We start from the raw sequence: 115,343 nt of genomic DNA, 5'->3' as shown, positions 1-115,343 counted from the left end.
GAGTTGGGGCAACGGTAGTTGCCATCGTTGGTGTTGAAGATGCTTTCATGGGCGGTGCGGCCCCAAACGTCGTAGTGGTCGCGGCCTTCGCCATAGTAGACGGCAAAGTCGGCGGTGGTTTTCGCGTGTTGCACCAGCCGCTCCAGCAGGCTGGTCTGCTGGTCGTTTTCGCCCATGATGGAATGGCCGAGCTGATGGCCGATGGCCAGGGCACGCAACGAGCGGATGGTGTCGGCAAAGAGCGAGTGCGGACCGTTGAACGAATAGATATATCCACCGGAGGGCAGGGCCGTCCAGCGCTTGGCCTGAACGGCGCTCGAGGCCTGCAGCGCCATCACATAGAAGTTGCGTTCCCATTCGTTTTCGGGGATACGTCCTTCGTTCATCAGGCGCAGCAGGTTGCCGTAGGTGGAGACGTTGTTGAAGCCGTGGTCGTGCACGCCGAAGTGCGTAACGTGCGGCGCCATTTTTTCAAGCGTGTTTTTCTTTCCGATGTCCAGGAAGGAGGAGTCGCCGGTGGCGTCGAATTGCAGGATTTCGGAGCCATACTGGAAACCCTGCGTCCATTCCGTCCAGCCGCGTGTGGTGTATTTCCCCTCAATGGTGAAGACCGGCGATCCCTGCGCGGGATCATAGTTTTGGTTCAGATCCTTTACCTTTTGGCCCGAAACCGCCCAGAAACGTTCCAGCTCGGGAATCAAGTCCTGCGGGGTGAGGTGATGGTTGATATGCATTAAAGTTCTCCATTTATATATTGCGGGTAAAAATATATTGCATAGGAAAATAGTCAAGGACTATATTCCGCTTCGTTCAATGGAGAGAAAAATGGCGGAAAAGAGCGACAACAGTATGGACATGTATAACTTCTCGGTCTTGCGCGACCTGCGCAAGCGGGACGGCATGACGATTGCGGATCTTTCGGAGCGCACCGGGATTTCCCCCGCAGTGATTTCCAAGCTGGAGCGCAACCAGACCGTGGCCGAGCTGAAGACCTTGTTCCGTTTGGCGCGTGCTTTCGGCCTGACGGCTTCGGAGATGCTGGGGCTGGTGGAATCGCGCACGGCGCAGTGCAAGCAGGAGACCGATCGCCGGGTGGGGGATTTCCATTTCCGCCAGATTGAGTTTGCCAATTGCCGGTGCTTCTATGCGGATGCGCCGAAGGGGGCGCAGCGTTCCAATCCGGATGCGCACCGCGATGATTTCGAAGTATGCTGGGTGCTGGAGGGAACGTTGCGTCTCGACCTTCCCTACGAAAGCCATGTGCTCTCCGCCGGTGACTGCCTCCAGTTCGATGCGGTCTTCGAGCATACCTACGAGGTACTCGAGGATTGCCGCATCATTATCCAGCACATCCGGAAACCCAAGCGGTTTTAATGCGGCCGAGGTGTGTTGCGGCAGGATTTGAACGATTGTTTTATATAGAAGGTCGCAAAGGATCCGAACTTTGCTTCCTGAGCGAAGCGGTTGCAGAAATTTAACGAAGAATAGGAGAGTGGAAATGAAAAAAGTAGCGTTGGTGACCGGCGGTGGCCGGGGGATTGGTTTGGGTATTTGTGAAAAGCTGGCGGCCGATGGCTTCAACCTCGTGCTGAGCGGGCGCAGCGATGCTTCGAAAGTGGCCGACTCCGTCGCGAAACTGGAAGCCATGGGCGCGGAGGTGCTCTATTGCTCCGGCGATGTTGCCTCCGCCGAAGACCGCGCGGCGATGCTGGCGGAAATCAAGGCCCGCTTTGGGCGTCTCGATGTGCTGGTCAACAATGCCGGCGTGGCGCCGAAGGTGCGCGCCGACATCCTCGAGGCCGACGAGGAGAGCTTCGAGTGGATCATGAAGATCAACTTGCAGGGGCCCTATTTCCTCACCCAGGCCTGCGCCAACTGGATGGTGGAGCAGAAGAAAGCCGACGACTCGTTCGGCGGCTGCATCATCAACGTCGGTTCGATTTCCGCAACGGTCGTTTCGCCGAACCGCGGCGACTACTGCATCTCCAAGGCCGGCCTCGGCATGATGAGCTCGCTCTTCGCCGCCCGCCTGGGCGAGTTCGCGATTCCCGTCTATGAAATCCGTCCGGGCATCATCAAGACCGACATGACTGCCGGCGTCACCGAGAAATACGACAACCTGATCAACAACACCGAGCTGCTCGTCGAAAAGCGCTGGGGCGTGCCGGAGGATATCGGCAAGCTCGCCGCCGCCATGGCGCGCGGCGACATGCCCTATGCCAGCGGGCAGGCGATCTATGTGGACGGCGGCTTAACTCTACCGAGATTATAAGCAAAATAATTTGATGCAAAATGCTGAACTTGCATGACGCATTGCTGATGCCGACATTTTGCCAACATGTTTTCAGGAGAATGAGCAATTGAAGCAAAGAACGTTGAAAATTAAGGATACTGTCGTTTCCGTCACGCAGGTGCATACGCTGGTGATTGGATCGGGTGCGGCGGGGCTGAACGCCGCCGTGCAGCTGCGCAACCAGGGCATCGAGGATGTGCTGATTGTGACCGAAGGCCTGAAGATGGGCACCTCCATCAATACGGGTTCCGATAAGCAGACCTATTATAAAAGCGCGATGTGCGGCAACGATCTCGACGCCCCGCTGGCAATGGCGAAAAACTTTTTTTCGCCCGGCAGCATGCACGGCGACCTGGCGCTGGTGGAGGCCGCCGCTTCCGCGCGGGGCTTCCTGAACCTCGTCAACCTCGGCGTCAAGTTTCCGCAGGATGCGTTCGGGCAGTTCATTGGCTACAAGACCGACCACGATCCCGCGCAGCGTGGAACGTCGGTTGGCCCCTACACCTCGCGCGACATGTGCCGCGCGCTCATTGCCGAGGTGGAGCGGCGGGGTATCCCGGTGGAGGAAAAGATCAACGTGGTCAGCTTGCTCACGGCGGGAAATCGCGCCTGCGGGGCATTGGCGCTGAATGGCGAAGGCGAGCTGGTGGCCTATGCCGCCGAAAACGTGGTCTTTGCCGTCGGCGGCCCCGGCGGGCTCTACAAAACCAGTGTCTATCCGGCCGTGCACACCGGCGCGATCGGCATTGCGCTCAAGGCCGGTGCCATGGCGCAGGGATTGCCGGAGGCGCAGTATGGACTGGCCTCCACCAAGTTCCGTTGGAACGTGTCGGGCACCTACATGCAGGTGATCCCCCGGTTTGTCTCCACCGATGCCGATGGCAAAAGCAACCCGCGCGAATTTCTGCGCGACTATTTTCCCAATCCCGGAAAAATGAATTCCAAGGTGTTCCTGAAGGGCTACCAATGGCCGTTCGATTCCAAGAAGATTGTTGGCGGATCGTCGATCGTCGATATCCTCGTCTACATCGAAACGGTTGAGAAGGGGCGGCGCGTGTTCCTCGACTATCGAGAAAACCCGGCGGACTTTGATTTCAACGCCTTGGAAAAAGAGGCGTTCGAGTATCTTGAAAATTCGGGTGCGTTCCAGAAGACGCCGATTGCGCGTCTCAAACATATGAATCCCGGCGCGATCGATCTCTATAAGGATCACAACATCGACATCACCAAGGAGCCGCTCGAAGTGGCCGTGTGCGCCCAGCACAACAACGGCGGGCTGGCCGGAAACCATTGGTGGGAGTCGGTCAACATCAAGCACCTCTTCCCGGTGGGTGAGGTGAATGGTTCGCACGGCGTTGCCCGTCCCGGTGGATCGGCGCTCAACTCGGGACAGGTCGGTTCGTTCCGCGCGGCGGAATTCATTGCCAACGCCTATGCCGGAACGGATTTGAAAATGGCCGACTTCAACAAGGCGGCCAAAGCGGAGATCAAGGATGTGCTCGGTTTCCTGGATCGCTGCGGAACATCGGAATCCGGATGGCGCGCGGTTCGCGCCGAGCTGCAGGAGCGCATGAGCAAGGCCGGTGCCCATATCCGGTCGATGGATGGGTTGAGGAACGCCGCCAAGGAGGCGAAGGCGCAGGTTGCCTTGCTGGAAGAGCAGGGGTGCAAGGTGGAAAACGCCACGCAAGCCGTGCAGGCGCTGCGCAACCGCCAGCTTTGCTTTGCCCATTGGATGTATCTGGAGGCAACCCTTTACGCGGTTAAAAGCGGCGTTGGATCGCGCGGTTCCGCCATGGTGCGGCAGGCCGGCGGCAAGCGCGCCCACCAGCAGCTCGACAAGGCGCAGTGGAGCTTTGCCGAAGAGGATGCCTCCTTTAAGGGCAAGGTGCAGGAAACCGTCTTTAAGGAAGGCAAAGCAAAGAGCCGCTGGGTCAAGGTGCGCCCGATCCCGGACAGCAACCTGTGGTTTGAAACCGCCTGGGCGGATTTCCGTGCAGGAACAATATACAAGTAATGCGTAACGAGTAATTCGTAATGCGTAATTGACTCGTTCGTTGGATTGGATACCGCTTTTTACGCATTACGCATTACGCATTACGCATTACGCATTACGCATTACGCATTACGCATTACGCAATAAGGAGCGAAAGCGACCATGTTGAAGAAGCTGAGTCCGGAAGAAGAGTTGGAGTTCCTTAAGGAGATCCACGGTGAGGGATATGCGAACTTGTTCGGGGTGCTCAAGGAATCGTTTGCCCTGCTTCAGGCGCGTGCGCAAATGTTGCTCGGATTGGCCACGATCTGTTTGACGATCACCGGCTTCTCGGGGCCGCGCATGGCCGCTTCGAATGGCTGGAGCCGTTTCTTCATCGGCTTTGGCCTGACCTTTGTGCTCTTTTCCGTGATGGCGCTGGTGGCGGGGCCGCTGCGCCTGCGCTGGATGACCGCCTGGAAGGCGGAAGACATCCAGGGCACGCTGCTGCTGCATCTTCGTCAACGCAACCACCGAACCACCTACTACCGCGTCGCCATGGTTCTGCTGCTGGTCGGCCTGACCGGCTATCTCCTCAGCCTGATCTTCTATCTCTCCATTGTTGAATAGGTGCTTATGCCTTGTTTCCGTTTCCGTGGGGTATGTTAAGAATGTGTTTAAATAATGTTCTGAAGTGCTTCTTATGGTCTGGATAAAATAATTAGAGCGGGGTTGAAATCACGATTAATGATCCATAAACTATAGGCGTTTTATAAGTGGGGTTTTTGATCATGTAGCCCTACTCATAAAGCGCTCTGGAATGACAGGGGTTGTTCCAGATTGGATTATAACCAACCAGGAGAGATTAAATGGGAAAGAAAGCATATTGTATATTGTTTGCGGCACTTCTAGTTTCTGCTTTTGTGGGCACCTCGGCAAATGCCCAGATGCAGAAGGGCAGTGAGGCCAGGTTTGCCATTGGTGCAACGTTTGCCAGCGGCATGCTGGATGTTAATGATTATATTACCGATATGTACGAAGCCAATGGATATGAGATTGATAGCTTTGTGCTTCCGGTGGGCTTGACCTTTGTCGGTGGATATCGGTTTGGTTTCGGAATGGAGATTCTTGGAGACTTTGGCCCCGTATCACTGATTATGGTCGATGATGGTTCGGATGATGTCTATTTGAATGTCGATGTGCCCGTGGGTTTGACGGTCGGATATGCCTTCTTTACCGCTAAGCCGGTTTCCCCATATGTGCGCGGCGGTTTCCGTTATCATTTCACTGGCGGCGATTTTACCGAGGATTCCGAGCCGGGGATCTATCTTGCCGGTGGTGTGAACTTTTTCTCCAACAAGGGTGTTCAGCTTCAGTTGGAAGTTGCCTATGACGGTTCAACCGTGACCTATCGTCCCCCAGAAGATTCTGGTATTTATTATCCTTGGGAGGAAATCGAGCCAGGCGGCCTGTTGGTATCGATTCGCGCTGCATTCTAACGTGCTGAACGCATGATTCGATGAAGGGACTCGTGATTCGAGTCCCTTTTCTGTTTTCGGGTGGGGGGAGTGATGATATTTTCCCATAATCTTTAGGAACACGGAAATTCAGGGAGCAGGTTATATATGGGAACGGCATTGGTTATTGGCGGCAGCCGGGGAATCGGGCGCGGGATTGCACTGAAACTGGCGAATTCGGGATTTGATATTTGGCTGACCTACCACAGCAATTCAGCGGCGGCGGAAGAGGTGCAGAAGGAAATCGAAGCGCAGGGCCGCACCTGCGAGATCATGGGTTTCGATGTTTCCGACTTCGAGGCCACCAAGGCCGCCTTGGCCGACAAGTGCGACCAGGATCCGCCAGAGGTCATGGTGTTTAATTCCGGCATCATCCGCGACAACCTGATGGTCTGGATGACCAAGGACGAATGGGATGCCGTGATCGATACCAATCTCAGCGGTTTCTACAACGTGACCAAGGCCGTGCTCTTTCCAATGCTGCGCGAAAAGCGCGGTCGCATCGTGGTCATTTCCTCCACCGCCGGGCAGATTGGCCAGGCCGGGCAGGTCAACTATTCCGCCTCCAAGGCCGGCCTCATCGGCGCGGTGAAGGCGCTTGCCCGCGAAGTGGGTAAAAAGAATGTGTTTGTCAATGTGGTGGCGCCGGGCGTCATCGAAACCGATATGACGGCCGATTTGCCGGAAAAACAGATTAAGCCGCTGATTCCGTTGAACAAGTTCGGGGTGGTGGAGGATGTTGCGGCGACGGTCGATTTCCTGTGCAGCGATGCCCAATCCTATATCCATGGCCAGGTCATTGGCGTGAACGGCGGTTTGGCGATCTAGCAATGTTTTTACCACGGAGGCACTGAGACAGAGAGGGGAAGATCCTTGGGAGCTCTGTACCTCCGTGGTTAAAAAAGTCAGGGGAATGAGCGGTGGAATTAAAATATGATCATGTGGTGGTGGGTTCCGGAATCAGCGGACTCACCGCAGCCCTGTTGTTGGCCCGGTGCGGCAAGCGGGTACTCATCATCGAAAAGGCACCGGCCATCGGCGGTTCGATGGTGCGTTTCACGCTGAGGGGGATCCCATTCGATACCGGCTTCCACTTTACCGGCGGCCTCGCTCCGGATGGATTGGTTTTCGATATGTTAAAGGTGCTGGGGGTCGAGGATCGGATCCAGCCGGTTCCGTTTGCCGCCACCGATGGCACCCGCTTTGTTTTCGAGGCATCGGGCAATACCTATGAATTCCCGTGCGACCGCAATGGCTCAATCGGTTTCTTGCGGGAACGGTTTCCGGACGAAGCGGACGGCATCAAATCCTATTTTGAAAAGCTCGATGCGGTGTGCGCCAAAACCACCAGCATGAATCTGCGAAGCATCGGCGATTCAATGCATATGCTGGACGAGGATTATCTCAGCCTCACCTCCGTGCTTGATGAACTGTTCGTTAACCAAGAGCTGAAAGCGATACTGGCCGGCTATTGCCTTTGCTACGGCGCTTCCCCGACGGAAATCTCGTTCGCCAACCATGCACGGATGGTTCAGGGCATGCACGATGGTATTGTGCGGGTGGAAAACGGCGGCGATGCCTTTGTTTCCGCCCTGAAGGATAAGCTGGAAGAGGCCGGGGTTGATGTCCGTTGCAAAAGCCACATTGTCTCCTGCGAGGAAATCGAAGGGGCGAACGTTGGCGCCTTCCGGCTTAACAATGGCGATCTCGTTCGTTTTGAATCGGCCATTCTGACGATCCATCCCAAGGCCATCCTCGATCTGCTTCCGGAAGAAAAGCTACGCAAGGCCTTTGTTAACCGGGTGGAAGGGTTCAAGCCTTCCTTCGGCTTCTTTGCGGTGTTCGGCGTTTGCGATGAACCGGATTTGCTCGACGATTTCATCTTGCTAGGCCTGCCGGGTGCCGACCTCAACTCGATGTTTGAATCGGGCAATCGCAATGCCGATTCGATGACCTTCTGTATTTCCGGCGAGGAACAGGGGGGGCGAACGTTGACCATCCTCGAGGCCGCCTGTCCGGAGGATATGGCCGAATGGGAGGAGAGTTCCTTGATGAGGCGCCCGCAATCCTATGCCGATTTCAAGGCCCGCAAGACGGCGCGAATCATGGAGCGTGTCTATGCGCAACTCCCCGAGCTCAAGGGCCGTTTCAAGGTGCTGGGCAGTTCAACGCCGCTGACCTTCCGCGACTATCTCCATTCGCCGGACGGCTCGGCCTATGGCGTTAAGCAGCTCGTTGCGCAGTTTAATCTGCTCGGCAAACTCCCGATGAAAAACCTGTTTGCTGCGGGGCAAAGCTCCGTGCTACCAGGGGTGATGGGGGCCATGGTTTCGGCATTCATTGTGTGCCGGATGATGCAGGACGCGGAAGCGTTCGATTCCTATATTGAAGAAAGGCTGGATGCATGAAGCGTGTCGTGATTACAGGAGTTGGGGTGGTTTCCCCGTTGGGCAACGATGTGGACACCATGATGGACGGGCTTGCCGCCGGGAAGTCGGCGGTCAGGCGCATGGACGAATGGTCGATGTACCAAGGGCTGCATTCGCTCGTTGGAGCACCCGCGGTGCTGGAAAACGAAAAACAGATTCCGCGCCAGAATCGCCGTTCCATGGGGCGCCTCTCGTTGTTTGCGGCGCAGGCTGCAAAGCGGGCCATCGACGATGCCGGGCTGCCGGAAGAGCTGGTGGCATCCGATCGAACCGGTTGCGCGGTGGGTTCCACCATGGGCAGTGCGGCCAGTATTACCGAAACCTTCGAGCTGGTGTTGCCGGAACGCGATATTTCGCAGTTGCCCTCCACCAAGTTCTTCCAATGCGTTTCCCACACGGCGGCCATGAACATTTCGCAATATCTCGGCATCAGCGGAACCGTGTTTGCTCCATCGGCCGCCTGCGCTTCCGGTCTCCAGGCGCTGGGCGCGGGCTACGACCTGATCCGTTGCGGTCGGCAGGATCGCGTGCTGTGCGGCGGGGCGGAGGAACTGCATCCCACCGTCACCGGTTCGTTCGATGTCCTCTTTGCCACCTCCTCGCACCACAACGACTCGCCCGAAACCACGCCGCGCCCGTTCGACAAGGATCGCGATGGCCTCGTCTGCGGCGAAGGCGCCGGCATCCTGGTGCTGGAGGATAGGGAGCTGGCCCTCGCCCGTGGCGCGAAAATCTATGCCGAGGTGCTCGGCTTCAGCACCTGCGGCAGCGGTGCGCACATCAGCCAGTCGAATGCCGATGCCATGGTGCGCTGCCTGAAGCAGGCGTTGCGCGAAAGCCAGGTTCAACCCTCGGAAATCGACTACATCAGCGCCCATGCCACCGCCACGGTGCACGGCGACGTCGAGGAGGCCAAGGCGCTGCAGGAAATCTTCGGCGACGCCGTTCCGGTCAGTAGTTTAAAAGGCCACATGGGGCACACGCTCGGAGCCTCCGGCGCCATCGAGCTGATTGCATCGCTCGCCATGATGGAGCGCAACACCATTGCGCCGACACTTAACCTCGAAAACGTCGATCCCGGTTGCGAAGGCATCCAGCATGTTTTCAAGCCGCTGGAAAAACAGGTCAACACCATCATCAAGAACAGCTTCGCCTTCGGCGGCATCAACGCCGCCCTGGTTTGCCGGAAGATCTAACCCCAATGAAAAGGAGCATGGAGATGACAAGACGAGAATTCAGGAATGTTCTGCTGGGAACCGCGGGATTGGCGGTTCTGTCCGGATGCAAGTCGCGGATTGCGGCGAGTGCATCGGACGCTGCGATGGGCGATCCCTACCAGTGCGGGAAGTGCGGGCATCTTATCCGTTCGACGGAAGATATGACCGAAAAACGATGTCCGCGCTGCTATGCCAAGGCGATGAAACGAATTTCCGAAGAGGAAATGGCCACCGCCCTTCATGCGGATTAAGAGGCTTTCGACTGTTATGGATGCAGGAGCTTTGACGGGGATGGTGTAGGACGCGGCTCTTTGCGTAGCGAAGGCCGTGTTTCGCTACGGAGCAACACAGCCTTCGTTCCGCGGGCGCGTCCTACACCCTGTGAAAGGAGCGTTGTCCGCGTTGCTATTCCAAGAAGTTCAAAAAGATATCAGAAGAGGAAATGGCGAAGCAAATCGACCCGTGAACTATGATCCCTCAGCGGATGGCTGGAACTGCCTACCCTGCCATCACAATGGCGTGCCAGAGTGGAATTTCATCATGGAGTTTTCCTGGGCAACCTGTCCGGTGCCAGCTATCGGAAATAAAAAGCCACCTCATACGGAAAGGTGGCTTTCGTATTTCGGTGCGTTGTCTCGCGTTTGCTACTTGCGCAGATAGGCTTGGATCTTTGGATTGTTGAGGATATCAACCACAGCGGTGGCAACTGCACCATTGTAAGCTCGAGGAACCGTGGTGGGGGTAGAGTTTTGTATTTCAAACTTATAGGCAATTCTGTCCCCCGTCGTGACAATCACTTCCATGTCGGCGCGGACCTGCCAAACCCCCTGCACAAGGTTGGCGTGTTCAACCTTGATGTAGAGTTTCTTGGAGGAACCATCGTCCACTTGAATGCTGTTCTTTGCGAGTTCTTTCTTGAGGTGATCTACAATCGCCTGCGATAGCTGTTGTTCCGAACCCTGGTACTTGTGGGCCCCAATGCGACCGATTTCCTTAACCTTGTTGTCGGTTTGTCCATTGATTACCGCAACCGGGGTTCTTACTTGAAGTACGGAGTTGTTGGGAATCCGGTCGCTGATTGGGTATTCCTTCCATTTATACTGATGGGTGCAACCCGATAGAAATGAGGATGCCAAGGCTAGGGCGATGATTATTGATTTTTGCTTAGTCATATTTTCTCCTTTGACCTTTATGCTGGAGTGTCGCTCCAGATATTCTTTCATTCGAATTCCCCCATGGAATAGCGAAAGTATGGTGCTACATAGATTGTATTGATTAGACATAGCAATGCATACAGAACAAATAAATAAATTACAATAATTCATGCAATTATATTAGGGCATTCTATAAGCTCTGCCCCGTTCTAAGAAGCGGCTGGCAGTCTGTTGGACTTAGGGCCGTGACTGAAGAAAGTGCCCCAAAACAGTAAAACAACTGGGGGTACCAAAGAAAAACCGTTGATCCGTTCATGAGCCAATTATGATTTTCATATTCTGAGCGAGTTGTTTTTCTAAGTCCGACACACTGCTAGTCTTTTGAATGAATGGTTTCGATTAAGCTCTGGGCACTGTTCCAGGGCTTTTTTCATTGCTGAATTCAGATCCTAAAAATCTTTCCACGCGTTCTTGAGGGCGTTGGAATAGCCGGAGACGGCGCGGATGATGCGGAAAATGTCGGGCGGCAGCATGCGGGTCTGCGGATTGCGCAGGGGGTTGCGCTTGCCGCCGATCTCCGCGACGCGCGAAAAATTCCGGTAGAATTTGCGCAGGGGAATTGTCGTCTTGGTCAGCGGGTGCATGCAGTCGTGCAGGTCGTAGGGGTGGCAGACATAGTTGTCTTTTTCCTCGTGCCACGCGGTGCTGCCCGGCGACGGGGTGAAAACGGTGCTGGTCACCTGTGCGGGCGGGATTTTTTCGATGTAGCTGCACAGCGTATCAAAATCCTGCTCGGTATAGTTTGCGTTGACCATGAAGGCGGCCTGCACCGCAATTTCCATATCGATCAGCGCCTGGTGGGCTTTTTGGTTTTCCTCGATGGTCGAGTGCTTGTCCATACGGTCGAGCTGTTCGTTGGTTGCGGCCTCCATGCCCAGGAACACGCAGTCGAGCCCAATCTCCCGCCAAAGCTTGAAGAGTTCGGGGTGGCGGTTGACGGTGGTGGAGCGCGCCCAGGCAAAATAGCGTTTCTGGATGCCGCGCCGCTGGATGGTTTCCGCAATGGCTTTTACATGTACGGGGTCGATAAATGTTTCATCGTCGCAGAAATACACGTGATCCTGGGGAATCTTCTCCAGCTCATCGACCACTTTTTCTGGATCGCGCGGCATATGGGTGCGGCGGCTCAGCAGGGGAATGACGCAAAAGTTGCAGTTCATGAAACAGCCGAACGAAGTACGCAGCAGGGCGGTTTGCGGGAAGATGGTCTGCCATTGCGGATGTTTCATGGTTGGCCAGAAGCAACGGTAGGCTTCCGGCTTCCATAGGTCGCGCCGGGGTTCGGGCAACGTGTCGGGGGCAGGGTAGAGCGGGAGATCCTCTGCGGTTTCGGTGCTCCAGTCTTCGCCCGGCACCATCACGTTTTCGATTCCGTCCAGGTTTTCGCCCTTTTCCAGGTTTTGCACGATTCTACGGAAGGGAGCGCAACCTTCACCGCGCACGATGGCATCGATTGCCGGTAGGTTGAAATCGCCGGGCAATACCGTGGCATGGTGGCCGCCAACCACAATCTTACTGGCCGGGTTGCATTTCCGGATAAGCCCGGCGAGCTCGATCACCTTGGTCACTTCGTGGGTGTAGCCACTGATGCCGATGATATCCGGTTGAGTTTCCTTGAGCTTGGCCCGTAAAACCCGCTCGGGGTTGCGTGCCAGACGCAGGTCGAGGATTTCAACGGAGTGGCCCTCCGGTACGGCGGCGGCAACATAGCCCAGTTCAAGCGGTTCCAGGAATATGAGGTTTCCCAGTTTTCGAATGGTCTGCAAGCGGGCCTTGGGTTTAACAAGCAGGATTTTCATGGGCCATATCCCTTTCTTGAGCAACATTGCAACAAAAGATAGTTCCAAGGATGCTCGCACGCGAAACGATGAAAAGTCAACGTACGCAAAAACCAAATTCCCTATTCGGCAGCTCTGGTTCGGTCGGCATGGCTATTCAACCCTGGCGACGGCTCCCGAATTGACACGCAACCCTGGGTCGGTCCCCTGTCCAAAAGAATCCCATCCTCCCGCCTTTTAACCTGCTGCGGCAGTTCGGGTGGCCGCGGTTCCGCAACCACAAGGGTGACATCCAAATTGACGATCGTGCAAATGGATGTCACCCATGTTGCACCAAGATGGCATGTTCGGCCCCGGGGGTGGGGGAGGTGCTTGGTCTATCCTGGGGTGGGAAGGGGCGGTTTATCCAAGACCCAGCAACCGGATTCTGGAAATGATCGGCCGATCCCGGGCGGGGATGCGGTAAATAAGGATTGAATTAGGCTGGTTTACGGGTAGATTCCCCTCCCTTTGGATGAAACAAGGATTTTCAAGATGAGCAATGTGAGAAGCTATGCGCCGATTGTAAAGTGGGGGACTGACAAGAAATACAAGAAGGTCGATGATTTCCTTCTGCGTCCGTCCGTCGAGGAAAAGGCGATGGAGGCCGCCGCGCGCATCCTGGCGCTGGTGAAGGAGAGCGGCGATAAGGCGGTGATCGATTGCGCCCGCCTGTACGATGGTTCCAACATGTCGACCCGTCGCATCCGGGTGAAGCCGGAGGAGATCGCGGCCGCCAAAAAGGCCGTGGATGCCGATTTCAAGAAGGCGGCGGCGGAGGCCCATGGTCGGATCGTGGCATTTTCCAAGAATGGCCTGCGGGACGATTGGAAGATGAAAACCCCCAAGGGCGGCATGCTGGGCGAAAAATTCGTGGCCTACGACCGGGTCGGCGCCTACATCCCCGGAGGCGCGGCGCCACTGGCCTCGACCGCGCTCATGACGCTCACGCTCGCCAAGGTGGCCGGCGTGAAGGAGCTGGTGGCGTGTTCGCCGGCGAATGCCGACGGCAAGCTCAACCCCTACATCATCTATGCGCTGGATCTGGCCGGCGCCACCGAAATCTACAAGATCGGCGGCGTGCACGCGATCGGCGCCATGGCCTATGGCACCAAGTCGATCAAGAAAGTGCGCAAGATTGTCGGCCCCGGCGGCCCCTACGTCACCGCCGCCAAGCGCCAGGTGTATGGCGATGTTGCGCTCGACATGGTGGCCGGCCCCAGCGAGATTGCGGTGCTGTGCGATGCCTCGGCCAATCCGGCGTACGTTGCGGCCGACCTGCTTTCCCAGGCCGAGCATGGAACCGGTTCCGAAAAGGCCATGCTGATCACCACCACCCAGAAACAGGCCGAAGCGGTTCGCGCCGAAGTATTCAAGCAGGCCGAGCTGCTGTCGCGCTCCGAGCCGATCAACGAGGTGCTGAAAAAAGGGATGTTGCTGGTGGTCGTGAAAGACATGGCCGATGGCATGAAGCTGGCCAACCTGTTCGCCCCCGAGCACATGGAGCTGATTGTCAAGAATCCCGACAACTGGGTCGACAAGGTGGAGAATGCCGGTGCGCTGTTCATTGGCGAGTGGACGCCCGAGGCGGTGGGCGATTTTGCCGCCGGCCCCAGCCATGTTTTGCCGACGGGCGGGACGGCGGCCTATTTTTCCGGCCTGACGGTCGAGGATTTTCGCCGCCGCGTCAGCCTGATCCATTTCACGAAGGAAGACCTCGAAGACACCCTGCCGGTGGTGGAGGCCTTCGGGCGCATCGAAACCCTCGATGGCCACGCCCGCTCCGCCTCCATTCGGTTTGAGTAACGAGAACAAGTGTTGCTAATTGATCATCAGGAAATTAATTGATCGCATGGGTTAAGTGTGTAACTTTCGTGCGGTGTAATCAAAGTTTGCGCTGAATTGGGGAGTGGGCATTGAGATCATGACGTTGACGCCACAACAAGAACAAGCGATTTCAAAGCTAAGCGAATTCTTTAAGAGTAGTGAACGGTGCTTTATTCTCAAAGGATATGCCGGAACAGGAAAGACCTTCCTGCTTGGTCATCTTGCGGAATCTCTGGCAAGCAGGAGCAAGGAGGTCTGGCTACTGGCACCCACTGGCAGGGCGGCTCGTGTGTTGTCTAGAAAAACGGGATACTCAGCCTCCACCATTCATCGAGCAACCTATGACCTAAAAGAGTTAGTTGAGCATGATGATGAGACTGCTTCCTTTAAATTCTATTTCCGAACCAAGGATGTGACGACTGATAACCTTGACGTGGTCGTGTTCGTTGATGAAGCATCAATGGTTTCGGATAAGCATTCTGAGGGAGAGTTTATTCGCTTTGGCAGTGGTCGCCTACTTTCTGATTTGATCCACATCCTAAGGCTGAAAGAGCCGACGCAGAAAACCAAGTTGGTTTTGGTAGGCGATCCGGCGCAACTTCCGCCGGTAAATTCGGCAACATCTCCGGCGTTGGATGCTAACTATTTGTTTCGTGAGCATGGTATTTCTGCCAGGGAGTATGAATTAAAAGAAGTTGTTCGGCAAAAATCCGAAAGCCCAATCCTTCGAGAGGCTACGGCGATCAGAAATACCTTGGCTTCAGAGTTTCACAACTGCTTATGCATTAAGCCGGCTCCTCCTTGTATTGAATCAATCCAGCAGCCTGATCTGCCAAGCCGGTACATCGAGGCGAACTCTGGGGCTCGTTTACCACGAGCGATATGCATTGCATATACAAATGCGACATGCCTGAATCTTAACGTTGCAGTTCGGTCAAACCTGTTTGGGGGCGATGGAATGCAAGCGGCCGCCTCATCTGATGTTTTGATGGTGATTCGTAATAGCCCTTCCACGGGACTCCTCAATGGGGATCTTGTGAGCGTTCTTTGGGCTGACGAAGAACCAGAAGAGGTTCCGGTTCGAGTTGGCACCGAATTGGTGAGTATTCGGTTTCGGAATATTCGTATTCTTGCTGAATCTGAGGATGGTAGCGATATTCAAATCGGGACGAAAATCGTGGAAAATCTTCTATTCAGTGAAAAAAGGGATCTGTCGCCGGTCGAGCAAAAGGCACTCTACGTGCATTTCAAAATGAGGTATCCGAAGCTTCGCTCCAATACCAAGGAGTTCGCCCAAGCGCTTCAAGCCGATCCATACTTTAACGCCCTCCAAGTGAAGTTTGGTTATGCGGTCACATGTCATAAGGCCCAGGGAGGCGAGTGGGACGACGTGTTTGTTTACTTTGAACATGCTCGCACTGACGCATTAAGCTTGCGTTGGGCATATACGGCGCTGACTCGTGCCAAGAGTCGGTTGTTCGGAGTCAACCTGCCGGATCGCCAGCCATGGGCGAACGCAGTGGTCAATGATGGCAATGTGTCCTGCGACGTAACACCTGTTGCGGAAGATATTGCGGCGACAAAGTGGGATGGGCTGTTTCCAGAGGAACCCCCTTTCTTACTTGCACAGCACCGTCGCATGGTGGCCGCGCTTGACGGCGCGGGGATTACTATCGAAAGTGTGGAGGTTCGCGCCAACAACTACTACTGGCGATATGTTGCCTGTCGCGATTCTGCAAGATCAACTCTCAATGTCTGGTTTAAAAATAATGGAGAACTAAAGCCTGCAATACTCCCACGAGCAGGTATGGATGAGGTTCTTGGAAAGGAAGCTCTCCTTTGTCTTCAACTCCACCATTTGCCGGTTATGCCGCATGAAGAAGCTATTGAGTTCCCTAGCGGAAAGCCATTTCTTAGAGCCTTCTATGATGAATGCATGATGCCACGCGCTCAGGCAATTGGCGCAAAAATCCTGCGGGTAGATCACAACGACTACCAGGAAAAGTACCATGTATCCAAAGGTGCTTGTGTCGCGACTATCGTTGTGTACTACGATAAGGATGGAAAGATCGGAAACTGCCGGCTCGAAAGTGGAGGCCAGAGGTTGTTTGACGAAATGATGCGGGATACCTGAATGGGTTAAGAGTAGTGGGGGAACGGCAGCATGCTGACAGCTAAAGACGTATTCAATATGCTCAAGAACGGGCAGGTCGATGAGGCTCTCGCTCTGGCGCGCACGCTATACGCCGAAGAACAAGATAACGCATGGAATCTGCGTGCTTTATTAGGAGCGCTTTCCGCACATGCTAAACGCGGCTATCGTGATGATGTTTTGGAAGAATTTAGAGTGCTTCAGCATCAGCATCCTCAAGACACAGATGTGGATAAAGCCATTGCTTGGGAGATCTGGTATTTGATTGTTGCCTCTCTGAGGCAAGACGACCCGGATCGCCAGCTCATAAGGAATTTGTTGAGGGAATACGGTAGATTAAACGTTGATAAGCCGTCTGATATTCATTCTCGCATCTTGGAAGTCACCGCACGTGCTGCGCATGACGATTCGTTCCCTTCCTTCTGTGGCTTCTTGCATTGGTGGGATGTATCGAATCTGAGAGATGATGATTTTAATCCAAATACCAGTAACGATGGCGGTACGTATCCAAGTGTTGTCGAGCGCGTAATCCAAGGTTTGGGGAAGGTTCTTAAAGGCGAAGCTAATTTGGAACGAGTGCGCTTTTCTGCAGAATTCATACGGAAGCATTATGAGAAGTATCCAGAACAGAATTGGTTTCCATACTATTTGGCGATCGCGCTAATTCGATCAGGGAAACCTGATGAAGCAAGAGTTCTCCTGATTCAAATCGTTCGTAAAAAACAAACAGAATCGTGGGCTTGGCACCATCTTTCTGAATGCTATTCGGCAGGTGACCCCATAAAACTCGCTTGTTTATGTAAGGCAGTGTTGTGCCGAGCTCCCCAGCCACAGTTTCTCTTGTCTGTACGAATGGATTTGGCCAAGGAGTTGCATGTTGCCGGCTATAACGAAGTGGCTAAGCATGAAATTGAGACGGTGGTGCAGGTGCGGAATTCCAACAATTGGCCAATTAGAGGTGAGCTGTTAGATATAACGCGTTCTGCATGGTTTTTAGGTGCCGTCGCAAAAGATGGGGGCGTTCTTTTTAAAAAGTTGGCCTTAAATGCGACAGAGGTGTTGACGGATGGTCTGCCGTGGCACCCAGCCAATCTCGGCGTGAAGAATGTTCCCGTTGGAAAACGGAAGGATATGTTTGCAATTCTCGATGTTCGGCAGGAGCCGGATGTGGTTACGAGCATTTTCGTTAAAATGAAGTCATTTTCTGACCTTCTGAATAGCGAAACCGGGACTGCGCTCGAAGTTCAGTTTGATGATTCATCCAGCAAGCCGGTGGTAGTGGGTTTGCGACTGAGAAGTGGTGAAACTTGGGATATTATTCCCAAAACGATTGCTCTTATTGTGCGTGTCAATAATGACAAAGGGGTAACAACGCTCCTGACCGAAACTGGTGTCGAGTGTTTTTGTTTCTATAACGATCTGCCACCAGCCCATTCGTTGTTGCCAGGGACTGTTGTGCATTGTGGTATTGTTCCAGACCAAAAACGTACAAAAGTACGGTTCATTGAACCATATAATGGGATCATCAGCAGCTCGCAGTGGAAAGACTATTGCGGAGTCTTTCGTCCGCGTGAAAAAGGAGGAGGGCATGTTGATTGCATTTTTGTACATGCTAACCTCTCTGCGGGTTTTAATAAAGGGTCGAAGGTTCGAGGTGTCGCTATCAAGAAATTGGATACTCGCAACACCAGACCCTGGTGGGATGCTGTTACTGCTTTGTTGTCAGAACAAGATTAAAACTGTTGGACTTCACCAGATTGATACTTCCAGCTAATTTGGAGCGTTGCAACAACCAGAAACGCCCTTGCATCTGCACGCAAAGTGTGCAATACAGAATGCGTGCAAGGAGGTTGGTATGACCAAAAACATTACATTGCGGATGGATGAGCAATTGCTTAAAGACGTAAAGCACATTGCCGTTGAGCATGATATGTCGGTTTCGGCGTGGATTACGCAGGTGGTTGAAAAGGCGACTAAACGGGATTTTCGATACGAGGAGGCCAAAGCTTTTGTCATGAAGGCTATGGAAGAGGCTCCGGCCTACGGTGGTAAAATGCCGACTCGGGATGAAATGCATGAGCGTTGAGGTGTTCGTTGATACCAATGTGCTGGTCTATTCCTTTGACAGTACTGATCCGGTAAAGCATGCCATTGCTCAACGGCGTCTGGACGAGCTTTGGGTGCAAAACGTTGCTGTGGCGTTGAGCATTCAGGTTTTGCAGGAATTTTATGTTACGATGCTTCGCAAAGGCGGGGAACGCGCCTTTTTTCGTGAGGTGGTTGAGCATTATATGTGTCGGGAAATTGTAGAGAATTCCAAGGGGCTTTTGCGTAGGGCGTTGGATATTCATCAGGAATTCGGAACATCGTTCTACGATGCGAACATCATTGCCGCTGCGCAGGTAGTAGGGGCGAAGGAATTGTGGTCTGAGGATTTTAATACGGGACAGGATTATGGCGGTGTGGTTGCCGTTAATCCATTTGAGGGAAAATGAAAAATTTAATTAGAAAATCGGTGCGGGCGATGTCGGGATATGTTCCGGGCGAACAGCCTAAGATTGCCGGTATCGTTAAGCTGAATACCAATGAGAACCCGTATCTGCCTTCGCCGGATGTGCAGGATATTTTGTCGATGGTCGATGTTGCGGTGTTGTCGCGCTATCCCGATCCGGTCTGCATCGAGCTGCGCAAGGCGATTGCCGAGCTGCACGGTTGCGAAATCGAAAACGTGTTTGTGGGCAATGGGTCGGACGAGGTTCTGGCGTTGTGCATCCGCGCGTTCGTGGAGCGCGATGGTTCGGTGGGGTATTTCGATCCGTCGTATTCGCTCTATCCCGTGCTGGCCGACATCGAGGATGTGGAAAAGAAGCCGGTTCCGCTCGATGCCCGGTTCGGATGGCAGATGCCGGACGACTATTCGGCCGCACTCTTTTTCCTGACCAACCCAAACGCGCCGACCAGCTTCGGGTTTGGCCGGGCCCATGTGGAGTCCTTCGTGAAGTCGTTCGGCGGGGTGGTGCTGATCGACGAAGCCTATGCGGACTTTGCCGATGAAAACTGCATGGATCTGGCGCTCGAAAACGAAAATGTGCTGGTTGCCCGCACGTTGTCGAAAGCCTATTCGCTGGCCGGCATCCGCTTGGGATACTGCGTCGGCAACGCCGAATTGATCGGGGCGATGCATAAGATCAAGGATTCCTACAACGTCAACTATCTCACGCAGGAGATTGCCCGCGTGGCCATCCTCGACCAGGATACGATGAAGGCCAATGTTTCGGCGATCGTTGCAACCCGCAAGATGGTTGCCGAAAAGCTGGCCGAACTCGGGTTCCAGGTCGGGAATTCGCAGACGAACTTCCTGTGGGTCAAACCATTGGGCATTGGGGCGAAGTCCCTGTTCGAGGCGTTGCGCAAGAAAAACATCATTGTCCGCTATTTCGGCAACGACGAGCGCACGAAGGATTACCTCCGCATCACGGTTGGAACCGCCCCCGAAATGCTCAAGTTCCTCGATGCAACCGAAGCAATCCTCAACGGAGTTGACTGATGGCCGGGTCTTGCCCCAACAAAGAAGAGAATCTCAAGCACTGCACCTGTTCCTACAACTGCGACAAGCGCGGCCTGTGCTGCGAGTGCGTCGCCTACCACCGCGCCAAGGGCGCCATCCCCGGCTGTTTCTTCACGACGGCGGGCGAAGCCACCTGGGATCGCTCCGCCGCGAACTTTTGCCGGGATTGCGGCACCCGCTGACTTCCTACCGGGTTGCTTGACTCGTTTGGGGGTTCAGGCATAATGCCGCGCTCTAAACAAGACGGACTGTATTTATGATCAAGGTTTCTGGGGTAACGAAAAAATATCCGGCGCGTCTGGCGGTGGACGATATTTCGTTCGAGGTCAATCGAGGTGAAATCGTCGGGTTTCTTGGCCCTAACGGGGCGGGGAAGACCACCACGATGCGCATGCTGACCGGCTACCTGCCGATGAATTCGGGGTCGATCGAGGTGGCCGGGTTCGATGTGGCCCGGCAACCGCAGGAGGTACGCCACCGGATTGGCTACCTGCCGGAGAGCTGCCCGCTCTATCCCGAGATGCGCGTGGATGAATATTTGCGCTTCCGCGCCGAACTCAAGGGCGTGAAGGCCTCCGCGCGCAAGGCCAAGATCAACGAGGTCAAGGAGCAGTGCGGACTGACCGAGGTCGGCAAGCGCATCATCGGCCAGCTTTCGAAGGGCTACCGACAGCGGGTCGGCCTGGCCGACAGCCTGGTGCACGATCCCGACCTGCTGGTGCTCGACGAGCCGACCGTGGGGCTGGACCCCTTCCAGATCCGCCAGGTGCGCGAATTGATTACGCAGCTGGCCGAACGCCACACCATCCTGCTCTCCACCCATATCCTCCAGGAGGTGGAGGCCATCTGCGAGCGCATCCTGATCATCAACGAGGGGAAGATCGTTGCCTCGGACACCGAGGAAAACCTCCACCGCAAGCTGCACGCCTGCTCGATCATCGAAATGGAAATCCTGGCCGAAAAGGCGGCCGCCGTGGAACAGGTTGGAAGGCTTGGCGGGATGGATGTGCGCAATGCCTCCGAGCTGGCCGATGGCTGGCTGTGGCTGGAAATCGAGGCCGATTCGGCCTCGATGCGGGTGGAGCTGTTCAACCTGGCGGTGGCCGAGGGGTGGGCGCTGCGCGAGCTCAGCGAGCAGCAGCATTCGCTCGAGGAGACGTTTGTGCAGATCACCCGCAACAAGGGAGGTGACTCGTGAGCGTGTTCTTTAGCTTGTTGAAGAAGGAGCTTCGCACCTGTTTCTATTCGCCGATCGCCTATGTGGTGATGTTCTTTTTCTGGGTGCTGACGGGCGGCAACTTCATCTGGTTGCTCGGGCAGCTGGCCTCCGGCGAGTCGCTGACGGTGGCGACGCAGCTGATGTTCAGCGGGCCTTTCCTTTCGATTTCGCTGCCCTTCGTCATTCCCCTGATCACGATGCGGCTGTTCGCCGAGGAAAAGAAGCTGGGCACCCTGGAGGCCTTGCTGACGACTTCGGTCCGGGTGCCGGAGCTGGTGCTGGCCAAGTTTTTCGGTGCGCTGGTTTTCTATGTGGTGCTGTGGCTGCCGGTGTTCGCCTATGCCTTCATCCAGAGCCACCTGTGCTCGGTCGATGTGGTCGGGTTCCCCGATGCCGGCGCCCTGCGTGCCGGGGCGGTGGGGGTGCTGCTGGTGGGTTCGCTCTACATTGCCGTCGGCCTGTTCATGTCGAGCCTGACCTCGAACCAGATCGTGGCGGCGATCGGGGGGATCGCCATCCTGTTCGGCTCTTCGTTCAGCCTGGCGATCCTGGCCTATTCCGCCCAGAATCCCGCGTTGCGGATCATTGGCCAGTATTTTTCCTCGTATGTGCACATGATGGACTTCGCCCGCGGCATCGTGGACAGCCGGATCGTCATCATGTATTTGAGCTACGCGGTCTGGTTCCTGTTCGCCGCAACCAAGGTGGTCGAAAGCCGCCGCGCCTGATAATCCGGATGTTTTGAATGAAACGACTCCTAACCAGCCTAAACTCGATTGTTGCCGTCCTGCTCGCCTTGGTGGTGGTGCAGATGGTCAGCTTCATCGCCTTGCGGAATCCGGTTCGCGCGAACTGGAGCGGGCGCACCTACTACGACCTTTCGGAAAAAACCCTCAACCTGCTCGATGAACTGGAGCAGCAGATCACCGTTACGGTGTTCTTCCAGGAGGAGCACAAGCTTTTCTACGATATTGAAAACCTGCTCGAGGAATACCAATACCATTCCCGCAACATCAAGGTGGAGTGGGTCGATCCGCTGCGCGACATGGCCCGGACGGAACAACTGGCGGGAAAGTATGGGCTGACCGAGGCCCAGGTGGTCGTCTTCGACATCGGCGACAACCGCAAGGTGGTCAAGCAGTCCGATCTTGCCGATAGTGCCGTCCTGGCCGGGCAGAAGGACGCAACCTATACGACCTTCAAGGGCGAGCAGGCGTTCTCCAGCGCGATCTACGGCTTGATGCAGGGCGAAAAACCCAAGGTCTATTTTCTCGTGGGGCACGGTGAACACCGGGTGAGCGATTTCGACCAGATTTCCGGCTATTCGAAGATCGGCACCGTGGTGCTGGGCGACAACCTGGAAATCGACGAACTGATGCTCAGTGGTGAGAAGCAGGTGCCGGAGGATACCGGGGCGCTGATCATTTCCGGGCCCACGAAAACCATGAGCACGGTGGAAGTGGAAATGATCGAGAACTATCTCACCCGCGGTGGCCGTATGCTGGTCATGCTCGATGCCCTCAACGAAACCGGCCTCGAACCCATGCTGCGGCGCTGGGGGGTCGGCCTGCGCCAGGATATCGTGGTGGATCCCGAAAACACGCTGCGGGGCAACGACGTCCACATCCGGCGGTTCAACGCCCATCCGATCAGCATGAAGATGGATTCGATTGTCCAGTTCTTCCTGCCTCGCTCGATCATGCCGCTGCTGGAGGAGGAAGACACCTCCGCCGAAGACCGCCCCGCGGTGGTGCCGCTCTTCTATACCTCCGATAAAAGCTGGTCGGAGACCCAGGTGGAGGATTCAAGCGCCAAGTTCGACGAGGGCACGGGCGATCTGCGCGGGAACGATCCGCGCCGGCCGATATCGCTCGGCGTGGCGGTGGAGCGCGGCGCCACCCAGAAGATGCTGGATGTGCAAATCAAGCCGTCGCGCATGGTCGTCTTCGGCGATTCGGATTTTGTGTCGAACGGGAGCATGGTCGGCGGCAATGTCGACCTTTTCATGAGCGCCCTGAACTGGCTGCTGGATCGCGAGGAGTTGATGGCCATTGCTCCCAAACCGATTGAAGAGGTGAAGTTGAGCCTTTCGAAAAAACAACTCCGCAGCATGTTCTGGCTCAATGTCACCGGGATTCCGGCGATTGCCGTTGTTCTGGGCCTGCTGGTTTGGATGCGGAGAAGGAAATAGGGTTTGAGATGAAGGGACGTTCCACATTGGTTCTGCTCGCCAGCATTGTTGTGCTGGGGGCTTTTATATGGATACAAGAATCCTGGCGTGCCCGGAATCCCTCCAAGGAGAGCCGCAGCGTCCGCTTGTTTAATTTGGATGCCTCTTCGCTGGAATCCGTCGAGTTCAAGCTCACCAACAGTGTGGTCCGCTTTGCCAAGGAAAACGGCGTCTGGATGGCGGGGGCGCCGGAAACCGGAATGGGACGCGCCGATGTCGCCTTGATCCAGCGCATGGTGTCGGGCCTCAATTCCATGGGCAAGGGGACAACGATTACCCAGAAACATCTCGAAATACGCGGACTCGATTCGGCCGAATATGGATTCGACAAACCGACGGTCGTCATCACTGCGAGCGACAACTCGGGGACGCATCGATGGTTGGTGGGGCGCCGTACCCCGCTGGGCGACATGGTCTATGCCAAGCTGGACGGCGAGGACGACATCTTCACCGTATCCGGCAAGCTGCTCGCGATGGTCCCGACTTCTCCCGATGCGCTGCGCGACCGCCTGCTCTTTCCCAGCGAGGCCGCCAGTGTCCGCCGCATCGAGATCCGGGGGTCGGCCGGTTTTGTGCAGTTGGTGAAGGATCCGCAGACCGGTTGGCATTTGCAGCAGCCCGTGGCGGCCGCGGCCGACCCGAAAGAGGTGCAAGGATTCATTGAAAAACTCTACCGGCTGCGCATCGAGGATTTTGTGGCCGACAATGTTTCCGACTTTTCCGTCTATGGCTTGCAGGGCGAAACCCGCCAGATTTCCCTGGGGGGCGGCGACGGAACATCGCGTATGCTGGTGGTGGGCGACGATGTGCCCGGACGCCCCGGCTTTGTCTATGTTCGCCGGGCGGACGATACCTCCGTGTTCTCGCTCAGCGCCGATGTCCTGCAACTGCTCAACACGCCGGCCCAGCGCATCCGCGATGCCCGGGTGCTCGAACTCAAGCTCGGCGACATTACCTCCTTTTCCATCCGTCATGGGTCGGACCGGCTCGCCCTTGGGCTAGACCCCGCCGCCGGCTGGCAGGTGGTCTCGCCCGCATGGAACGCCAATCCCGTTGCCGTGAATTTCCTGGGGCGGCTGTGGGCCGATGCCGTTGTGACCGAGTTCGATGTTGCAACGAATGCCGTCGATCCAGACTGGGAGTTTGAATTCGGCTCGACGGTGCTCGGAACAACCAACCTCATAAAGGTTTTCCCCTCCCAGGGCAAAAAGGACGGCTTGCTGGTCCAAAAGGACGACGACCCCGCCATCTACCAGATCAACCTCCCGGAAATCCCGCGGCAGTTCATCGATCCGCTCACCTACAAGGACAGCAAGGTTTGGCAACTGGAAAAAGACGGCATCAACAAGGTTTCGGTGCTCAAGGCCAATCTCCCGCCCCAGGTGGTGGAGCGTCAGGAGGATCGTTCCTTCGCGTTGGTCGAAACAAACAGCAATCTCAAGGTGAATGCTTCGGCTTTAAGTAAATTGCTGGGGCAGCTGGCCGAGGTCAAGGCCTCGGGCTACATTGCCTACAATCCCCGCGACCTCGCGGTCTACGGTCTAGCGGAACCCGCGCTTGAACTCCATGTGGGGCTGTCCGTCTCCAACGAACTTGGACGCGTCTTGCTGGTGGGGCGCGAAACCGCCGCAGGGTTCTACTCGATGGTGAAGGGGCGCGATGTGGTCTTCTACCTTGATAAGCCGGTTGTAGACATTCTTTCGGCCAACCTTGTGGTTGAGCCGCAATTGCCAACCCCCGTCGCCGGTGAATAGATGCCGGGGCCGCGCCAGTGTTTTTCCCTGCGGGCCTTCAAGGTTTGCCGGTGTTTTGTGCGCTTCGTTGCCGGCTTCGTTATCCTGCTGGTCTTCGCCTTCGTGTTCCTGCGCATCCACGGGGTGCCCGGGCCGTTGCTGCGCGAGGCCGTGCGGCGGGTGAATGCCGCCGGCATCCCGGTCGATGTCGACCGCATCCGGCTCACCTTGCGCGGTTGGCGAGCGGAGAACGTCCGCTACTACAGCACGCATCCCGACGACCTGGAGCCGATGTTCCATGCGGAGCAGGTGCTGCTGGCCCACATGTCCGGATCCGGCGAGGAGGTTTCCGATGCATGGCATGTCGACGTGGCATCCAAGGGGATCGCCATAGCCCCTTCCGTGGAATGGGGGATTGGTCTTCCGGGCGGGAGCCGGTACCGGGAGGTGGAGGACCTTCATCTTTCATTGGGGTTTTTCCCCGACCACATCGAGCTTTCGGAGGGGAGCATGCGGTGGGTCGATGCGGTGTTCGCGGTGAATGGAACCATCCTGAAAAAACCGGCGTCCACGGGCGGCCCCAAATCCGCCAAGCCCCGCAAGGAGTCCGGGAAGGCCCCCGAGTTGTTCAATGCAGCGCAATTCCAGGCTTTCGAAGAGCGAATGAAGGTCATCCAGGTGCTTGGCGGAACCGAGGTTGAGGTGGATTTCCTGGTGGATGCGGGAAACTATGCCGCCAGCCAGGTTTCGTTCGGGGTGAAGGCCACCGACATCGTTGCCCGCAAGGTCGGGTTTTCCGGTGCCGAACTCAACGGGCAATACCGCTACCCCACGGTCGAGATTGAACGGTTGGCCCTGGCCAAGGACAACCTCGCCTTCGAAGTGAACGGGAAGTACGACCTCGCGTCCGGCATGGTGGAGGGAGCGGCGAACAACACGATTGAATCGAAGGAATTGCTGTTGCTCCTGCCTCAACCGGTTCTGGATCTGCTGGACGTGGCCCAGGTGCATTTCGAATATCTCCCCCAGTTCTCGATCCATTTCGGCGCTGCAAAACCGAAGGAGCTGCTGAATGCGGTTTCCGGTTCTTTTTCAATCGATTCCGTGACCTACCGCGACCTCGAGATCGATCACCTCGAAGGCAAGGTGGACCGGAGGAACGACCGTTTGGATCTGGGCGGTTTGTCCGGCACCGTGCTGGGGCAGGAGGATAATGCGCAGCAGTATGGCAGTTGCATGGTCGGCGGTTCGGCAACGGGCGCGGTCTTCTGGGATTCCGCCGCACAGGAGTTCGGCGTGAGTGCATCGGGTTCCTTCGATCCCAACCTGGTGATCCGGCCGCTGGAAATGGTCAAGATTGCGACCAACGTGCTGGACCGGTTCAAGTTCAAGGATCGTCCCCCGCAAATCTCGCTGGAGCTGGGTTCCAGCCTGGTCGATTGGTCGACCTTCTACATCAACGTCCAGGGCATGGCCAACAACATGCTCATCCATGGCGTGGAGCTTTCATCGGTGAACACCTCGGCCCGTTACAAGCATGGGATCCTCCGGCTCGATCCCCTGGCCGCGATGCAGGGGGTGGATTTCATCAAGGGATCGACCTCGATCGACTTCAAGCGGAAACTCGCCGAGTTCGATGCCTTCGGCAGTCTGCAGCCTGCGGTGCTCGAAGATGTCGTCTATGCCGGTTTCAACCTGTTCGGGAACAAGATCCTGACCGAAGGCGATACGCAGATCCGGGCGCGGGGGCAGCTCGACTGGGCAACCATGCGCGAAACCGAATTCAGCGCGGAGGTCGAAGCCGATAGCCTGCAAATCCCGGTTGCGCGGCTGGATGGCTTTGCGGCCACGGTGAAAGGGGAGGGCAAGCGCATCTCGGTTGCAGATGCGGATTTCGGCCTCTACGGCGGCAAGGGCGAGGGGTGGTTTTCCATCCAGTTGGACCCGGAAACCAATGCCATGCCCTACGGGATGATGGTTGACGTGGAAGACGTGGACTTCCGGCAGTTCCTCTCCTTCCTCCGCCCCGGAACCGAATACAAGGTGACCGGAAAGATGAAGGGCCGTGCCGACTTCGAAGCCGACATGGCGCTCGACTTCTTCGAATCGGCGAACGGCACCGGTTCGGTGGACGTCAAGGACGGGCAGCTGGCCGACCTTCCGTTCTTCAGCGGTTTTTCCAAGGCGATGCGTATGCTGATTCCTTCCTTCAGCGTTTTTTCCATCACCAGCCTTTCCGGCACGTTTGCCCTGGTGGATGGAGCCATCTTTTCGGATGATGCCTATTTCAAGGGCGATCTCGTGAACGCGAGCATGAAGGGCAACTACACGAAACAGCAAGGGTTCGATGCGCTCATCCAAACGCAGGTGTTCAGCGACAAGGGGCTGGCAAAGCTGGCGCGGGTCATCACCAATCCGATCTTCAAGTTTTTCGAGCTCAAGCTCGAGGGCACCCTCGCGGAACCGGCGTGGCGGTTGAACAACCTGAGCACCGCCAAAAAGGATTCCGGACAGACCGAGGAAAACACCGAAACGAATTGAATCACACCCGGGCGGAATCTATACATCATAGGCAAACCGAAAGATATTTTTCATGGAAACACTGCATCCAAGTTTCTGGGCCGCGCTTTTTGGTTGGACGATTGCCCAGTTGGCCAAGATGGTCAACTGCTTCATCGAATCCCGCCGCCTCGATTTCAGCTACATGGTCAGCACCGGCGGCATGCCGAGCGCCCATTCGGCCATGGCGGCAGCGCTGGCGACATCGCTCGGGCTGTGCGAAGGATTCGATTCGCCCATCTTTGCCTTGGGGGCCGCCTTTGCCGTGGTGGTCATGTTCGATGCGCAGAGCGTCCGCAAGGCCGCCGGCGAGCAAGCCAAGCTCTTGAACTCCATCGTCGACGAACTGCTGCACGAACACCATCTGTCGGAAACCAAGCTTAAGGAACTCCTGGGCCACACGCGTCTGGAGGTTTTCATGGGGTGCCTCACGGGCATTGCAACCGCCGCCGCTTCCTTCCGCTTCATCCATCCCTAGATCCCCTTCCGTCATCGTTCCTCCCGCTCCCGCAGAATTCGGATCTTGTCTAAAGATTTGGTTTGCACCGGGCTACGCGATTGATTTCTTGCCATCCCGGGAATGAATCGATATTTTTGCATCGGTTTCGAAGCCGGGCCATGTGCCCATAGGAGGAGTCCATGAGTGGTGAACAGGCACTGTTGATCAGGGAAATCTGCGGGAAATACGGCAACAACCGCGCACGGTTGATGGATATTGTGCAGGAGGTGCAGGAGCGCATCGGCCATGTTCCGCGCGAAGCCTTCGGCCTTATCGCCGACGAGGCGAACACCCATCGGGTCGAGGTGGAAAGCGTGGTCTCGTTCTACGCCTTCCTCTCCGATAACAAGAAGGGCGATGTCGTGATCCGTCTCTGCGACGACATCATCGACCGCTTCAAGGGCGGCGAGGCCGTGGGCGAGGCCCTCTGCAAAGCGCTGGGCATCGGCTTTGGCGAAACAACCGGCGATGGCTCCATTACCCTGGAAAAGACCCCCTGCATCGGCATGAGCGACCAAGCCCCGGCGATGATGGTGAACGATACGGTCGTAACCAACCTGACGCCGGAAAGCATTCCGGGCATCATTAGGCAGTTGCAGGAAAACCCGGATCCGCAGGCATTGGTCCATGAAACAGGCGACGGCATCAACGCCGATCCGCTGGTGCACGCCATGGTGAACAACCACATCCGGGAGGCCGGCCCGGTGATTCTCGCCAACTACCGCCGGGACGCCGGCCTGCGCAAGGCGCTGACCCAGGCGCCGGAAGAGGTGATCGAGGATGTCAAGAACTCCGGCCTGCGGGGTCGCGGCGGCGCGGGATTCCTGACCGGCCTGAAGTGGGAATTGACCCGGCAGTCGCCAGGAACCGATAAGTTCGTGCTGTGCAACGCCGACGAAGGCGAGCCGGGCACGTTCAAGGACCGCGTGCTGCTCACCGAGCGCGCCGACCTGGTGCTCGAGGGCATGACGGTGGCGGCCTATGCCATCGGCGCGGAAACCGGCATTATCTACCTGCGCGGTGAATATGCCTATCTGCGCGCATACCTGGAGGACACGATGAACCAGCGCCGGGCGGCCAACCTGCTGGGCATCAATATTCTGGGCAAGGAAGGGTTTAATTTCGACGTCCGGATTCAGATGGGCGCCGGAGCCTATGTGTGTGGCGAGGAGACGTCCTTGATCAGCTCGTGCGAAGGCACTCGCGGCGATCCAACCGACCGGACGCCCTTCCCTGTGGTGAAAGGCTACATGGTTTCGCCCACCGCCGTGAACAATGTGGAAAGCTATTGTTGCGCCGCGCGCATCATGGACATGGGGCCGGGCTGGTTTTCCGGCATCGGCACCGACCGCAGCGCCGGCACCAAGCTGCTCAGTGTCTGCGGCGACTGCGAGCGCCCGGGCATCTACGAGGTGCCGTTCGGCACCCGGCTCGGCGATATTCTCGAACGCGCCGGTGCCGACGACGTGGCCTGCGTTTGCGTGGGCGGCCCGTCCGGGCAGATGGTCGGCCCGGCGCAGTTCGGCCTCGGCATCAGCTATGAGGAACTCTCGACCGGCGGCTCGATGATGGTCTTCAGCAACCAGCGCGACATTCTCGAAGTGGCCGATGCGTTCATGGAATTCTTCGTGGATGAAAGCTGTGGCTATTGCGTTCCGTGCCGCGTGGGCAACGTATTGCTCAAAAAACGGCTCGAACGCGTCCGTAAGGGGGAGGGGGCCCAAAGCGACCTCGACTATCTCCAGCGCTTGGGCGAAAGCGTCAAGTTCACCAGCCGTTGCGGGCTGGGGCAAACCTCGCCCAACCCGGTGCTCTCCACGCTGAAAAACTTCCGGCCGGTCTACAATGCGCTGGTGAAGGACAACGGCGACGGGTTGCAGAAATCGTTCAACATCATGAAAGCGGTCGAGGCGGCCAGTGCCATCGCCGGCCGACGTTCCGAAATTTTCCACGCCTAGGAGGGAGCCATGAGCGATACGGTAAAAATCACGATTGATGGAAAAGAAATCGAAGCCCGATTGGGGCAGACGATTCTCGAGGCGGCCGACGACGCGGGCATCTACATCCCGCGCCTCTGCTCGCACCCGGACCTGAAGCCGATCGGTAGCTGCCGCGTTTGCACGGTCATGTGCGATGGCCGCCCGCAGGCCGCCTGCGTGAAGCCGGTGATGGAGGGCATGGTGATCGAAAACGAAACCCCGCAGCTGCTGCAGCATCGGCGCAACATTATCGACATGATGTTTGTGGAAGGAAACCACTTCTGCATGTTCTGCGAAAAGAGCGGCAACTGCGAACTGCAGGCGCTGGCCTACCGCTTCGGCATCTCCGCACCGCAGTATCCCTTCCAGTTCCCGGAAAAGGAGGTCGATGCCTCGCATCCCGACGTGATGCTCGACCACAACCGCTGCGTCATGTGCGCGCGCTGCGTGCGCGCCTCGCAGGAGCTCGACGGCAAGAACGTGTTCCAGTCGATCGGACGGGGCTTCGAACGGAAGATTGGCGTCAATGGCGAGAAGGCGCTGGGCGATACCGACATGGCGGTTTCCGACCGCGCGGCGGACATTTGCCCGGTCGGGTGCATCATTAAGAAGCGCGTCGGTTTCAAGGTTCCGGTTGGGGAGCGCCTGTACGACAAAAAGCCGATTGGTTCGGATATCGAGGGGGTGCGGTCATGAGTAAGCCAAGGGTTGCAACCACATCGTTGGCCGGATGCTTCGGCTGCCATATGTCCTTGCTCGACATCGACGAACGGATTCTCCAGCTGATCGAGCTGGTGGACTTCGACCGTTCGCCGATCGACGACATCAAGCATATCTCGCAACGCTGTGCCGTCGGCTTGGTCGAGGGCGGTTGCTGCAACGAGGAAAACGTGCATGTGCTGCACGAATTCCGCGAAAACTGCGATGTGCTGATCTCGTTCGGCGACTGCGCCACCATGGGCGGCATTCCCGCCATGCGGAACAATATTCCATTGGAGGAGTGCATTAACGAGGCCTACCGCGACGGCCCGACGGTCTACAATCCGGAGGGCATTGTGCCGCAGGATCCGGAGATCCCGTTGCTGCTCAACAAGGTTTATCCGTGCCACGAAGTCGTGAAGATCGACTATTTCCTGCCGGGCTGCCCGCCCTCGGCTGACACGCTCTGGGCCGCACTCACTGCGTTGCTGACCGATAAGCCGGTCGAGCTTCCGTACGAACTGTTGAAATACGACTGATTTTAACCGCGAAAGAACGCAAGGAACGCAAAGTCAACCTGACGAAATTTAGATACACAGTACGCAATATGTAGTACGCAAGGAGGTTTCCATGAGCACAAAAAAAATAACCATAGAACCTGTGACAAGAGTCGAGGGCCACGGCAAGGTGACCATCCTGCTGGACGAAAAAGGTGATGTTAGCCAGGCGCGGCTGCACATTGTCGAGTTTCGCGGTTTCGAGCGTTTTATCCAGGGGCGGCCCTATTGGGAAGTGCCGGTGCTGGTGCAGCGGCTTTGCGGCATCTGTCCGGTCAGCCACCACCTCGCCGCCGCCAAAGCCATGGACGGTATCGTGGGAGTGGATACCTTGACGCCGACGGCGGAAAAGATGCGGCGGCTGATGCACTATGGCCAAATGTTCCAAAGCCATGCGCTGCATTTCTTCCACCTCGTTTCGCCCGACCTGCTGTTTGGGTTCGATGCCGATCCGCTCGAGCGCAATGTGATCGGCGTGGCGCAAAAGTTCCCGGATCTTGCGGTGCAGGGTGTCATGATGCGCAAGTATGGCCAGGAAATCATCAAGGCCACCGCCGGTAAAAAAATCCACGGAACCGGTGCGGTGCCCGGCGGCATCAACAAAAATCTCTCGATCGAGGAGCGCGATGGATTCCTGAAGGAGATCGACCAGATGCTCGAATGGTGCCGCGCGTCGCTGAAGATTGCCAAGGACTACACCCTGGAGCATATCGGCGAGCTGGCCGATTTTGGTTCGTTCGATTCCAACCACGTCAGCCTCATCCGCGAGGACGGCGCGATGGATCTCTACCACGGTAACCTGCGCGCCATCACCAAGGATGGCGACACGATTTTCGACCAGGTCGATTACCAGGGCTACTTCAAGTATATTGCCGAGGAAGTGAAGCCGTGGTCCTACATGAAATTCCCGTTCATCTCCGAGCTGGGGCCGGAAAAGGGATGGTACCGCGTCGGGCCGCTGGCACGCGTGAATGCCTGCGATTTCATCGACACCCCCGAGGCCGAGGACGCCCGCAAGGATTTTCTCTCGGTCACCGACGGAAAGCCGAACAACATTACGATGGCCTACCACTGGGCGCGCATGATCGAACTGCTTCATTCCGGCGAAAAAATCCGCGACCTGCTCAACGATCCCGACCTGCAGGGAACCGACCTCATGGCAACCGGCGAAAGGCGAGGGGAGTCGGTTGGGTTGATCGAGGCACCACGCGGTACGCTGTTCCATCACTACAAGGTTGATGAAAACGACCAGGTGACGATGGCCAACCTGATTGTCTCCACCACCAACAACAACACGCCGATGAACCTGGCGGTGGAAGGGGTGGCGAAGAAATACCTCTCCGGCACGGAAATCACCGAAGGCTTATTGAACCGCGTCGAAGTCGCCATCCGCGCCTACGACCCCTGCCTCTCCTGCGCCACCCACGCCATGGGGCAGATGCCGCTGATCGTCGAACTCGAAGACGCCGCAGGCAACACCCTCGACCGCCGGGTGCGCGACTAATTCGAAAAAGGAAGGGGCTGTTGGCGGAAAAGCGCGAAGAGCTAAGACGGATTACTATATTACGGGACTGATAATCATAAAGAGGTTCTTTGAAATAAGCCTTGGTCGAGCGCAAACTATCCTTGGGTTAAACCACTAACTAAAGGAGCAGTTATGCAAACGACCAAAGCAAATGCACTATACGCAGGTGCCGACCTGCATGGAAACAATGTTTTCCTCTCCCTTTGTGATCAGGAGGGGAACACGGTGTTCCGCAAACGCGTGAAAGCGAACCTTGCGGCCGTCAATGCTGCGCTCGACCCGTTCTGGGATCGGATCGTGGCGCTGGGCGTGGAATCGACCTTTAACTGGTACTGGTTCGTCGATGGACTTCGCGAGAAAGACCGTAATGTAAAGCTGGGCAACCCGGCGAAGATGGAGCAGTACAAGGGGATCAAGATCACTAACGATCTGACGGATGCGGACTGGCTGGCCGAGCAGCTCCGGCTGGGTATCTTTCCGGAAAGCTACATCTATCCGAAGGAAACACGCCCCGTACGCGATGCATTGCGCAGAAGACAGCTGTTCGTGCGCCGTCGGACACAGGTGCTGCTGAGCTTCGGCGGCCTGCTCGAACGCTATGGCCTGGATGCTCCGGGTGCGCGCAAGTTGGAACAGTGGACATTAAAAGATATTCAGGCCACCGGACTCGACGAATTCGTTCAGCTTCAGCTCGAAACCCTGCTTGAAGCCATCCGTGAGTCGGATCGCCTGGCGAAAAAGGTCGAGCAGCAGGTGCTGGCAGTCGCAAAACCGACAAAGCCATACCGACGGCCGCGGGGGGTTACGGGAATCGGGGATGCGCTGGGAATGCTTGTCGCCCTTGAGAGCGGGGATTTCAGCCGCTTCAAAAGCGCGGGCGACTACGCCCCCTACTGCCGGGCGGAAAAAAGTGAATACAGTGCGAACTGAAAAAAGAAGGGTAAAAACAACGCGAAGAACGGCAACCGGTAGCGCGCATGGGCATTCGGTGAGGCCGCAACCTATGCCGCGCGCTTCAACCCGCGCATCCACGCCTGGTACGAACGTAAAAAAAGAACGAGCGGCGTGCCTAAGGCGAAAAAAGCGCTGGCCTGCAAGTTGGCCAAGGCGATGTGGCATGTAATGAACGGAAAGGATTTTGATGAAAAGCTGATGTTTGGATAAACGGGATGCCGCCGGGAACCGGAAAAGGGTCTGGTAAAACCAACGGACTGATTGGAATCCGGCGGCGTCCCAACTCTATCGTTTGAAACGCGGTTGCCCCGTTGCCAGCCCCCAAGGGTCTGGAAACCCGGAGGACCCGCAGATGCGGGACCGAAGGCAAACCACTTTGACTGAATGGGCGGTGGACGGGTACAGAAGGTTTTCTGGTTCCGCAATAGCGGAATGGGGATGCGGCACAAAGCGCAGGTGGTTGCCTTCGCCGCCGGCATCCGAGATCCAGATGGGTGACTGAACAACCACGTGATGAATCACGCGGCAAACCACGCGACGAAGACCCTGATGGCAGCAAACGTTCAGCGATGGGGATTAACGCAGAACCGATCAACGAAAAGGGAAATAAGCAGGTCGTTGAGAAACGACCATGGAAGGGTATTTTGTGTTTGACCGGAACCTCTAATGGGTGACCCTTTTTACTTTCGCAACACTTAAATCCGAGGACCGACCCTTTCGACAGAAACAGGATTCTGAGTGCGTAAATGACTTGGCGCAACTGCCAGACCTTAAAACCGGGCGTTCTGCCTAACACATCGAGATAGGAATCGAGATAGACAGAAGTCACAGCGTTCAGTTTAAGCCCCTCCAGCCCATAAACGAACTCCTGCGCACGCCGCACATGCCACTCAGCATTTCGGCCGGAGACCCCGTATTTGGCGAGCTTCTCGGCATACTTGCCCCAGAACACCTGCTCTTTGCCCGACATTTTTCTTTTCACATGCTCTTTAGCCATGCATTCTACCTATCACATAAAAAAAGGCCTGTTAAGGAAATAGATAGGCAGATGCCGTTTCTGCCTAATCAACTGTTAGATATGAAAAAAACATTAATCATCATCCTAGCATTAGCAGCCTTCATCATTGGCCGATATACTGCCTCTCCTAATGTTGCAAAGGATTCAGATGGTGAGCAGTCAATCCTTGAGATTGTTTCTGAAGACATTGGTGTTACCGTCGATATGGTTCGTGATGGTGGCCTTCAAGTTAATCACAATAAGCCATATTGGATTTACTCTTACTCCTACGATCTAAGTCATTATGATGGCACGAGGAATCGAATAGTCGTCATTGCAAAAAATGATGAAATTATTGCTAAATTGATTTTCCCTAGAGCAGATACAGAGGTGAAAAATTTCGGGGTAGATTCTATATCGTCTTTCTCTGATAGGTTGTTCATTACCACAGAATGGGGTGGAGGAAATAATTACTATGATGTTAATTTTAGCTTAACACTCAAGGATGACAAAGTTTTGCTTGAAACAGTTCATACCCAATACCACAACCTGCTCATGGACTCTTATGAGGACACGGAAATTGCCCCAATGATATTTGTCAGTCCTGACGGTTTATATATGAAGAAATATTATTAATATCTAACCAGATCCTAGACCCTACTTGGACAACGCCCGTTTTTGAAGGCGACGTCTGATTCCCAAGCGGGTCAGGATTAACGTTAGATAAAAATATGAATAACCTAGCTGAACATCAAAAAATTGTACCGAAAGCGATTTTCGACGACCCCATAGATCGTGCCAAACAATTTGATACCCTTTTCGCTACTCAGGATTCCAAGTTCATCGAAGCTATGGTCATATCTCGATCTAAGCTATGTGACTTCAGAAGCCAAATAAAAGATGATCAGCAAAAAATAGCCGCAGCACTTCTTTTACTTAAAGCCCAGAATGATATATTAGCTGGATTTCATCTATTACGATCTGGATATAACACTCGAGTAATATATTTCTTTCGCCTTACCTGTGAATCTATCTGCCAATCTATATTAATATTTAGTGGTGTAGATTATTATGAAAATTTCAAAGAGGATAAGACAAAAGCTCATAGGTCGATTGACAGTATTAAACAAAAACTACCTCTCGTCGGCCTGCCAGAGAGTTGTAATGATTATTTGAAATGGTTGTGTGAAAATAAATCAAAAATGAATCTACACTCTCACTCAACAGTGGATGCATCCATTGGCGATTTGGTGAAGCTAGAACCTACATTTGGGCCAAGTTTTGATTCAGGTAAGATCGATGATTACAAAGCGTATGAAGTTGAATTATCGGAACTTTCAACGCTAGTTGGAGAACTAGCCAACTGGATGAAAAATACAAATATCTAACCAGCACATGGACTTTACGGTGAAAACGCCTGTTTGATCCGGTCAGAGGTTTATGCGCACCGAAAGTCACGTGTAACGTTGGAGTAGGAAAATTAAATGCAACCATATCCGACCGTATATCCAAGCATGACCATTTGGGGGATCATTCAATATGCAGGCTGGTCTGGCATCATCGCCATGGGAATCATGTTATTCTATTCAATCCCAATGGGCATAATGGGAAGAAAGAATTTAGAAAAAAGGTCATCTTTCATTTTGCGGACTGATGACATCTGCAAACTGTTGGTTGCAATATTTTTTATGTTCACAGCAGTTGGGTTTGTTGAACAGTTTTACCCTATTGGCGGAATGGATGATCGTTCACTTCGTTATGCTCAATTCATCACCTCAATTGCTTCATCTGCATTTTGTGTTTTCTTTGCAATCACCATTACCAGATTGATCAAAATTCTACTGATGAAGAATAAAAAGGACTCCAACAATAAAGGGATAGTCGAGTAGGAGGAAAAAGGGTCAGGCCGCCTATTTCGTCATTTTTAATTTTGGGGGCGGCGGGGTCAGCCCGCACATTGCGTCATTTTAGTTGACGCATACGACGCCCGCAACCGCCTCGACCTCGTCACCCATCCCGGCAGCCGCACCCGCGACTACGGCTACGACGATGCCGGCAACCTGCTGTCCGTCGATGAATCCGGCGGCGACAAGGCCGATGTGGGTTACACCTAGGATGCGCTCATAGAATGAATTGTTTTGCGTTCCTTGCGTTCATATGCGGTTAATACACTCATGAGCACTTTGGTCATAGGCTATGGGAATCCGGGGCGGTTGGACGACGGACTGGGGCCGGCGTTTGCCGAAAGGATCCAGGGCCTGGGGCTTTCGGGCGTTACGGTGGAGTCGAACTACCAACTCAATATCGAGGATGCCGAATTGGTGTCGCGATACGACACGGTGGTCTTTGCCGACGCCTCGGTGGATGCGGCGGGGTCAGCCCGCACATTGCGTCATTTTAGTTGACGCATACGACGCCCGCAACCGCCTCGGCCTCGTCACCTATCCCGGCAGCCGCACCCGCGACTACGGCTACGACGATGCCGGCAACCTGCTGTCCGTCGATGAATCCGGCGGCGACAAGGCCGATGTGGGTTACACCTACGATGCGCTCATAGAATGAATTGTTTTGCGTTCCTTGCATTCTTATGCGGTTAATACACTCATGAGCACTTTGGTCATAGGCTATGGGAATCCGGGGCGGTTGGACGACGGGCTGGGGCCGGCTTTTGCGGAAAGGATCCAGGGCCTGGATCTTCCGGGCGTTACGGTGGAGTCGAACTACCAGCTGAATATCGAGGATGCCGAATTGGTGTCGCGGTACGACACCGTGGTCTTTGCCGACGCCTCGGTGGATGCCGCCGAGCCGTTCGATTTCCTGCCGCTGGAAAAGAAGGCTCCCATGGTTGGGTTCTCCAGCCATAGCATTACGGCCGAATCGCTGCTCGGCTTGGCCGAGGAATTGTTCGGGGGAACCCCCAAGGCCTTTGCGATGGCCATTCGCGGGTACGATTTCGACGAATTCGGTGAATATCTTTCTCCCTCGGCGGCGGCCAATCTGGAGCGGTCGGTGGAATGTTTTGGCCACTGGGTCGAATCCGTGCGCTAGGTGGACGGTCGGGCAGGGAGCCGGTCTGAGCTGAAAGGTTTGCAAAGGAAAAATTACCGACGGTTTTGTGCAAGATTCCGCAGGACACGGGGCTGTGCTTGGTTCCTGTGTAAGTGTCGGGGTGCCGGTTGCTTATGCAGGGTTTTCCATTTCGGTTCTGACGTTTCCAGGTGGGGGCCGAACCCTATAGAACGAACGCCAAACGGGATTTTGTTATTCTATTTGCTTAAATTGATGCTTCCCTTCGAGGGGCAATAAGCCTATATCTGACATTTCTATTTATAAATCTAGGTCATGAATCAATACAGAGGGGTATCGTTTCAATATGGTTGGGTTTCCGGAGGGTCTCGGTGGTACCGGGAGATTGCCCGTCGGGTATGATACGTGTTGTTGAACTGGTGTTGTCGGGATTCTTTTAATGCTTTTTGTGAATAAGAATAAAATTTGGTCTAATCTTCGTTTCCTTTTGGTTGTTGTTTTGCTCGGTGTTGCGGCGGGGTCGCGTGCCGAGGATGAGGCAACGCCTGCCGAAGTCCTTAAAGAAGCCATGAAGGCGATGGAGGCGGGCAAGTTCGATGACGCCGCCGCCTCGATGTACATGTATCTCGGCATGGTGGAGGAGTCCAAGGCCCCCCGCGTGATTGCCATTGCGCAGGATATCCGCTTCAAGCTCGGCACGATGCTCATCAAGGCCGAGCGTCTGGAAGAAGCCGCCGCCGTTTTGCAGGAATATATCGACCGCCCGCTGGCCGAGCATCCGCGCCAGGCCATGAAGATGCTGGCCACCTGCTATTTCGAAATCGAAGCCTACGAGGAATGCGTAACGGCCTGCACCAATGCCCTCTATTACAACGAAAACCCGGTGATTGAGGCCCGCAAGGTGGTGAAGGGCGACGATGATGAAGAGAAATTCCAAGCCCTCGACGACAAGGAGCCGGAGCCGGACTATACGCAGGAAGAGCTGACGATGCTCAACATGACGCTGGCGGAGTCCTACTACCACCTTGAAAAGTGGGAGGAGTGCATCGATCCCTACTCCTATGTGATCCAGCACACGCCAAGCGACCAGCGCAAGGGCTATGCCATTATGCAGGTGATCAATGCGCTGATCGAGATCCCGGCGTTCGATCGCATCCTGGAATGGGTTCCGCAGCTCTACCGCACCGATGCCCGTTTCGACATCCGCGTAAACCTCGCGCTCATGCATGCCGCCGCCGCCCTCTATGAAGCCGGCGAATACGATAGCGCGCTGCCCCTTTACCGCATGATCCTCCCGCGCGACGAACTCGTGACCTACCAGGAGGGCAAGGTGCGTGAAATGCGCGTCGCGTTCGGCCTGCCGCCCGAAGAGGGCGCCGAGCTGACGGCGGACGATATCCTGCTGTTCGGCGCCGATGAGGAGAAGGAGGCGACCACCGAGGAAAAGAATGCCGAAACCGGCCTGCTGGACACGAAACCGAAGGAGCTGGTCGAACTCGAAAACCTCATCATCGCGCTGAAGGACCTCCCGCCCTACGAACTCGACATCCAGTACCGCATGGCCGACCTCTACAAGACGGTCGAGCGCCATTGGGAAGGCCTTAGGTTCTTCGACATCGTCTTTTCCGCCGACCCGGAAAGCGAGGTGGGCGAACGTTCCATCTATGAGATCATCGATACGTTGATCGAACCCTTGGACGAGATCAAGGAGGCCGAAGAACGCGGTTTCGACTACATGGGCAAGTATCCGAAAGGCATGACGCCGCGCCAGATCGCCTACATGATCACCGGCTACCACCAGAAGCATGAGGACTGGCCGGCCCTCAAGCCCCTCAAACCCTATCTGGACGGGTTCACCCGCACCAACGATGAAACCATCGTCAAGTACGATGTCGAACTCTACTTCATGCAGGCCGTGGCCGACCTTGTGCTGCAGAAATACGAGGATTCCGAGAAAAGCTTCAAGTTCATCCTCGACGAATTCCCGGGTTCCCACCAGGAGGCCAACTGCATCTATTGGTATGGCATGTCGCAGATGTTCCTCCAGAAATATGTCGATGCGCAGCCCAACTTCGAGCGCTACATCAAACAGTTCCCGACCGAGCAGTTTGTCGACGAGTGCAACTTCCAGGTCGGCATCTGTCTCTTCGGCCAGGAAAAATACAAGGAGGCCCACGACCGGTTCTCCTATGTGATCGACACCTATCCCGATTCCTCCATCTATCCCGAAGCCTGCAGCATGCGCGGCGACATCTACGGGGCCGGCGAGGTCTATGCGGAAAACGACTACCTCGATCGGGCGCTGGCCGACTACGACCGCGCATACGTGGCTTCGAAAAAAGTCAACCAGGCCACCTATGCCACCTTCCAGGCGGCGGATGTCTACGAGGCGGAAGATAAATACGACGAAATCCTGCGTGTGGTTGAGCGTTATGAAACCGACTGGGGCGGAAACGGGGCCGATGTGGCCAAGGCGCTGTTCTGGATCGGAAAAACGAAAATCCAGCAACGGGAATACGAAGCGGCCGTCCACACCTATGTCGGAGCCATTGCCAAATACGGCGGCGACCTCCGCCAGGACGGGGTGGACGACATGATTGCCGAGCTGGTCAAGATTTCCTCCATCTATCTCGATACCGAGTTGCAGGCCAAGCTCAAGGACGATCTGAACACCGCGCTCGAGGAAACCGACAACGAAACGCTGAAGCTGCGCCTCCGGGTCACGCTGGCCAAACTCGACAAGACCGAGATTGAACTCGGCCAGCAACTGCTCAAGGAACTTGAGAATCTGGACAACGCTTCCCCGCCCGTATTGGCCTGCATCTGCGATGCTTCGTTCGCCAAGAAGGACTATTCCCGGGCCGAGGAGCTGCTCCGCATTTTCATCAACAAGTTCGAGGATTCCGACTATATGCGTGCGGCCTACAAGTTGCGCGGCTATGGCCAGTATGCCGAAAAGGATTTCGAAGGCGCGTTGCAGACCATCAACGATGCGCAGGCGCTCTACGGAACCGAATACGACGTGGCCTGGGCGCAGCTCATGAAGGCGCAGATCCGGCTCGACCAGGGCCAGATCGATGGCGAAGAGGGGGCCCGTGCGGCCAACATGAACCTGCTCAACGTTCCCTCGTGGCGCGGTGCTCCGGTGGCGCAGGCCACCTTCCAGCTGGGGCAGGTCGAGGAGGCGGCCGGCAACCTCAAGAAGGCGTTCGGCTTCTACCAGCGCGCCTACTTCCAATACAAAGGCCATTCAGGCGGCTATTGGGCCGCCGAGGGCTATCTCGCCAGTGCCCGGATTCTCGAGAAACTCGGCGCCGGCTACGAGAATGATCGCCGCAACACCTACCGTGCCATGTTGTTCGACCGCTATGTGAACGAACTGCCCCAGGCCGAGGAGGCCCGCGAAGTGCTCGGCGCCACCGAAGTGGCCGAGATTGCCGCCTATGTCGAAACCGGCGGCGTGACCAATATTGCCATCTCGGTCGAGTCCGAGCCCGAACCGGAAACCACCACCGATGCACCTGCCGCTACCGAGGGGGGGGAATAATGAACGTTGCACTCCCAACTTCGAACAAGGAACTCCGAATGATCAATCCTGTCCGTAATTCGAAATTCCATGCCCTATGCTCCGCGATGCTCCTGTGTTGCGCCGCGTCGACCGTGTCGGCGCAGCAAGCGACGGAGGAGGCCGCCCCCGCGCCGGGTACGCCGACAACGCTCACGACCTCCAACGGCAAGACGGCGCGCGTGAATCTTCTGCGGTTGAAGGATGGCAACCTTACCTTCGCGGCTGGATCGAACGAAATGACCGTGCCTGCCGACAAGATCAAGAGCCTCGCGTTTTCCATGAACAAGGAGGAGTTCGACTTCTACCGCGAACAGCAAACCATCTCCGACGAGGAGATTACCGAGCTCTTCAGTACGCCCAACCTCGGCAAAGCGGAAAAACTCGAACTGATTTTCAAGGCGATTCTCGTAAACATTGCCAAGGCCAACAACGAAGGCGACTATGCCGCCGTGGTTGCCGCCCTCGAACCGCTTCTGCGGGAGCGCGGGGAATATATGTCGATCGAGAACAACCTGCAGGATGTCGCCGTCATGCTGATGGAGAGCTACCGCAAACTGGGTGACCTTGCCAAGGTGCGGGAAGCCGCAACTATCCTCCAAGCCAGCACCGATTCCGATATCGCGGCGAAGGGCAAGGCCAACCTGGCGCTCATCGCCGTTGCCGACAAGGATTTCGAAACCGCCGAAACCTTGCGTGGCGAGCTCGGCTCCGAAGCGGCGAAGCTCTATCTGCAAGCCTGCATCATGCAGGCGCAGGGTCAGCCCAAGCAGGCGATCCAGACCGTTACCGAAATCATCGCGGCACACGGCAACGACCTTGAATGGATGCCGGAATCCGAGCTGCTCAGCGCCTATCTTTACTTGGACATGGCCATGACGAACTCCGCGGTGAACACGGCCCGCCAGGTTAAGAATATCTACGCAGGCAGCAGCTCGGCGGGCGATGCCGCCAAGCTCTTCGCCCAACTCGGTGGAGTGGAAGAGACTGCGGAGAAAGCCGAATAATCTAAACCAGAAACCAAACACTTGAAACTGACCCAACCGGAGGAAACAAACATGAAAAAAACAATCTTAACCGCAGTTGTGCTTTTGGCGGCCGGAGCTGCTTTTGCCCAAGGTGATGCCGAAGCTGCCGCCGCGGCCTCGATGGCGGATAAAACCGATCTGTGGAGCCTGTTGAAGCAGGGGGGCTGGGCCATGTTCCCGCTCGGCGCATTCTCGTTCTTCATGGTCGCGCTCATCATCCAGAACTTTATTTCGCTTCGTCCCAAGACGCTGCTGCACAGCGAGCAAATGCCCGGCTTGCTGAAAATGATGCTCGATAAGGAATGCCTCAAGGCCCTCATCTACTGCCGCGAGCATCCGTCCATGTTTGCCAACACCTTTGGCGCCGGCCTCGAGCGTTGCCTCGATGGTGAAGCGGAAATCGATTTCCAGAAAGTGAAGGAGTCGGTGGAGGAAGCCTCGGTCGAGCAGATGTCCAAGCTCATGAAGCCGATCGACTATCTTTCGATCATCGGCGCCAGCTCCCCGATGTTGGGTCTGCTCGGTACGGTATCCGGCATGATCAAGGCCTTCCACACCATGGGTGCGCAGGGCATGGGTAAGCCGGAACTGCTCGCCGCCAACATTGGTGAGGCCTTGATTACAACGGCGACCGGCCTGGTGATCGCCATTCCGGCCATGTTCTTCTTCTTCTTCTTCAAGAAGGGCTTCCAGAAAACCCTCGCCACCCTCGGCCGTAACATTGGCTTCCTTTTCGATGCCCTGCAGTCCGGCAAGGAGCCGGTCAGCTTCATGGATCTCGAGACGCTGAAGAAAATGGAATCCAAATAGTTTTCCAAAACCGGAATTTAGGCAAAAGCTATGAAACTCGAACAGAAAGACATTGGCGACGATCTAGAGCTGGATATGTCGCCCATGATCGACATGGTCTTCCTGCTGCTGATTTTCTTTATCGTGGCATCTCAGATCGTGGACGAGAAACCCAAGGTGGAGATTCCGGCCGCGGCCTATGCCAAGGTTCCGGAAGATACCACCGGGCGCTTGATGATCACCGTCAAGAAGGACGACACATTCTATCTCGCCTCCGACCGCGAACCCAAGACCATCGAGCAGGTCAAGGAGCGCATTGAGCAGGAAATCAACGCCAACCCCGAGTTGCGCGTATTGATCCGTGCCGATGGTGAAGTGAAATACAAGACGAACGAGAAGGTCACGATTGCCTGCGCCGAAGTCGGTGCGCAGGACTTGATCTATTCCGTGTTCGAAGAGTAGGGGAACCATGAATTTAAACCAACATTACGAAGACGCTAAACTTGAGCTTCAAGTCGCGCCGTTGATCGACGTCGTCTTCCTGCTGCTCATCTACTTCATGGTCACGGCGTCCTTGATCAAGAAGGAGGCCGATATCGGCTTCATGTTGCCGGCCAACATTGCGGTTGAAGATATGCAGGAGATTCCGGTGGAGGTGCTCATCGAGATCACCGCCGACGGTTCCGTGCAGGTCGAAGGCATGCGCTTCTCATACGACGACCGCACGCTCGACGACTTGGTTATGCAGGTCGCGGGTCTTAAGCAAATCGCCCTTGCGCAAAGCTCGCCGTTCTTCGTCAACGTGTTGCCGCACCAGGATGCATTGCACCGCCGGATCATCGATGTGATGGACGCCTGCGCCGCCGCCGGTGTGAACAGCCTAACGTTCAGCAAGTCGATGTAGCAATTCTCCGGGGAATCAGTTTCGGAAGGCCGCGCCACGTTGCGCGGCCTTTTTTGTTTTTGGCCCCGGGCCCATTTGTGGCAAGCTCTACCCTTCTTTAGGAGGAAATCATGGTCGGAATCATCGCAATTGCCGCATTGGCGGTTTCTTCGCAGGTCACGGATGTGACCGTCTACAACGATCGGGCGCAAGTAACGCGCACGGCGCAGGTGCCACTGGAGGCGGGAATCAACAAACTCGTGTTCGGGGATTTGCCCGATGCGGTCGATTCGCGCGGTATCCAGGTCGAAGGTTCCGGTGCGGCCACCGTTCTCGACGTCCGCTTCAAGACCGAAAACTTCAAGGAGATTCCCCAGGAGGCCTGGAAGGAACTCTACGAAAAACAAACCGCTTTGCTGGATGAGGAAAAGGCTCTACTGCAAAGGATTGCTCGCATCGGTGATTCCAAGGGACTGCTGAAAGCGATCGGCGCCAAGGTCACGAACACGCCGGAAAAGGAAGCCGGGGACGCGCAGCTCGATCCCGAAAGCTGGAGCCAGATGCTGGCGCTCTACGCGGACAAGGGCAAGGAATACGACGACGGTTTGCGCAAAACGGAACGTGAACTCAAGCAAGTCCGCGAGGTCCTGGGGAAAGTGCAGGCCGATATCCACGACGCCGGTGCCGATACGCGCAAGCAGCGCCGGGTGGTCGAGGTCGATCTGGAGGCGGCGACGGCTGGCAAGGCCGAGCTTAAGCTCTCCTACATCGTCCGTGGTCCCAAATGGGTGCCGACCTACGACATTCGCGTCGATACGAAGACGCGCGATGTGGAGGTGAAATATTTTGCCCTCGTTCGCCAAAACACCGGCGAGGATTGGGCGAATGTTGCCCTCAAGCTCTCGACGGCGAATCCCGGTCTCGGCGGGCGCCATCCCGAGTTGCAACCCTGGCGCATCCGAATGGTGCAGCCGGCGGCCGAGTCGGGCGCCTTTCTTAAGGGCAGTTTTTCTGTTGGGTTCAATGCCTATGAGTCGGCGAATCTATATGGGGATGCGTTGGTGTCGGACGTGGATTTTGAGTTGGAGGAACCAGCCCCCGCCTCCATCCAGTCCCGCCAGACTGAGGTTGTTCGCCAAGGGGCTTCGGTTGTGTTCGCAGTGAAGGGCGAAAGCGAGGTGGTTTCCGATAACGTGGAACACCGGGTTTCCGTGTCGAGCGTGACGCTCCCATCCACCTTCCGCTACTCCACGATTCCGAAAGTCGATCCGCATGCCTATCTCAAGGCCAAGGCGGTCAACAAGGGAGTCCATCCATTCCTTGAAGGGAAGGCCAATGTGTTTCTCGATGGCAGCTTCGTGACCACCTCGACCATGGAGCTGGTTGCTCCGGAGGAGGAGTTCTGGATCTTCCTCGGTGCGGACGAAAGCATTAAGGTGGAGCATCGGCTCATCAAAAGATACCAGAGCCGCGAAGGTCTCACCGGACGGGACGTTCGGCATACCTACGAATACCTGATGACCGTAAAGAATACCCATTCGGTTGCCGAGGAGGTCATCGTGTGGGATCAGCTTCCCATTTCCGGGAGCGAGGGGCTGAAGGTTAAATTGCTCGAACCCAAATATTCGAAGGACACCGATTCGCTCAAGCTCGACGACGAGCAGCGGATCAGCTGGTTCCGGACGCTGGAGCCCGGAACGGAATGGGAAATCCCGTTCTCCTTCCACGTGGAAGCACCGAAGGACATGAAGATCGATGGACTCGAATGAAGATTCCCTTCACCAAGATGCACGGCGCGGGTAACGACTTCATCATGGTCGACGACCGTTCGCTGTCGTTTCCGTTGCACGACACGGGGTTTGTCCGGCGGATCGCTTCCCGGCGCATTGGAATTGGATGCGATGGCTTGCTCTTGATCCAGCCCTCGGATGTGGCCGACTTCCGCATGCGTTTCATCAATCCCGACGGAGGGGAGCAGGATATGTGCGGCAACGGGGCGCGCTGCATCGCCCGTCTGGCTTTCGACCAAGGCATCGCGCCGGCCTCCATGAACATCGAGACCGGGGCGGGGCTTGTGAAAGCGACCGTTCGTGAAAACCAGATCCGTCTGGAGCTGACCGAACCGACGGAGCTGGAACTGGATCTCGAAACCGGGTTCGATTGGCCGGTCGATTTCGTGAACACCGGCGTTCCGCATGCCGTGGCCTGGGTGGTGGACCTTGCATCGCTGGAGCTGGGTTCGGTCGGCAGTGCCTTGCGCCACCATGCCCTGTTCAGACCGAATGGGGCGAACGCCAACTTTGCGAAGGTTGAGGCGGATGGAACACTGAGTGTGCGCACCTACGAGCGCGGTGTGGAGGCCGAAACCTTGGCCTGTGGCACCGGGGCAACGGCCGTGGCGGTGCTTGCATCCGAAAGAGGGTGGGCCAAGTTGCCCGTTACCGTGCATTGCGCCGGGGGCTTTGATTTGGTAATTGATTCAGTTCAGGGAATCACCACGCTCACGGGTGGTGCCGAATACGTTTTTGATGGGGAGGTCGAATATGGAGATCGGGTTTAGCCTAGGTTCCAATCTTTACAATCGCAAACGGCTGCTGATGCAGGCGAAGAATCTGCTGTTGTCCGCGCCGCGTACCAAGTTTGTCGACCAGTCGCCAATCTATGAAACCACGCCGGTGGATGTGAAACCGGAATACCAGGAAATGGCCTACCTCAACTCGGTCGTGATTGTCGAAAGCGAGTTGCCGCTCGATAGCTGGCTCTCCTATATCGGCAAGATCGAGGTGAGCCTGGGGCGCGAGCGCGACCAGGAGGACCGCAACGCGCCGCGCCCGATCGATGTGGACATCATCTATGCCGGCGGGCAGATCATCGATAGCGGTGGGCTGGAGGTGCCGCACCCGCGCTGGGCGGAACGTCGCTTCGTGGTGCAACCGCTCAATGATGTGCGGCCCGATTTGATCCTGCCGGAGGCCAGCAAATCCGTCGCGCAAATCCTGGGCTCCCTCCCGCCCGATGAAGGCCTCAGCGTTTTCGACGAGCGTTGGTAGGAATAACCCGTAATGCGTAACCCGTAATTGCATTGGCTCCGATGGGATGGTTACGAGTTGAGCATTACTCATTACGGTACAAGTTATGAAATGGACAGCCGCAAAGATTAAGGCCCTGAAGGGCGAACAAAGGATTGCCATGCTAACGGCGTATGATGCGCTCACGGCATCGCTGGTGGAGGATGCCGGCATCCCTGCCATTCTGGTGGGCGACTCGCTGGGCATGACCGTGCTCGGCTATGAAACAACCCTGCCCGTCGGCATGGACGAAATGCTGCACCACACGGCGGCGGTTTCGCGCGGGGTGAAGAATGCCCTGATCATTGCCGATATGCCGTTCATGTCCTATCAACCCTCCATCGCCATGGCCTTGGAAAATGCCGGACGCTTCATCAAGGAAGCACATGCCGATGCCGTGAAGGTCGAGGGCGGCGCGCTGCGCGGCGAGTTGATCGAGTCGTTGGTGAAGAACGGCGTGCCGGTGCTGGGGCATATTGGCCTAACCCCGCAAAGCATCAAGGAGATGGGCGGCTACAAGGTTCAGGGCAAGACCTCCGAGCAGGCCCGGCAACTGATGGACGATGCCATGGCGGTCGAGCAGGCCGGGGCGTTTGCCATTGTGCTTGAATGCGTTCCCGCCGAGCTGGGCGCAATGATTTCCGGCGCGCTCTCCATTCCCACCATCGGCATCGGGGCCGGCGTCGGGTGCGATGGCCAGGTGCTGGTATTCACCGACCTGCTCGGGATCAGCGGGAAACCCGCGCCCCGGTTTGTGAAAAGATTCGCAACGCTCCATCCGCTGATCAGCGAGGCGCTCGCGTCCTACAAGTCCGAAGTCGAGGACGGTTCCTTCCCGTCCGAAGAACACACCTATTGATATGCAAATCATTGAATCTCCCGAAGAGATGCAGCGCCTTGCGCTGTTCCTGAAGCGGTCGGGCAAGACGATCGGCTTTGTGCCCACCATGGGGTTCCTGCACGCAGGCCATCTTTCGCTCATGCGACTGGCCCGCGAAAAATGCGATGTGCTGGTTGCGAGCATCTTCGTGAATCCAACCCAGTTCGGCCCCAACGAAGATCTCGATGCCTACCCGCGCGATTTCGAGCGGGATGAATTGCTCTGCGAAGAGGAGGGCGTCGATATTGTTTTTTATCCGGAGCCCGGCAACATGTATGCCGCCGACGCCAGCGTGTGGGTGGACGAGGAGTCGCTCTCGGGCGTGCTCTGCGGCGCATCGCGCACCGGCCATTTCCGCGGGGTTTGCACCGTCGTTGCCAAGCTATTCAATCTGGTGCTGCCGGATCTGGCCGTCTTTGGCGAAAAGGATGCGCAGCAACTGCGCATCATCGAACGCATGGTGCGCGACCTTAACTTTCCGGTGGAGATTGTGCGGGGCGCCATTGTTCGCGAACCGGACGGCTTGGCGATGAGCTCGCGCAATAAATACCTGACCGAACTCCAGCGCCGGAATGCGCTTTGCCTCAGGCAGGCGCTCGACCACGTGGTGGATCTGGTTGGCCAGGGGGTGGTGGATGTTGCCGTTCTTGGAAAGTCCGTCGCGAATCTTATGGCCAGCGTGCCCGATGCGGTTGTCGACTATGTCGAGTTCGTCGATGACGAAACATTGCAGCCCGTCGGGCGGGTCAAAGGGAAAACCTTGGTTGCGCTTGCCGTGAAAATTGGAACAACGCGCCTAATTGACAATGCCGTGGTCGTGCCGTAGTGGTTTGCAACGGAAACGCTTGCAGGATTCCCTTCATTTTTTGGATATTTTTGTTTGAATGCGATGAGCTCATCATTACATTGGTGACCGCTTTGGGAACAAAGGTGCGGTAGCCAAGCGGTTAGGCAGTGGATTGCAAATCCATCTAGATCGGTTCGACTCCGATCCGCACCTCCACTTTTTATTCAGGTCATTAATCGATAACCAGGAGATGTAATATGTCGGTTCCACAAGATCTGTTCTACGCCAAAACCCATGAATGGGTATCTCTCGATGACGGCATCGCAACGGTCGGCATCAGCGACTTTGCCCAGAGCCAGCTCTCTGACCTGACCTTTGTTGAATTGCCCGAGGTGGGAACCGAGTTTTCTGCCGGCGACGAAGCCGCCGTGGTTGAATCCGTCAAGGCCGCCGCCGATGTCTACGCCCCCGTGGGTGGCGAAATCATCGAAGTCAACAGCGAGCTGGAAGACAACCCGGAACTCATCAACAAAGACGCTTTCGGCGCTGGCTGGCTCTTCAAGATCCGGGTGAACGACGAGTCGGAAGTGGATGACATGATGGATGCGGATTCCTACGAGGAACTCTGCCCCGACGACTAGTCGTTTTCCATGCATGGAATGTCGAGGAGGATGCCTATCCTCCTCTTTTTGTTTTTGTGCCGCAGGCGCACCGCCTGCCTCCGCCAAGAGGAAAACCATGAAGGCCTGGTCGGTCAGTTTCAGCAATCCCGTTCCCTATCGGCAAGGACTGGACATCCAGCGCCGTTTGCTCAAGGCGCGTCAGGATGGGCTGATTCCGGACACCGTGTTGATTCTTCAGCATACACCGACCGTCACGCTGGGCAACCGCGGGCGCGATAACTATCTGCTCAAGACCGAAGCGGAATACCGCGAGCTGGGCATCGACCTTTTCCATGTCGAGCGCGGTGGCGATGTCACCTTCCATGGCCCCGGCCAGTGGGTGCTTTATCCCATCCTCTACCTCGGCGGGAACGACGCCGATTCGCACGGCTACCTCAACAACCTTGAGGAGACCGCCATCCGCACGTTGGCCGACCATGGCATCGAAGGCTTTCGCCGCGAAGGCAAGTCCGGCGCGTGGACCCAGGCCGGAAAGATCGCCGCCATCGGCTTCCGCCTCAAGAAATGGGTCTCCTTCCATGGCATGAGCTTCAACGTCGCCAACGACCTCATGGGTTTCGACACCATCGTGCCGTGCGGCCTCGTCGGCGAACCCGTCGCCACCATGAAAACCATCCTCGGCGACCAATGCCCGGAAATGCCCGCCGTCGGCGACTCCCTCCTCAACCATTTCTCCACCGTCTGCAACCGCGAACTGGAACGGTTCGATGCGGATGGGGAGCTGCCTCCTGATCTGGCGAGGTTCATCGTAGACGAAGATTCCAGCTTCGTTTGATTCTGCAACGCGCGTTGTTCTGCCTAACGAAGCTGGAAGCTTCGTCTACAAAATCCTGAACGGCACGGCGGGGATGCGGAGGGTTCGAGCCTCGCGTGCTTGTGGCGTGTGGCGTGCGTTCGGCGATCAGCTCGAAGGGCAGGTTGCCTTCCAATCCTTTTTCAGTGGCCGAATGTGGGCAATAGGGGTTTGATATGTACGGCAAGCAAACCTATTATGCCGGTGTGAAAAACGAACTGAAATTGGATCGAAGCGTGTTGTCTGTGGTGTCATTGCATGCAGCAGGCGACGACAAGGCGTATTGGCAATCTCGTTCTCCGGAAGAGCGGTTGCAGGCGATTCAAATGAACAGGCAGGCGGCTTATGGAAAACCAAGTGCTACCGGACGACTTCAAAGAATTCTTGAAGTTGCTAAACGCTCATGAGGTTGAGTATCTGCTGATCGGCGGGTATGCAGTGGGCTACCACGGATACCCACGAACGACTGCGGATATGGATGTCTGGGTGGCTTTGAATCCCGATAATGCAAGAAAGCTGGTCGGCGTCTTTCACGAGTTCGGCATGGTGTCGGATGACATCTCGGAAAATCTCTTTCTTGAGCCCGGAAATATTGTGCGCATGGGATTGGCTCCGGTAAGAATCGAAGTGCTTAATGAAATCGACGGCGTTGAATTCGATGAGTGCCGTAGACGTTCGTTAAGCACTCAAATTGATGACGTGGACGTTCCCCTTATTTCTCTTGCCGACTTACGGCTAAACAAAAAGGCTTCGGGACGTTACAAAGATTTGGATGACCTCGATAACCTGCCGGAGAAGTAGCGGGTGCGATGTGTGGCGCAGGCTTTCTTGCCTGCGCAGGGCAGACTGGAACGTCTGCCCCACGACTTCTACATAATCTTGAACGGCACGGCGGGGAGGTGGCCGGCGGGGATGCGGAGGGTGCGCGCCTCGCGTCCTTCGCGCGCTTGCATGTTGCGCTCGATGACCAGCTCGAAGATCAGGTTGCCTTCCTGGCCCTTGACGGAAAGCGCTGGGTCGGTCGCGAGCATGACTTCGATGGTGCCGTTCCCGATGGTCACGTCCTCGATGCCCACCCCGGCCGGTACGCTATGCGGTTCCACGTTGAAGTCGAGCTGTTGGCGCCCGAAGGCGGTGGGGGCCTCGAAGGTCACGGAGGTGGTCGTGCCGGGTTTGAGCTTCAGCGGATCCTTGGTCTTGCAGTTGATCTGGGGGCGCAGGAAGCGGCTCTCGATGTTGGCGAGCAGGATCTCCTCGGCGGGGACGAGGTGGTGGTAGATGAACGCCTGCATCATGTCCTCCGCCGGGACGGCGGGGCGGACGGCGGGCTTGCCGTCGATCACGGCACGGCCTTCGATCTTCAGGGGTTCGGGCACGTAGAGCGGATCGGTCGGTAGCGTCAGGGTCAGTTCGACCTGCTCCTGCCCGGCGGGTATGCGGGCGCCATCGAGCCGTAGCCCGTCGATTTCGTTTTTCAGTTCCAGTTTGATTTCTCCGTTGAAACCATCCTTCCGTAGGGCGAAGGCGGTGAAGGGGATGCTGGCTCCCGGGGCTCCGTTGAGATGGGAGGGCACAATGCGTAGCTCGTAGTCCGGTTCGGGGCGTCCAAGGTGGAGGCGATATCCATGGTCCGGGCCCCCGGCGTTCTGGGTGTCGCCCAGGTGGATAAGGAAGGTGCCCTGGTGCGGCGCGACGAACGCGATGCGCGAGTCGGCGTGGTGGGTGAGCAAACCAAGCGCCCTGTCTTCGTGGTCGTCGTTGAAGGCCACCTGCCTGCCGTGCGCATCGGTGATCTTCAGCACGGAATCTAGTGGCGAGTTGAGCCGGCGCGCGTTGACTTCGGCCACGAAGGCTTCGCCTTTTTTCAACTGGATTTCGAATACGTCGAGGTCGCCGGGGTGGCCGATCCTGCCATTGATGACGCAGGTCGAGCGGATGGGCATGGCATCGGTGACCGTGTTGTTGGGTTCGGTTTCCGGCAGCTCGGGCAGGGTGCTGTGCGCGAACGGGACGGGATAGGCGAGCGGTATGCCCTTAACCGAATCGAGCGAGTCCTGGTTGCCTACGGTGCCGGTGGTTGCGGGCAGGTTCTTGCCTTGGATCGCGACCGTGGTGGTGCCCTCCTTGCCGCCGAGCGGGAAGATGGAGGTGATGAACGGGATCTCGCCGAGGGTGATGCGGTAGACAAAGTCCTGCCGCCCGCGGTAGATGGAATCGCGGATTTCAAGCGTATAGGTTCCGTCGGTTGGAATCTCATAATAGAGCGCAGGGTCGGGGTTGAAGCGGTAGTCGTCGGCATAGGCCAGTTCGCTCCCTTTTGAATCGTAGAGCGCCATGACGGCCTGGAACCAGCCGGGCACGGCATCGGCCAAATGCGGGATCAGTTCGCGCGCGGCGGCGGCCACAACGAGCTGGTCGCCCTTGGAGGCCTTGAAGGAATAGCGGTCGGTCTCGCCGGGCAGAATCTGGCCATTGAGCACGACCGGCAATGGTTTCTCAATATTTTTTCCGTCGGCTTCCACCCATTCCGCATGGTCGCCGATAAAAAAGGCGAGCGGGGCGGAGATTCTGCCATCCTTCATGATCCGCAGTTCGCGCCGTCCAGGCCTGGCGTCGGGAAGCACCTCGATTTCGACCGTAACCACTTCGGCAATCTGTGCATTTTCCTGAAGTTTGGGATCGTTGCGGATGCGGCCTTGTTCGCGCATTTTTTGGACATCCTCCATGGTGATGCCGGACTTTTCGGCCTGCTCGATCATGGTGCGGAACTGCTCCGGTTGCCTGGTTGGGCGTTCGTCCTCCTCCATGCCCATCTCCTCGCGGATTTCATCGAACTTGTTGCGCATCTGCTGGATCTCGCGCTGGTTGAGAGGGCGCTCGAAGTCGAGCACCTTGGCGCGCACGCCTCCGCCGGAAACGTGGATGCCGTCCGCGCCTTCGAGGTATTGCCCGCCGACGACGATGGTGGCTGTGGCTCCTCGCTGCGCCCCGGCGGGATAGATGTAGCCGATGTGCGGATCCATTTGCTCCGGCCGCACCTGCTGCTGCCCTACAGCTAGGACGGGAAGTGCCAACATGGCGGGCAGGATATTTTTAACCGCGAAAGAACGCAAGGAACGCAAAGCCGGCAGGAAAGCATCCCTTGTGTTCTTTGCGTTCCTTTGCGGTGAATAAAAAATACTGTATGGTTTCATCAGATCAGCTCCTTCAAGCGGCCGCCGGTGGAGTAGCCGTCGATTTCGCCGGGAACGAGGCTGACGGGGCCATCGGAGTGGGGAATGGTGCTGGCGGGATCGACGCCCATTTGCTGATGGATGCTGCCGATCAGGTCCCATGGGCGGACCGGGCGCTCGGCGACCTCCACCCCCTTGGCGTCGGAGGCTCCGACCACCTGTCCGCCCTTGAAGCCGCCGCCGGCCAGGACGTGGGAGAAGCATGCGCCGTGGTGGCCGCGACCGCCGTCCCACGGGGCTTCCCATTGGATCTTCGGGGTGCGGCCGAATTCGCCGCCCCACCAGACGATGGTGCTGTCGAGCAGGCCGCGGTCGGAAAGGTCCGAAAGCAGGGTGGCGAACCCGGCGTCCATTTGCGGCAGCTTGCGGCGCATCTCTTCGAAATGCTTTTTGTGCGTGTCCCAGCCTTTGAAGTTGATGGTGATGTATTTGACGCCGGCTTCCACCAGCCGCCGGGCGGCCAGGCAGGATTGGCCGAACGTGTTGCGGCCATAGCGCTCGCGCAGCTCGTCGCTCTCCTGCGAGAGGTCGAAGATTTTCGCGCCGTCGCCCATGATCAGGTCGTAGGCCTTCTCCTTGGAGGCATAGTAGGTTTCCAGTTGCGCATTGCCTGGCAAGCGTTTGCCGAAGGTGTCGAGCCAGCGGAGCAACTCGCGGCGTTCGCGCTGGCGGCGGTCGGTTATGCCTTCGGCAACGATGCCTTCCACGGCGAACGGATTTTGCGCGGGGTCGCCGCCCGTGGCGAAGGGCTTGTAGCGGGGGCCCAGGAACCCGGCTTCGGAAAAGCGGCCCTGCGGTTCGGTGAGCACGACGTAGGGCGGGATGAGCCCGTTGTAGCCCGCATCGTAGCCGTGTTTGAGCGAAACCACCGAGCCGATGGCCGGATAGACGATGCGCCCGCCGGGCAGGCGCCCGGTCTGGGTGCAGTATGACGCGCTTTCGTGGGCGTTGATCCCGTGGGTCATGCTGCGGATGATCGAAAACTTGTCGGCCTGCTTGGCCAATTCGGGGAGCGCTTCGCCGATGCGGATGCCGTCGACGTTGGTGGCGATGGGCTTGGTGTAGGCGCCGCAGTAGTCGTACCCCGCGTCCGGCTTGGGGTCGAACGTGTCGAGGTGGGCCGGGCCGCCCCAGATCCAGATCTGGATCACGGCCTTGGCTTTGGCATTGGGTGCCGCGGCGGCCTGGGCGAGCAACGGTGCCGCGGCGGCGGACTGGAGGATCGTTCTGCGCGAGAGGTTCATGGTGCTGCTCCTAGTGTTTGAAAAGGAATTCCGGGCTGTTGATGAGCGCCCAGGCAATGTCGGTGGCGAGATCGCGCCCTTCCGCCTCGGCCATCAGGGTGTAGTCGCTCAGCGCGAGCAGCTCCGCTTGGGTCGGATGGCGCGAAAGGATGGAAAGGTAGAGTTCGTCGGTGTTGGCCACGGGGGTGTTGCGGCGCGGCAGCTGGAGGCCGATGCGGTTGAGCTTTTCGCGGATATGGCCGGAGTTGAGCAGATGCAGTTGCTGGGCGGCGGTGATTTCGTTGTTGCGTTCGGTTGCAAGCCCGGTGTCGCGCGGGGGGCGGCCGAATTTTTCCAGGAAGGGGCTGGTGATGCTTCCGTCGGCGAGCGTGACGGACCCCTGTTCAACCGGAATAAAGGAGAAGGGCTCCGGAATCATGCTCCAGTATTGTTCCGTGGTTCCGGTGATGTGGCAGAGCGAGTCGATCAAGGTCTCGGCGTCGATCCGGTGGAGCGGGTAGTGGGCGAACAGCTGTTCGGCCATGGGGGTGTTGGTTGCCGGGATGCTGGAGCGTTGGTAGGTGGCGGAGTTGAGGATGAGCCGGTAGATGTGGCGCAGGTCGTTGCCGGATACGTTGAGCTCCTTTTCGAGCAGCGCGAGCATTTCCTGGTTCGCCGGGGGGTTGTCGGGGCGGATGTCGTCCGGTTCCTGGATGATGCCGGAGCCAAAGAGCTGGTGCCAGATGCGGTTGACCGCATTGCGTGCGAACCAGGGATTGCTTTCGTGCGTCAGCCAGTCTGCAAAGACCTTCCGTGCATCGTGGTCGAGCGGAACTTCAACCGTTTTTCCATCGGGCAGGGTGAGTGTTGTGCCGCGCCGGTTTTCCCGTTGGCTGAAGAGGTCGGCATAGACGATCTCCTCTTTCCACTCGCTGGTTTTCTTGAAGGCCAAATCGGAGAAAAAAACGGCCAGGTCCTGTTGCCGGTCCTTCGGCCAGGAGTCGAGGCGCGTGCCCATGAAGGTGAGGGCGGCCGCGCGGGCGATGGTTTCGGGGTCGCTGTTTTGCACGGCGCGGAAAAAGTTGACCTGCGGCACGCGGAAGTTGCTTCCATTTGAAGTCAGGATTTCGCGGACGAATTGGTCATAGGGTTTGTTTTCGCGGATGGAGCCGAGGATCCAGCGGTGGTAGGCCTGCACGGCGTTGGGCCAGAGGTTGATCGGGAATTCGGACTTCACCCGCAGGCGGTCGCACCAAAGGGTGGTGCAATAGTGGCTGAAGCCGTCGCTTGCCAGCAGCTCGTCGATGAGTTTCGCGCGCTTGTCCTTCGAGCGGTCATCAATAAAGTCGCGTGCCTGGTCGGCCGTGGGGATGCTGCCGGTAAGGTCGAGATGGACCCGGCGCACAAAGACGCTATCGGAGCAGGTGCCGGCGGGGCGGATGCCCAGTTGCGTGTACTGCTTTAGCAGGGGCAGGTCGATCTTCGTGGGGGGCGCTGGGTTGCCTGTGGTTTCGTATTGGGCCAGTGAAAGACTCGCGAACCCAATGCCTGCGGCGATCAGTGAAAGAGTTTTTACCATTCCATCGTCCTTTGTTTCATGCGTTGGGAATCCAACGGACGAGGGGGACGGATATTGCAGTTTGGCTGCCGCTAAATCGGCCCTCCTATTTGCGGGTTATGATGCGATACAGTTCATCGGCCAGCATGGCGGCCCCTTCTTCGCCCAGGTGCACGGGATCTTTCGGGTTGTCGGCCTGCAGGTTTTTTGCGGATGTAATTGTTTCCCCGGCAACAAAGTGGAGGTGTGCATCCGTCTGTGCGCGCGTGCCGACCAGCTTCGACAGGGCGGTACGGAATTCGTTCGCGGTGTGGCCGGTCTTTTCGCTGGTTGGTTTTTTGGTGTGGAGCAGGGAGATGCAGTAGACCGGGGTGTCGGGATGGTTTGCCCGGATGGCGTCCAGCAGCTCGCCGTATTGGGTCGCGAAGCCCTCCGGCGTCTTTTGGTCGAAGTGCAGGTCGTTGTAGCCGACGAGGATGGTGATGTAGTCGATCCGCTTCCAGTCCTCCAGCATGTTGCCGATCGGCACCGAAACCTTGCCGCCCCCGACGGCCAGGTTGAAGAGTTCCGCGTTCAGCTTCCGGGACAGCAGGAATGGCCAAGTGGTGTGGGTTGCGCCGTGCTGCCCGACCCCGTGGCTGATCGAGTCGCCCAGCGCCACGTAGACGGGGGCGTTGGGTGGCGATGGCTTTTTCAGTTGGCCATCGAGTTCCAGCCCCAGGAATTCCACATTGGCAAAGCTGGGGAGGGCGATTTCGAAACAGCCGCTGCCTCTGCGCTCGAATTCCAGTTTGGCTTCCGAGGTCTTGGGGTTGAATTTGAATTCCTTCGCCAGCTTCCCGTCCTCGAACAGGCCGAAGGCCGAGCCCATGTAGTTGGCGGATAGAATCCTGAAGTTGGCCCGGATGCTATCGCTGTCGGTTTGGAAGGCCAGAACGATGCCGGAACCATTCCGTGCCTTGTCGGGATTGATGCCCAGCTCCTTGCGCGGCAGTTGCAGAACATCCTCCCGGTGGCGTTGGAACCGCAGTCCGGCATTCCGGGGCTGGGCATATTTTGTGCCGCGCACCTCGATGCCGGGATCGGTGGCCGGAACCGGTGTGGCCGGGGCCGATGCGGCAAGGACCGCCGTTAGGAGGGTGATATAGCAGTACGGTTTTGATAGATATGTAAATGTTATATTCATGATGATCCGGTATTTAGGATAACATGCGCAAAATCGCAAGAAAAAATAGCAAACGAGGTTGACGTTGTTTTAGTAGTGATATAGAAGTGTTTTGTTTTAACGGGAGAAGCTACTGGATGAAGTTTGGTTATTTTGATGATGAAGCCCGCGAGTATGTAATTACGGAGCCGAAGACGCCGTTTCCGTGGATCAACTATTTGGGCAACGACGAGTTTTTCGGGTTGGTGTCGAATACAGGCGGGGGCTATTGCTTCTATAAGGATGCCAAGTTCCGCCGGCTGACGCGCTACCGCTACAACAACGTGCCGATCGACACCGGTGGGCGCTACTACTATATCAAGGATGGCGACTCGGTGTGGAACCCGGGCTGGAAGCCGACCCAGGCCACGCTCGATTCCTACGAATGCCGCCATGGCTTGAGCTATTCGAAGTTCATCGGCGAAAAGGGCGGGGTGAAAGCGGAGCTGACCTGCTTCGTGCCGCTGGGCGTGAATGCCGAGGTGCACAAGCTCTCCATCGAAAACGAATCCGGCGAGCACAAAAGCCTGAAGCTCTTCTCGCTGGCGGAATGGTGCCTGTGGAACGCGCAGACCGATATGGAAAACTTCCAGCGCAACCTTTCGACCGGCGAGGTGGAGATCGAGGAATCGGTGCTCTACCACAAGACCGAATACAAGGAGCGCCGCAACCACTATGCCTTCTATTCCGTCAACGCCCCGATCCAGGGCTTCGACACCGACCGCGAATCGTTTGTTGGGCTCTACAACGGGTTCGAAAATCCGCAGGCCGTGGCCGAAGGTGCGCCGCGCAATTCCGTGGCGCACGGCTGGTCGCCGATTGCCTCGCACTATCTTGAAATCGATCTGGCGCCCGGTGAAAAGCGCGAGCTGGTCTTTGTGCTGGGCTACATCGAAAAGGCCGAAGACCAAAAGTGGGAGTCGAAGGGCATCATCAACAAGGCCGGCGCCAGGCGGGTCATCAAAAATTTCGAGACGGTTGAAAAGGTCGATGCCGCGCTGGCGGAGCTGGCTGATTATTGGGAAAACCTCCTCGGCACCTACCAGGTGGACAGTGGCGATGGCAAGCTCGACCGCATGGTCAACATTTGGAACCAGTACCAGTGCATGGTCACCTTCAACATGTCGCGCAGCGCCTCGTTCTTCGAGTCGGGCATCGGCCGCGGCATGGGCTTCCGCGATTCCAACCAGGATCTGATCGGCTTCGTGCACCAGGTGCCGGAGCGCGCCAAGCAGCGCATTCTCGACATTGCCGCCACGCAGTTCGAGGATGGCTCGGCCTACCACCAGTACCAGCCGCTCACCAAGCGCGGCAACGCCGAGATCGGCGGAAACTTCAACGACGATCCGCTCTGGCTGATCCTCTCCGTCTCGGCCTACATCAAGGAGACCGGCGACTGGAGCATCCTCGACGAAACCGTGCCGTACGACAACGACGATGCAACGGCCACCGACCTATTCGGGCACCTGACCCGCTCGTTCAACTTCACGGTCAACCACCTCGGTCCGCATGGCTTGCCGCTCATCGGGCGCGCCGACTGGAACGACTGCCTCAACCTCAACTGCTTTTCGAAGGATCCGAACGAATCGTTCCAGACCACCGAAAACCAATCGGGTAGCACGGCGGAGTCGTTGATGATTGCCGGAGAGTTTGTGCTCTATGGCCGCGAATACATCCGCCTCTGCGAGCTGCGCGGCATGGAAACCATCGAGGCGCAAAGGCAGGTCGATGCCATGGTCGAGGCGGTCAAGCAACATGGCTGGGATGGCGAATGGTTCCTGCGCGCCTACGACTTTTTCGGCCACAAGGTCGGCTCCGACGAAAACGACGAAAGCAAGATTTTTATCGAGTCGCAGGGCTGGTGCACGATGGCCGGGATCGGCAAGGACGAAGGCTTGTGCGAAAAGGCGCTCGACTCCGTGGCCGACAAGCTCGCCTGCGAGCACGGCATCGTGCTGAACAACCCGGCCTTCACGGAATATGTCCTGGCGTACGGCGAAATCTCGACCTATCCGGCGGGCTACAAGGAAAACGCCGGCATCTTCTGCCACAACAATCCGTGGATCATGATCGGCGAAACGATGATCGGTCGCGGCGACCGCGCGTTCGACTATTGGAGGCGCATCGCGCCGGCCTATCGCGAAGGGATTTCGGAGCTGCACCGCATGGAACCCTATGTCTATTCGCAGATGATTGCGGGCAAGGATGCCTTCAAACCGGGCGAGGCCAAAAACTCGTGGCTAACGGGAACCGCCGCGTGGAACTGGGTGGCGATCTCGCAATATATTCTGGGTGTCCACCCCGACTACGACGGACTGCGCATCGACCCGTGCATCCCGCAGGAGTGGAAGGAATACACCATCGTCCGCCGTTTCCGCGGCGCGGAATACAACATCACCATCAAGAATCCTGAAGGGGTGTCCAAGGGCGTCATCCTGCTGCTGGTCAACGGCGAGCTGGTAAAAGGCAACCTCGTACCCGTCCTGGCAAAAGACCGGGTGCATCAAATCGAAGTGGTAATGGGAGTCGATCATGGCTGATCAAGCACAACCTGTCGTGGCGGCGGAAGACCGCGTTCCGTTCGGCACCAAGCTGGCCTACGCGCTCGGCGGTCCGGTTGATATTCTGGCGGTATGGATTCTGGTCAGCATTGCCTATCCGTTCTTCAACATGGAACTGCATATGCGGCCGCTCTATGTGTCGATCATCTTGATGTCGCTGCGGTTGTGGGATGGCATCATCGATCCGATCATGGGGTGCATCTCCGATAACTTCCGCTCGAAGTGGGGGCGCCGCCGACCGTTCATTCTGGTGGGGTCCATCCTGGCCGGCCTGACCTATCCCCTGATCTGGTGGTTCCCGATGGACTGGAGCCAGGAACTGATCATGGCGTGGGTGATCGGCTTCGGCATTCTTTTCTACTCCTGCTTCACGGTCTGGGCGATGCCCTACCAAAGCTTGCTGATGGAAATGACCCCCGACTACAACGAGCGGACGAGGGTGACTGAAATCCGCGGATATTTCCAGACGCTGGCCGGTTTCGTGAACGGCTGGATGTGGTGGGTTTCGCTGCTGCCGATCTTTTTCCTGAATGGCGAAGCGAGCACGGTGAACGGCATGCGCTGGCTCAGCCTGGTGATTGGCGCCATCATTCTGGTGCTCGGGATTGTCCCTGCGGTTTTTGTGAAGGAGCGCTATTACGAGAGCGTGAACAAGCACCAGGAAAAGGTGGGCGTGATCAAGAGTTTGAGCGAAACGCTCAAGAACGTTCCGTTCCGCGTGCTGTGTCTCTTCACCGTGTTCTTCCTGCTGGGGACGGCGATCTTCGACAGCTACGGCCGCTATGTGGGCACCTACTATGTGTTGAATGCCGACTGGACGGTGGCGGCCCGGTTCGCGGGCTATGGAACGGTGGTCTATACCGTTTTCAGCCTGCTTTTCATTCCCGTTTTCCGATGGCTTTCCGAGCGCATCGGCAAGCCCCGGTGCCTTGCCATCTCCGTTGCGTTGGTTTTGTTTTCGGCGGCTACCACCTGGTGGACGTTTAATCCGGCCTATCCGTACCTGATGCTGGTGAACACCGTGTTTATCGGGGCGGGCTATGCGGGGCTTTGGCTGATGCTCTCCTCCATGCAGGCCGATGTGGTGGACTTCGATGAGTTGAAGACCGGGGAGCGTCGCGAGGGCAGCTTTGCTTCGATCTTTTCCTGGATCCTGAAGTTTGCCTTCTGCATCGGGTTCCTGATTTCCGGCCCGTTGCTGGAATTCACCGGATTCGATGCGTCGCTCGAAGGCGCCCAACCGGAAGCCGTCCTGCGCAATATGCGCATCGGCTACATCGCCATCCCCGTTGTTGCCTTGGTGGTGGCGCTGGGTCTTTTGAAAATCTTCCCCATCACGCCGCAGAAGGCGGCCGAAATCCGCAGGCAACTTGAAGCGCGCAGGGGCAAAGTTTAGAAACCTAATGCGTAACGGGTAATGCGTAACGAAAATTACGAATTACGGATTACTTGTTACGGGGAGTGAAACGACCATGAAATACGGATATTTCGACGACGATAAAAGAGAGTATGTAATCACCAATCCCAAGACCCCCGTCAAGTGGACGAACTATGTCGGCACGCTGGCGTTCGGCGGGATTGTCGACCATACGGGCGGCTCGCTCATCTGTAAAGGCGATCCCGCATTGAACCGAATCACCAAATACATGCCCCAGCTGCCCAGTTCGCAGTTCAAGGGCGAGGGAATGTATCTCCGCATCAAGGAAGGCGACGGCTATAAAATCTTCTCGCCGTTCTTCGTGCCGACGCTCGATGCCTACGATAAATACGAGTGCCATGTGGGTCTCGGCTACCAGCGCATTGTCTCCGAGTTCCATGGTATCCGCACGGAGGTCGCGATCTTTGTGCCGCCCGGCGAACATGTGGTGGTGCGCGATATCAACGTTACCAACCTTCGGAAAGAAGTGGTGGAGCTGGATGTGATTCCCGTGGTGGAGTTCTCGCATTTCGATGCGCTAAAGCAATACACCAATGCCGACTGGGTGCCGCAAACCATGACGGTCGACGCCGAAAGGAATGCCGACGGCACCGTGCTGTTGCGCCAGTACGCCTTCATGAAGAAGCAGTATGAAAACAACTTTTTCACCTCGAATGTGCCCGTCGATTCGTTCCAGACCGACCGCAAGGAATTCCTGGGCGACAACGAATACGGCACCTGGGCCAACCCTTTGGAGCTGCAAAACGAAAGCCTGTCGAACAGCGAGGCACGGCGCGGCGACACCATCGCCGCGCTGTTGCACAAGCTGGGCGAACTTGCGCCGGGCGAAACAAAACGTATCGTCACCCAACTCGGGCAGGACGAGCCGGGCATGGTGGCCGAAACCGCGAAAAAGTTCCGCTGCCTCGAAAACGTGGATGCCGCGTTCCGGTCTCTGGGACAATTCTGGGATGAATATCTTTCCAAAAACTGGATCGAAACGCCGGACGCCGCGTTCAACTCGATGGTCAACATCCATAACCCGCGCCAGTGCCATACGACCATGAACTGGTCGCGCTATCTCTCGCTCTATCAGCTCGGCCTCGGTGCGCGCGGCATTGGTTTCCGCGACAGCTCGCAGGATGTGATGGGCGTGCTGGCCGGGGTGCCGGACGATGCCCGGGCGCTGATGCGCAAGCTGCTCAGCGTGCAGTTGCCCAACGGTTCGGCGATGCACCAGTTTTTCCCGCTCACCATGGAAGCCAACGAGGGCGACTCGCGCGAAGACGGCCATAAGCAATGGTATGGCGACGACCACCTCTGGATCGTCCAGGCGGTTTCCGCCTATCTCAAGGAGACCGGTGACTATGGATTCCTGAAGGAGGAAATCCCGTTCTATTCCAAGGCGCTCCCGCTCGAAAAACGCGAAAAGGGAACGGTGCTGGAGCATCTGCACCGCGCCATGGAGTTCACCCAAGCCAACACGGGCGCGCACGGCCTGCCGCTGCTGGGATTCGCCGACTGGAACGATTGCGTCAATCTGCTTGGCGCCGCCGAAAGCGTAATGATTGCCAATCTCTATGGCCGCGCGCTGCAGGAAATGATCGAGTTGATGGACCATCTCGGCGCGCAGCCGGCGGCCGAAAAATACCGCGCCGACCACGCGCGCATGAAAAAGGTCGTTAACGAGACCTGCTGGGACGGCGAATGGTTTGTGCGTTACTACGAAGAGGACGGCACCCCGATCGGTTCCAAGCAAAACAGCGAAGGGCAGATCTACGCCAACGCTCAGTCGTGGAGCGTCTTTTCCGGCTTTGCCGAAGGCGATCGCGCGGAGCAGGCGCTGGAGTCGGTGCATGGAAAACTCAACACGGACCGCGGCATCAAGCTCAGCTGGCCGGGCTACAACGGGTTCGATCCGACCAAGGGCGGCATCACCACCTATCCGCCGGGCGCCAAGGAAAACGGCGGCATCTTCCTGCACACCAACCCGTGGGTGATGATTGCCGAAACGCTGGTCGGCAACGGCGACCGCGCATTCCAATACTACAACCAGATCAACCCCGCCGCGCGGAACGACGACATCGGCCGCTTCGAGTGCGAACCCTACTGCTACCCGCAAAACATTCTCGGCGACGAGCATCCGCAGTTCGGCCTCGCCCGCAACAGTTGGCTCTCCGGCACGTCGTCGTGGACCTACCAGGCGGCCACCAAGTTTATCGTCGGCATCATGCCGACCCACGGCGGCCTCGAAATCAATCCCTGCATTCCCAAGGCATGGGACGGCTTCAAGGTGGTTCGCAAGTTCCGCGGCGCGACCTACCGCATCGAAGTCGAAAACCCCGAACACATTTCCAAGGGCGTCGCGTCCGTGGTGGTCGATGGCGAACCCGTCGAGGGCAATGTGGTGCCGGTCTTCGACGGCGGCGAACATTCGGTCGAGGTTTTGATGGGGCGGGAAAGCAACGATGCAGGTTTCGGCATGAAGAATAAGGTGCAGGAAGCCACGGCGGCTTTATAATGCAGACGATTCAAACCCTAGATGCCTAATTCGGAAGGATCTGCAATGAGGACTTTAATAATGGTTGTAGGCGCTGTCGGTACGATGGCTTGTCAGGCAGCGGTGCTCCGGGTCGACCCTTCCGTGGTTCGGGAGGTGGATCGCCATCGGTTCCTCGGCACGAACGCGGGGTTGTGGCATGAGGCGCGGCAGCTGTTCGATACGGATGTGCAATATTACCTGCGCGAGTTGAACCCGTCGTTCATCCGCATTCCTGGCGGATCGTGGTCGGACGAATATATCTGGAACGGCAACGGCGTGTGGGATGGCAATACGTTCGATATGTCGAAGCTCGTCGACGGCCAGTGGGAAATCGACTATTCGGACTACAAACCCGGCTTCCATCTGCTGGCCCCGGGCAAGCCCGACGAGTGGCACGGCAATGTTGATGTCTACGCCTTGCACGAGTTTGCCAAAGACAAGGGCTCGCATTCGATCGTGACGGTCAACGTTGGATCCGGCACGCCGGAAATGGCGGCCGAATGGGTGCGCTGGGCAAACCTGGAGATGGGGTACGGCGTTGAATATTGGGAGATTGGCAACGAACTCGAAGGCCGCTGGGAAATGGGCTCGACCCTGCCCGATGGCTCGCGCATGACCGGCGAGGTTTACGCGCAGCGCTTCATCGAATATGCCAAGGCCATGAAGGCGGTCGACCCATCCATCAAGATCGGCGGCCCCACGGCGGCGAGCACGCGCGCGCCGTTCATGGAGGCGCTGCTGCGCGATGCCGGCGAGCATGTTGATTTTATTTCGTTCCACACCTATCCCGTCGAGCGGCATCTGGCGGGCGAGCGCGAAATGGTCGAGCAGGCCTTTTCGCTCCAGGAGCCGATGACGCGCTACCGCGGCTTGGTCGAAAAATACCAGCCGCACCGCGTGGGCGAGATCGAATTTGCCATAACCGAGTGGAACTCGAAGGTGCTCGAAGACCGCCACACGGGCGAACTGCTCAACGGTTTGTGGAGCGCCATCTTTGTTGGCGAAATGTTTCGCGAGGGCGTCACCTTCGCCACGCAGTGGGATTTGCTGACCACCACGGAAGAGGGCGGGCACGGCCTCTTTCACTTCGCGGGGCGGTGCATGCCGAAGAGCCAGTATTGGGGACTCTACCTCTGGAGCAAATACATGGGCAACCAGCTCGTTGCTTCGGAGCTGAAAGGCAACGGCGATGCCTATGCCGTGGTGACGCGCGACGACGGGCGGCTCTATGCGATGGTCGTGAATGTTTCGCGCGATGCGTTTGCCGAAATCGAACTCGATGTGCCGGGCGTGGAGTTTGCGAGCGAAGGCCGGATGGCGACGCTCTCGCACCGCGAATATTTTTGGGATATCTACAAGCACGAGCCGAAATGGAGCCGCAAGCCGAACGAGGAGCGGTTTGCGATTGATGGCAAGCTGGAGGTGCCGCCCTACAGCGCGCGCGTCTTCGAACTGCCGTTCAAGGGCGGTTCCGTACGGCCCAGCGGAGATACCGAAAACGCCGAGATCCAGCCCTTGGAAATCCTGCTGCCGGAATCGGCACCTGCCGATCAGCCCGTCGAGGGGTGGGTGTTCCTGCAGAACGATCCCGCGGATGCAAAGGTCGGCAGGACATTCGATGCCGCGAAGGTTTCGGTCGAAGGCCCTGCCGGGCTGGACGTTGCCACGGTCTGGCTGGGCGAGGCCGCCGGCCGCTTTTTCCTGACGCCGACCGGGGCCGGAACCGCAACGGTTCGCGCCCGGGCCGGCGAGGTTTCCGTGGAACGTGAAATCGAAATCCTGCCGGTGCAGGAGCGTCGGCAAATCATCTGGCAGTTCGAGGATGCTCCGGCGAATTGGAACGCGGAAACCTCGTACAAGCTGATCGGCGATGATGCGGTCCGGCCAAACCAACAGGTGGCGGCGGTGGTGCTCGATGGCGACAAGCCGACTTCCGGCAACGATAGGCTGGCGGTCTTTTCTCCGCCCGGTTCCATCGACCGGAAGCGCATTGCAGGCGTTGTGCTGGATGTCGGTGCTTCAAGCAACTTCCAGTGCGCCGACAAGCAGGTTGGCATTCGCGTTGTGCTGCAGAGCGAGATGGATCATTGGATCGAGCTAGGGTCGCTGACGCTCGAGGAGGTGCGCGGAAAATGGAAGACGCTGGAGCTGAGGCTGCCCGATCCGAAGTATTATGCGGCGATGGGCAAGACCTATGCGCTGTTCATCCAGCTCTACCAAAACGACGGGAAGAAGGTGCCCGTGTCGGGCAAGGTTTATTTGGATAATGTGGGATTCGTTTTGAGATGAAGGCGCGGATGCCGGGCCGTGGAGCATGGCCGGGCGAACCGCGGCCCACGTTTCAAACGGTATGGAATTTGGAGAGAACCATGAAAACTTTAGCGCTAGTCTTCGCCTTGCTTGCGGCTCATGCGTGGGCGGGAAAACCCAACGTCATCTTCTTCATAACCGATGATATGCTGCCGCACCATTTCAACTTTATTCCCGGTGTGGAGCGGAAGGTGCTGACGCCGAATATCGAACGCATTGCGGATGAAGGGGTGGTTTTGCTGAATCAATACACCGTCTCCCCGTTGTGTACGCCGAGCCGCTACAGTGTGCTGACCGGGCGAAATCCAAGCCGGGCCAATAATCCCTTTTTCAAGGAGACAACCGAGAAAAACGGGGGGCAGACCCATGTCGAATTCAATACCCATATACTGGAAACCGACGAATCGCTTCCTCAACTCATGAAGCGTGCCGGTTATATGACCGGGTTTGTCGGAAAGAACCATGTGATTGAAGTGCAGGGGCTCAAGCGCTTTCCGGATAATGATGCGAGTGCGAAGGATCCGAAGAACCAGGCGCAGCTCAAGGCCAACCACGATAAGGTTTGCCAAGGCGTGCGGGAGGTCGGTTTTGACTATGTCGATCGCGTCTACCATAACAATCCGCACTTTCTCGGGTTACACGAGGTGGCGGTGCATAACATGGACTGGATTACCGGGGGTGGCACGGAATTCATCAGGAACCACCATGACCGCAGTGAGCCGTTCTTCCTCTATTTCGCCACCACGTTGCCACATGGGCCCGTGAATGCAACGAGTGCCTGGAATGCCAATCCGCTGCTTTCGGCGGTGGGTTATCTGGATGAAGCCCCCGCCGTGCAACCGGCCCGGAAAACCATTCCCGAACGGATCCGGGCCGCCGGGCTCAAGCCGACCGACGATGCCTGCAACCTGCTCTGGATGGACGATGCGTTGGGGGCGCTGCTTGATACCCTGGAGGAAACCGGCCAGTTGGAGAATACCCTCATCTTTTTCTTCAACGACCAGTGGATGGAGTCGAAGGGCACGGTCTATCAAGGCGGAGTCCATACACCCGGCATCGTCTGGCGCAAGGGCGGGTTCCCGGTGGGCAAAACCTGCGATGCGCTGCTGAACAGCATTGATTTCGCCCCGACGATCCTGGATGCCGTGGGCGGGGACTATGCGGATGCCGCGTTGGATGGCGAAAGCTTCTGGCCGTATTTGACGCAGGGCAAAAAACAACCTGAAGGGCGTGTGCTATATTTCGAGCTTGGCTTCGGGCGCGGCATTCTTAAGGGCGACTGGAAATATGTGGCCATCCGCTATCCGGAACACATTGCCAACATGTCGAAGGAAGAACGCGTGCGCGTGCTGGAGGAGTGGAATGCCAATCGCCGACGGTTGCATATTCCGATTGTGACCGAGGATCCGGCCAAGCCGTTCAGCCATCTGACCGCCATCCCCGGGGGCGGCCATGCGGAGATGCCGTCAACCGGAACCGAGCATTATCCCGGCTACTATGACCCGGACCAGCTCTACCGCATTTCCCGCGATCCGCATGAACAGGTCAATCTGGCAAACGATCCGGAATATAAGGACAAGCTCGAGGAAATGATGCGCGAGATGAAAAAAATCCAGGATGCGCTTCCGGGGGACTTCGGACTCTAACGCATCTAAATCCAAACCATGGCCTCTTCACCCAGGGGCGCCGATCGCGGCGACCGGGCATCGCGGAGCCGTGGTAAAATCCACCCATCCATTCGCCATCGGTAAGATTGCGGAGTTCTTTGCTCATCCGAGTGTTTAAGGTTTCCGGTGTACTCGTGTTCTAGTGTACTGTTCCGTTATCTCAAAAGGAAACAGAGCGATGAAATGGATGAATGCGATGGGGTTGTGTTTGCTGCTCGCTGCCCGCCTGGCGGGGGCGGCGACAACGGCGGGAACGGTCGAGATCAACCCGGAGCTGCGGGGGGTGTTGATCACCGATTGGGGCTACGACATCAAGAATGCCAGTGTGATCAACGGCCTGACGGCCTCGAAGGCGCAGGAGCTGTTCATCGACGACCGCATGAGTGTGCTGCGGGTTGCCGTTTGGGGCGATGCCACGCGACCGGCACATCCGGCCGCCGGCGAGATCGATGTGTCCTATTATGTCTACGATCCCGCGGTCGTTAACTCCAAGAAAATGTTCACCGCTATGAAAAACGCGCGTGATGCGCGACCGGATGTCGTCTTCTTCCCCAGCAAAAAGCTGGACGGGCAAAACAGCTTTCCCGCCTGGACGAAGGATGGCAATGGGGTGGTTCCCGAGCAATATGCGCGGCTGCTGGCCGACTATCTCCGGTTCTGGGAGCACGATCTGGTTCGCAAGAGCGAGAGCTTCGTTTTCCCTATGCTTGGAGTCGACAACGAAGAGGTCTACAACGAAGGCAACATCACGCCGGAAAAGCACTTGGCCATTGTGAATGCCCTGCGGGCCATGTCGGAACAGGCCGGAACGGTTGATCTGATCGATACCACCCATCCGACGCATCCGGTGGTAACGGTTCCCGCCGCGTTCACCATGCCGCCGGTCATCATCGGCCCCGAGGACTATGGCCCCAGCTATACGTTTGTGGAAGAGCTGCTGGCGCTGCCGGGCGGCGGCGCCTCGCTGGATCTGCTCGGTACGCACTACTATCCCAGGTGGCGCCCCTATCCCAAGCTGGCCGACATGATCGGCGATGGCGAAGGGCGGCCCTGCTGGAACAGCGAAGTGCATTGGGATAATCAGGGCGACCTGGATGATTTGGAGGATGCGGAATCGGCTTTGGCCGCCATCTTCGACAACATCGAACTTGGCCTCAGCGGCTATGTTTGGTGGGCCTACACGCGCACGGGCTTCAAGGGCGAAATGGAAAAGGCCATCACCACCAGCTCGACGCTCAGCCGTCCATGCGCCATCGACGACGAAGATGGCTTCAATGAAAAGGAACCGTTGGGCACGTTGATCACCCGGGCCTTCCGCGAGGGCGGATCGCTCCGCGTATGGGCGCTGAATGTGAGCGGCACGGAATATGCCGATCATGCATTCAATCTGTTGCAGGGAGGCATCTGCGGCGATGTTTCCTACAAGCGCTGGGCCAATGTGGACGGAAGCTTCGTTTCGAGCGGCGGTTCGGCAACGGTGGTTGGCTCCAATACGTTTTCCGGCACGTTGCCGACCAACTCGATCACGCTGTTCACCTTGCCCTATGCTTCGCCCACGAACATTGCGGCGATCTATTCGTTCGAGGGCGATGCCTCCGATTCGAGTGGCAGCGGAAACCATGGCACCCTGGCGGGCGGGGGCGCCTTTGTTGACGGGCGCGACGCCCAATGCCTGGAATTCAATGGGGTGGATGCCTCTGTTTCCATTCCCCGGAACATTTCCACCGAATTCACCATTGCGTTCTGGATGCGCGCGGATGTGGCCGGTTCCGAAGGGGCCGGACGATGGTGGGAAGGGAGCGGCCTGGTGGATGGCGAAGTGGCGGGGGCGGCTGGCGACTTCGGCATCGCCCTCCACGGATCGAATGTGGCGTTCGGGGTGGGGCAGCCCGATACCACGATTCTTTCACAAACCGATATGGCGGATGGCCAATGGCGCCACGTGGCCGCAACCCGAAACAGCGCGACCGGCGAAATGGAACTCTTCATCAATGGCGCATCCGAAGCCGTTGCCCATGGCCCGGGCGGAACCAAAGCCGCGCCGCCACTCCTCCGGATCGGCTGCCTGCAAACCGGGGCCAATCATTTTGCCGGGCAGCTTGACGAGGTTCGCATCTACGATCGCGTGCTGGAACAATCCGAAATCCAGCAGCTGGCGTTCTTCGATGCCACCGCGCTCCTTTCCGAAACATGGGATGCCGCCGCTCCGGCGCCCCTGGTTGGCATCGGCAGTGTGCAGGCCGACAATCTCTGGACCTATAACGCCCGCAACCGCACCGACTGGGGCATCTCCGCCGAAGGGGCGCTCGAGGTCGAAACCGCCGGCACGCACAGCTCTTCGCTCGATGCCGAAACCCCGCTGCCCCGCACCGTCGATCCGATGAAGTTCGAGTGGGTCACGCTCCAGGCCGCGTTTGCCTTCAATGCGCTCACCACCGATGGCAACACCGATACGCGGGTCTATGCCGTTGATGGCACCCGGCAAAACGGCTACGGCATCATGGCGCGCTCGGAGACCGATTCGCAATCCCCGGTCTTGCTGCGCGTGCTGTCCGGCGGCGCCACCGCGACGGTTTTCGTTGGTGCGGTAGGGAGCCAGGAGGCCGATGCCGTCTACGATGTGACCGCATCGTTCAAGCGGGTTTCCGGAAACTTTACCCAGGTGCGCTACCGGGTGCTGAAGGATGGCGCCAAATGGCGGAGCGGCGATGTGGTGCTCGGCAAGGCTCCGGTGGCGGGATCGCTGCTCGAAAAGATGGAGTGTTCCCAGCAGAAGAATGCGTTCTCGACGATCGACGATGTCGCCCTCTCCATCCAACCCGACCTGCGCGATCTATATATCGATACCTTCAACTTCCAAACCGGGGAAACCAACCTGGTCATGATGGTCGATGTCCCGGAGATTGGAACCACCTACCATATTGAAACCGCAACCTCCGGCATGCTCTTTGCCGCCGAACCCGGCACCACCTTTATCCCGGATGTCAGCCCGTGGCGGATTGAGCTCCCGCTCGAAACGGAAATCCATCCGGCCCGGTTTTTCCGCCTGAGCGAAGGGGTTGCACCGTGATTGGAAACCGTGCAACCCAATGTTGGAAAGGAAGACCGATGAGGATTTATTCGAGTATGCTGGCCGCATGTTTGGCTTTCGTTGCCGCTGCGGAAGAGGCGCGATCGCCGAACGTGGTTTATATTTTGTGCGATGATCTGGGCTATGGCGAGGTGGGCTACAACGGGCAGGAGATGATCCAAACACCGGAGCTGGACGCCCTGGCGGCCAAGGGGATGCGTTTCACGGCGCACTATTGCGGAAGCTCGGTCTGCGCGCCTTCGCGCGGTTCGTTGATGACCGGGAAGCATCCGGGGCATGGCTATATCCGCGCCAACAGCCCGGGCTATCCCAACGGGCAGACGCCCATCCCGCCTGAATCGGAAACGCTAGGCAAACTGATGCAGCGGGCGGGATATAAAACCGCGTGCATCGGCAAGTGGGGCCTCGGCGGCGAAAAGCCGGATGGGACGCTCAACTACGGCTTCCCGACCAAGCAGGGGTTCGACTATTTCTTCGGCTATGCCGACCAGCGCCGGGCGCACAACTATTATCCCCAATTCCTCTGGCGCAACCACGAGAAGGTGCCGCTCGGCGGCAACGTCTATAGCCACGACCTGATGACGGAGGAAGCGCTGAAGTTTGTTGCGGAAAACAAGGACGCTCCCTTCTTCCTCTATCTGGCCTACACGATTCCGCATACGAAATACCAGGTTCCGGAGCTTGGGCAGTACGCCAAAATGGACTGGCCGGAAAAGTTCAAAAAACATGCCGCGATGACCTCGCGCATGGATCGCGATGTCGGTCGGTTGATGAGCCTGCTGGATGAATTGACGCTGGCCGAAAACACCCTGGTGATTTTCAACAGCGACAACGGGGCGCACGGGGAGCAGGGCTCCGAAACCTTTTTCAACACCTCCGGCGAGCTGCGCGGCATTAAGCGCAGCATGTACGAGGGCGGGGTGCGTTCGCCCATGTTTGCCTATTGGCCCGGCACCATCATGGCGGGAACGGTCAGCGACCATCTGTCCGCTTTCTGGGATATGCTGCCGACGTTTTCCGAACTGACCGGAGAGCCGGTGCGCGGGGATACGGATGGAATCTCCATGCTTCCGACCTTGCTAGGCAACACGACGCGGCAGAAACAACACGACTATCTCTATTGGGAACTCTACGAGCGCGTACCGAACCAGGCCGTGCGCATGGGCAAGTGGAAGGGCGTTGTGGTGGATCGCCGCGAGGGCCAGAGGATCGAGCTGTACGACCTGTCCGCCGACGAAGGCGAGCAGGTGGATGTGGCCGACCGGTTCCCCGAGGTGGTGGAGCGCATCCGCACGGCCATGAACGAGGCGCATGTGCCCAGCCCGTTGTGGGATAAATCGTTCCCCGGGCGCATGTTCAACGTCGATGCCGCCCGTAGGGCTTCCGGCGTCGTGGACGCGGGGCAGGCTTCCTCAAAAATCCCTGCCGGTTGGCAATGGGTTTCGCGCGAGGGCGCGGTGGCCCACAGTTCGCTCTCCTCCGAATGGGGCGTGCCGCACAACCATACCTTGCTCACGACGATGGAGGGCAAGCAGTCGTTCCATACCGATGCGGAAAAGACCCCGTGGGTGATCATCGACCTGAAGCAGGAGCAACCCGTGGTTGGTTTCGAAATCCTGAACCGTCCGGACGGCCATGCAGGGCGCACCCGAAATCTTCATGTCTGGCTTTCCTCCGACAGGGAAAACTGGCGGCAGGTATTCAAGACGGAAAACCCCGAAACCCGCTGGTTGGTGGAACTTCAACAGCCCGTAATGGCCCGTTTCGTGAAAATCGGCCTGGTGAATTCCGAGCCGGGATATTTCCACCTGAAAGGCGTAAAGGTTTTCGCGAAATAGCACCCCGCTTCGAATGGCGGCTTCCGCTATCATGAAAAAAGCCGCCCGATGGGCGGCTTTTTTGCAGGGTTGGAACCGGTTTGGCCTAGAGCTCGCCGAGTCCCTTCAGGTATTCCTTGTCTTCGGCCGAAAGCGAAGAAATCGGAATTGTGGCGGTTTTTCCGCGCTTGGAATCCTTGATCTGGATGTTGCTTCCGGACTTCTGGACAAAGATGGCGTTGTAGGTGCGCTCCTGGCCCTTGATGGTGATCTTCCAGTCGCGGTATTCAACCGTTGCGCCACTGGCGGATTTCTGGACGGGAACAACGAGGGCGCCGCTGCCGCCGGTTCCTGCGGCTTTGCCCTTCTCTTCGAGTTTGGGGTTCTTCACGAAAGGAGTGGGAACGCCGTCGATACGCGTCTTGTCCGCGGGGCCTTTGTCCGAGACCGCGAGGTTGAAGTAGCTGGTGTTTCCATCTTCGTCACTGTCGCCGGAGTCCAGCAGAACGGCACCTTCCTCATAGTCGGTTGCTTCGAACTGGCTGGCGTAAAAACCGAGATAGTTCGGGACATTGTCGAAGAATACAATGCGATAGCCGCCTTCTTTCAGCGAAACATTGTAGATGTGGTAGTACAATTCCTCGCCAGCCGCATCCTCGAACTCCATCGAGCACAGGGAGCTGATTTTCATTTTTTCAACATAGTGCTCACCGCCGACTTCCTTCAGAATCTTCTCGACCTCTTTCTTGTCGGGGTCGTTCTTCTTGGTCTTGGCTTGCGCGTCCATTGAACTCAGGCTTAACGCAATAGCCGCGGTTGCCGTGAAAAGGGTTATCCATTTAGTCTTCATATTTTTCTCCTTCGCTAGTGTTCCGCAGTGCGCCTTCTGGTCTATCCAAGGCAATATAACGATACTTATAGGGCTTTTTGGCCAAATCCACCATGCTTTTCCGCTTGTTTTTTGTTTTCCGGCAGAGGGAAAAGCCAAAATCCACACTTGGCAGGGAGGGGGGCATTCTGCATAATCCGCGCTCTTTTTTAAGTTTACAACCGAGGATAGACCAATATGTACAGTGCATCAGACCTGAAGAAAGGCTTGAAGATCGAGATCGACGGCGACCCCTGCATGATCACCAACTTCGAGTTTTCGAAGCCCGGCAAAGGCCAGGCGCTCTACCGTTGCAAGATCAAGAACCTTGTCACCGGCAACCAGTTCGACAAAACCTACCGTTCCGTCGAAAAGGTAAACCGCTGCGCGCTCATCTCGCGCGACTACACCTTTTCCTACATCGACGGCAACGATTATGTCTTTTCCGACAACGCCACGTTCGAGGAAGCCCACCTCAACGAAGAGCTGCTCGGCGACCTCAAGCATTTCATCGTCGACGACATGCAGGTGGAAATCCTTTTCCACAACGATCGTGCGCTCGACATCACCCTGCCGAACTTCGTGGAAATGACCATTGCCGAAACCGAACCCGGCGCCCGGGGCGACACCGCCACCAACGTCATGAAGCCCGCCAAGCTCGAAAACGGCTACGAGATCAACGTCCCGATCTTCATTAACGAAGGCGACGTGGTCCGCATCGACACCCGCGACGGAACCTACGCCGACCGCGTGTCCAAGGGCTAATGGCCATCGACAGCATACGACTGAGAGACGCCCTCATGCGCCGCATGCGGGCGTTTTTTCATGAACGGGGCTTTGTCGAGGTGGAGACCCCGGTCCGGCTCGAAACACCCTGCATGGAGTTGCACATCGATGCCGAACCCAGCGGCGACCATTTTTTGCGCACCTCGCCCGAAATCTTCCACAAGCAATTGCTGGCCGCCGGGCACGAGCGGATTTTCGAGGTGGGGAAATGTTTCCGCCGGGGCGAGCGCGGGGCGTTGCACCACCCGGAATACACCATGCTCGAGTGGTACCGGGCCCACGCCGACTACATGGGCATCCTCGAAGAAACCAAGGCGCTCGTCTCGGCCGTTTGGAATGATGGACCGGTGGACTGGCGCATCTTGACCGTCTCGGAGGCGTTCCTGGAATATGCCGGATGGGATCCGGTGGGTAACTACGATGAAGACCGCTTCGATCTGGATTTGGTTGAAAAGGTCGAACCCGCCATCAAGGCCATCGGTGGGGCGGTGGTGCTGAAGGATGTTCCCGTCGAGGCCGCCGCGCTCTCGCGCCGCAAGGCCGGCAATCCGCTCGTCGCCGAGCGCTGGGAGCTCTACATCGAAGGCATCGAGCTGGCCAATGCCTATTCCGAACTGACCGATCCCGTTGAGCAACGCGCGCGCTTCGAGGCGTGCGCCAAGCAGCGCAAGGCGATGGGGAAAGAGGTCTATCCGATCGACGAGGCCTTCATTTCCGCCCTGGGCAACATGCCGCCTTCGGGCGGAGTGGCCTTGGGGGTTGACCGGTTGCTGATGCTCATGGCCGGAGCCCGCTCGCTGGATGCGGTACTGCCGTTCCGCTAACCCGTCGCTTCATCCTGCGCGTCGCCTTCATTTTCCCCGGTGTGGTATTTCTCGACCGTTTTTTCGAGGTGCCGCAATTGCTTGGCAACGTCGTTGAGGCGGTATTCGATCGAGTTGAGGATCCAGAACTGGAAGTGCTCCACCTTGGTCGACTTGTGCATCATCCAGATAATCTTGATCGAGACCAGCAGAACCGCGATTTCCAATGAAAAGAGCGGCGGGATCAAGGGATCCTTGATATGTAGCAGGTGGTTTACAAAGTCGTTGATCGCCAGCATTGCAATGGCAAGGATGAATATCCGGTTCACCAATCGATCCTGTTTTTCGGCATCCTTTCCGCCGATCTGCCCCATGAGCTGGCGGATTTTTTCTTTCTCCTTCTTGAACTGGTCTAGCTCGGCCTTGAGTTTGATTGGGTCTAGTTCTTCCATGGTTCAATAACTCCGTTTGCTATTGAGATTCATTATAGGTATGGATGTGCTTTCATCAACAAATTAGCGTGTCAATCAATGGAGGGGTCTGCTAGAACCTGCTCTCACTTTCAAGGGTAGGTGCACATGGGGGAAAAACTTAGATTCGGCGTGGCGTGCGGCGGTACGGGCGGCCACATCTTTCCGGGCCTGGCGACAGCCAACGAGCTGGCGGACCGCGGGCACGATGTTACGCTGTGGTTGGCCGGAAAAGACATTGAGCACGATGCCGTCAAGGCCTGGCAGGGCAAGGTGGTAACGATTCCGGCGGAGGGCTTCCAGTTCGGGCTTTCGCTTCGCAGTCTTCAAACCATCGCCAAACTGCGCAAGGCCTACCGCCTCTCCCTTGCCCCCATGCGCGAGCAGGCGCCGCGGGTCATGCTGGCCATGGGAAGCTATGCATCCTATGGCCCCATCAAGGCCGCCACCAAGCTTGGCATTCCCTATGTGCTGCACGAGGCCAACCTGGTTCCGGGGCGCGCTGTATCCCTGCTGGCGCGCCGGGCCGACACCGTTGCGGTGAGTTTCGAAAAGACCAGCTACTACCTCAAGCACGGCAACATTGTCACCACCGGCATGCCGCTGCGCAAGGAGTTGCAGCTCGCCAGCGAAAAGCCCCGCAAGGAACGCGGGGCAAACGATCCGTTGCGCATCCTGGTGGTTGGCGGAAGCCGCGGTGCGCAGGCCCTGAACGAAACCGTTCCAAAGGCCATCGCGGCCGCGGCCGAAAAGGGGTTGAACCTGCAGGTCGAGCATATTGCCGGCTTGCAGGACAAGGAGGCGGTCGAAGCCGTCTATGCCAAGCTCGGCGCCAACGCGCATGTCCACCAGTTTGTCCAGGACATGGAAAACAAATACCGATCAACCGATCTCGCCATCAGCCGTTCGGGGGCCGCCACCTGCGCCGAGCTGGCCGCCTTCGGGGTGCCGGCCCTGCTGGTTCCCTATCCGCACGCCGTGCGCGACCACCAGATGAGCAATGCACGCATCCTGCAGGATGCCAAGGCGGCGGATGTCGTGGCCCAGGAAGACCTGAGCGCCAGCTGGTTGCGCGACTACCTCGTCAATGTTTCGGAAAAGCCGGCCCGGCTGGAGCGCATGGCGGTGGCCATGAAAAAGCGCGGCCAGTCCGATGCGGCCGCGCGCTTGGCCGACCTGCTCGAAAAGGTTGCCGGAGCCTAGGCATGGATCCGGTTGCCCGCGCCGAACAATTGATTCATGCCGGTGGTCGCGTCCATCTCATGGGGATCGGCGGGATCGGCATGGCCGGTGTGGCCTGGCTGCTCAAGGAGCGCGGCTTCGAGGTGTCCGGTTGCGACCTCCAGCAAAACCGCCAGACCCAATGGCTGTCCGGCAACGGCGTCGATGTTGCGGCGGGGCACGACGGGGCGCACATCACGGAAAAGGTGGATTGGCTCGTCCGCTCCACCGCCGTGCCCGATTCCCATCCGGAGGTGCAGCGGGCGCTGGAGCGGGGCATTCCGGTTTCGCGCCGCGGCGAAGTGCTGCCGGCCCTGATGCGCGCCCGCACCTGTGTTGCCGTGAGCGGAACACACGGCAAAACCACCACCACCGCCATGATTGCGCAGGTGCTGGGTTGCGGCTATTGCGTCGGCGGGGAGATTGCCGGTTTCGAGGGGGTGGCCCGCGAGGGCGAAATCATGGTGGTCGAGGCCGACGAATCCGATGGCACCGTTGCCGGCTACACGCCCGACTATGCCGTCATCACCAATATCGAATACGACCATATGGAGCACCACGCCTCCGAGGCCGCATTCATCGGCTGCTTCGAAAAACTCATCGAACAAACCAAGCGGAAGGTGTTCTACTGTTCCGGCGATGCGATCGCCACGCGGCTCTGTTCCGGGAATCCCAAATGCGAGCCGTATGCCTTTCCCCATCCGCCGATTCCGGTGCCGCTGCCCGGCAGGCACAACCAATGGAACGCATCGGCGGCGCGGTCGGTTGCCGCAGTCTGGAAAACCGGGGATGAAATCCACCGGGCATGGGAAACCATCCAGCCGGTGCGCCGCCGCTTCGAAACCGTTTCCAACGAGGGGGGCGTCCGCATCGTTTCCGACTATGCGCACCATCCCACCGAGATCGCCGCCCTCATCCAGACCGCGCGGGAACTGAAGCCCGAACGCCTCCTGGGCATTTTCCAGCCCCACCGCTACACCCGCACGTTGGCGTTGGGCGCGGATTTTCCGCCCAGCTTCGAGGGGCTGGACAAACTCTGGCTTGTACCCGTCTACGCCGCCTCCGAGCAACCGCTCGAAGGCGGAACAACCCCCGACCTCGCCGACCGGTTTCCTCCGGACTGGGCCGGTCGCCTGCGCGTCTTCGATTCCATGCACACCGCCTGGGCCGACCTCCAGTCCCAGCTCCGCCCCGGCGACCTTCTGCTTATCATCGGCGCCGGCGACATTGATCAGCTCGCTGGTTGATCCCGGTGCCCGGAATGGCACTGATCATGAAAAAAGGGTGGCATCTGGAATCCGGTGGGGATTAGGATGGTTGAATTCACGGGAACATGGCGCAGGTGGCATGGGCCTGGATTGGATGGAAACCAGGGAAGGTAAGCGAGGTGTTGGAATGAAGGCTGGATGGCTCTCAATTTTTGTGGCAATCGCGTCGGCATGCGCAATGGCGGCCAAGGAAAAACCCAATGTCGTGATCGTGATCACCGACGACCAGGGTTGGGGCGATCTCGGCTCGACCGGGAACCCCTGGCTGAAAACCCCGGCCATCGACAAGCTGCGGGAACAAAGCACCATGCTCTGCAACTACCACGTCGATCCCACCTGCGCCCCGACCCGCTCCGCGCTGATGACGGGCCGCTATTCCGACCGGGTGGGCGTTTGGCACACCATCCAGGGGCGCAACATGCTGCGCGAGCGCGAAATCACCATGGCCGATGTGTTTGGCAAGAACGGCTATGCAACCGGCATGTTCGGCAAGTGGCACCTCGGCGACAACTTTCCCTATCGGCCGGAGGACCGCGGCTTCAGCCATACCGTCTACCACGGCGGGGGCGGGGTAGGGCAGGCCCCCGACTATTGGGGCAACGACTATTTCGACGACACCTACATGAAGAACGGGAAGTTCCAGCGTTTCGAAGGCTACTGCACCGACGTCTGGTTCGATGAGGCCAAGGACTTCATCCGCGCCAACAAGCAGGGGCCGTTCCTCGCCTATATTGCCTCCAATGCGCCGCACAGCCCGAATTTTGTCGAGGAAAAGTATGCCGAGCCCTACAAGAACAACAAGAAGATCGCCAGTGCCATTTTCTACGGCATGATCGCCAACATCGATGAAAACATGGACAAGCTCATGGCCTTCCTCGAGGCCGAGGGGCTCGCCGAAAACACCATCCTGGTCTTCACCACCGACAACGGGACGGCGGGGGGCGTCGGCAAGAACGGATCGGGATACGATGGCGGCATGCGCGGCAGGAAGGGGTCGGAATACGAGGGCGGCCACCGGGTGCCGTTCATGATTCGCTGGCCAAATGGAAAGATCGACGCCGGCAAGGAGGTTGGCCAGCTGACCGCCCATGTGGATATCCTCCCGACCCTGATCGATCTGTGCGAACTGGCCGCGCCGGCGGTCGACTTCGATGGCACCAGCATCCGCGACCTGCTCTACGGCAATGGGGTGCTCTGGCCGGATCGCGACCTCGTTGTTGAATCGCAACGCGTGGTTGATCCGGTCAAGTGGCGCAAGTGCGCGGTCATGACCGACCGCTGGCGCCTGGTGAACGGTACGGAACTCTACGATCTCCCGGCCGATCCCCGGCAGGCGACCGACGTGGCGGGCCAGCACCCCGAAGTGTTCGAGCGCCTGAAGGGCCGCTACGACCAGTTCTGGGAGGATGTTTCGTCGGAGCACGACCTGACCAGCCATATCGTGGTGGGCCACGACAAGGCGGAAATCGTGAACCTCACTTCGCACGACTGGCTGGTTGAGGGCGTGGCGTGGAACCAGGGGCAAATCGCGGGCGGAAAATCCGCCAAGCCCGGCCATTGGGCCATCAAGGTCGTCCGTGCCGGCAACTACGAAATCTCCCTGCGCCGCTGGCCGGCCGAAGCCGACCAGCCCATCAACTCCGGCGACTATGGCAAGGCCTTCGGCTACACGCAGGCGCGCCTGCGCATTGGGGATGCCGACCAAACGATCGAGATTCCCGAGGGCGCGAAGGAGGTCACCTTCAAGGTTCAACTGGAGAAGGGCGTGACCTCCCTCGCGCCGCTGTTCATGGGCGGCGGTGTCGAGGCCACGCCCTACTATGCCTACATCACGCACCGGCCCAGGCCGGGCTGGCAGACGCCGGAAGGCATGGGCATGCCGGTCTACGATCCCGCCTATGGCCGGGTGCCGCCCCAGAAGAAAAAATAGGGGCCCTGCCGTAGCCACCCGTTCGGGTAGGCGGGGGGAATTGCCGCGACACGAAGCGGAAGGTTTGATAGCTTGGCTTCGTTATGAGTGAAGAGTGGCAAACCAGACAGACGCTTTTGATGCGCGCCAAGAACCAGGACGACCATGTGGCCTGGGAAGAGTTCGTGGCATACTACCGCGATTTCATCGCCATGGTGCTGCACCAGATGAATCTCTATTCGGTCGACGTCGATGACCTGACGCAGGAGATCCTGATCAAGATCTGGAAGAGCCTGCCGAACCATATCTACGATCAGGACCGCGCCCGCTTCCGCACGTGGTTGAGCCGTTTGATCCGCAACCAGGTGCTCGACCATATCCGTGCTTCGCAACGGCGGACGCGCAAGCATGCCGCCGCCGCGGAGGACGAAACCGTCGAGAACCTCCCGGTGATCACCGAACCGGATGTGGAAAAGATCATCCAGCAGGAGTGGGAGGTCTATATTGTCCAGCTCGCCCTCAAGAACATTTCCTCCCTGTTTTCCGACCGCGCCATCGAGGCGTTTTCGATGAGCATCGATGGCCAGGGCATGGCGCAAATCGCCGAGCACCTCGGCGTGAAACCCAACTCGGTCGTAAAGCTGAAGAACCGGGTGAAGGAGCGCCTCGTTAAGGAAATCCAGCATCTGCGCGACGAATTGGAGTCGGTGTGAACGATAATCGGTTTGGAGACATGGCGCGCCGGCTCACCTCGCTCTACAAGGAGGAAGTTGCCTCTGAGGAAGTCCAGGGCGCCATCTACGCGGATCTGCGCCAGTCGGGCGACCGCTATACCGATGCGGAGGTCTTGGCGCGCGGCGGGATGAAGAAGATCAGCCGCGTGTTCGATACCAAGACCGGGCGGCAGGTGGCCATGGCCGAGCTGCGTGCCAACGCGCCATCCGAGCTCTACGAACCGTTTCTGCGCGAGGCGCGGCTCACGGCGTTGCTGGAGCACCCGAATATCATTTCCGTGCACGACATTGGACTTTCCCCGGATGGCCTGCCGTTCTTTACCATGGATCTGAAGCGGGGCGATTCGCTGGGGGATGTGCTCAAGAAAAACAGGATGCCGCGCGAACAACTGCTCGAGAGTTTCATCAAGTTGTGCGATGCCATCTCCTATGCCCACTCGCAAAAGGTGCTGCATCTGGACCTGAAGCCGGAAAACATACAGATCGGGCGGTTTGGCGAAGTGTTCATTTGCGACTGGGGCCTGGGGAAAATCGCCGGTTCCGACGAGAGCGAAGGAAAGGATTTCGATGAAATCCTTTTCAATCCGGACCTGCTGAACAACATGACCCTCTCCGGGGAGCTGAAGGGTACGCCGGGCTACATGGCCCCGGAGCAGTTCGAGAAGGACGGGGTCAAGACCTATCAAACCGATGTCTATGCCCTGGGTTGCCTCCTCTACGCCATCCTCTCCCAGCAACCGCCGTTCAAGGGGAGTTCCGAGGAGATCCGCGAACTGACCCTGGCCGGAAAGATCGTGAGTCCGGCAATGGCTTTCCCGAAAAAGAATATTCCGAAGGGCCTGGATGCGGTGGTCATGAAAGCCCTTTCCTTGAAGCCGACCAACCGCTACGCGTCGGTGGTGGCACTGCGCGACGATGTGAAAAACTATCTCTCGGGCTATTCCACCTCGGCCGAGAATGCCGGGTTGATCAAGGAGGTGGCGCTGTTCTACAAGCGGAACCGGGCGGCCTGCCTGGTCGGGCTGGCGGCGGTTATGGTGGTCGTTGTCACGACCGCGCTGTTTATCAACCAGCTCCAGGGCAGCATCGTTGAAATCCGCCGCTCGCACGATCTGGCCGAAACCCGCCGGCAGGAGGCCGAGGCCGCCTCCGGTCGCTACCGCGACGAACTGACGCGCAACATGCGCCTGATGGGCAGTTTTTCGGGCAATCTGAAAGCGGAGTCCTATGAGCTCTCGCGAACCTTCATCTATTCCGATCCGGTCAAGGCGGTCGAGCTTTCCATCCAGCGGCTGGAGCTGTTGGCCGAGAGGGAGCCGCATGTCAATGTTTCTTCCCAAATCGGTTATGCGCATTTCATTATGCAGGACTTTGCCGGGGCCAACGAATTCTTTGATTCCGGTAGCAAGGCATTTGTCGATTTGCACCCGATCAGCCGTAAATTCGGAGCGCTTAAGACGGGTGATATGCTATCCATCGACCAGCTGGCAATATTGATGGGTGAGCTGGATGTGAATAAAATCAACCGCAAACCGCTGATGGAAAAAATGCTGGTTTACGACCATGCGGTCCGCGAGGACAAGACCGGCTATGAAAGGCTCGTCCAGGCCGTGTTGGCGCGATGGAACCTGCGCTGGACGCACGGGCGGTTCGAATATGATCCGCGCAAGGGAACGCTGCAGCTCCGTGGAAACCAGCTGAAGAGTTTTGCGATCATTTCCGAAGATACATCCGGGGAAAGCCCGCTGCGTTTCCTGGAGATCGAGACGCTGGATGCGCAAGGCACCGGGTTGCACGATCTCAACCACATCAAGACACTGCCGATCCAAACGCTGGATATCCGGGGAACCATGGTTGCCGACCTGAAACCCATCCTCGAGTTTCCCTCGCTCCGGACGCTGATTGTCGGCCGGGGCCAATTCCCGGCTGAGGATCTTGCACAGCTCCCCAAATCGCTGAAGGTTTCCGTTCGGTAGACGTCCTTTTCCGTTTTGCTTTGGCGTTATGGGTATGATCTTAATGGAGATGGCCCGATGAAAATGCACCTATTGATTGCGGCAGTGCTGCTCGGTTCGGCGAGCGGTCTGGTTTTGGCGGAAGAACCACCGGCAGGAGTTGAGACCATGGCGGAGCGCGATGCGCGCATGGCGTGGTGGCGCGAGGCACGTTTCGGAATGTTTGTCCACTGGGGGCTGTACAGCATTCCGGCCGGCGAATGGAACGGGAAGGTTTGGAAAAAAGGCGGCCTCGAATGGATTCAGAAGCGGGCCGCCATTCCGGCGGATGTCTACGAGCGGAAGCTGGTTCCGCAATTCCGGCCCAAGGAAGGTTTTGCCGAGGAATGGGCGCAAACCGCCCTCATGGCGGGGTGCAAGTATCTGGTGTTTACCAGCAAGCACCATGAAGGGTTCGCGCTTCACGACAGTGCGGAAACCACCTTTGATGCCAAGGACGCCTGCGGCCGCGACCTGTTCAAGGAGATTGCCGATGCAACCCGCGCGGAGGGCCTTAAGGTCGGCGCCTACCATTCGATCATCGACTGGCACCACCCGCAGTCCTATGCGGGCTTTGGATTGCCGACCATCAAAGGGGTGACGAACGAGGGGCGCGATAATTCCGTTTATGTGGATTACCTCCACCGGCAGGTGGAGGAGATCGTGACCGGATACGGCCCCATCGACGTCATCTGGTGGGACTTCAGCAAGCCGGACTGCCAAGGGGAAAGCTGGCGGGCGAAGGAACTGATGGCGATGGTTCGAAAGCATCAGCCGCACATACTCATGAACGACCGCCTTTACAGCGCGAAGGCTGCTTTTGTCGGGGGGAATTCCAGCCTCCTGAAGGAGTGGAAGCCGGAGCGCGGCGATTTTACCACGCCTGAGCAGCACATTCCCGATACGGGCGTGGACGGCGTCGATTGGGAAACCTGCATGACGATGAATACCGGCTGGGGTTTCAACAAACACGATAACAACTGGAAACCCACCCAGGTGTTAATTCGAAACCTCATCGATATTGTGTCCAAGGGCGGCAACTATCTGTTGAACGTTGGCCCGAAGGCGGATGGAACGATTCCGCCGCAAAGCATCGCGCGCATGAAGGAAATCGGCCGCTGGATGGACATCAACGGCGAGGCGATCTACGCGACCACCGCCAGCCCCTTCGAGATGCCTGCCTGGGGGCGCTATACCGCCAAGCCGGATCGGCTCTATGCACATGTTTTCCAGTGGCCCGAAGACGCCCGGCTCATGGTTCCGGCCGGGGACCGCAAGGTTGCAAGGGCCTATTTGCTCGCGGATGAAAAAAAAGCCAGCCTGCCGATTGAAAAGACGGTGGAGGGCCTGGCGATCAGCCTGCCCGATGAAGCCCCCGACCCGATCGCCTCGGTGATTGTTTTGGAACTCGACTAACAAGGGCGGGCCGCCCGCTGGACGCGTCGCCTGTGCGGTTTACCATGGTAACCCCCGATCGTTTTGCTCGGGATGTCCGCGATCTGGCAACTTTCTTTTCGATGGTGGGTTGGCTTCTTTATTGAACGGACTGCATACGTTGCGGTCTATGGTTTCAGTAATCGCGCCGTTTATCTCCATTCCCCCGGATTTTTATGTCTATGAGGTGTCATCCGGAATCCCCTTGCGGCGTTAGAGGGGTTTTATGGCACCAATCTAAGAGGAAACAGATGAGTTTGATGAATTCGAAAACCAAGGCATCGATTCAAGTGGTCGTGGCTGTTTTTATTGTTGCGATGGGCGGGGCGTCGGCTGAGGCCGCGGTTCTGGCGGGCTGGCACGAGTTCGGCGCGTCCGATGGCTTGTATAAATATGAAACATCCACCAAGGCGCCGGACGAATATATGAGCGGTGTGTCGGGCATGCTGCATGGCGGCGACGGCTCCCGCAGCACATGGGGTTCGACCGACGGAACGTTTGGAAGTTCGACTGCGGTTGAGACGAGTGCGACCGATGGGGCCATCTCGCACCGCACCGACAAACCGAACATGTTTCTCACCATCATCAACAACACGGCGTCCGATGTGACGCTCGACAGTATTGTGTTCGACCTCGCCAGCGTTGCGACCTCTTCGCCCCAGGATATCGCGCTCTACTACGACAGCGGCGACCTGGCGGTGGCCGACGGCTTCCTGATCAATTCGGCGACCGGGGTCAACGGGAACGGCTTGGCCAGCGTGGACGACTACGAGGATTTCGACTGGTCGCTCTCCGCACTGGCCGATCAAACCCTGGCCAAAGGCCAGCGCGCCGTTTTCCGGTTCACCGTGGCGAATGCCGGCAACAACCAGCAGGCCCTGGCGCTCGACAACATTGCCATTCTCGGCTCGGGCACGGCGGGCGATGCACTGGCCGACGCACTGACCCAGCTGAAGGAGCATATCAACGGAACGGGGACGCTGACGGTTTCCGAAATCAATGCGCTGACGACCACCATCGGCAACAATGCGGGAAAAGTCGGCGATAACGCCGGACGCATTGTCCAGGCCTTCGATCTGGTGAAAGCCTATGAAACCGACGTGGGGGCCATGTTTGTCAGCGGTGGAAGCTTCACCCGCGATGACACCTCGTCCGTCGCCAAGGCGCTCAAGCACGCCATGCTCGAGGTGTACCAGGGCATTGTCGACGATGCCTACAACACCTGGAACCTGACGACCCATCGCAGTGCGTTGGAGGGGGCCATGTTTGAATCCTCCAGCTATTTCCCGGGCGCGGTGGCTTCGCCGTCCGACCCGCTTGCCGTCTATTCGGTGCAGATCAACGCCTCGCAAACCAATGCGTGGGGCTACCCGGTCGATTTCATGACCGAGTCGGCCCGCCGCCCGACCGGTGCCTACCTGGCGCCGGGCGACATTGCCACCGTCACCGTGCCGACGGCGCTGGTGGGCAAGGGCTTCGAGATCCGTGTTGGCGCCCATGTGGCCGACCTCTCCAACAAAAGCACGGTCAAGCGGTTCGACCGGGTAACCAAGACCTATGCCATCAACTCCACCTCCACGGAGATCGCCAGCCCGCTCGGTGGCGGCATCTACATCGAGGTGCCGTACGGAATCGATGAAGGCCTGGTGACGGTCGAACTCCAGAACACCGTCCGTTCGCCGTTCTATTCCAACTCCGCCGCCCGCCAGACCACGCTGACCGAATGGCAGACCACCGAGCGCAGCCATCCCGGCGCCTGGGCGGACTTCGAAACCGACAAGTTCATGCTCACCGTCCCCACCGACTGGATCTATGCCTACAACGACCCGGTCACCTTGATGAACAACTGGGATCTGGCGATGGATGCCGTCTCCGATATGCAGGGGCTGCCGCGCCTCCGCCCCAAGACCGTGCTCTATTGCATCATTGATGTCTTGCTGGATGCAGGGGCTTATTCCCCCGGTTACCCGCAGTCGAACGACTCCTGGACCCCGACCTCCACGGCGGGCGGCAACAAGGACCACGACTATCTCAACGGGCCGAAGTTCGCGAATCATGTCCACCTGCATGAGCTGGGGCATGCGATGTCCATCACCAAGTTTTCCGGCGAAGTGGAAGCCACGGTCAACTTGCCCTATGTCCCGGTGCACAACCGGATGCTCAACGTCCCCCTCGAAGAAGCGTTCGGCCGTTCGCTGAACTCGACATGGGGCGGGGCCATGAACCGCAAGCATGCCGCGATCAACTGGATGGTTCACTCCAGTTTCCGCAACGGCAATGCCATGACCGGGACCGAAATGAAATACCAGCACCGTGGCTACGCGAAGTATGTCGAGACCGCCGCCCTGTTCGGCTGGGATGCCGTTGGCGACTTCTGGAAATCCGTCGCGGTCGATTATGAAAACGGGATCGAGTATTCCAAGAACTACGATCCGCCCGACAGCCGCATCATCCGCATGTCGCGCGCCGCCGGCGCCAACCTGCTGCCGCTGATCCATTTCTGGGGCGTGCACCCGAACAATGCCTCCTATATCGAATCCACGCTGGCCTCCGAAGGCATCAAGCATTCCGCCGCAATCTATGACCGATTGGTCTACTATAAATCCGTCATCCCAATGAGCGCCGCCGAATTTGTCACGCACGACAATGCGGTGGGCAATCTCGTCAGCACGGTGGATCAGGCAAATTATGACACATGGCGCACGACGTGGACCTCGACCCTGGGACAGCAGTCGGCGGACGCCATCCAGGATATTATCGATACCTATTTTCCGGACGGCCGCCCGATCGAAACCCTGCCGCACTTCGAAGATTTCGAAGACGGCATCGGCGGTTGGGCGCAGGCGACGGACGATAACTTTGAATGGCGGCGTCATAGCGGCGGCACCTTCTCCCCCGCGGCCGGACCCGATGGCGCTTCCAGCGGCGACTACTACATGTATGCCGAAGGGCACGATGCCCCCGGCTCCGCCAAAACGGCCTCGTTCCAGTGCACGTTCGATTTCAGCACCCGGCGCGAAACCACCCTGACGTTCGACTACCACATGTATGGCAACTACATCGACTTTCTGGCGGTGGATGTCCACAACGGAACCGCCTGGACGACCGATGTCTGGATCAGGAACGGGAAGCAGCACAACGCCAGCTCCGAGCCGTGGTCCACCGCCACCGTCGACCTGACGGAGTTTTCCGGCAACCCGGAAGTCACCATCCGCTTCCGCACCAAGAACACCCAGTATAGCTCGGCCGACCCGGCCATCGACAACATCGCGATCGAGGTCGGCAACGTGTTGCTGCCCTATGCGGAAAGCTTTGAAAACGGACTGGATGCCTGGGTGCAATCGACCGCCGACGACTTCGACTGGACGCTCAACAGCGGCGGCACCCCGACGGCCGGAACGGGCCCGAGCGGTGCCTCGGACGGCAACACCTATCTGTACATTGAACCCCACGATAATTATGACGGGCATAACAAGATGGCCCAGATCGATTGCGCTTTTGATTTGAGTGCGGTTTCCGGTGCGGAGCTAAGCTTCGACTATCACATGTTTGGAGCCAACGTCCATTATTTGTCCGTCGATATCTTTGACGGTGCCACTTGGAGTTCCGATGTCTGGAGCCGCACGAACGCGCAGCATGCCAGCAGCGAAAGCGCGTGGTCGAACGCGGTGGTTGATCTGTCTTCCTATGTCGGCAACAACGAGGTCACCATCCGTTTCCGCGCCAAGCAGGGATATTGGCACGTCTCCGACATCGCCATCGACAACATCCGCGTCGAGGGGGCGTTGCCGACCCTGCCCTATGCCGAAAGCTTCGAGAGCGGCTTTGGGCTGTGGGTGCAGTCGACGGACGACGATCATGAATGGAAACGCAACAGCGGCTATACCGACACGGCCAACACCGGACCCAGCGCCGCTTCGGATGGAAGCTGGTACCTGTATGTGGAAAACCACGACAACGGCGCCTATTATAAAACCTCTTCGGTGGAGTGCGAGTTTGATTTCAGCTCGGCGAGCGCTCCGGAAATGACGTTCGACTATCACATGTACGGCCCCTTTATCGACTATTTGTCGGTCGATGTGTACGACGGAAGCGCTTGGACGTCCAATGTCTGGACCCAATCGGGGAATCCGAATCCGCATACCAGCAGCGAAGACCCATGGTCGACCGCAACGGTGGATCTCTCGGCCTTTGCCGGAAACGCCGAGGTGACGATCCGCTTCCGCTCGAAGCAGGAGCAGTGGCACGCCGCCGATACGGCCATCGATAATGTCGTCCTGGTGGATGCGGGCGGAACGGCCTACGACGCCTGGGCGGCCACGGCCTTTGCCGGCGCCCCGGGCGGAACCGACACGTCCGCTTCCGGCAACCCGGACGGCGACCATCTCGGCAATGCCCAGGAATGGGCGTTGGTAACCGACCCCTTGGTTTCCGATTTCCCGGCAATGAACCCGACGGCCGAGGCTTCGAATTTCAGAATCGAATACAACCGTCGGCTCAACAGCGGCTATGCCGTGGGAACCAGCTGGTCGTTCTCCCTGACCGATCCGGATTGGCGCACGGACAACATGGCCGTGACCGTTATTGGGGACGACGGGGACGTCGAGACCGTGGAGGTCTTGCTCCCGCTCGATGGCACCACCCGGTATATTCGGTTGGAAGTGCAGTAGATAATTCATGCAGCGGTGATCCCGGAACGGGTTCCATTTCCCGCTGATCTTTTTTTGGTTTCCATGTCACGCGCATGATGAAACTGGCGTTAAGGCAATTGTAGGTCGGAAGCGGACTGGGCGTGATGGCGGCTGGTTCCGTGCTTTGAGTCGAAACAAAACGAAAATGAGGAGTTAGGATGAAAATGGTTAAATTACTTACATGCAGTGCAATGGTTGTCCTGCTGCAGGCTTCGGTCGTGCAGGCGCAGCTCACCTGGGATCCTGATAACGATCAAATCAGCAATGGCGGAGCAGGCACTTGGGATACGGTCACAAGCAACTGGGATAACGATGGCTCTGCCCCAAACACCACCTGGGTGAATGGCAGCAGCGCAGTTTTCGGTGATTATGCCGCCAACTACACGGTTGATCTTGATGCGGGCGTCTCGGTTGGCAACCTGACCTACGAAGGCACCAACACGCTGTGGCTCAAGGCATTGGTCGACAACACGGCCCTCACCCTTGCCGGCAATGCAACCTGGAACACCGGCGGAGCCAATATTCGGTTTCTGAACGATACATTGAACGATACTGCGCTTTCCATGACCAGCGGCGACACGCTGACCGTTGTGGGCGGCGGTCTGTTCGATACCGGGGAAAAGGGCAACGGGGCCAATTGGACGGTTGCCGGGGCAACGCTGGACGTTGCCGATGCCGCAACCGTTCGCGGTGCGATATTCAGCATTGGCCAATTCGAAACCGTCAAGCTGGCCGGAGGTAGCACGTTTATCCAAGAGCGCAATTCCAACCAATGGTTGGCCAACGACTGGGTGCTTGGTGGCGATGAAGTGACCTTTGACAACCGTTTTGTTCGCGGGATAGGCCTGAGTGGAACGATTAGCGGTACCGCCAGGCTGGTCGCGAAGAATCTGAATGGCATCTGGATCAAGCCGTCCAATACCAATAACACGTTCACGGGGGGTATTGCCGTGGACAACGGCACCTCCGGCGGCGATACGCAGTTTGTCATAGACAACACAGCTGTTTTGGGGCCAGTTCCGGCAACCTTGGTTGCTGACAACATTATCCTTCGCAACGGTGGTTTGCTGAAGATGGACACGAATGTAATCGAACTGGAAGCAACCCGCGGAATTACGCTGTCAGGCAGCGGTGGGGTGATCAACTCCGCAAAAGCGCACACCATCAATGGCCCGATTACCGGGGAAGGCCCGTTTCTGGTGGGACGCAACGACGACTTTGCAAACATGGTTACACTGACTTCGACGGGCAACGACTACACGGGAGGAACGAAAATCCGCAGTGGCTCCCTGAAGCTGGGAGTCGACAATGCACTGCCGACGGACGGCTTACTGACCATCGGCGCATTTTCCGGCAAGAATGGCCATTTCAGAATGAACGGCTTCAACCAGACCATCGGCGGCCTGACACTGGGCGGTGGCAACACCAAGGAAGTCCATAACAACGGAGGTTCCGACTCGACCCTGACCATCGACGTGGCCAACGGGGAGAACTACTCGTACAATGCCAACTTTAACGGCAGCAACTTGATTCATATCGTGAAAAGCGGCCTGGGCACGCAGCGTTTCGAAAAGACCGGATACACAACGCCGCCTGCCTCGCTAACCGTCAATGCGGGCGAGTTGGTCTGGAACTCCGATGTCGGGCCGTCCGGTTTGACGACGGTCAATTCCGGCGGCACCTTGGGCGGCATCGGAACGCTGACCAACGATGTGGTGGTCAATGCCGGCGGCGCGCTCTCTCCGGGCAACCCCGGTGGGTGGAACTCGCTTAAAATCCAGGGCGGCAACCTCGACCTCAGCGGCATGATAGACGACAATGTGGGCGGACTGAAGATCGGGTTCGGCGCAGCTCAGGATTCGATTGTGGTCAGCACCAATTCCTCCGGTTTGGGAGGAACCATCGATATGGATGGCCCCTCGGGCGCCGACCTCGGATTCAGCGACTTCACCTTCACGGATCAGAATGGGGTGGCGAGCGGTGTTTATCCGATCCTGGTTGCCCAGTCGATCGTTGGAACGCTGGATGCGGCCGACCTGGGCGGGAGTGTCGGCGACCTCGGCGCAACGGGGATGCTCTCGCTGTCGAACCACACCGTTTGGCTCACGATCGATGGTGTCGATACCTCCGAATACGGCCAGTGGGCCTCGACCTTTGACCTGCCGAAAGGCTCGGATCTGGTCGATACGGATGACGACGGCTACAACAACTTCCAGGAATTCGCCTTCGGCGGCGACCCGACCAACTCCGCGATCACCGGCCTGGTTCCGGTGGCCGGCACCTATGACGACGGTTCCACCAACTGGCTGACGATGGTCTACGGCGAGCGCACCAACGACAACCCGGGCGTAACCTACGACGTCGAAACAATCAATAACCTGGTGATTGGAACCTGGACCAATGCGGGGATCACCTTCATGGGTTACGGCGTCACCGTTGACGGCATCACACCGGCTACCAACGCGATTCCGATCGACGGCACGCAGGACTTCCTCGGCGTGTTCCTCGAAAAGCAGGAATAAACCAGACACACGCTTCATCTTGATGGGCCGGGAAGGGCAGGCACTGCCGCTTCCCGGCCCTTTTTTTTTGTTTTTGCGTAGTTTTTAAGGCTCATTTTCGAAAAAGTTGCGCCTAAAAACCGGGTGGTTTGCGGAAGCTATCGAAACGGGCGAGAGCCCAAACCATGAAGGGAAGGTTCCATGCGTAAACAAGGTGTTGTTTTATTTGCCGGCCTGTTGCTGGCGGTGTCGGGGGTGCTGGCGGGCACCGAGTGTTCCGGGGAATTGAAAAAGTGGCACAAGGTCACCCTGACCTTCGATGGCCCCGAGGTCTCGGAATCCGACGACTATAACCCGTTCATGAACTATCGCCTGAATGTCACGTTCTCCCATACGGCGTCCGGCAAGGAATATGTGGTGCCCGGCTATTTCGCGGCCGATGGCAATGCCGGCAACACCTCCGCCGCCAAGGGCAACCAATGGCGCGCCCACTTTGCGCCCGACGAAACCGGCGAGTGGAGCTATGCGGTTGATTTCCGACGCGGCAAGTGGACGGCGGTCAGCACCAAGCCGAAGACCGGCGAAAGCGGCCAGTTCATGGATGGCGAAAGGGGCTCGTTCTCCATCGCCGCTTCGGACAAGCGCTATCCCGACTTCCGGGCGCGCGGTCGCCTGCAATATGTCGGCGGCCACTACCTGAAGCTGGCGGAGAGTGGCGAATATTTCCTGAAGATCGGCCCCGACGCTCCGGAAAACTTCCTTTCCTATGCCGAGTTCGACGGCACCTTCCACCACGATGGCCACAAGGATGAACTGGTCAAAACCTGGGAGGCGCACCTTAAGGATTTCAAGGCCGGCGACCCAGGCTGGAAGGAGGGCAAGGGCAAGGCCATCATCGGTGCGTTGAACTACCTCGCCTCCGAGGGACTCAACTCCGTTTCGTTCCTGACGATGAACATCGGCGGCGACGACCAGAATGTGTTCCCGTACGTGGACTACAATACGTGGGACCGTTTCGACTGCTCGAAGCTCGACCAGTGGGAGACGGTGTTCGCCCATGCCCAGCAACTCGGCCTTTTCCTCCATTTCAAAATGATGGAATGGGAAAACCAGGGATTGCTCGACAACGGGGCGGTCGGCGCCTTGACCAAGCTTTACTACCGCGAGCTGATCGCGCGTTTCGGCCACCATCTGGCGCTCAACTGGAATGTCTGCGAAGAGAGCGGCGAGTGGGGCAAGCCCGACAGCATCCGCACCCCGCCGCAGGAAACGCCGGAACGGTTGGCCTGCGCCCAGCGCCTGTTCGAACAGGATCCCTATGGCCACCACCGGGTCATCCACAACGGAAAGTGGTTCGACGACCTGTTGGGGCCGGATAGCCAATACACGGGGCCTTCGTTGCAGACCGGCAAGCCGGATTTCAGCCAGGTGCACGGTTCCGTGCTTGGACTCCGCGAGGCATCGGCCAAGGCCGGCAAACCTTGGGCGGTTTCGTGCGACGAGCCGGGCGACGCATCCTATTCGCTTGCGCCCGATGAAAAGGATCCGGACGGCGTAAACCATTTCAATGCGCGCAAGAATGCGCTGTGGGGAACCTTCATGGCCGGCGGCTGGGGCGTCGAATGGTATTTCGGCTACAAATGGCCGCACTCCGACCTGAGCTGCCAGGACTACCGCTCGCGCGACCGCTTCTGGGACTGCTGCCGCCACCTGCTTGAATTTTTCAAGGCGAGCGGTGTTCCCTATTGGGAAATGGCGCCGGACGATCAGCTTGTTTCCAAGGGCTACTGCCTGGCAAAGCCTGGCGAGGCATACATGGCCTATGTTCCGGAAGGCGGAACGGTTGAGGTCGAGCTGGCCAATGGGAACTACACGGTTAAGTGGTTCGACCCCCGCAATGGCGGCGTCCTTCAGGACGGTTCCACGGCGGTGGTTAAAGGGGGCCGGTCCGTCAACATTGGTTCGGCGCCTGCCGAACCCGCAAAGGACTGGGTGGCGTTGATCAGGAAAAAATAGAAACGGGGAACCGATGACGGGAGTGGTTGCTGCGTTTGCGTTGTTTTCCTCGGTCCCGCGGTCCTGAATCCGTCGCGCAAAAATTATCGATTTGCGTGCCTAATCCCGGCATGCTTTCGCGTACCTATTCAAACTATGCACGAAAGGGGCTGCACAATGATTAAGCACATGTTGGTTGTTCTTCTGGCGGCGGGTGTTGCACTCGCAAACGGGTCGGGGCGGATAAAGGCGACGGAATTCTCCATTGAAAAGGGATTCTACCAAGACCGCGGCAAATGGCTGGCCGTGAATCCGAACCAGGATAAGGACGGCGAGGCCAGCCTCGTTTTCCCGTACCGCGACGGAACCTACGATGTTGTCCTGGAAATGGTGGGCGAAAACGATGGCCAGTCCTCCTTCGAGGTGCTGGTCGAGTCGAAAAGCCTGGGCAAAGTGGTCTGCCCGCCCAGCAAGGAGACGTTCGAAGAGGGAGCCGGTTTCCATCGGCGCTGGAGCAAGGTCGCGATTAACGACGGCGACATTGTGCGGGTGAAGGGGTTCATTGCCTCGGCCGACGGCAAGGAGTGGAGCCGCGCCCGCTGGGCCGCACTCGCGTTCGCGCCGGTGGATGGCGGGGCTTCCCTTGCAGCGAAGGCATCCGCTACGCCAAACGCGGAAACGGGGGCCATTGTGGTTCCCCTGCACGGGAAACGCGGGCCGGATGGGGATGGCGCGGTGGAGATTTCCGGTGAATTGAAAACGTGGCACAAGGTAACCCTGACCCTCGACGGGCCCTTTGCCCACGAACTCGACAACCAGCCCAATCCATTCATCGACCGTCGCATGGATGTGACCTTTGTCCATGAATCCGGTTCGCCGGAATATGTGGTGCCCGGCTATTTCGCCGCCGACGGCAATGCCGGCGAAACCTCCGCCGAGTGCGGCACCAAATGGCGCGCGCACCTTTCGCCGGACAAGGCCGGGAAGTGGAACTACGCGGTTTCGTTCAAGGGTACGGCCTTTGATGGGAAGGGTGGGTCGTTCGAGGTCGGGAAATCCGACAAGACCGGACGCGATTTGCGCGGCAAGGGGCGGTTGCAGTATGTCGGCGGGCGCTACCTGCGTTTCGCGGATTCGGGCGAATGGTTCCTCAAGGCCGGGGCCGATGCGCCGGAAACCCTGCTGGGCTATGCCGACTTCGACAACACCGTCGCCAACAAACCGAAGGTTCCGCTCAAGACCTTCTCCGCGCACGCCAACGATTGGGCGCCCGGCGATCCCAGCTGGAAAGGCGGAAAGGGCAAGGGCCTGATCGGTGCCGTCAACTATCTCTCGTCCACCGGGGCCAATGCGTTTTCGTTCCTGACCTACAACGCCGGGGGCGATGGCGACAACGTTTGGCCGCACGTTGCCCGTGCCGACAAACTGCACTTCGACTGTTCCAAGCTCGACCAGTGGGGCATCGTGTTCGACCACGGCACGGCGAAGGGCATGTATCTTCATTTCAAGCTGCAGGAAACCGAGAACGACGACAAGCGCGGCAAGAACGAGCAGGGCAAGCTGAATGCCCTCGACGGCGGCCGGTTCGGCAAGGAGCGCGAGGCCTACCTGCGCGAAATGATTGCACGCTTTGGCCACAACCTTGCGCTCAACTGGAACATGGGCGAGGAAAACACCCAGAAACTCGACGAGCTCGAGCCGATGGCCGCCTATATCCGTAAAACCGATCCCTATGGCCACAACCTCGTGCTGCACACCTACCCGAACCAGCAGGACGAGGTCTATGGCTGGTTTGTCGGCCGCAAGGATATGCTGACCGGACTTTCGATCCAGAACAGCGATGTGGCAATGACCCACACCGACACGCTCAAGTGGGTTACCCGCTCCGAGGCTTCCGGACATCCCTGGATCGTGGCCTTCGACGAGGCGGGCAATGCCGGGGCCGGTTCGCCGCCCGATCCCGACTGGCCCGGCATGGCCGAGGCCTTGGTCGAGATCGCGAAGGGCAAGCAAAAGCTGAAAGTGCCCTCCGTCGACGACGTTCGCACCGAAGTCCTCTGGGGCACGCTGATGGCCGGCGGAACGGGCGTCGAATACTATTTTGGCTACCGCCTGCCCGAGAACGACCTGCTCGCCGAAAACTGGCGCAGCCGCGAAATGACCTGGCGCTACAGCCGCATTGCCCTCGACTTTTTCCGCGATAAGGAAATTCCGTTCTGGGAAATGGCCAACGCCAACGCGCTGATCGGGAACGAGGCCAACGACAACTCCGGATACTGTTTGGCCAAGGCCGGCGAGTGCTATGTGGCCTACCTGCGCAACGCCGAAGGCGCCTCGCTGGATCTTACGGAGGTGTCCGGTTCGTTCGCGGTGCAATGGTTCAATCCGCGCGAAGGCGGACCGCTGCAAAAAGGCAGCGTCAAGAAGTGCAAGGGCGGCCGCATGCAGACTCTTGGGCTCCCTCCCTCCGATCCCGGCAAGGATTGGGTTGTGATTGTCCGGAAATAAACGTGCGGACAGGGCGCTGCCTGGGCGGTGCCCTACATCCCTTTGATCGCCTCGTACACCGATTCGGAGGCCATGTCGTTTTCCTCGGCGATCCGCTTGATCGACCAATCCCCCTGGGCCTTGATGCCGAGGCGTTCAAGCTGTTCGAGGAGCTTCCCCTCGTTGAGGTGGTATTTTTCGCAAAGGCCGCCTAGGGATTTGCGGCTATAGAAAAACGGCGGGTTTGCGGGAAGGGATGCTTTTCCCGCTGCAACGGCTTCCGGGTGGTGCCGCTCCCGGTTGCCCCGGCTTTCCTTATAGCGCTGGATGGCGCTGACGGGGGGCAGGCTGAAGAGTGAACTCATGATCATCCACAACGTCAGGGCCAGGGCAATGTTGAAGTTGATGGTGAACAGCCGGAAGTGCCCGAACGTGTTTTTCATGTAGGCGATGATCGGCTTGATGTTGTAGAGCGTATGCACGATGCAGGCGACCAGGAACAGGACGCCGAGATCGGTGTGCAGGGCAAACCAGCGGTGCTTGTCCATGCCCAGCGCTTCCCAGCTGCTGGAGCCGGGGCCGCGCGGGGCAAGATAGGACACGACACTGGTGAATGCCAATGCCATGAACGAGAGCAGGGCGGTTAACGATGTAATTCTTCTCGGCGACATGGGGGCAAGCTACTGCGTATTCCGTATGGCGTAAACTCGAAAAACAGCATCCCCTCCGGCGCTTATTGCAACTGAAGCATCACTTCGTAGATGCCGTGGGGATCCATGCTGTGCTTCTCGGCAATCGCCTTCATGGTGGCCGTTGCTTCGGCTTCGATGCCTTCGCCCTTCAGGCCCTTGATCATGGCATCGGTATCCAGCTTGAATTCTCCGCAAACGTCGCCGAGGGTTTTGCGCCCGAAGCCTGTTCCGGGATGTTCGGGCATGCCATTGCTCTTGGCGACGGGGGCGGGCTTGATGAGGTTGTAGACCTGCTGCGGGGTCATGGCATTGGCTTCGGCGATCTGGGCCAGCGTGGCTGTGTCGGAAACCCCTTCAAGACCTTGCTCTTCCATCTTCTTGATGGATTCGTCCACATCCAGTCCGGTGCGCTTGCAGAACGACTTGAGCGGCGAGGCCTCGGCATGGCCGTAGGGCGGTTCGCCGTATTCCTTGGCGGCGGCATCCTTCAGCTTTTCGTTGAAGCGCTGGACGCCAACGATCGGCGGAAGCTCGAACATGGTGAACAACACGATGACCAGTGTGATTCCCAGCGCCAGATTAAAGTCGCCGGTGAACACCTTGAGCTGTTGCGCCTTGTTTTTCATGTAGGCCACGATCGGCTTCCAGTTCAGCACCGTGTGCAGGATGCCCGCGATAATAAACAGGAAGCCGAGGTTGGTGTGCAGCGCGCCCCATTCCTCCTTGCCGATCCCCAGCATCTTCCAGTTGGCCCAGAAGGCGATTTTCCCCTGCGGGGTGACATAGAGGATGATGCTGGTGAACAGCAGCAGGATGAACGATAGCAGCGTGGTCAGCGATGTGGTCTTGCGTAGGGTCATTTTCTCTCCTTAAAACTTCACGAATTCGGCGGTTTCGTCCGCAACGGCGCCTCCCATTACTTGCTGGGCGGTGCCGCCGAACAACCGGCCCATCAGGCCGCTGTTCATGGTCGAGATATAGGTTTTGCCGTCCGCCTTTTCATACACCCCAATGGAGCAGGGCATCATGACCGAAAGAAAACGCGCGTCGTCGTCCCGCAAGATCTGCTCGGCGTGATCCGGCTGGCAAATCTTGAACGAGGCGACCGGCAACACGTCCTTGCCTTCCTTGGCGAGCGACTTATCCAATCTCATCAGTGCAGACACCTTCCAGCCGCCATCCGTCACTTTTTTCTGGATATGTTCAATGGTCTCTTCATAGCCCAATGGACTGGCGGCCTCCTTCAGCATGAGTTTAGGCATGGTCAGCGCTGCGGCAACGAGCCCGACGGCGATGCCGAACACGGCTCCGTATACGAATTGTTTCATGGTGATGCTCCTTATTGTTTTACGAATGAAAAACTGAAGAGGGCGCCCATCACGGCGCCATAAATGGCGCCGCGCCAGGGGGTGGCCGTGAGGGGGCAGGTGCCGGAAGTGCATTTCCCGAAATATCCCATCACGGCTCCCAAAACACCTCCAACCAGTATGCTGATGCAAAGTCTAATGACGGATGTCTTGTCCATTGCGCCCTTTGCTAGATGAACAGGTTGGCATTGTTTCCAAGGTGGTCGATATACATCGCCACGCCGCCTTCCTCGATGCCGTCGATCAGTTCTTCGCTCTTGATGCCCATCAGATCCATGGTCATGGTGCACGCCACCATTTTGACCCCGTTCTTTTGGGCGGACTTGATCAGCTCGGGCAGGGTGGAGACGTTTTTCTTTTTCATGACATCCTTCATCATGGCCGTCCCCATTCCGCCCATGTGGAGCTGCGAAAGGGATAGCTTTTCCGGCCCTTGCGGCATCATCTTGCCGAACATTTTTTCGATCATGGTTTTCTTGAGGGTAACCGGCCCCTGCTTGCGGAGGATGTTAAGCCCCCAGAAGGTGAAGAACAGGGTAACCTCGTAGCCCATGGTGGCGGCGCCGTTGGCAATGATGAACGAAGCGAGCGCCCGGTCGAGGTCGTTGCTGAAGACCACGTTGGTGAAGCGCTTGGGGCCTCCATGCACGGCGGAACACACATCGGCACGTTGGAGTTTGGTAATGGTTGCCTCATAGCCGCCGCCCTTGGCCGGGGCCACGGAATCGAGCTGGTTGCCGGTGGAGTTGCACCAGGCCGGAATATCCGCAGCAAAGCCGTTGTCGGTTGAAAGGATGGTCAGCGCTTCTCCGGGTTGGATTTCGTCGAGGGCGTTCTTAAGGCTCATGATCGGCCCCGGGCACTGGAGTCCGCTGGTATCAATGTGCTTCACCACATGGCCTGCCGCCGTCGGTTTTCCGGCTTTGCTGATCGACTCTTCCCCTGGATCATCCGAGGTTTGGTCGTTTTCCGGAACGGCCGAGAGCTGCTGGGCCGTGACCATGGAATAGGTTTTATAGCCCCCCGTCAGGTTGCGGCACTTGAACCCGTTCTGGGTCAGGATGCGGCAGGCGAGATATCCGCGAAGACCAACCTGGCAGAAGATCAGGTATTCCCGTTCCTTGTCGAGGTCGGCCAGTTTTTCGCGTAGCTGGCCGAGCGGAATATTCTTGGCTCCGGGAATCGTTCCGCCTTCCACTTCCTCGGGATTGCGGACATCGATCAATTTTTGGTGGTCGGCCGGATTGCAGGCTTCCTCCACGTGGAACAGGGCCACATCGCCGCGCAGCACGTTGGATGCAACAAAGCCGGCATAGTTGACCGGATCCTTGGCGGAGCCGAACGGTGGGGCATAGGTGAGTTCCATCTCTTCAAGATCATGGACGGTCAGTCCGGCGCGGATCGCCACGGCCAGCACATCGATGCGTTTATCGACGCCATCGGCGCCGACGGCCTGGGCGCCGAGCACCTTGCCCGTTTGCGGATCAAACAGCAGCTTGAGCGAGATCGGGTGCGAGCCGGGGTAGTAGGAGGCATGGCTGGCCGGGTGCACATAGACCTTTTCATAGGATACCCCGGTGCGCTTTGCCATTTTTTCGCTCAGGCCGGTCATGCCGATCGCCATGTTGAAGACCTTGCAGATGGCGGTTCCTTGCGTGTTTTTGTAGGAGCTGTCGCCCCCGAAAATATTGTCGGCCGCAATGCGCCCCTGGCGGTTGGCGGGGCCGGCCAGCGGAATCAGCGCCGGCTGCCCGGTGGTGAAGTCGGTCACTTCGACCGCGTCGCCGACGGCATAAATGGACGGATCGGACGTTAGCATGTGGTCGTCCACCTTGATGCCGCCCGTAACCCCGAGCTCCAGCCCCGCGTCGATGGCGAGGGTTGCCTCCGGTTTTACTCCGATCGCCAGGATGGCCACATCGACGTGCAGGCGATCGCCGTCGCTCAGGATCAGATCAACCCCGTTTCGGGCTTCTTCGAAGGCGGTCACCGAGGTTTCGAGCTTGAGATTAACCCCGAAGAGCCGCAGTTCCTGGTGCAGGAGGCTGGCCATCTCGGGATCGGCCGGGCCCATGACCTGTGGGGCCAGCTCGATCAGGGTGGTGTCGTATTTCTTTTCCCGCAGCGCCTCGGCCATTTCGAGGCCAATGTATCCGCCGCCAATCACGGCGGCGCTCTTCTTGCCTGCCAACGCTTCGATAATCCGATCCATGTCTTCGAGGTTGCGAAGCGTGAGCACGTTAGGTTGGTCGATACCGGGAATCGGCGGGCGAATGGGGGCCGCGCCGGGGCTGAGAACCAGTGCGTCGTAGGCTTCGGTATATTCCTCGCCGGTCTTGAGGTTCTTGATGGTGAGTTCCTTTTTGTCGCGGTCGATGGAAACCACTTCGCTCAGCACCCGCACATCGATGTTAAACTTGGCAACCATGGCGGCGGGCGTGGTGACCAGCAGTTTGTCTCGTTCGGCAATCGCGCCACCGATGTGGTAGGGCAAGCCGCAGTTGGCGAACGAAATATCCGGCCCGCGTTCAAACAGGATGATTTCCGCATTTTCGTCCAGACGACGCGCACGCGCCGCAGCGCTGGCTCCGCCGGCAACGCCTCCAATGATGAGTAGCTTTTTCATATTCATAAGATGACCTTTCTAATCATAAACATACTAACATAATAATAATATAATATACGAGTGGTTAAAAATCAGGACCTTAGTCCTGGAAATTCAAAAATTGGCGCAGATGTTTGTGCATGCAGGTGAACACCTTCAGGAAGTCGCGGTTGCACAGGCTGCAGTATTTCTGCGTGCCGTCCTTGCGAATCTCCACCAGCTTTTGCTGGCACAGGATTTTCAACTGCTGAGACATCATCGACTGGCTGCACCCGAGTTCTTCATAAAGCTGGGTTACCGTCCGCTCCCCGCTGGCCAGAATCTCAATCACACCAAGTCGGACCGGGTGGGCGAGGGCCTTGAGCACTTCGGCCGCCGCATCTCGTTCTTGCTTAACCATGCATCTCTCCAAATTCAATACACTAAGCATTATAATATTTTCATATTATGCCCAAACCAATTGTTCAACTATTTCAATGGATTAGCCCCGGTCCATCGCGCGGGAAATGCGCACATGATGATCAGCTAACGTATAATAGAATATTATAATATCGATATATTAATCTTGAATTCTGGCGCTTAAAATGGTGTATATCTATAAAACGCGTATAGGTAGCGCGTCACTTAACCCATAAGGAGCCAGGGGATGAAAAAACATCTGATCACCACCGCGATAATCGCGGCGGCAGCAACCACCCAACTATTCGCCACGGAAGGCATCAACCTCATCGGTATCGGTCCGGTTCAGCAGGGAACCGCCGGCGCCGGAGTCGCCTCGGCCAAAGATTCCACCTGGCTCATCCTCAACCCCGCCGGACTGACCGACGTGGATATGGGCGTCGATGCCTCGCTTCAGATTTTCGCACCCGTGCGGACCATGGATTCGACCGTTAGCTACCGGGCAAACCCTGACGGCTCTGGCAGTGTCGGTGCACAAGAAGACAGCAGTGCGTTTGTGATACCTTCGATTAGTGGCTCCTTTGGATGCTGCCATGGTGAAAATGGTTTTATCGGTCTGGGTATCTATGGAACCAGCGGCATGGGCGTTGACTATGGTAATAACCGTATCTCCCAGGATCCTACAGGCCAGCCTCAGTCCACCGGTGACATGATGACCGAGCTTTCCATCGCCAAGATGACAGCGACCTATGCCTATAAAGCGAAGGACAGCGGTTTTAGCGTTGGTGCCGGGCCGATCTTTGTCTTGTCCCGCCTCAAAACCGATATGCTCATTCAGGATCCCACAATTCCCCCTCCCGGACCCTATGATTATGCATCCGGTGAGTGGGATACCGCATATGGTATTGGTGCCATCGTTGGTGTGAACCAGAAAATTGGCGCACTTTCCATTGGCGGAAGCTATATGACCGAGCAGTGGATGTCGGAATTCGACGATTACAATGGGCTTCTGGGTGGATCCCTGAACCTTCCTCAGCAGCTTACGGTCGGCGCGGCTTATAACGTACTGGATAATCTTGAGCTCGCTCTGGACTATCGGTGGGTTGGTTGGGATGAGCTTGATACCTTGGGCGATACCTTTAATTGGGACAACCAGAATATTGTTAAGGCTGGTATCACATGGGGCGCTACCGATGCGTTGACCCTCCGCGGCGGCATCTCCTATGGCAAGTCTCCTATTGATGAAAACACGGCCTTCGGCAATGCATTGTTCCCGGCCATCATGGAAACGCATTTGGCTTGCGGTGCATCCTATGCATGGGAAAAGTGGGCGGCTCATTTTGCCTATATCCATGCATTGGAGAATTCGGTTACGGCCAATGGAAAAGATGCGGGAGGAATGGGCGCTGGCACCGAAATCACTATGTACCAGAACTCGCTGACCGCTGGCGTGACCTACACCTTCTAAACGCCCCCAAACCCAAGGATATCAAAAAGGCCCCGCTTACGGGGCCTTTTCTTTTCTTCCAAGAATCAGAGATCATTGTTGCCATGCATGAATTGACCCATGGTGTAGCACCGCTTCATCGCCCGAAGGGGGGGCGGTTTCGGAGGACTGACTAGGCTACACCCCATACGCCTTTGCAAGCGTATCGGATAGATCATTCACCTTCACCGATCCCTTGGCGGCTTTTCTTAAGCTCACCAGGCAGATCGGGCACATGGTGGCGATGCTGCCGCCGCTTTCTTTGAGTTGCTCCGCGCGATTGCCGGCGATGCGGTGCGACTCGCTGGGAAAGAGCGATTCCAGCGGGCCACCGCAGCAATGCGTGTTCTTGCCGCACAGGCGAGGCTCGTTCACTTTTGCCCCGGTCTTTGCCAGCAGGGCGCGCGGTTGTTCGACCACGTTTTCATGGCGGGCATAGACGCAGGAATCATGAATCGAAAGTTCATCGCTGATCTGCGTCGTCGGTTCGATGCCGCTTTCGGCAAGCACTTCGAGGTAGCTCTTAACTTCAATGTCAAAACCCTTCACGAATTCCGGGAAAACGGTGCGCAGAGTGTGCGTCGTGTGCGGGTCAACCGTGATGATTTTTTCCACACCGTTCTTTTTGAATAGTTCGGCCACGCGCTGCGCATGTTTGGCAAACGATCCGTCGACGCCTTCGTCGTAGACGAGCGCGCCGGAATAGAGCTCTTCTCCGTAGAGATAGCCGAAATCGACGCTGGCTTTCTTGAGCAGCAAGGCAATGTTGCGCAGCATGCGGTCGTAGTCTTTCTGCTCGTCCTTTGAGGCCATCATGCCCATGAAGAAGGTCATGTTAATGAACTTGTTCACATTACGGCCGAGGCCGAAATATTTCGTCAGCGCGGAATCTTCGAACTTGGCCATCTGGCCGGCCATCGCATCGATGATCGGGATGAGCTGGTAGAGGTGTCCGGTGTAGAGAACGGTTTTTCCACCCTTTGGAAGATCGAGCCCCTTGGCCCAGCGCGTTGCGGCGGCGGATGAGATCGGCAGCACGCTTTTACGCTGGTTCAAGTTGTCGGCCAGAATCCCCAGAATGTCTTTGGTTGGCAATGGCATGGCGGCTCCTTAGGAAAGATTGAATTCGTTTTCGTTAATGTATTTGCGGAGGAAGCGCACGTTGTCGGCAATGTTCACTTCGGCCGGACAGTTTTCCGCGCACATGCCGCACAGCAGGCAGGAATAGATGGTGGAAATATTTTCCCGCACCTTGTCCTCGAGCCCGACCTGGACATAGCGGAAGAGTTTGCGTGGCAGCATTTCGATGCCCATCGGGCAGACGGCGGTGCAGACGCCGCAGTGCATGCAGGCGTCGGCGTTGAATGTGTCGGAGCACTTTACGGCCAAAGCCATTTTTGATGATACCCTACTCATGGCCTTCTTCCTCCTGTTCCCTGAACTCGTATTTAAAGTAGCCGTCGATATCCGGGCGGCCGATCTCCTCAACCATGCCGTAGCGGCGCATCGCCATCATCCAGTAGACCGTTTCATGTTCGGGGGCGCCGAGCGCCTCCGCAACTTCCGGCACCGTTTTGGCTTCCTCCTGCAGGATCGCCACAATGCGATCCCGCATAATCATTTCGTCGCGCATCACTTCGCGCATATCGCGTCTTGCCGTGCTCATGCGGTCACCACCTCTTTGCTGCAGGCATCAATCATTGCCGTGATTTGCTGGTCGGTATAGCCTTCGACATCCAGAGCATCGTGCGGACAGATCGGCACGCAGGCGCCTTCGCCTTTGCAGAGCGACTTGACCACAAAGGCCACTTCCTTTTCACCGTAGTGAATCTTTTCGATGGCACCGTAGGGGCAGGCCTTCAGGCACTCATCGCACCACAGGCACTTGTCGGTATCGACCCGCGCAATCAGTGGCTCGAGATCAACATAGCCCTTCATCAGCAGACCGCCGGCCTTGCTGACCGCCGCGAGCGATGCGCCGACGCTTTCGGCCATGGTCTTCGGGCTCTGCGCCGCGCCGGCTAGGAAGACCCCGTCGATCACGGTTTCCACCGGGCGCAGCTTGATGTGCAGCTCGTTCAGGAAACCGTCCTTACTGACCGGCAGTTTGAGCAGGTTCATCAGGGTTTCGTTTTTCTTCGGTATCATGCCGGTGATGAGCACGACGAGGTCGGCCTGGATTTCAACTTCCTCGCCGCCCATCAGCTTGTCCTTCACCGTAACAACGAGGCCGTCGGCGGTATTGGCAACCGTTGGCGCATCGGCGTCCGGGTAGCGCATGAAGACGGCGCCGCGGGTACGGGCTTCTTCGTAGATCGTTTCGTTGTGGCCGTAGGTGCGGATGTCGCGATAGAGGTGATACTGGTTCAGCTCGCCCGGCCGGTCTTCAAGGCAGACGGCCATGTGCGTGCCGGCGTTGCAGCAATAACGCGAGCAATACTGGTTCGGCTCGGGGCAGGCTTCGGTTTTTTTCTGGCGGCTGCCGACGCAGTAGACAAACACCACGTTCTTAACGGCCTTACCTTTGTAGGTGAGCTCACCTTCCTGCTGGTCGGCGAAGTCGCGGAACTCGGGCAGGGTAACCACACCGTCGAGACCATAACCAAACTCGCCTTCGGCGGGTTGATAGTTATCGTAGCCTGTGGCCACGAGCATTGCGCCAACCTGCAGTTGAACGGCTTCTTTCTCGCCGACCCGCAGCGTGACCTTGAAGTCGCCGATGTAGCCGCTCTTTTCAATCATTTCGGCATCGGTGTAGAGCATGATGTTCTCGCGCTTCTTCACCTCGTCGAGCAGGTTCTGAACGATGGTGCTTCCCTGTTGGTCGTCCGGCGCCATGCGGCCCCAGTTTTTCACAGCACCACCGGCTTCCTTCTGTTTTTCAGCGATGAAAACGGAGAGGCCCATGTCGGAAAGGGCCAGAGCGCCGCGCAGGCCGCTGATGCCTGCACCGATCACCAGCACCTTCGGAATGGTGTCGACCCGCAGCGCGGTCAGCGGAACGGAGAGCGACGCCTTGGCGATCCCGGCGCGGACGAGGGCGATGCCCTTTTCGGTGGCCCCGGTTTTGTCGTTGGTGTGCGCCCACGAGCACTGCTCGCGCAGGTTGACGTGCACATACTGGTATTTGTTGATACCGCCGCGTTCCGCCATGTCGCGGAAGGTGAACATATGCAGTTTCGGCGAGCAGGAGGCAATCACGAGTCCGTCGAGCTCCAGCCCTTCGATGTCGTCGATCATTTCCTGCTGGGCCGCGTCGGAGCAGGTGAACATGTGGTTCTTGGAAACCACCACGCCCGGCTCCGTCGCAACGGCCTCGGCGACCGCCTTAACATCAACGTAGTCCGAAATATTCCCGCCGCAGTGGCAGATGAAAACCCCGATTTTTCTTCCCGTAGCCATTAGTTCCGTCTCCTTAAATCTTCGGTCATGTTTCGTCTCATGATTATGCAACCTCAAGTGATTGGCTGGGGATTGCCGATTTTTGATTTTTGATTTCCGATTGGTGGGTCTGCGACGCCTTTCTCATAAAAAAGGCCAACGCCGCCTGAGTTCCGCAAATCGGCAATCTAAAATCGGCAATCAAAAATTCACTGCGCCGCTGCATCACGCGTTCCTCAGCTTTTGAATGTATCCTGCGGCCTGGGCGGACGAAGCGCAGGCATGGAGTACCGTGTCCGGAATGTCGCGTGCACCGATGACGGTGCCGGCGGCAAACAAGCCTTCGATGTTGGTGCGTCCCGGTTGCGAGGTCGCGTCCGGTTCCTTGATGTAGGCAAATTCATCGGCTTCGAGTTCGCTGCCTTTGAAGAGCTTGAGCGATTCGAGATTGGGCAGGAAGCCGACGGTCAGAACGACCATGTCGTGCTCCGCTTCCTGCAGGCCGCCTTCGCCTTCCATATCTTCGTAGTGCACCTTCAGGTTGCCGCCTTCGATCTCATCGATCCGGGCGACCTTGCCTTTGGTGTACTGCACGCCCATGCCCTTCGACTGTTCGTAGAATTCGTCGTAGCCTTTACCGAACGCGCGGAAGTCGATGTAGTAGATGGTCACATCCGCCATCGGCAGCGCACCCATCACGAGCTGCGCGTGCTTGGCGGAATACATGCAGCCGATGCGGCAGCAGAGCGGGTTGCAGACCGTGTGGTCGCGCGAACCGTTGCAGAGTACGATGGCAATGTTTTCCGGTTCCTTGCCGTCCGACGGGCGCAGCACGCCGTTGTAGGGGCGGGTCGGCGCCAGCAGGCGATCCATCTGCGGGCCGGAGATGACGTTGGGATATCTGCCGTAACCCATGAGTTCCTTGCCGGCCGGATCGAGAATTTCGTAGCCGGTGGAAATGATCACCGAGCCGACGGTCATTTCGAGGTTGTCCGTGCCCATGTTGAAGTTGATGCAGTCGCCGGGGCAGACATTCACGCACTCCCGGCATTGCGAGCACTCGCCGCAACCTAAACACCGGTTGGCGGAATGGCGCGCCTCGCTTTCGGTCATGGTTTCTTCATAGGCCTCGAAGCTTTGAATACGCTTGTGCGGTTCGAGTTCGCGGATTGCGGTCGGGGCCAGAGAGGAACAGTTCTTCGAACAGGAGAGAATCTCCTCTTTGTCGGCCGCTTCCAGCTCTACTTCAAAGCCAACGTCGAGCGATTCGCCCTTGAGCATGCGGTCGATGTAGAACGCGGCTTTGCGGCCTTGTCCCATGGCTTCGACGATGATCGACGGGCCGAGCACGGCATCGCCGCCGGCAAAGACCATCGGATCCGCGGTCTGGAGGGTTTGCTTGTTAACCGGGATGGTTTTGTTGCCGTTGAGCTCCAGCTCATTCTCGAACGGGATGGTGCTCGGCGAAAGGCCGACGGCCATCACCACCACGTCTGCGGGAATCTGCTGTTCCGATCCTTCGGCAGTGGAGAAGCCGGTCATGCGGCCGTTTTCGTCAAAGTTGATTTGGTCGACCTTCAGCACTTCCAGGATGCTGTTGCCGGCATCATCGGTGTAGATGCGCTTGGTGGAGACGCCGGTGTAGAACGTGATGCCTTCCTCGTCCGCCTCGCGGACTTCGAAGTCGAGCGCAGGCATTTGGTCTTTTTCTTCCAGGCAGACGATCGAAACACTCTTGGTGCCCATGCGAACCGCGGCGCGGGCCACATCGAGCGCCACGTTGCCGCCGCCGAGCACGACAAAATCCTTATCTTCGATGTCGGGCAGTTCGTCGCCGACATTGGTGTCTTTCAGGAACGACATGCAGTCGGTAACATCGGCGAGATTGTTTCCGGTGATTGGAATAATGCGCGGATTCTGGTTGCCGACGCCCACGAAGACGGCGTCGTAGCCGGCTTCCTTGAGGGAGGCAATGCTTTCGACCGGTGTACTGGTTTTAATCTCTACGCCAAGAGCGGTGATGTTTTTGATATCGCGGTCGAGCAGCGACTTGGGCATGCGGTAGGCGGGCATCCCGTGGCGCAGCATGCCGCCGGCCTGCGGTTCGGATTCGAAGACCGTCACCTGATGGCCCTGTTTGGCCAGGTGGAACGCGGCGGTCAGTCCGCCGGGGCCGGAACCAATGATGGCGACCTTGGAATCGAGCTGGGTTTCAACCGGGCCGTAGTCCGGCTCGGGATGGCGGTCGTAGTACCAATCGACCATGAAGCGCTTGATGGCGCGGATGTTGACCGAGCCTTCCATTTCGTCGCGGGTGCATTCGCCTTCGCACGGGGCGTAGCAGGCGCGGCTGAGGCTGCCGACGAGCGGGGCGTCGGCCAGGTGGAGCTTGAAGCCTTCTTCATATTTCCCGGAGCGCACCAGCGAAACAAAGCCGCTCGGCTTAACGCCGGCCGGGCAGGTGTGTGTGCAAGGCGGTTGCGCGCTGCGGCTGATGACCGCCTTTTTCGGAATGGCCTGCGGAAAGGGGATGTGCGCGGCGCGGCGGGCAATCATGTTGTAGTTATATTCGTCGGGAATCGGCACGGTGCAGACGCTTTCGCACTGGCCGCAGCCGGTGCAGGTGGTCTGGTCGACATAGGTCGGCTTCTTGTGCATGTTGACGTGGAAGGTGCCGTCGGCGTTTTTCGTGACGCCATCGACTTCGCTGTAGGTCATCAACGTAATATTCGGGTGGTGCAGGCTCTGGGCCATTTTCGGGGTCGAAATACAGCTGGCGCAGTCGAGGGTAGGGAACACCTTGGAAAGCAGAATGGTGCGGCCGCCTATGCTGGGGTCTTTTTCGACGAGCAGCACCTTGAAGCCCATGTCGCCGAGGGAAAGGGAGGCTTCCATGCCGGCCGTTCCGGCGCCGACCACCATTACATCGTAGTCCATTTCTTTTTTATCGCTCATTGTTCCTCCAACTTGATGAGGTCTTTCTGGAATGCGTTCATGTGCGCCACAAAGTTGTCGGCGCAGACCGAGCAGAGGCCTGACATCTTGAGCCGCTTCGGGCTGATGTCGTTTTCCTTCATCAGTTCCTGCGCCTGTTTAATCAACGCGCTGGTGCGCGGGGTGCAGTCGGCCAGGAAGGCGCAGTCGCCGCCGCAGCCTGCCACGAAGACGCCGTCGAAGCCCTGCTTGATGGCGTGGACGATCCACGAAGGCTTGACGCCGCTGGAGCAGGGCAGGGGAATCACTTGCACCGCGGTGGAATAGTGCATGTGGGCGCTTCCGGCCAGGTCGATGCCTGGATCCGAAATGCTGTTGGTCGAGAAGACCAGAATCTTGGGTTGCGGTTCGTTGCTTTTCATCATCGCTCTGCTCGGGTTGTCAGTTGCTGGTTATTGGTTATCAAAGCGGTTCCGGAAGCCGGTCACTGATAACCAGTAACCGACAACCGGTAACGGAAGAAAAACGGTTACCCGAGTTTCTTCATGTAGACACGCCAGAAGCCATCGTCTTCATAGTCGCCGACATATTCGTGCTTCATCTTTTTGCTCCAGCGCTGGATATCGATGATCGTGCCTTCGTCAGACGAAAGTACGCACATCACACCGTCGACGGGGCAATCGGCAATCGCGCGTTTGGCTTCCAGCAAGGGGCCGGGGCAAGCGGTTCCGCGTGCGTCTACTTCAATGGCTACGTCCAATGCTTTCAGTTCTTCACTCATGGTTGTTCTCCTGTCGTTGTTAGTTGATTGAAAATTGCGTGACGAGTGAGCCGTGAGGCGTGAACTTCAAAAATCACGCCTCACGTTTCACTCATCATTCCCCTACATAAAGAAGCACTGCTTCGAGCCCTGGAACATATCGACAAACGTGCCGACGCCGACGAAGTCCAGATGCGGGTAATCGATGATTTCTTCTTTTTTGATGCCCATGACGCCCATGGACATTTCGCAGATATGGATGCGGACGCCGAATTCGGCGGCGTCGGCCATCAGCTCTTCGAGCGACTTGGCCTTGTGCATTTTCATCACCGCGCGGATCATTGGCGGGCCCATGCCCATCATCTGCATCTTGGAAAGCGGGAGCTTCTTTGAGCTGGACGGCAACATGGCGCCGAACATTTTTCCGAGGAAGTCCTTCTTCACTTTCTTCTTCGGATCACGCAGGGCGGAGAGCGACCAGAAGGTGAAGAACATATCCACCTCCATGTCGTAGGCCGTTGCACCGAGGGCGATGATGAAGGCGGCGATGGTATAGTCGAGATCCCCGCTCATGACGCCGAGCGTCAGCTTGTCGCCGGGCGCGTTTTCTTCGAGCTCCTCCACGCGGGCGGTCAGCTGTTTGATCATTTCTTCAAGGTTGGCTTGTTCTTCGCTCATGGTGTTTCTCCAGCGGTTGGGGTTAGTTTGTTAATACGGTTTCTTCGTCGTAGTCGCGCGCCTTGCGGCCCTGCGCTTCCATCTCTTCGAGCAGGATTTCACGGACAAGGTGGCAGCCTTCGATGATCTTGGGATTCTTGAGGCGGTAGTAGACGGTCTGGGCATCCTTGCGGGTGACCACGACGTTCTTGTCCTTCATGTTCCGCAGGTGCTGGCTGATGGCGCTGACAGATGAGTCGAGGGTCTCGGCGATGGCGCCCACGCACTGTTCCCCGTGGCTCAGCAGCTCGACGATCGCCAGCCGTTTGGGGCTGGCCATCGTCTGGTACAGGTCGGCCTGCAGTTCAAAGATCTCGAAATTGCATGGTTTCATGGTTGCTAAAATACACCGGCGCAAGAGAAAATAAAGCCAAATAACAGAATATTATAATACACTAATATAAAGGCGGAATATGATCATCATGTGCGTCATTTGTTCGGGTCTTTGTTTGCGGGGGGATGTGGTTCTCGCTGGGGGGAAATCCGCTAGTTCTTACCGATGTTCGGAAAGCGTGTCTCTGGATAGGGGGAGGGGCTTTGGAAGGAATCCGCCTTGCAGGTTACGTCGCAACGGCCGCACTGGACGCAGTGGAAGTCGGAAACCTTGATGTTGCGCTTTTCCCGGTCGGCGGTAATGGCTTGCACGGGGCAGGTCCTGGTGCACTGGACACAGGCGAAGCAGCTTTCGGCATCGATGTGCCGTTTGCGCAGCCCGACCCTCGAAAAGAATCCGAGCAGGACGCCGTAGGGGCAGGCGAAGCGGCAGAACGGGCGCGGGATGAAAATGCCCAGCGCCAGTACCGCCAGCAGGACAAGCCAGTTCAGCAGGTTGCCGACGATCAACAGCCCCGGTTCCATGGAGCCTTCGCCCACGCGGTCGGCGAGCTGCCCGAACCAGGCGTGGCCCGTGAAAAAGATGGGTTTGTAGACATCGAGCTTGCAGGCGAGGAAGATGCCGCTACGCAATGCGCCCCAGGCAGTGGCGATGAGCAGGGCAATGGGGATGAGCCGCAGGATCTTGTTGAGGAGGGTCGGGAGCTGGATGCCGTTCTTGCGGGAGAGCAGGTGCTGGATAGCGCCGAGCGGACAGGCGGACGAGCAAAAGACGCGGCCAAAGAAAAATGCGGCGATCAGCGGCAGCAGGAACAAGACGGCCACCAGCTTGCCAATCAACTCGGGCGCGGCAAGACCCATGAAAAAGTTGGTGGTGGCGCCGACCGGGCAGATGCAACCGCCGCGGACGATGCCGAAGTAGAGCAGGGCAATGCCCGCCAGTGCGGTGAACCAATGGCGCTGGAGGTGCCGTACGGAGAGCAGGCTGCCAATGGCCAGCATGATGGCCAGCGCAATCACGTCGGCGATTTCCCAGCCAAACGATTCCCAGTGGAATTCCTGGGGAACGTAGGTTTCCTTGTAGTCGGCCAACTCCTGTGTCGGGGGACGATGGCATTCGTCGGATTCCTGGGCGACCGTTGCTCCGATCGGGGCGAGCGCAAGGAAGAGGATGAGCAAAATCCGGATCAAGCGCCTTCCCCCGTCATATAGGTGGAATCGAACCAGTAGTCGCCCAGGTAGTCGTCGACCGTTTCGCGGGGTATGCGTTCGATGGCGTCGTGCGGGCAGGCCAGGGCAATCGCGCATTCGTTGCAGCCGAGGCACAGGTCGGGCCGGATGGCGAGGAACATCGATTCGGTGCCGTGGTGGTTGCAGCGCTTGACGCATTTGCCGCAGCCGATGCAACGTTTGGGATCCTGTGCATAGAGGAACATGCCGTCGGCGCCGCCGCTGAAGTTGATGCGGGTGACGGCATTGACCGGGCAAACGCGGTCGCCTTCGGAATCGATCTTGTTGGAGTCGATGTGGGTATCGGTGATGTGGCCGTAGCAGACTACGCAGTTGGAGCATTTTTTCGGATCGTTGAGCGCCTTGACGGCCGAAGGCTTGCGGACGCAGGCCGTCTCGCAGATGCCGCAATGCCGGCATTTTCCGGGAATGATCTGCCAGGCGAAACGGCGCCCCTGGGCGACGAATTCGGCATCTTCCGAGGGTGGGGAAAAGATGCGCGCGGCTGCACCGCCCAACACGGAGATGCCGAGCAGCTGGCCGACGATCCTTAGATGGTTTCTTCGCTTCATGGCGTGTGCTCCAATTCTGGTGGGTTCCAGGGGGCGGGCTCCACGAAACCCTGGCCTAGCAGGGATTCGTCGGCCTGGCTGCCCGAGATGGAAAGCAGAGCCTTTTTCAGGCGTTCCGCCTCCGGTGGACCCACGCGTTTCATGTCGAGCATCAAGGAGGTCAGTGGAATCCGTTCGGTGTGTTCGAGGGTGCGGAAGTCGCCGGGATTGGCGAAATCGACGGCGCAGTCGGCCGAGAGGGCGTAGTCGCTGATGACGGCGGCATCGGCTTCCTCATCCAGCAGCACCCCGATGTTTTCGGAACAGCTGGCCTTGGTGCCTACTTTTGCGGGCTTGATGCCTTTGAGTTCGAAGAGCCGTTTGGCGGCCTGGTGTTTTTCGTAGGCGTCGGATTGGCCGAGGTAGACGTGTTTCCCGTTCAGTTCCTCCAGGGTTTGGATGGGGGAGTCGGCCGGGACGATCACGATGCCGCTTAGCCAGCGGTTATCGTTGGGGTCGAGCACGTCGGCGATGCGCTGGAATTCGGCTCCGGCCTGCCTTTGAAGGCGCAAGGCCGTCCACGGTTTTGCAAGCACACCGTCGAATTGGCCGGACAGGATGGCCTCCTCCAGCTGGTAGGGTTCCGTGAAGTAGGTGAACTCCAGCTCGATGCCGTGTTCCGCTCTCAACGTGTCCACGGTCGGGGTGTAGCCGCGTGCGGCGACATCGTGCACGCAGAAGCAGGCGGTGTCGGTGCAGTAGATGTCGTTGACCGCAATCTTCAGGGCCAGTGGATCGGTGGGCCTGGTGATGCAACCGGCCAGTGCCAGTGCAAAAAGACTGAGTCCTATTTTACGCATTTGACGATGTAGCCCTTGGTGTTGGCGGCAAGGTAGATGTTGCCTTTGCTATCGACGGCGGTCGGGATGAAACTGCAACCTTTAACGAGTTCTTCAACGCCTTCGATCTGCTTGGCGTTTTTGCCGGCGGCATCGTAGACCTTGATGCGGGTGGGATCTTTTTCAACGGTGAGGATGGTGCCGCCGGGCAGGTAGGCCGCGCTCACCGGGTTGCAGCATCCCTGGAAATCGTCGAGGCCGCGCCCGCGCTGGCCGAACTCCATAACGATGTTGCCGTTCAGGTCATAGCGCTGCACCTTGAACGCGCCGAGGTTGGAGACCGCCACGGTCCGGTCGGGGGCTTCGCAAAAATCGAAGATGCCGCAACACAGGCGGAGTCCCTTCTTGATCCGCGCGGTTTCCTTGCCGGTTTCCAGGTCGTGGAAAACCAGTGCGCGCGCCGTGAGATCCGCCACCACCAGTTTGCCATCCAGGATCTTCGCCGCCTTGGCTGATTTAAGGTTATCAAGCTTGTTGCTTTTCAGCTTTTTCCCCGAGGCATCGAATACGCCGTGTTCAACGCCAACCGGAACATGGACTTCCCTCATGCGGGCTCCCGACTTGACCTTTTTCACTTCGGTCTGTGTTGAAAACACATGGATATTCCCGTTCCGGGAAACCGCAATGGCCGTGGTGTTTTCCATTTCGGTTTCGATGGTTCCGGCAAGGGAACCGTCGCCGTTGAAGCGGGAGACTTTCCCGTTGTTTTCGAGGACGCAGATCGAGTCGTCGGATCCAATCGCCAATTGGCTGATAAATCCAAGCTTGTCCTTGCCGATCTGGGTCTCGACCCTGTAGCCGGAGGCGAAGGCCGATATGCCGATTAATGCGGTTGCAACTGCCAATTGGATTGCTTTCATTCGAAATCTCCCATGCGTCATGATGAAGGTATTGATAAAAACATCATAATATTTACCAGCAAGTTGGCTTAAAAGCAACCTGCCGACCTACTTTAGACGAAAATCAAAAAAGCAGGGGGCGTATTCCTGCATTGGCATGCGTATGTTCCGGGGAACGGATCATCCAGCATCAGGAAGCGGCCAGCAGCATTGGAACACCATGGGGTTCCTTGATCCATAGATGGAAACAGCCAATCCGGACCGGTTGGCAGCGCAGGGCGCCACCTACAACCGCGCGTACACCGTCAACCCGACCGCGGTGAAATGTTCGACCTGCACGAAGATCCCGGGGAAGTGGACAACCTCTGGAACGATCCCGCCCGCATTGCCGTCGCATAAGTCGACGTGCCCAGGCTTTTTTTGAAACGAAAGCGCAGGGGCAATGCGCTACTTCCACGTAAAGCCAGGCCACGAAATCCACCGTTCGGGTGCCGTATGACCCTTTCGTTCAATCTGCCAGGGCCTGTCGCCGGAAATATCATACTTATGCAAGTATGATGTTTGGTGTGTGGGTTGACCTATTTCAGTTTGTTCAGAACGCGGGGATCCAGTGGCAGGTCGATGGCGGTTCCGATGGTCAGTTTGCCAAAGCCCGGATGTTGCGGATTCAGCAGGAAGTTTGATTCGATGGGAACAATGGAGCTGGGCACCATCATGGCCGCCGAACCCTGATCCTGCAGCCAGCGGTTGCCGATCAGCAGGGTGGAGGAGTGCGGTAGCGGTTCGTTCCATCCGGACGGGAGTCTAGAGGCGTCGACGGCCAGCAGTTCGCTTTCGGGAATGTCAACCGGGATGGCTTTGTAGTGTTGCAGCGCCTTTTTGAATTCCAGGTGGACAATGATT

The 115,343-nt window shown here is 57.7% G+C and carries 98 protein-coding genes and 1 tRNA gene (2 of these 99 only partly in view); 68 read left to right on the top strand and 31 right to left on the bottom strand.

Annotated features, from left to right (window positions below; genetic code table 11):
- On the bottom strand, positions 1–734 hold the 5' portion of the coding sequence (locus tag E9954_RS15460; RefSeq protein WP_136080042.1) for a glycoside hydrolase family 88 protein. Its footprint begins 619 nt before the window's first position; only the first 734 of its 1,353 coding nucleotides appear in the window; its start codon is at positions 732–734; the stop codon falls past the left edge of the window.
- Between the two features lie 91 nt (positions 735–825).
- On the opposite strand from E9954_RS15460, the gene E9954_RS15455 reads away from it, so the two are divergent.
- The 9 genes from E9954_RS15455 (at position 826) to E9954_RS15415 (ending at position 9,682) form a co-directional block, all read left to right on the top strand.
- Positions 826–1,374, top strand: coding sequence for a helix-turn-helix domain-containing protein (locus E9954_RS15455; RefSeq protein WP_168442298.1), 549 nt, complete (start codon positions 826–828; stop codon positions 1,372–1,374).
- 124 nt (positions 1,375–1,498) lie between these two features.
- Positions 1,499–2,272 carry a 3-ketoacyl-ACP reductase gene (locus tag E9954_RS15450; protein ID WP_136080040.1) on the top strand — a complete coding sequence of 258 codons (774 nt, stop codon included), beginning with the start codon at positions 1,499–1,501 and terminating at the stop codon, positions 2,270–2,272.
- Between the two features lie 88 nt (positions 2,273–2,360).
- Positions 2,361–4,310 carry an FAD-binding protein gene (locus E9954_RS15445; RefSeq protein ID WP_136080039.1) on the top strand — a complete coding sequence of 650 codons (1,950 nt, stop codon included), beginning with the start codon at positions 2,361–2,363 and terminating at the stop codon, positions 4,308–4,310.
- A gap of 141 nt (positions 4,311–4,451) precedes the next feature.
- The gene (locus E9954_RS15440) at positions 4,452–4,898 is read left to right on the top strand and encodes a hypothetical protein (protein ID WP_136080038.1); all 447 of its coding nucleotides are present in this window, start codon (positions 4,452–4,454) and stop codon (positions 4,896–4,898) included.
- A 239-nt stretch (positions 4,899–5,137) separates the two neighbouring features.
- Complete coding sequence (locus E9954_RS15435; RefSeq protein ID WP_136080037.1) at positions 5,138–5,767, top strand: outer membrane beta-barrel protein; 630 nt, start codon at positions 5,138–5,140, stop codon at positions 5,765–5,767.
- A 126-nt stretch (positions 5,768–5,893) separates the two neighbouring features.
- On the top strand, positions 5,894–6,613 hold the full coding sequence (gene fabG, locus E9954_RS15430) for a 3-oxoacyl-ACP reductase FabG (protein WP_136080036.1): 720 nt from the start codon (positions 5,894–5,896) through the stop codon (positions 6,611–6,613).
- 92 nt (positions 6,614–6,705) lie between these two features.
- Complete coding sequence (locus tag E9954_RS15425; RefSeq protein ID WP_136080035.1) at positions 6,706–8,193, top strand: phytoene desaturase family protein; 1,488 nt, start codon at positions 6,706–6,708, stop codon at positions 8,191–8,193.
- On the top strand, positions 8,190–9,410 hold the full coding sequence (locus E9954_RS15420; protein ID WP_136080034.1) for a beta-ketoacyl-[acyl-carrier-protein] synthase family protein: 1,221 nt from the start codon (positions 8,190–8,192) through the stop codon (positions 9,408–9,410). Before E9954_RS15425 ends, E9954_RS15420 begins: the two co-directional genes overlap by 4 nt.
- Positions 9,411–9,433: 23 nt before the next feature.
- Positions 9,434–9,682 carry an FmdB family zinc ribbon protein gene (locus E9954_RS15415; RefSeq protein WP_136080033.1) on the top strand — a complete coding sequence of 83 codons (249 nt, stop codon included), beginning with the start codon at positions 9,434–9,436 and terminating at the stop codon, positions 9,680–9,682.
- Between the two features lie 393 nt (positions 9,683–10,075).
- Here E9954_RS15415 and E9954_RS15410 read toward each other — a convergent pair whose 3' ends face one another.
- Both E9954_RS15410 and E9954_RS15405 read right to left on the bottom strand, forming a co-directional pair.
- Complete coding sequence (locus E9954_RS15410) at positions 10,076–10,654, bottom strand: hypothetical protein (protein ID WP_136080032.1); 579 nt, start codon at positions 10,652–10,654, stop codon at positions 10,076–10,078.
- Between the two features lie 380 nt (positions 10,655–11,034).
- Positions 11,035–12,444: a B12-binding domain-containing radical SAM protein gene (locus tag E9954_RS15405; RefSeq protein WP_168442297.1), complete on the bottom strand. Its 1,410-nt coding sequence runs from the start codon at positions 12,442–12,444 to the stop codon at positions 11,035–11,037.
- A gap of 513 nt (positions 12,445–12,957) precedes the next feature.
- Between E9954_RS15405 and hisD the strand changes: the two genes are divergently transcribed.
- From hisD to E9954_RS15315, 18 genes are all read left to right on the top strand, one after another.
- Positions 12,958–14,268 carry a histidinol dehydrogenase gene (gene hisD, locus E9954_RS15400; RefSeq protein WP_136080030.1) on the top strand — a complete coding sequence of 437 codons (1,311 nt, stop codon included), beginning with the start codon at positions 12,958–12,960 and terminating at the stop codon, positions 14,266–14,268.
- A gap of 103 nt (positions 14,269–14,371) precedes the next feature.
- Complete coding sequence (locus E9954_RS15395) at positions 14,372–16,423, top strand: ATP-dependent DNA helicase (RefSeq protein WP_136080029.1); 2,052 nt, start codon at positions 14,372–14,374, stop codon at positions 16,421–16,423.
- 30 nt (positions 16,424–16,453) lie between these two features.
- Complete coding sequence (locus E9954_RS15390; RefSeq protein ID WP_136080028.1) at positions 16,454–18,178, top strand: DUF7017 domain-containing protein; 1,725 nt, start codon at positions 16,454–16,456, stop codon at positions 18,176–18,178.
- Positions 18,179–18,296: 118 nt separating this feature from the next.
- On the top strand, positions 18,297–18,527 hold the full coding sequence (locus tag E9954_RS15385; RefSeq protein ID WP_136080027.1) for a DUF6364 family protein: 231 nt from the start codon (positions 18,297–18,299) through the stop codon (positions 18,525–18,527).
- Positions 18,517–18,936: a PIN domain-containing protein gene (locus E9954_RS15380; protein WP_168442296.1), complete on the top strand. Its 420-nt coding sequence runs from the start codon at positions 18,517–18,519 to the stop codon at positions 18,934–18,936. The genes E9954_RS15385 and E9954_RS15380 overlap by 11 nt, the downstream gene beginning before the upstream one ends.
- Positions 18,933–19,988 carry a histidinol-phosphate transaminase gene (hisC, locus tag E9954_RS15375; RefSeq protein WP_136080025.1) on the top strand — a complete coding sequence of 352 codons (1,056 nt, stop codon included), beginning with the start codon at positions 18,933–18,935 and terminating at the stop codon, positions 19,986–19,988. Before E9954_RS15380 ends, hisC begins: the two co-directional genes overlap by 4 nt.
- The gene (locus E9954_RS15370) at positions 19,988–20,191 is read left to right on the top strand and encodes a DUF6485 family protein (RefSeq protein WP_136080024.1); all 204 of its coding nucleotides are present in this window, start codon (positions 19,988–19,990) and stop codon (positions 20,189–20,191) included. The genes hisC and E9954_RS15370 overlap by 1 nt, the downstream gene beginning before the upstream one ends.
- 74 nt (positions 20,192–20,265) lie before the next feature.
- Entirely contained in the window at positions 20,266–21,207 is a 942-nt protein-coding gene (locus tag E9954_RS15365) for an ABC transporter ATP-binding protein (RefSeq protein ID WP_136080023.1), read from the top strand.
- Entirely contained in the window at positions 21,204–21,956 is a 753-nt protein-coding gene (locus E9954_RS15360) for an ABC transporter permease (RefSeq protein WP_136080022.1), read from the top strand. Before E9954_RS15365 ends, E9954_RS15360 begins: the two co-directional genes overlap by 4 nt.
- Before the next feature lie 17 nt (positions 21,957–21,973).
- On the top strand, positions 21,974–23,419 hold the full coding sequence (locus E9954_RS15355) for a GldG family protein (RefSeq protein ID WP_136080021.1): 1,446 nt from the start codon (positions 21,974–21,976) through the stop codon (positions 23,417–23,419).
- 8 nt (positions 23,420–23,427) lie between these two features.
- Positions 23,428–25,212 carry a DUF4340 domain-containing protein gene (locus E9954_RS15350; RefSeq protein ID WP_136080020.1) on the top strand — a complete coding sequence of 595 codons (1,785 nt, stop codon included), beginning with the start codon at positions 23,428–23,430 and terminating at the stop codon, positions 25,210–25,212.
- A complete protein-coding gene (locus E9954_RS15345; protein ID WP_136080019.1) occupies positions 25,213–27,732 on the top strand; it encodes an AsmA-like C-terminal region-containing protein in 2,520 nt (839 codons plus the stop codon). It abuts the gene before it with no gap.
- 52 nt (positions 27,733–27,784) lie between these two features.
- Positions 27,785–28,228 carry a divergent PAP2 family protein gene (locus tag E9954_RS15340; RefSeq protein WP_136080018.1) on the top strand — a complete coding sequence of 148 codons (444 nt, stop codon included), beginning with the start codon at positions 27,785–27,787 and terminating at the stop codon, positions 28,226–28,228.
- A gap of 161 nt (positions 28,229–28,389) precedes the next feature.
- Complete coding sequence (locus tag E9954_RS15335) at positions 28,390–30,207, top strand: NAD(P)H-dependent oxidoreductase subunit E (RefSeq protein ID WP_136080017.1); 1,818 nt, start codon at positions 28,390–28,392, stop codon at positions 30,205–30,207.
- A 9-nt stretch (positions 30,208–30,216) separates the two neighbouring features.
- Positions 30,217–30,924: a 2Fe-2S iron-sulfur cluster-binding protein gene (locus tag E9954_RS15330; RefSeq protein WP_136080016.1), complete on the top strand. Its 708-nt coding sequence runs from the start codon at positions 30,217–30,219 to the stop codon at positions 30,922–30,924.
- Positions 30,921–31,466 carry an NADH-quinone oxidoreductase subunit B family protein gene (locus E9954_RS15325; RefSeq protein WP_136080015.1) on the top strand — a complete coding sequence of 182 codons (546 nt, stop codon included), beginning with the start codon at positions 30,921–30,923 and terminating at the stop codon, positions 31,464–31,466. The genes E9954_RS15330 and E9954_RS15325 overlap by 4 nt, the downstream gene beginning before the upstream one ends.
- 91 nt (positions 31,467–31,557) lie before the next feature.
- Complete coding sequence (locus E9954_RS15320) at positions 31,558–32,988, top strand: Ni/Fe hydrogenase subunit alpha (RefSeq protein ID WP_136080014.1); 1,431 nt, start codon at positions 31,558–31,560, stop codon at positions 32,986–32,988.
- 153 nt (positions 32,989–33,141) lie between these two features.
- A complete protein-coding gene (locus tag E9954_RS15315) occupies positions 33,142–33,939 on the top strand; it encodes an IS110 family transposase (protein ID WP_136080013.1) in 798 nt (265 codons plus the stop codon).
- A gap of 139 nt (positions 33,940–34,078) precedes the next feature.
- Here E9954_RS15315 and E9954_RS15310 read toward each other — a convergent pair whose 3' ends face one another.
- Positions 34,079–34,960, bottom strand: coding sequence for a hypothetical protein (locus E9954_RS15310; RefSeq protein ID WP_136080012.1), 882 nt, complete (start codon positions 34,958–34,960; stop codon positions 34,079–34,081).
- Positions 34,961–35,011: 51 nt separating this feature from the next.
- On the opposite strand from E9954_RS15310, the gene E9954_RS15305 reads away from it, so the two are divergent.
- From E9954_RS15305 to E9954_RS15210, 21 genes are all read left to right on the top strand, one after another.
- On the top strand, positions 35,012–35,596 hold the full coding sequence (locus E9954_RS15305) for a hypothetical protein (RefSeq protein ID WP_168442295.1): 585 nt from the start codon (positions 35,012–35,014) through the stop codon (positions 35,594–35,596).
- A gap of 95 nt (positions 35,597–35,691) precedes the next feature.
- Positions 35,692–36,348, top strand: coding sequence for a hypothetical protein (locus tag E9954_RS15300; RefSeq protein WP_136080010.1), 657 nt, complete (start codon positions 35,692–35,694; stop codon positions 36,346–36,348).
- A gap of 96 nt (positions 36,349–36,444) precedes the next feature.
- Positions 36,445–36,849, top strand: a complete 405-nt coding sequence (locus tag E9954_RS15295; RefSeq protein ID WP_136080009.1) for a hypothetical protein — start codon at positions 36,445–36,447, stop codon at positions 36,847–36,849.
- Between the two features lie 285 nt (positions 36,850–37,134).
- A complete protein-coding gene (locus E9954_RS32545; RefSeq protein WP_168442294.1) occupies positions 37,135–37,365 on the top strand; it encodes a hypothetical protein in 231 nt (76 codons plus the stop codon).
- Complete coding sequence (locus E9954_RS15285) at positions 37,325–37,522, top strand: RHS repeat domain-containing protein (protein WP_168442293.1); 198 nt, start codon at positions 37,325–37,327, stop codon at positions 37,520–37,522. The genes E9954_RS32545 and E9954_RS15285 overlap by 41 nt, the downstream gene beginning before the upstream one ends.
- 42 nt (positions 37,523–37,564) lie before the next feature.
- On the top strand, positions 37,565–38,008 hold the full coding sequence (locus E9954_RS15280) for a hydrogenase maturation protease (RefSeq protein WP_136080007.1): 444 nt from the start codon (positions 37,565–37,567) through the stop codon (positions 38,006–38,008).
- 427 nt (positions 38,009–38,435) lie between these two features.
- Complete coding sequence (locus tag E9954_RS15275; protein ID WP_168442292.1) at positions 38,436–41,534, top strand: tetratricopeptide repeat protein; 3,099 nt, start codon at positions 38,436–38,438, stop codon at positions 41,532–41,534.
- Positions 41,535–41,572: 38 nt separating this feature from the next.
- Positions 41,573–42,559, top strand: a complete 987-nt coding sequence (locus tag E9954_RS15270) for a tetratricopeptide repeat protein (protein ID WP_136080005.1) — start codon at positions 41,573–41,575, stop codon at positions 42,557–42,559.
- A 51-nt stretch (positions 42,560–42,610) separates the two neighbouring features.
- Positions 42,611–43,390 (top strand): MotA/TolQ/ExbB proton channel family protein, encoded by a 780-nt coding sequence (locus E9954_RS15265; RefSeq protein WP_136080004.1) that lies wholly within the window; start codon positions 42,611–42,613, stop codon positions 43,388–43,390.
- Positions 43,391–43,420: 30 nt separating this feature from the next.
- Positions 43,421–43,831: an ExbD/TolR family protein gene (locus E9954_RS15260; RefSeq protein ID WP_136080003.1), complete on the top strand. Its 411-nt coding sequence runs from the start codon at positions 43,421–43,423 to the stop codon at positions 43,829–43,831.
- 7 nt (positions 43,832–43,838) lie between these two features.
- Positions 43,839–44,273 (top strand): ExbD/TolR family protein, encoded by a 435-nt coding sequence (locus E9954_RS15255; RefSeq protein ID WP_136080002.1) that lies wholly within the window; start codon positions 43,839–43,841, stop codon positions 44,271–44,273.
- A gap of 110 nt (positions 44,274–44,383) precedes the next feature.
- A complete protein-coding gene (locus tag E9954_RS15250) occupies positions 44,384–46,021 on the top strand; it encodes a mucoidy inhibitor MuiA family protein (protein ID WP_136080001.1) in 1,638 nt (545 codons plus the stop codon).
- Positions 46,018–46,812, top strand: coding sequence for a diaminopimelate epimerase (gene dapF / locus E9954_RS15245; protein WP_168442291.1), 795 nt, complete (start codon positions 46,018–46,020; stop codon positions 46,810–46,812). Before E9954_RS15250 ends, dapF begins: the two co-directional genes overlap by 4 nt.
- On the top strand, positions 46,796–47,302 hold the full coding sequence (folK, locus tag E9954_RS15240; protein WP_168442290.1) for a 2-amino-4-hydroxy-6-hydroxymethyldihydropteridine diphosphokinase: 507 nt from the start codon (positions 46,796–46,798) through the stop codon (positions 47,300–47,302). The genes dapF and folK overlap by 17 nt, the downstream gene beginning before the upstream one ends.
- An 85-nt stretch (positions 47,303–47,387) precedes the next feature.
- Entirely contained in the window at positions 47,388–48,179 is a 792-nt protein-coding gene (panB, locus tag E9954_RS15235) for a 3-methyl-2-oxobutanoate hydroxymethyltransferase (protein ID WP_136079998.1), read from the top strand.
- Between the two features lies 1 nt (position 48,180).
- Positions 48,181–49,026, top strand: a complete 846-nt coding sequence (gene panC, locus E9954_RS15230; protein WP_136079997.1) for a pantoate--beta-alanine ligase — start codon at positions 48,181–48,183, stop codon at positions 49,024–49,026.
- A 103-nt stretch (positions 49,027–49,129) separates the two neighbouring features.
- Positions 49,130–49,203, top strand: a tRNA-Cys gene (locus E9954_RS15225).
- 41 nt (positions 49,204–49,244) lie between these two features.
- The gene (gcvH, locus tag E9954_RS15220; RefSeq protein WP_136079996.1) at positions 49,245–49,628 is read left to right on the top strand and encodes a glycine cleavage system protein GcvH; all 384 of its coding nucleotides are present in this window, start codon (positions 49,245–49,247) and stop codon (positions 49,626–49,628) included.
- A 97-nt stretch (positions 49,629–49,725) separates the two neighbouring features.
- Positions 49,726–50,445 (top strand): lipoyl(octanoyl) transferase LipB, encoded by a 720-nt coding sequence (lipB, locus tag E9954_RS15215; protein ID WP_168442289.1) that lies wholly within the window; start codon positions 49,726–49,728, stop codon positions 50,443–50,445.
- A 194-nt stretch (positions 50,446–50,639) separates the two neighbouring features.
- Positions 50,640–50,870 (top strand): hypothetical protein, encoded by a 231-nt coding sequence (locus tag E9954_RS32540; RefSeq protein WP_168442288.1) that lies wholly within the window; start codon positions 50,640–50,642, stop codon positions 50,868–50,870.
- Complete coding sequence (locus E9954_RS15210; protein WP_136079994.1) at positions 50,809–51,264, top strand: nucleotidyltransferase; 456 nt, start codon at positions 50,809–50,811, stop codon at positions 51,262–51,264. Before E9954_RS32540 ends, E9954_RS15210 begins: the two co-directional genes overlap by 62 nt.
- A 68-nt stretch (positions 51,265–51,332) precedes the next feature.
- Here the strand turns inward: E9954_RS15210 and E9954_RS15205 are convergent, their stop codons facing one another.
- The 4 genes from E9954_RS15205 to E9954_RS15190 form a co-directional block, all read right to left on the bottom strand.
- Positions 51,333–53,486 (bottom strand): PPC domain-containing protein, encoded by a 2,154-nt coding sequence (locus E9954_RS15205; RefSeq protein ID WP_136079993.1) that lies wholly within the window; start codon positions 53,484–53,486, stop codon positions 51,333–51,335.
- Between the two features lie 170 nt (positions 53,487–53,656).
- Complete coding sequence (locus E9954_RS15200) at positions 53,657–54,940, bottom strand: DUF1501 domain-containing protein (RefSeq protein WP_136079992.1); 1,284 nt, start codon at positions 54,938–54,940, stop codon at positions 53,657–53,659.
- A gap of 10 nt (positions 54,941–54,950) precedes the next feature.
- Complete coding sequence (locus tag E9954_RS15195) at positions 54,951–56,498, bottom strand: DUF1553 domain-containing protein (protein ID WP_136079991.1); 1,548 nt, start codon at positions 56,496–56,498, stop codon at positions 54,951–54,953.
- Positions 56,499–56,583: 85 nt separating this feature from the next.
- Positions 56,584–57,663 carry an SGNH/GDSL hydrolase family protein gene (locus E9954_RS15190; RefSeq protein ID WP_136079990.1) on the bottom strand — a complete coding sequence of 360 codons (1,080 nt, stop codon included), beginning with the start codon at positions 57,661–57,663 and terminating at the stop codon, positions 56,584–56,586.
- 116 nt (positions 57,664–57,779) lie between these two features.
- On the opposite strand from E9954_RS15190, the gene E9954_RS15185 reads away from it, so the two are divergent.
- The 7 genes from E9954_RS15185 to E9954_RS15155 all read left to right on the top strand — a co-directional run bounded on the left by E9954_RS15185 (position 57,780) and on the right by E9954_RS15155 (position 73,107).
- Complete coding sequence (locus E9954_RS15185) at positions 57,780–60,221, top strand: GH36-type glycosyl hydrolase domain-containing protein (RefSeq protein WP_136079989.1); 2,442 nt, start codon at positions 57,780–57,782, stop codon at positions 60,219–60,221.
- Complete coding sequence (locus E9954_RS15180; RefSeq protein ID WP_136079988.1) at positions 60,214–61,638, top strand: MFS transporter; 1,425 nt, start codon at positions 60,214–60,216, stop codon at positions 61,636–61,638. Before E9954_RS15185 ends, E9954_RS15180 begins: the two co-directional genes overlap by 8 nt.
- A 76-nt stretch (positions 61,639–61,714) precedes the next feature.
- A complete protein-coding gene (locus tag E9954_RS15175; RefSeq protein ID WP_136079987.1) occupies positions 61,715–64,180 on the top strand; it encodes a GH36-type glycosyl hydrolase domain-containing protein in 2,466 nt (821 codons plus the stop codon).
- A 45-nt stretch (positions 64,181–64,225) separates the two neighbouring features.
- Positions 64,226–66,490: a glycoside hydrolase family 44 protein gene (locus E9954_RS15170; RefSeq protein WP_168442287.1), complete on the top strand. Its 2,265-nt coding sequence runs from the start codon at positions 64,226–64,228 to the stop codon at positions 66,488–66,490.
- 80 nt (positions 66,491–66,570) lie between these two features.
- On the top strand, positions 66,571–68,157 hold the full coding sequence (locus tag E9954_RS15165; RefSeq protein WP_168442286.1) for a sulfatase family protein: 1,587 nt from the start codon (positions 66,571–66,573) through the stop codon (positions 68,155–68,157).
- A 199-nt stretch (positions 68,158–68,356) separates the two neighbouring features.
- Positions 68,357–71,248 carry a LamG domain-containing protein gene (locus tag E9954_RS15160; RefSeq protein WP_136079984.1) on the top strand — a complete coding sequence of 964 codons (2,892 nt, stop codon included), beginning with the start codon at positions 68,357–68,359 and terminating at the stop codon, positions 71,246–71,248.
- 38 nt (positions 71,249–71,286) lie between these two features.
- Entirely contained in the window at positions 71,287–73,107 is a 1,821-nt protein-coding gene (locus tag E9954_RS15155) for a sulfatase-like hydrolase/transferase (RefSeq protein ID WP_136079983.1), read from the top strand.
- 85 nt (positions 73,108–73,192) lie between these two features.
- Here E9954_RS15155 and E9954_RS15150 read toward each other — a convergent pair whose 3' ends face one another.
- A complete protein-coding gene (locus tag E9954_RS15150) occupies positions 73,193–73,936 on the bottom strand; it encodes a hypothetical protein (RefSeq protein ID WP_136079982.1) in 744 nt (247 codons plus the stop codon).
- Between the two features lie 216 nt (positions 73,937–74,152).
- On the opposite strand from E9954_RS15150, the gene efp reads away from it, so the two are divergent.
- Positions 74,153–74,719, top strand: coding sequence for an elongation factor P (gene efp / locus E9954_RS15145; RefSeq protein ID WP_136079981.1), 567 nt, complete (start codon positions 74,153–74,155; stop codon positions 74,717–74,719).
- Positions 74,719–75,564: an EF-P lysine aminoacylase EpmA gene (gene epmA / locus E9954_RS15140; protein WP_136079980.1), complete on the top strand. Its 846-nt coding sequence runs from the start codon at positions 74,719–74,721 to the stop codon at positions 75,562–75,564. Before efp ends, epmA begins: the two co-directional genes overlap by 1 nt.
- Here epmA and E9954_RS15135 read toward each other — a convergent pair.
- Positions 75,561–75,995 carry a hypothetical protein gene (locus E9954_RS15135; RefSeq protein WP_136079979.1) on the bottom strand — a complete coding sequence of 145 codons (435 nt, stop codon included), beginning with the start codon at positions 75,993–75,995 and terminating at the stop codon, positions 75,561–75,563. The genes epmA and E9954_RS15135 overlap by 4 nt on opposite strands.
- A 126-nt stretch (positions 75,996–76,121) precedes the next feature.
- Here E9954_RS15135 and murG point away from each other — a divergent pair, with 126 nt between their 5' ends.
- The 10 genes from murG (at position 76,122) to E9954_RS15085 (ending at position 96,268) form a co-directional block, all read left to right on the top strand.
- Positions 76,122–77,216 (top strand): undecaprenyldiphospho-muramoylpentapeptide beta-N-acetylglucosaminyltransferase, encoded by a 1,095-nt coding sequence (murG, locus tag E9954_RS15130; RefSeq protein WP_136079978.1) that lies wholly within the window; start codon positions 76,122–76,124, stop codon positions 77,214–77,216.
- Positions 77,217–77,218: 2 nt separating this feature from the next.
- Positions 77,219–78,481: a UDP-N-acetylmuramate--L-alanine ligase gene (locus E9954_RS15125; protein ID WP_136079977.1), complete on the top strand. Its 1,263-nt coding sequence runs from the start codon at positions 77,219–77,221 to the stop codon at positions 78,479–78,481.
- 148 nt (positions 78,482–78,629) lie between these two features.
- Positions 78,630–80,432, top strand: a complete 1,803-nt coding sequence (locus tag E9954_RS15120; RefSeq protein ID WP_136079976.1) for an arylsulfatase — start codon at positions 78,630–78,632, stop codon at positions 80,430–80,432.
- Positions 80,433–80,515: 83 nt separating this feature from the next.
- Positions 80,516–81,124 (top strand): RNA polymerase sigma factor, encoded by a 609-nt coding sequence (locus E9954_RS15115; RefSeq protein ID WP_136079975.1) that lies wholly within the window; start codon positions 80,516–80,518, stop codon positions 81,122–81,124.
- On the top strand, positions 81,121–83,121 hold the full coding sequence (locus E9954_RS15110) for a serine/threonine-protein kinase (RefSeq protein ID WP_136079974.1): 2,001 nt from the start codon (positions 81,121–81,123) through the stop codon (positions 83,119–83,121). The genes E9954_RS15115 and E9954_RS15110 overlap by 4 nt, the downstream gene beginning before the upstream one ends.
- Positions 83,122–83,178: 57 nt before the next feature.
- Positions 83,179–84,555 carry an alpha-L-fucosidase gene (locus E9954_RS15105; protein WP_136079973.1) on the top strand — a complete coding sequence of 459 codons (1,377 nt, stop codon included), beginning with the start codon at positions 83,179–83,181 and terminating at the stop codon, positions 84,553–84,555.
- A 269-nt stretch (positions 84,556–84,824) separates the two neighbouring features.
- A complete protein-coding gene (locus E9954_RS15100) occupies positions 84,825–89,243 on the top strand; it encodes a M60 family metallopeptidase (protein WP_168442285.1) in 4,419 nt (1,472 codons plus the stop codon).
- A 179-nt stretch (positions 89,244–89,422) separates the two neighbouring features.
- Positions 89,423–91,786 (top strand): beta strand repeat-containing protein, encoded by a 2,364-nt coding sequence (locus E9954_RS15095; protein WP_136079971.1) that lies wholly within the window; start codon positions 89,423–89,425, stop codon positions 91,784–91,786.
- A gap of 180 nt (positions 91,787–91,966) precedes the next feature.
- Positions 91,967–93,781, top strand: coding sequence for a DUF5060 domain-containing protein (locus E9954_RS15090; RefSeq protein ID WP_136079970.1), 1,815 nt, complete (start codon positions 91,967–91,969; stop codon positions 93,779–93,781).
- 156 nt (positions 93,782–93,937) lie between these two features.
- Positions 93,938–96,268: a DUF5060 domain-containing protein gene (locus E9954_RS15085; RefSeq protein ID WP_222847193.1), complete on the top strand. Its 2,331-nt coding sequence runs from the start codon at positions 93,938–93,940 to the stop codon at positions 96,266–96,268.
- 32 nt (positions 96,269–96,300) lie between these two features.
- Here E9954_RS15085 and E9954_RS15080 read toward each other — a convergent pair whose 3' ends face one another.
- From E9954_RS15080 to E9954_RS15055, 6 genes are all read right to left on the bottom strand, one after another.
- Entirely contained in the window at positions 96,301–96,918 is a 618-nt protein-coding gene (locus E9954_RS15080) for a DUF4405 domain-containing protein (protein ID WP_136079969.1), read from the bottom strand.
- Between the two features lie 62 nt (positions 96,919–96,980).
- Positions 96,981–97,799 carry a DUF4405 domain-containing protein gene (locus E9954_RS15075; RefSeq protein WP_136079968.1) on the bottom strand — a complete coding sequence of 273 codons (819 nt, stop codon included), beginning with the start codon at positions 97,797–97,799 and terminating at the stop codon, positions 96,981–96,983.
- A gap of 9 nt (positions 97,800–97,808) precedes the next feature.
- Positions 97,809–98,267, bottom strand: a complete 459-nt coding sequence (locus tag E9954_RS15070; RefSeq protein ID WP_136079967.1) for a DUF302 domain-containing protein — start codon at positions 98,265–98,267, stop codon at positions 97,809–97,811.
- A gap of 11 nt (positions 98,268–98,278) precedes the next feature.
- On the bottom strand, positions 98,279–98,464 hold the full coding sequence (locus tag E9954_RS33685; protein ID WP_136079966.1) for a DUF6132 family protein: 186 nt from the start codon (positions 98,462–98,464) through the stop codon (positions 98,279–98,281).
- Between the two features lie 11 nt (positions 98,465–98,475).
- On the bottom strand, positions 98,476–100,938 hold the full coding sequence (locus tag E9954_RS15060; protein WP_136079965.1) for an FAD-dependent oxidoreductase: 2,463 nt from the start codon (positions 100,936–100,938) through the stop codon (positions 98,476–98,478).
- A 73-nt stretch (positions 100,939–101,011) separates the two neighbouring features.
- Positions 101,012–101,311, bottom strand: coding sequence for an ArsR/SmtB family transcription factor (locus tag E9954_RS15055; protein ID WP_168442284.1), 300 nt, complete (start codon positions 101,309–101,311; stop codon positions 101,012–101,014).
- 246 nt (positions 101,312–101,557) lie between these two features.
- Here E9954_RS15055 and E9954_RS15050 point away from each other — a divergent pair, with 246 nt between their 5' ends.
- The gene (locus tag E9954_RS15050; protein WP_136079963.1) at positions 101,558–102,778 is read left to right on the top strand and encodes an OmpP1/FadL family transporter; all 1,221 of its coding nucleotides are present in this window, start codon (positions 101,558–101,560) and stop codon (positions 102,776–102,778) included.
- A 156-nt stretch (positions 102,779–102,934) separates the two neighbouring features.
- Here the strand turns inward: E9954_RS15050 and E9954_RS15045 are convergent, their stop codons facing one another.
- The 15 genes from E9954_RS15045 to E9954_RS14985 all read right to left on the bottom strand — a co-directional run.
- Entirely contained in the window at positions 102,935–103,897 is a 963-nt protein-coding gene (locus tag E9954_RS15045; protein WP_136079962.1) for a (Fe-S)-binding protein, read from the bottom strand.
- Between the two features lie 9 nt (positions 103,898–103,906).
- Positions 103,907–104,212: a 4Fe-4S dicluster domain-containing protein gene (locus E9954_RS15040; RefSeq protein ID WP_136079961.1), complete on the bottom strand. Its 306-nt coding sequence runs from the start codon at positions 104,210–104,212 to the stop codon at positions 103,907–103,909.
- Complete coding sequence (locus E9954_RS15035) at positions 104,205–104,462, bottom strand: MarR family transcriptional regulator (protein ID WP_136079960.1); 258 nt, start codon at positions 104,460–104,462, stop codon at positions 104,205–104,207. Before E9954_RS15035 ends, E9954_RS15040 begins: the two co-directional genes overlap by 8 nt.
- Complete coding sequence (locus E9954_RS15030; protein ID WP_136079959.1) at positions 104,459–106,198, bottom strand: CoB--CoM heterodisulfide reductase iron-sulfur subunit A family protein; 1,740 nt, start codon at positions 106,196–106,198, stop codon at positions 104,459–104,461. Before E9954_RS15030 ends, E9954_RS15035 begins: the two co-directional genes overlap by 4 nt.
- A gap of 43 nt (positions 106,199–106,241) precedes the next feature.
- On the bottom strand, positions 106,242–106,403 hold the full coding sequence (locus E9954_RS32535; protein ID WP_168442283.1) for a hypothetical protein: 162 nt from the start codon (positions 106,401–106,403) through the stop codon (positions 106,242–106,244).
- Positions 106,403–109,132 carry an FAD-dependent oxidoreductase gene (locus E9954_RS15025; RefSeq protein WP_222847192.1) on the bottom strand — a complete coding sequence of 910 codons (2,730 nt, stop codon included), beginning with the start codon at positions 109,130–109,132 and terminating at the stop codon, positions 106,403–106,405. Before E9954_RS15025 ends, E9954_RS32535 begins: the two co-directional genes overlap by 1 nt.
- Positions 109,129–109,536, bottom strand: a complete 408-nt coding sequence (locus E9954_RS15020) for a hydrogenase iron-sulfur subunit (protein WP_222847191.1) — start codon at positions 109,534–109,536, stop codon at positions 109,129–109,131. The genes E9954_RS15025 and E9954_RS15020 overlap by 4 nt, the downstream gene beginning before the upstream one ends.
- Before the next feature lie 104 nt (positions 109,537–109,640).
- Positions 109,641–109,892: a sulfurtransferase TusA family protein gene (locus E9954_RS15015; RefSeq protein ID WP_136079958.1), complete on the bottom strand. Its 252-nt coding sequence runs from the start codon at positions 109,890–109,892 to the stop codon at positions 109,641–109,643.
- Between the two features lie 102 nt (positions 109,893–109,994).
- Entirely contained in the window at positions 109,995–110,549 is a 555-nt protein-coding gene (locus E9954_RS15010) for a DsrE/DsrF/DrsH-like family protein (protein WP_136079957.1), read from the bottom strand.
- Positions 110,550–110,571: 22 nt separating this feature from the next.
- Positions 110,572–110,922 carry an ArsR/SmtB family transcription factor gene (locus tag E9954_RS15005; RefSeq protein WP_136079956.1) on the bottom strand — a complete coding sequence of 117 codons (351 nt, stop codon included), beginning with the start codon at positions 110,920–110,922 and terminating at the stop codon, positions 110,572–110,574.
- Positions 110,923–111,074: 152 nt separating this feature from the next.
- Positions 111,075–112,112 (bottom strand): 4Fe-4S binding protein, encoded by a 1,038-nt coding sequence (locus E9954_RS15000; protein ID WP_168442282.1) that lies wholly within the window; start codon positions 112,110–112,112, stop codon positions 111,075–111,077.
- Positions 112,109–112,723 (bottom strand): 4Fe-4S dicluster domain-containing protein, encoded by a 615-nt coding sequence (locus E9954_RS32530; protein ID WP_168442281.1) that lies wholly within the window; start codon positions 112,721–112,723, stop codon positions 112,109–112,111. The genes E9954_RS15000 and E9954_RS32530 overlap by 4 nt, the downstream gene beginning before the upstream one ends.
- Positions 112,720–113,562, bottom strand: coding sequence for a phosphate/phosphite/phosphonate ABC transporter substrate-binding protein (locus E9954_RS14995; protein WP_136079954.1), 843 nt, complete (start codon positions 113,560–113,562; stop codon positions 112,720–112,722). Before E9954_RS14995 ends, E9954_RS32530 begins: the two co-directional genes overlap by 4 nt.
- On the bottom strand, positions 113,550–114,461 hold the full coding sequence (locus E9954_RS14990; protein ID WP_136079953.1) for an NHL repeat-containing protein: 912 nt from the start codon (positions 114,459–114,461) through the stop codon (positions 113,550–113,552). Before E9954_RS14990 ends, E9954_RS14995 begins: the two co-directional genes overlap by 13 nt.
- A 557-nt stretch (positions 114,462–115,018) precedes the next feature.
- Positions 115,019–115,343, bottom strand: partial view of an RES family NAD+ phosphorylase gene (locus E9954_RS14985; protein WP_136079952.1) — the 3' portion only. It continues 146 nt past the right edge of the window; 325 of the gene's 471 nt are visible here — the last part of the coding sequence; its start codon lies beyond the right edge, outside the window; it ends in the stop codon at positions 115,019–115,021.

This window comes from Pontiella desulfatans, from assembly GCF_900890425.1.
Classification (GTDB): domain Bacteria; phylum Verrucomicrobiota; class Kiritimatiellia; order Kiritimatiellales; family Pontiellaceae; genus Pontiella; species Pontiella desulfatans.
Note: the sequence above shows the minus strand (reverse complement) of the source record. Positions and strands in the feature narration are given on the sequence as shown.

Coding starts and splice junctions, on each gene's coding strand:
- E9954_RS15045 (WP_136079962.1), bottom strand. CDS start 103,897: ATGCCATTGCCAACCAAAGACATTCTGGGGATTCTGGCCGACAACTTG.
- E9954_RS15270 (WP_136080005.1), top strand. CDS start 41,573: ATGATCAATCCTGTCCGTAATTCGAAATTCCATGCCCTATGCTCCGCG.
- E9954_RS15355 (WP_136080021.1), top strand. CDS start 21,974: ATGAAACGACTCCTAACCAGCCTAAACTCGATTGTTGCCGTCCTGCTC.
- E9954_RS15345 (WP_136080019.1), top strand. CDS start 25,213: ATGCCGGGGCCGCGCCAGTGTTTTTCCCTGCGGGCCTTCAAGGTTTGC.
- E9954_RS15315 (WP_136080013.1), top strand. CDS start 33,142: ATGCAAACGACCAAAGCAAATGCACTATACGCAGGTGCCGACCTGCAT.
- E9954_RS15370 (WP_136080024.1), top strand. CDS start 19,988: ATGGCCGGGTCTTGCCCCAACAAAGAAGAGAATCTCAAGCACTGCACC.
- gcvH (WP_136079996.1), top strand. CDS start 49,245: ATGTCGGTTCCACAAGATCTGTTCTACGCCAAAACCCATGAATGGGTA.
- E9954_RS15420 (WP_136080034.1), top strand. CDS start 8,190: ATGAAGCGTGTCGTGATTACAGGAGTTGGGGTGGTTTCCCCGTTGGGC.
- E9954_RS15415 (WP_136080033.1), top strand. CDS start 9,434: ATGACAAGACGAGAATTCAGGAATGTTCTGCTGGGAACCGCGGGATTG.
- epmA (WP_136079980.1), top strand. CDS start 74,719: ATGGCCATCGACAGCATACGACTGAGAGACGCCCTCATGCGCCGCATG.
- E9954_RS15055 (WP_168442284.1), bottom strand. CDS start 101,311: ATGGTTAAGCAAGAACGAGATGCGGCGGCCGAAGTGCTCAAGGCCCTC.
- E9954_RS15195 (WP_136079991.1), bottom strand. CDS start 56,498: ATGGTAAAAACTCTTTCACTGATCGCCGCAGGCATTGGGTTCGCGAGT.
- E9954_RS15135 (WP_136079979.1), bottom strand. CDS start 75,995: ATGGAAGAACTAGACCCAATCAAACTCAAGGCCGAGCTAGACCAGTTC.
- E9954_RS15075 (WP_136079968.1), bottom strand. CDS start 97,799: ATGACCCTACGCAAGACCACATCGCTGACCACGCTGCTATCGTTCATC.
- E9954_RS15035 (WP_136079960.1), bottom strand. CDS start 104,462: ATGAGCACGGCAAGACGCGATATGCGCGAAGTGATGCGCGACGAAATG.
- E9954_RS15105 (WP_136079973.1), top strand. CDS start 83,179: ATGAAAATGCACCTATTGATTGCGGCAGTGCTGCTCGGTTCGGCGAGC.
- E9954_RS15295 (WP_136080009.1), top strand. CDS start 36,445: ATGCAACCATATCCGACCGTATATCCAAGCATGACCATTTGGGGGATC.
- E9954_RS15115 (WP_136079975.1), top strand. CDS start 80,516: ATGAGTGAAGAGTGGCAAACCAGACAGACGCTTTTGATGCGCGCCAAG.
- E9954_RS15255 (WP_136080002.1), top strand. CDS start 43,839: ATGAATTTAAACCAACATTACGAAGACGCTAAACTTGAGCTTCAAGTC.
- E9954_RS15180 (WP_136079988.1), top strand. CDS start 60,214: ATGGCTGATCAAGCACAACCTGTCGTGGCGGCGGAAGACCGCGTTCCG.
- E9954_RS15080 (WP_136079969.1), bottom strand. CDS start 96,918: ATGTCGCCGAGAAGAATTACATCGTTAACCGCCCTGCTCTCGTTCATG.
- E9954_RS15455 (WP_168442298.1), top strand. CDS start 826: ATGGCGGAAAAGAGCGACAACAGTATGGACATGTATAACTTCTCGGTC.
- E9954_RS32540 (WP_168442288.1), top strand. CDS start 50,640: ATGTACGGCAAGCAAACCTATTATGCCGGTGTGAAAAACGAACTGAAA.
- E9954_RS15265 (WP_136080004.1), top strand. CDS start 42,611: ATGAAAAAAACAATCTTAACCGCAGTTGTGCTTTTGGCGGCCGGAGCT.
- E9954_RS15335 (WP_136080017.1), top strand. CDS start 28,390: ATGAGTGGTGAACAGGCACTGTTGATCAGGGAAATCTGCGGGAAATAC.
- E9954_RS14990 (WP_136079953.1), bottom strand. CDS start 114,461: ATGAAAGCAATCCAATTGGCAGTTGCAACCGCATTAATCGGCATATCG.
- E9954_RS15410 (WP_136080032.1), bottom strand. CDS start 10,654: ATGAAAGAATATCTGGAGCGACACTCCAGCATAAAGGTCAAAGGAGAA.
- E9954_RS15060 (WP_136079965.1), bottom strand. CDS start 100,938: ATGAATATGAAAAAGCTACTCATCATTGGAGGCGTTGCCGGCGGAGCC.
- hisD (WP_136080030.1), top strand. CDS start 12,958: ATGAGCAATGTGAGAAGCTATGCGCCGATTGTAAAGTGGGGGACTGAC.
- E9954_RS33685 (WP_136079966.1), bottom strand. CDS start 98,464: ATGGACAAGACATCCGTCATTAGACTTTGCATCAGCATACTGGTTGGA.
- E9954_RS15390 (WP_136080028.1), top strand. CDS start 16,454: ATGCTGACAGCTAAAGACGTATTCAATATGCTCAAGAACGGGCAGGTC.
- E9954_RS15175 (WP_136079987.1), top strand. CDS start 61,715: ATGAAATACGGATATTTCGACGACGATAAAAGAGAGTATGTAATCACC.
- E9954_RS15090 (WP_136079970.1), top strand. CDS start 91,967: ATGCGTAAACAAGGTGTTGTTTTATTTGCCGGCCTGTTGCTGGCGGTG.
- E9954_RS15365 (WP_136080023.1), top strand. CDS start 20,266: ATGATCAAGGTTTCTGGGGTAACGAAAAAATATCCGGCGCGTCTGGCG.
- E9954_RS15330 (WP_136080016.1), top strand. CDS start 30,217: ATGAGCGATACGGTAAAAATCACGATTGATGGAAAAGAAATCGAAGCC.
- E9954_RS15160 (WP_136079984.1), top strand. CDS start 68,357: ATGAAATGGATGAATGCGATGGGGTTGTGTTTGCTGCTCGCTGCCCGC.
- E9954_RS15250 (WP_136080001.1), top strand. CDS start 44,384: ATGGTCGGAATCATCGCAATTGCCGCATTGGCGGTTTCTTCGCAGGTC.
- E9954_RS32530 (WP_168442281.1), bottom strand. CDS start 112,723: ATGAAGCGAAGAAACCATCTAAGGATCGTCGGCCAGCTGCTCGGCATC.
- lipB (WP_168442289.1), top strand. CDS start 49,726: ATGAAGGCCTGGTCGGTCAGTTTCAGCAATCCCGTTCCCTATCGGCAA.
- E9954_RS32545 (WP_168442294.1), top strand. CDS start 37,135: ATGAGCACTTTGGTCATAGGCTATGGGAATCCGGGGCGGTTGGACGAC.
- folK (WP_168442290.1), top strand. CDS start 46,796: ATGGAGATCGGGTTTAGCCTAGGTTCCAATCTTTACAATCGCAAACGG.
- E9954_RS15350 (WP_136080020.1), top strand. CDS start 23,428: ATGAAGGGACGTTCCACATTGGTTCTGCTCGCCAGCATTGTTGTGCTG.
- E9954_RS32535 (WP_168442283.1), bottom strand. CDS start 106,403: ATGCAGCGGCGCAGTGAATTTTTGATTGCCGATTTTAGATTGCCGATT.
- E9954_RS15155 (WP_136079983.1), top strand. CDS start 71,287: ATGAGGATTTATTCGAGTATGCTGGCCGCATGTTTGGCTTTCGTTGCC.
- E9954_RS15320 (WP_136080014.1), top strand. CDS start 31,558: ATGAGCACAAAAAAAATAACCATAGAACCTGTGACAAGAGTCGAGGGC.
- E9954_RS15340 (WP_136080018.1), top strand. CDS start 27,785: ATGGAAACACTGCATCCAAGTTTCTGGGCCGCGCTTTTTGGTTGGACG.
- E9954_RS15325 (WP_136080015.1), top strand. CDS start 30,921: ATGAGTAAGCCAAGGGTTGCAACCACATCGTTGGCCGGATGCTTCGGC.
- hisC (WP_136080025.1), top strand. CDS start 18,933: ATGAAAAATTTAATTAGAAAATCGGTGCGGGCGATGTCGGGATATGTT.
- E9954_RS15190 (WP_136079990.1), bottom strand. CDS start 57,663: ATGAATATAACATTTACATATCTATCAAAACCGTACTGCTATATCACC.
- E9954_RS15310 (WP_136080012.1), bottom strand. CDS start 34,960: ATGGCTAAAGAGCATGTGAAAAGAAAAATGTCGGGCAAAGAGCAGGTG.
- E9954_RS15015 (WP_136079958.1), bottom strand. CDS start 109,892: ATGAGTGAAGAACTGAAAGCATTGGACGTAGCCATTGAAGTAGACGCA.
- E9954_RS15100 (WP_168442285.1), top strand. CDS start 84,825: ATGAGTTTGATGAATTCGAAAACCAAGGCATCGATTCAAGTGGTCGTG.
- E9954_RS15435 (WP_136080037.1), top strand. CDS start 5,138: ATGGGAAAGAAAGCATATTGTATATTGTTTGCGGCACTTCTAGTTTCT.
- E9954_RS15005 (WP_136079956.1), bottom strand. CDS start 110,922: ATGAAACCATGCAATTTCGAGATCTTTGAACTGCAGGCCGACCTGTAC.
- E9954_RS15305 (WP_168442295.1), top strand. CDS start 35,012: ATGCCGTTTCTGCCTAATCAACTGTTAGATATGAAAAAAACATTAATC.
- E9954_RS15010 (WP_136079957.1), bottom strand. CDS start 110,549: ATGAGCGAAGAACAAGCCAACCTTGAAGAAATGATCAAACAGCTGACC.
- E9954_RS15170 (WP_168442287.1), top strand. CDS start 64,226: ATGAGGACTTTAATAATGGTTGTAGGCGCTGTCGGTACGATGGCTTGT.
- E9954_RS15285 (WP_168442293.1), top strand. CDS start 37,325: ATGCGGCGGGGTCAGCCCGCACATTGCGTCATTTTAGTTGACGCATAC.
- E9954_RS15200 (WP_136079992.1), bottom strand. CDS start 54,940: ATGAACCTCTCGCGCAGAACGATCCTCCAGTCCGCCGCCGCGGCACCG.
- E9954_RS15095 (WP_136079971.1), top strand. CDS start 89,423: ATGAAAATGGTTAAATTACTTACATGCAGTGCAATGGTTGTCCTGCTG.
- E9954_RS15260 (WP_136080003.1), top strand. CDS start 43,421: ATGAAACTCGAACAGAAAGACATTGGCGACGATCTAGAGCTGGATATG.
- E9954_RS15030 (WP_136079959.1), bottom strand. CDS start 106,198: ATGGCTACGGGAAGAAAAATCGGGGTTTTCATCTGCCACTGCGGCGGG.
- murG (WP_136079978.1), top strand. CDS start 76,122: ATGGGGGAAAAACTTAGATTCGGCGTGGCGTGCGGCGGTACGGGCGGC.
- efp (WP_136079981.1), top strand. CDS start 74,153: ATGTACAGTGCATCAGACCTGAAGAAAGGCTTGAAGATCGAGATCGAC.
- E9954_RS15040 (WP_136079961.1), bottom strand. CDS start 104,212: ATGAGTAGGGTATCATCAAAAATGGCTTTGGCCGTAAAGTGCTCCGAC.
- E9954_RS15165 (WP_168442286.1), top strand. CDS start 66,571: ATGAAAACTTTAGCGCTAGTCTTCGCCTTGCTTGCGGCTCATGCGTGG.
- E9954_RS15405 (WP_168442297.1), bottom strand. CDS start 12,444: ATGAAAATCCTGCTTGTTAAACCCAAGGCCCGCTTGCAGACCATTCGA.
- E9954_RS15085 (WP_222847193.1), top strand. CDS start 93,938: ATGATTAAGCACATGTTGGTTGTTCTTCTGGCGGCGGGTGTTGCACTC.
- E9954_RS14995 (WP_136079954.1), bottom strand. CDS start 113,562: ATGCGTAAAATAGGACTCAGTCTTTTTGCACTGGCACTGGCCGGTTGC.
- E9954_RS15450 (WP_136080040.1), top strand. CDS start 1,499: ATGAAAAAAGTAGCGTTGGTGACCGGCGGTGGCCGGGGGATTGGTTTG.
- E9954_RS15210 (WP_136079994.1), top strand. CDS start 50,809: ATGGAAAACCAAGTGCTACCGGACGACTTCAAAGAATTCTTGAAGTTG.
- panB (WP_136079998.1), top strand. CDS start 47,388: ATGAAATGGACAGCCGCAAAGATTAAGGCCCTGAAGGGCGAACAAAGG.
- dapF (WP_168442291.1), top strand. CDS start 46,018: ATGAAGATTCCCTTCACCAAGATGCACGGCGCGGGTAACGACTTCATC.
- E9954_RS15205 (WP_136079993.1), bottom strand. CDS start 53,486: ATGGATCCGCACATCGGCTACATCTATCCCGCCGGGGCGCAGCGAGGA.
- E9954_RS15125 (WP_136079977.1), top strand. CDS start 77,219: ATGGATCCGGTTGCCCGCGCCGAACAATTGATTCATGCCGGTGGTCGC.
- fabG (WP_136080036.1), top strand. CDS start 5,894: ATGGGAACGGCATTGGTTATTGGCGGCAGCCGGGGAATCGGGCGCGGG.
- panC (WP_136079997.1), top strand. CDS start 48,181: ATGCAAATCATTGAATCTCCCGAAGAGATGCAGCGCCTTGCGCTGTTC.
- E9954_RS15120 (WP_136079976.1), top strand. CDS start 78,630: ATGAAGGCTGGATGGCTCTCAATTTTTGTGGCAATCGCGTCGGCATGC.
- E9954_RS15050 (WP_136079963.1), top strand. CDS start 101,558: ATGAAAAAACATCTGATCACCACCGCGATAATCGCGGCGGCAGCAACC.
- E9954_RS15385 (WP_136080027.1), top strand. CDS start 18,297: ATGACCAAAAACATTACATTGCGGATGGATGAGCAATTGCTTAAAGAC.
- E9954_RS15185 (WP_136079989.1), top strand. CDS start 57,780: ATGAAGTTTGGTTATTTTGATGATGAAGCCCGCGAGTATGTAATTACG.
- E9954_RS15440 (WP_136080038.1), top strand. CDS start 4,452: ATGTTGAAGAAGCTGAGTCCGGAAGAAGAGTTGGAGTTCCTTAAGGAG.
- E9954_RS15280 (WP_136080007.1), top strand. CDS start 37,565: ATGAGCACTTTGGTCATAGGCTATGGGAATCCGGGGCGGTTGGACGAC.
- E9954_RS15380 (WP_168442296.1), top strand. CDS start 18,517: ATGAGCGTTGAGGTGTTCGTTGATACCAATGTGCTGGTCTATTCCTTT.
- E9954_RS15300 (WP_136080010.1), top strand. CDS start 35,692: ATGAATAACCTAGCTGAACATCAAAAAATTGTACCGAAAGCGATTTTC.
- E9954_RS15020 (WP_222847191.1), bottom strand. CDS start 109,536: ATGATGAAAAGCAACGAACCGCAACCCAAGATTCTGGTCTTCTCGACC.
- E9954_RS15070 (WP_136079967.1), bottom strand. CDS start 98,267: ATGAAACAATTCGTATACGGAGCCGTGTTCGGCATCGCCGTCGGGCTC.
- E9954_RS15150 (WP_136079982.1), bottom strand. CDS start 73,936: ATGAAGACTAAATGGATAACCCTTTTCACGGCAACCGCGGCTATTGCG.
- E9954_RS15025 (WP_222847192.1), bottom strand. CDS start 109,132: ATGAGCGATAAAAAAGAAATGGACTACGATGTAATGGTGGTCGGCGCC.